General features: G+C 44.2%; 105 protein-coding genes, 13 tRNA genes and 1 other RNA gene (2 of these 119 only partly in view). 66 read left to right on the top strand and 53 right to left on the bottom strand.

Features of this window, described 5'->3' with window-relative positions; all coding sequences use genetic code 11:
- The 6 genes from CWI32_RS06625 to CWI32_RS06600 form a co-directional block, all read left to right on the top strand.
- Positions 1 to 593, top strand: partial view of a LysE family translocator gene (locus tag CWI32_RS06625; protein ID WP_100329137.1) — the 3' portion only. The gene continues 1 nt to the left of window position 1, outside the view; 593 of the gene's 594 nt are visible here — the last part of the coding sequence; only part of the start codon is in view: it crosses the left edge, with 2 bases visible at positions 1 to 2; the stop codon is at positions 591 to 593.
- Positions 594 to 716: 123 nt separating this feature from the next.
- Positions 717 to 1,286 (top strand): dCTP deaminase, encoded by a 570-nt coding sequence (gene dcd / locus CWI32_RS06620; RefSeq protein WP_004280726.1) that lies wholly within the window; start codon positions 717 to 719, stop codon positions 1,284 to 1,286.
- Between the two features lie 234 nt (positions 1,287 to 1,520).
- A complete protein-coding gene (locus CWI32_RS06615; protein WP_100534909.1) occupies positions 1,521 to 3,536 on the top strand; it encodes a hypothetical protein in 2,016 nt (671 codons plus the stop codon).
- Between the two features lie 12 nt (positions 3,537 to 3,548).
- Positions 3,549 to 4,271, top strand: a complete 723-nt coding sequence (locus CWI32_RS06610) for a hypothetical protein (RefSeq protein ID WP_100534908.1) — start codon at positions 3,549 to 3,551, stop codon at positions 4,269 to 4,271.
- Between the two features lie 33 nt (positions 4,272 to 4,304).
- Positions 4,305 to 6,590 carry a hypothetical protein gene (locus CWI32_RS06605; protein ID WP_100534907.1) on the top strand — a complete coding sequence of 762 codons (2,286 nt, stop codon included), beginning with the start codon at positions 4,305 to 4,307 and terminating at the stop codon, positions 6,588 to 6,590.
- 17 nt (positions 6,591 to 6,607) lie between these two features.
- Entirely contained in the window at positions 6,608 to 7,891 is a 1,284-nt protein-coding gene (locus CWI32_RS06600) for a hypothetical protein (protein WP_071850783.1), read from the top strand.
- Between the two features lie 53 nt (positions 7,892 to 7,944).
- Here the strand turns inward: CWI32_RS06600 and CWI32_RS06595 are convergent, their stop codons facing one another.
- From CWI32_RS06595 to CWI32_RS06580, 4 genes are all read right to left on the bottom strand, one after another.
- Positions 7,945 to 9,660 (bottom strand): proline--tRNA ligase, encoded by a 1,716-nt coding sequence (locus CWI32_RS06595; RefSeq protein WP_100534906.1) that lies wholly within the window; start codon positions 9,658 to 9,660, stop codon positions 7,945 to 7,947.
- Between the two features lie 96 nt (positions 9,661 to 9,756).
- On the bottom strand, positions 9,757 to 12,864 hold the full coding sequence (locus tag CWI32_RS06590) for an efflux RND transporter permease subunit (protein WP_100534905.1): 3,108 nt from the start codon (positions 12,862 to 12,864) through the stop codon (positions 9,757 to 9,759).
- Between the two features lie 24 nt (positions 12,865 to 12,888).
- Complete coding sequence (locus CWI32_RS06585; protein WP_100534904.1) at positions 12,889 to 14,016, bottom strand: efflux RND transporter periplasmic adaptor subunit; 1,128 nt, start codon at positions 14,014 to 14,016, stop codon at positions 12,889 to 12,891.
- Between the two features lie 51 nt (positions 14,017 to 14,067).
- Entirely contained in the window at positions 14,068 to 14,715 is a 648-nt protein-coding gene (locus CWI32_RS06580; RefSeq protein ID WP_100534903.1) for a hypothetical protein, read from the bottom strand.
- 286 nt (positions 14,716 to 15,001) lie between these two features.
- On the opposite strand from CWI32_RS06580, the gene pilG reads away from it, so the two are divergent.
- The 6 genes from pilG to CWI32_RS06550 all read left to right on the top strand — a co-directional run bounded on the left by pilG (position 15,002) and on the right by CWI32_RS06550 (position 23,516).
- Entirely contained in the window at positions 15,002 to 15,385 is a 384-nt protein-coding gene (gene pilG, locus CWI32_RS06575) for a twitching motility response regulator PilG (protein WP_005097851.1), read from the top strand.
- Between the two features lie 25 nt (positions 15,386 to 15,410).
- Positions 15,411 to 15,779, top strand: a complete 369-nt coding sequence (locus tag CWI32_RS06570; protein ID WP_005097847.1) for a response regulator — start codon at positions 15,411 to 15,413, stop codon at positions 15,777 to 15,779.
- Positions 15,780 to 15,784: 5 nt separating this feature from the next.
- Complete coding sequence (locus CWI32_RS06565) at positions 15,785 to 16,321, top strand: chemotaxis protein CheW (protein WP_100534902.1); 537 nt, start codon at positions 15,785 to 15,787, stop codon at positions 16,319 to 16,321.
- 46 nt (positions 16,322 to 16,367) lie between these two features.
- A complete protein-coding gene (locus CWI32_RS06560; protein ID WP_100534901.1) occupies positions 16,368 to 18,440 on the top strand; it encodes a methyl-accepting chemotaxis protein in 2,073 nt (690 codons plus the stop codon).
- A 168-nt stretch (positions 18,441 to 18,608) separates the two neighbouring features.
- A complete protein-coding gene (locus CWI32_RS06555) occupies positions 18,609 to 23,054 on the top strand; it encodes a hybrid sensor histidine kinase/response regulator (protein WP_100534900.1) in 4,446 nt (1,481 codons plus the stop codon).
- Positions 23,055 to 23,057: 3 nt separating this feature from the next.
- The gene (locus CWI32_RS06550; RefSeq protein ID WP_005097843.1) at positions 23,058 to 23,516 is read left to right on the top strand and encodes a hypothetical protein; all 459 of its coding nucleotides are present in this window, start codon (positions 23,058 to 23,060) and stop codon (positions 23,514 to 23,516) included.
- Between the two features lie 65 nt (positions 23,517 to 23,581).
- Here the strand turns inward: CWI32_RS06550 and dapE are convergent, their stop codons facing one another.
- The 3 genes from dapE to CWI32_RS06535 form a co-directional block, all read right to left on the bottom strand.
- Positions 23,582 to 24,718: a succinyl-diaminopimelate desuccinylase gene (gene dapE, locus CWI32_RS06545; RefSeq protein ID WP_100534899.1), complete on the bottom strand. Its 1,137-nt coding sequence runs from the start codon at positions 24,716 to 24,718 to the stop codon at positions 23,582 to 23,584.
- A 121-nt stretch (positions 24,719 to 24,839) separates the two neighbouring features.
- Positions 24,840 to 24,992 (bottom strand): entericidin A/B family lipoprotein, encoded by a 153-nt coding sequence (locus CWI32_RS06540; RefSeq protein ID WP_004280704.1) that lies wholly within the window; start codon positions 24,990 to 24,992, stop codon positions 24,840 to 24,842.
- Between the two features lie 112 nt (positions 24,993 to 25,104).
- Positions 25,105 to 25,980: a DUF1853 family protein gene (locus CWI32_RS06535; RefSeq protein ID WP_100534898.1), complete on the bottom strand. Its 876-nt coding sequence runs from the start codon at positions 25,978 to 25,980 to the stop codon at positions 25,105 to 25,107.
- A gap of 87 nt (positions 25,981 to 26,067) precedes the next feature.
- Between CWI32_RS06535 and CWI32_RS06530 the strand changes: the two genes are divergently transcribed.
- The 11 genes from CWI32_RS06530 (at position 26,068) to CWI32_RS06480 (ending at position 28,985) form a co-directional block, all read left to right on the top strand.
- A complete protein-coding gene (locus CWI32_RS06530; RefSeq protein WP_100534897.1) occupies positions 26,068 to 26,526 on the top strand; it encodes a YbaN family protein in 459 nt (152 codons plus the stop codon).
- The gene (gene elsL, locus CWI32_RS06525; RefSeq protein ID WP_005097834.1) at positions 26,523 to 27,056 is read left to right on the top strand and encodes a cell wall-recycling L,D-carboxypeptidase ElsL; all 534 of its coding nucleotides are present in this window, start codon (positions 26,523 to 26,525) and stop codon (positions 27,054 to 27,056) included. The genes CWI32_RS06530 and elsL overlap by 4 nt, the downstream gene beginning before the upstream one ends.
- 496 nt (positions 27,057 to 27,552) lie before the next feature.
- Positions 27,553 to 27,628 (top strand) — tRNA-Val (locus CWI32_RS06520).
- A 28-nt stretch (positions 27,629 to 27,656) separates the two neighbouring features.
- A tRNA-Asp gene (locus CWI32_RS06515) sits at positions 27,657 to 27,733 on the top strand.
- 48 nt (positions 27,734 to 27,781) lie between these two features.
- Positions 27,782 to 27,858: transfer RNA gene (locus tag CWI32_RS06510), tRNA-Asp, on the top strand.
- 21 nt (positions 27,859 to 27,879) lie between these two features.
- Positions 27,880 to 27,955, top strand: a tRNA-Val gene (locus CWI32_RS06505).
- 14 nt (positions 27,956 to 27,969) lie between these two features.
- Positions 27,970 to 28,046: transfer RNA gene (locus tag CWI32_RS06500), tRNA-Asp, on the top strand.
- Between the two features lie 70 nt (positions 28,047 to 28,116).
- A tRNA-Val gene (locus tag CWI32_RS06495) sits at positions 28,117 to 28,192 on the top strand.
- Positions 28,193 to 28,203: 11 nt separating this feature from the next.
- A tRNA-Asp gene (locus CWI32_RS06490) sits at positions 28,204 to 28,280 on the top strand.
- Positions 28,281 to 28,379: 99 nt separating this feature from the next.
- A tRNA-Val gene (locus tag CWI32_RS06485) sits at positions 28,380 to 28,455 on the top strand.
- A 71-nt stretch (positions 28,456 to 28,526) separates the two neighbouring features.
- A complete protein-coding gene (locus CWI32_RS06480; protein ID WP_005097833.1) occupies positions 28,527 to 28,985 on the top strand; it encodes a DUF2750 domain-containing protein in 459 nt (152 codons plus the stop codon).
- Between the two features lie 24 nt (positions 28,986 to 29,009).
- On the opposite strand, the gene CWI32_RS06475 is transcribed toward CWI32_RS06480, so the two are convergent.
- From CWI32_RS06475 to yccS, 4 genes are all read right to left on the bottom strand, one after another.
- On the bottom strand, positions 29,010 to 29,804 hold the full coding sequence (locus tag CWI32_RS06475; protein WP_100534896.1) for a YdcF family protein: 795 nt from the start codon (positions 29,802 to 29,804) through the stop codon (positions 29,010 to 29,012).
- A 95-nt stretch (positions 29,805 to 29,899) separates the two neighbouring features.
- Positions 29,900 to 32,479: a PepSY domain-containing protein gene (locus CWI32_RS06470; protein ID WP_167381267.1), complete on the bottom strand. Its 2,580-nt coding sequence runs from the start codon at positions 32,477 to 32,479 to the stop codon at positions 29,900 to 29,902.
- A gap of 170 nt (positions 32,480 to 32,649) precedes the next feature.
- On the bottom strand, positions 32,650 to 33,210 hold the full coding sequence (locus CWI32_RS06465) for a YcxB family protein (protein WP_005169724.1): 561 nt from the start codon (positions 33,208 to 33,210) through the stop codon (positions 32,650 to 32,652).
- An 85-nt stretch (positions 33,211 to 33,295) separates the two neighbouring features.
- Entirely contained in the window at positions 33,296 to 35,470 is a 2,175-nt protein-coding gene (gene yccS, locus CWI32_RS06460; RefSeq protein ID WP_074383432.1) for a YccS family putative transporter, read from the bottom strand.
- A 139-nt stretch (positions 35,471 to 35,609) separates the two neighbouring features.
- Between yccS and CWI32_RS06455 the strand changes: the two genes are divergently transcribed.
- Positions 35,610 to 36,827 (top strand): multidrug effflux MFS transporter, encoded by a 1,218-nt coding sequence (locus CWI32_RS06455; RefSeq protein WP_100534894.1) that lies wholly within the window; start codon positions 35,610 to 35,612, stop codon positions 36,825 to 36,827.
- 79 nt (positions 36,828 to 36,906) lie between these two features.
- Here CWI32_RS06455 and CWI32_RS06450 read toward each other — a convergent pair whose 3' ends face one another.
- A complete protein-coding gene (locus tag CWI32_RS06450) occupies positions 36,907 to 37,614 on the bottom strand; it encodes a nitroreductase (protein WP_100534893.1) in 708 nt (235 codons plus the stop codon).
- A gap of 903 nt (positions 37,615 to 38,517) precedes the next feature.
- Here CWI32_RS06450 and gltS point away from each other — a divergent pair.
- Positions 38,518 to 39,756: a sodium/glutamate symporter gene (gene gltS / locus CWI32_RS06445; protein ID WP_100534892.1), complete on the top strand. Its 1,239-nt coding sequence runs from the start codon at positions 38,518 to 38,520 to the stop codon at positions 39,754 to 39,756.
- Positions 39,757 to 39,799: 43 nt separating this feature from the next.
- Positions 39,800 to 41,275 (top strand): alanine/glycine:cation symporter family protein, encoded by a 1,476-nt coding sequence (locus CWI32_RS06440; protein WP_071850767.1) that lies wholly within the window; start codon positions 39,800 to 39,802, stop codon positions 41,273 to 41,275.
- A gap of 54 nt (positions 41,276 to 41,329) precedes the next feature.
- On the opposite strand, the gene chrA is transcribed toward CWI32_RS06440, so the two are convergent.
- A complete protein-coding gene (chrA, locus tag CWI32_RS06435; RefSeq protein ID WP_100534891.1) occupies positions 41,330 to 42,535 on the bottom strand; it encodes a chromate efflux transporter in 1,206 nt (401 codons plus the stop codon).
- Between the two features lie 123 nt (positions 42,536 to 42,658).
- On the opposite strand from chrA, the gene CWI32_RS06430 reads away from it, so the two are divergent.
- From CWI32_RS06430 to CWI32_RS06405, 7 genes are all read left to right on the top strand, one after another.
- The gene (locus CWI32_RS06430; RefSeq protein WP_005097819.1) at positions 42,659 to 43,663 is read left to right on the top strand and encodes a patatin-like phospholipase family protein; all 1,005 of its coding nucleotides are present in this window, start codon (positions 42,659 to 42,661) and stop codon (positions 43,661 to 43,663) included.
- 346 nt (positions 43,664 to 44,009) lie between these two features.
- Entirely contained in the window at positions 44,010 to 44,186 is a 177-nt protein-coding gene (locus CWI32_RS15165) for a hypothetical protein (protein WP_167381266.1), read from the top strand.
- A gap of 289 nt (positions 44,187 to 44,475) precedes the next feature.
- Positions 44,476 to 44,997: an acyl-CoA thioesterase gene (locus CWI32_RS06425; protein WP_004280680.1), complete on the top strand. Its 522-nt coding sequence runs from the start codon at positions 44,476 to 44,478 to the stop codon at positions 44,995 to 44,997.
- A 496-nt stretch (positions 44,998 to 45,493) separates the two neighbouring features.
- A complete protein-coding gene (locus CWI32_RS06420; RefSeq protein ID WP_100534890.1) occupies positions 45,494 to 46,057 on the top strand; it encodes a TetR/AcrR family transcriptional regulator in 564 nt (187 codons plus the stop codon).
- A gap of 40 nt (positions 46,058 to 46,097) precedes the next feature.
- Positions 46,098 to 47,273, top strand: coding sequence for an MFS transporter (locus CWI32_RS06415; RefSeq protein ID WP_100534889.1), 1,176 nt, complete (start codon positions 46,098 to 46,100; stop codon positions 47,271 to 47,273).
- Between the two features lie 26 nt (positions 47,274 to 47,299).
- Complete coding sequence (locus CWI32_RS06410) at positions 47,300 to 48,193, top strand: LysR substrate-binding domain-containing protein (protein ID WP_100534888.1); 894 nt, start codon at positions 47,300 to 47,302, stop codon at positions 48,191 to 48,193.
- A 133-nt stretch (positions 48,194 to 48,326) separates the two neighbouring features.
- A complete protein-coding gene (locus tag CWI32_RS06405; RefSeq protein WP_167381271.1) occupies positions 48,327 to 48,941 on the top strand; it encodes a glutathione S-transferase family protein in 615 nt (204 codons plus the stop codon).
- An 80-nt stretch (positions 48,942 to 49,021) separates the two neighbouring features.
- Here the strand turns inward: CWI32_RS06405 and CWI32_RS06400 are convergent, their stop codons facing one another.
- Both CWI32_RS06400 and CWI32_RS06395 read right to left on the bottom strand, forming a co-directional pair.
- On the bottom strand, positions 49,022 to 50,626 hold the full coding sequence (locus CWI32_RS06400) for a bifunctional 3-(3-hydroxy-phenyl)propionate/3-hydroxycinnamic acid hydroxylase (RefSeq protein ID WP_100534886.1): 1,605 nt from the start codon (positions 50,624 to 50,626) through the stop codon (positions 49,022 to 49,024).
- Between the two features lie 348 nt (positions 50,627 to 50,974).
- Entirely contained in the window at positions 50,975 to 51,205 is a 231-nt protein-coding gene (locus CWI32_RS06395; RefSeq protein WP_005097806.1) for a hypothetical protein, read from the bottom strand.
- Positions 51,206 to 51,595: 390 nt separating this feature from the next.
- On the opposite strand from CWI32_RS06395, the gene CWI32_RS06390 reads away from it, so the two are divergent.
- The 5 genes from CWI32_RS06390 (at position 51,596) to CWI32_RS06370 (ending at position 56,399) form a co-directional block, all read left to right on the top strand.
- A complete protein-coding gene (locus CWI32_RS06390) occupies positions 51,596 to 52,603 on the top strand; it encodes a CobW family GTP-binding protein (protein ID WP_100534885.1) in 1,008 nt (335 codons plus the stop codon).
- Positions 52,604 to 52,704: 101 nt separating this feature from the next.
- The gene (locus CWI32_RS06385) at positions 52,705 to 53,235 is read left to right on the top strand and encodes a YaeQ family protein (protein WP_005097801.1); all 531 of its coding nucleotides are present in this window, start codon (positions 52,705 to 52,707) and stop codon (positions 53,233 to 53,235) included.
- A gap of 85 nt (positions 53,236 to 53,320) precedes the next feature.
- Positions 53,321 to 53,944: an MgtC/SapB family protein gene (locus CWI32_RS06380; protein WP_005097799.1), complete on the top strand. Its 624-nt coding sequence runs from the start codon at positions 53,321 to 53,323 to the stop codon at positions 53,942 to 53,944.
- A gap of 84 nt (positions 53,945 to 54,028) precedes the next feature.
- On the top strand, positions 54,029 to 54,367 hold the full coding sequence (locus CWI32_RS06375) for an FKBP-type peptidyl-prolyl cis-trans isomerase (RefSeq protein ID WP_005097798.1): 339 nt from the start codon (positions 54,029 to 54,031) through the stop codon (positions 54,365 to 54,367).
- Positions 54,368 to 54,596: 229 nt separating this feature from the next.
- Entirely contained in the window at positions 54,597 to 56,399 is a 1,803-nt protein-coding gene (locus tag CWI32_RS06370; RefSeq protein WP_100534935.1) for a sensor domain-containing diguanylate cyclase, read from the top strand.
- Here CWI32_RS06370 and CWI32_RS06365 read toward each other — a convergent pair.
- On the bottom strand, positions 56,396 to 56,863 hold the full coding sequence (locus CWI32_RS06365; protein ID WP_100534884.1) for a GNAT family N-acetyltransferase: 468 nt from the start codon (positions 56,861 to 56,863) through the stop codon (positions 56,396 to 56,398). The two genes, CWI32_RS06370 and CWI32_RS06365, sit on opposite strands and share 4 nt — an antisense overlap.
- A gap of 371 nt (positions 56,864 to 57,234) precedes the next feature.
- Between CWI32_RS06365 and CWI32_RS06360 the strand changes: the two genes are divergently transcribed.
- Positions 57,235 to 57,720, top strand: coding sequence for a hypothetical protein (locus CWI32_RS06360; RefSeq protein ID WP_100534883.1), 486 nt, complete (start codon positions 57,235 to 57,237; stop codon positions 57,718 to 57,720).
- Positions 57,721 to 57,773: 53 nt separating this feature from the next.
- Here the strand turns inward: CWI32_RS06360 and CWI32_RS06355 are convergent, their stop codons facing one another.
- On the bottom strand, positions 57,774 to 58,658 hold the full coding sequence (locus CWI32_RS06355) for an alpha/beta hydrolase family protein (RefSeq protein WP_100534882.1): 885 nt from the start codon (positions 58,656 to 58,658) through the stop codon (positions 57,774 to 57,776).
- A gap of 170 nt (positions 58,659 to 58,828) precedes the next feature.
- Between CWI32_RS06355 and CWI32_RS06350 the strand changes: the two genes are divergently transcribed.
- Both CWI32_RS06350 and CWI32_RS06345 read left to right on the top strand, forming a co-directional pair.
- Positions 58,829 to 59,104 (top strand): hypothetical protein, encoded by a 276-nt coding sequence (locus CWI32_RS06350; protein ID WP_005097790.1) that lies wholly within the window; start codon positions 58,829 to 58,831, stop codon positions 59,102 to 59,104.
- Positions 59,105 to 59,251: 147 nt separating this feature from the next.
- Complete coding sequence (locus CWI32_RS06345; protein ID WP_005097789.1) at positions 59,252 to 59,749, top strand: DUF2505 family protein; 498 nt, start codon at positions 59,252 to 59,254, stop codon at positions 59,747 to 59,749.
- A gap of 350 nt (positions 59,750 to 60,099) precedes the next feature.
- Here CWI32_RS06345 and CWI32_RS06340 read toward each other — a convergent pair whose 3' ends face one another.
- The 8 genes from CWI32_RS06340 to sdsA all read right to left on the bottom strand — a co-directional run bounded on the left by CWI32_RS06340 (position 60,100) and on the right by sdsA (position 70,776).
- Positions 60,100 to 60,549 carry a YbjQ family protein gene (locus tag CWI32_RS06340; RefSeq protein WP_100534881.1) on the bottom strand — a complete coding sequence of 150 codons (450 nt, stop codon included), beginning with the start codon at positions 60,547 to 60,549 and terminating at the stop codon, positions 60,100 to 60,102.
- Positions 60,550 to 60,552: 3 nt separating this feature from the next.
- Positions 60,553 to 60,909: a YbjQ family protein gene (locus CWI32_RS06335; RefSeq protein ID WP_005097785.1), complete on the bottom strand. Its 357-nt coding sequence runs from the start codon at positions 60,907 to 60,909 to the stop codon at positions 60,553 to 60,555.
- 106 nt (positions 60,910 to 61,015) lie between these two features.
- Complete coding sequence (gene adeK / locus CWI32_RS06330) at positions 61,016 to 62,488, bottom strand: multidrug efflux RND transporter AdeIJK outer membrane channel subunit AdeK (protein ID WP_100534880.1); 1,473 nt, start codon at positions 62,486 to 62,488, stop codon at positions 61,016 to 61,018.
- Positions 62,488 to 65,664: an efflux RND transporter permease subunit gene (locus tag CWI32_RS06325; RefSeq protein ID WP_100534879.1), complete on the bottom strand. Its 3,177-nt coding sequence runs from the start codon at positions 65,662 to 65,664 to the stop codon at positions 62,488 to 62,490. Before CWI32_RS06325 ends, adeK begins: the two co-directional genes overlap by 1 nt.
- A 13-nt stretch (positions 65,665 to 65,677) precedes the next feature.
- Complete coding sequence (locus tag CWI32_RS06320; protein ID WP_100534878.1) at positions 65,678 to 66,943, bottom strand: efflux RND transporter periplasmic adaptor subunit; 1,266 nt, start codon at positions 66,941 to 66,943, stop codon at positions 65,678 to 65,680.
- A 35-nt stretch (positions 66,944 to 66,978) separates the two neighbouring features.
- On the bottom strand, positions 66,979 to 67,581 hold the full coding sequence (locus CWI32_RS06315; protein WP_074383416.1) for a phosphatase PAP2 family protein: 603 nt from the start codon (positions 67,579 to 67,581) through the stop codon (positions 66,979 to 66,981).
- A gap of 159 nt (positions 67,582 to 67,740) precedes the next feature.
- The gene (locus CWI32_RS06310) at positions 67,741 to 69,783 is read right to left on the bottom strand and encodes a site-specific recombinase (protein ID WP_034608441.1); all 2,043 of its coding nucleotides are present in this window, start codon (positions 69,781 to 69,783) and stop codon (positions 67,741 to 67,743) included.
- A gap of 15 nt (positions 69,784 to 69,798) precedes the next feature.
- On the bottom strand, positions 69,799 to 70,776 hold the full coding sequence (gene sdsA / locus CWI32_RS06305; protein WP_100329110.1) for an All-trans-nonaprenyl-diphosphate synthase: 978 nt from the start codon (positions 70,774 to 70,776) through the stop codon (positions 69,799 to 69,801).
- Positions 70,777 to 71,221: 445 nt separating this feature from the next.
- On the opposite strand from sdsA, the gene rplU reads away from it, so the two are divergent.
- The 8 genes from rplU (at position 71,222) to CWI32_RS06265 (ending at position 77,992) form a co-directional block, all read left to right on the top strand.
- Entirely contained in the window at positions 71,222 to 71,533 is a 312-nt protein-coding gene (rplU, locus tag CWI32_RS06300) for a 50S ribosomal protein L21 (protein ID WP_005097776.1), read from the top strand.
- Positions 71,534 to 71,552: 19 nt separating this feature from the next.
- Entirely contained in the window at positions 71,553 to 71,807 is a 255-nt protein-coding gene (gene rpmA, locus CWI32_RS06295; protein WP_005097774.1) for a 50S ribosomal protein L27, read from the top strand.
- Positions 71,808 to 72,054: 247 nt separating this feature from the next.
- Positions 72,055 to 72,750: an outer membrane lipoprotein periplasmic chaperone LolA gene (gene lolA, locus CWI32_RS06290; protein ID WP_100534877.1), complete on the top strand. Its 696-nt coding sequence runs from the start codon at positions 72,055 to 72,057 to the stop codon at positions 72,748 to 72,750.
- Positions 72,751 to 72,919: 169 nt separating this feature from the next.
- Positions 72,920 to 73,675, top strand: coding sequence for an RsiV family protein (locus CWI32_RS06285; RefSeq protein ID WP_100534876.1), 756 nt, complete (start codon positions 72,920 to 72,922; stop codon positions 73,673 to 73,675).
- A gap of 100 nt (positions 73,676 to 73,775) precedes the next feature.
- Positions 73,776 to 75,047, top strand: coding sequence for a serine--tRNA ligase (serS, locus tag CWI32_RS06280; protein ID WP_005097768.1), 1,272 nt, complete (start codon positions 73,776 to 73,778; stop codon positions 75,045 to 75,047).
- A 73-nt stretch (positions 75,048 to 75,120) separates the two neighbouring features.
- Entirely contained in the window at positions 75,121 to 76,503 is a 1,383-nt protein-coding gene (gene cysG / locus CWI32_RS06275) for a siroheme synthase CysG (protein WP_100534875.1), read from the top strand.
- Between the two features lie 477 nt (positions 76,504 to 76,980).
- A complete protein-coding gene (locus CWI32_RS06270) occupies positions 76,981 to 77,457 on the top strand; it encodes a tRNA (cytidine(34)-2'-O)-methyltransferase (RefSeq protein ID WP_005097765.1) in 477 nt (158 codons plus the stop codon).
- 139 nt (positions 77,458 to 77,596) lie between these two features.
- Complete coding sequence (locus CWI32_RS06265; RefSeq protein WP_244881221.1) at positions 77,597 to 77,992, top strand: hypothetical protein; 396 nt, start codon at positions 77,597 to 77,599, stop codon at positions 77,990 to 77,992.
- Between the two features lie 61 nt (positions 77,993 to 78,053).
- On the opposite strand, the gene CWI32_RS06260 is transcribed toward CWI32_RS06265, so the two are convergent.
- The 6 genes from CWI32_RS06260 to rpoD all read right to left on the bottom strand — a co-directional run bounded on the left by CWI32_RS06260 (position 78,054) and on the right by rpoD (position 84,652).
- Positions 78,054 to 79,448 carry an APC family permease gene (locus CWI32_RS06260; protein ID WP_005097762.1) on the bottom strand — a complete coding sequence of 465 codons (1,395 nt, stop codon included), beginning with the start codon at positions 79,446 to 79,448 and terminating at the stop codon, positions 78,054 to 78,056.
- Between the two features lie 264 nt (positions 79,449 to 79,712).
- Positions 79,713 to 80,897 carry an iron-containing alcohol dehydrogenase gene (locus CWI32_RS06255; protein ID WP_100534874.1) on the bottom strand — a complete coding sequence of 395 codons (1,185 nt, stop codon included), beginning with the start codon at positions 80,895 to 80,897 and terminating at the stop codon, positions 79,713 to 79,715.
- Position 80,898: 1 nt separating this feature from the next.
- Positions 80,899 to 81,432 carry a hypothetical protein gene (locus tag CWI32_RS06250; RefSeq protein ID WP_005097759.1) on the bottom strand — a complete coding sequence of 178 codons (534 nt, stop codon included), beginning with the start codon at positions 81,430 to 81,432 and terminating at the stop codon, positions 80,899 to 80,901.
- Positions 81,433 to 81,506: 74 nt separating this feature from the next.
- Positions 81,507 to 82,166, bottom strand: a complete 660-nt coding sequence (gene lipB / locus CWI32_RS06245) for a lipoyl(octanoyl) transferase LipB (protein ID WP_100355550.1) — start codon at positions 82,164 to 82,166, stop codon at positions 81,507 to 81,509.
- 150 nt (positions 82,167 to 82,316) lie between these two features.
- Positions 82,317 to 82,604 carry a YbeD family protein gene (locus CWI32_RS06240; protein WP_005169807.1) on the bottom strand — a complete coding sequence of 96 codons (288 nt, stop codon included), beginning with the start codon at positions 82,602 to 82,604 and terminating at the stop codon, positions 82,317 to 82,319.
- Positions 82,605 to 82,717: 113 nt separating this feature from the next.
- The gene (gene rpoD / locus CWI32_RS06235) at positions 82,718 to 84,652 is read right to left on the bottom strand and encodes an RNA polymerase sigma factor RpoD (RefSeq protein WP_225554192.1); all 1,935 of its coding nucleotides are present in this window, start codon (positions 84,650 to 84,652) and stop codon (positions 82,718 to 82,720) included.
- 346 nt (positions 84,653 to 84,998) lie between these two features.
- Here rpoD and CWI32_RS06230 point away from each other — a divergent pair, with 346 nt between their 5' ends.
- Entirely contained in the window at positions 84,999 to 85,205 is a 207-nt protein-coding gene (locus tag CWI32_RS06230) for a PA3496 family putative envelope integrity protein (RefSeq protein ID WP_005169810.1), read from the top strand.
- Between the two features lie 71 nt (positions 85,206 to 85,276).
- Positions 85,277 to 85,801 (top strand): YecA/YgfB family protein, encoded by a 525-nt coding sequence (locus CWI32_RS06225; protein ID WP_005169813.1) that lies wholly within the window; start codon positions 85,277 to 85,279, stop codon positions 85,799 to 85,801.
- 67 nt (positions 85,802 to 85,868) lie between these two features.
- On the opposite strand, the gene CWI32_RS06220 is transcribed toward CWI32_RS06225, so the two are convergent.
- The 4 genes from CWI32_RS06220 to trhO form a co-directional block, all read right to left on the bottom strand.
- The gene (locus CWI32_RS06220; protein WP_074383409.1) at positions 85,869 to 86,294 is read right to left on the bottom strand and encodes an ABZJ_00895 family protein; all 426 of its coding nucleotides are present in this window, start codon (positions 86,292 to 86,294) and stop codon (positions 85,869 to 85,871) included.
- A 30-nt stretch (positions 86,295 to 86,324) separates the two neighbouring features.
- On the bottom strand, positions 86,325 to 86,942 hold the full coding sequence (locus tag CWI32_RS06215; RefSeq protein WP_074383408.1) for a DedA family protein: 618 nt from the start codon (positions 86,940 to 86,942) through the stop codon (positions 86,325 to 86,327).
- Positions 86,943 to 87,029: 87 nt separating this feature from the next.
- Positions 87,030 to 87,308, bottom strand: a complete 279-nt coding sequence (locus CWI32_RS06210) for a hypothetical protein (RefSeq protein WP_005097750.1) — start codon at positions 87,306 to 87,308, stop codon at positions 87,030 to 87,032.
- A gap of 206 nt (positions 87,309 to 87,514) precedes the next feature.
- Entirely contained in the window at positions 87,515 to 88,447 is a 933-nt protein-coding gene (trhO, locus tag CWI32_RS06205; protein WP_005097749.1) for an oxygen-dependent tRNA uridine(34) hydroxylase TrhO, read from the bottom strand.
- Between the two features lie 198 nt (positions 88,448 to 88,645).
- Between trhO and CWI32_RS06200 the strand changes: the two genes are divergently transcribed.
- From CWI32_RS06200 to CWI32_RS06185, 4 genes are all read left to right on the top strand, one after another.
- Positions 88,646 to 89,131, top strand: a complete 486-nt coding sequence (locus tag CWI32_RS06200; protein ID WP_100534934.1) for a DUF1289 domain-containing protein — start codon at positions 88,646 to 88,648, stop codon at positions 89,129 to 89,131.
- A 45-nt stretch (positions 89,132 to 89,176) separates the two neighbouring features.
- Positions 89,177 to 89,788, top strand: a complete 612-nt coding sequence (locus CWI32_RS06195) for a LysE family translocator (RefSeq protein WP_100534873.1) — start codon at positions 89,177 to 89,179, stop codon at positions 89,786 to 89,788.
- A gap of 90 nt (positions 89,789 to 89,878) precedes the next feature.
- Positions 89,879 to 91,684 (top strand): DUF2157 domain-containing protein, encoded by a 1,806-nt coding sequence (locus CWI32_RS06190; RefSeq protein ID WP_100534872.1) that lies wholly within the window; start codon positions 89,879 to 89,881, stop codon positions 91,682 to 91,684.
- Entirely contained in the window at positions 91,681 to 92,253 is a 573-nt protein-coding gene (locus tag CWI32_RS06185; RefSeq protein WP_005097744.1) for a GDYXXLXY domain-containing protein, read from the top strand. The genes CWI32_RS06190 and CWI32_RS06185 overlap by 4 nt, the downstream gene beginning before the upstream one ends.
- Positions 92,254 to 92,322: 69 nt before the next feature.
- On the opposite strand, the gene panD is transcribed toward CWI32_RS06185, so the two are convergent.
- The 11 genes from panD to CWI32_RS06130 all read right to left on the bottom strand — a co-directional run bounded on the left by panD (position 92,323) and on the right by CWI32_RS06130 (position 98,421).
- Positions 92,323 to 92,703, bottom strand: a complete 381-nt coding sequence (gene panD, locus CWI32_RS06180; protein WP_005097743.1) for an aspartate 1-decarboxylase — start codon at positions 92,701 to 92,703, stop codon at positions 92,323 to 92,325.
- 146 nt (positions 92,704 to 92,849) lie between these two features.
- Entirely contained in the window at positions 92,850 to 93,431 is a 582-nt protein-coding gene (gene pth, locus CWI32_RS06175) for an aminoacyl-tRNA hydrolase (protein WP_074383404.1), read from the bottom strand.
- An 18-nt stretch (positions 93,432 to 93,449) separates the two neighbouring features.
- Entirely contained in the window at positions 93,450 to 93,746 is a 297-nt protein-coding gene (gene rplY, locus CWI32_RS06170) for a 50S ribosomal protein L25 (protein WP_005097741.1), read from the bottom strand.
- 98 nt (positions 93,747 to 93,844) lie between these two features.
- Entirely contained in the window at positions 93,845 to 94,798 is a 954-nt protein-coding gene (locus tag CWI32_RS06165; protein WP_005097740.1) for a ribose-phosphate pyrophosphokinase, read from the bottom strand.
- A gap of 36 nt (positions 94,799 to 94,834) precedes the next feature.
- Positions 94,835 to 94,909 (bottom strand) — tRNA-Gln (locus CWI32_RS06160).
- Positions 94,910 to 95,001: 92 nt separating this feature from the next.
- Positions 95,002 to 95,076 (bottom strand) — tRNA-Gln (locus tag CWI32_RS06155).
- A 20-nt stretch (positions 95,077 to 95,096) separates the two neighbouring features.
- Positions 95,097 to 95,171: transfer RNA gene (locus tag CWI32_RS06150), tRNA-Gln, on the bottom strand.
- A gap of 25 nt (positions 95,172 to 95,196) precedes the next feature.
- A tRNA-Gln gene (locus tag CWI32_RS06145) sits at positions 95,197 to 95,271 on the bottom strand.
- Positions 95,272 to 95,273: 2 nt separating this feature from the next.
- Positions 95,274 to 96,101: a 4-(cytidine 5'-diphospho)-2-C-methyl-D-erythritol kinase gene (gene ispE, locus CWI32_RS06140; protein ID WP_100534871.1), complete on the bottom strand. Its 828-nt coding sequence runs from the start codon at positions 96,099 to 96,101 to the stop codon at positions 95,274 to 95,276.
- 21 nt (positions 96,102 to 96,122) lie between these two features.
- Positions 96,123 to 96,701 (bottom strand): lipoprotein insertase outer membrane protein LolB, encoded by a 579-nt coding sequence (gene lolB, locus CWI32_RS06135; protein ID WP_005097737.1) that lies wholly within the window; start codon positions 96,699 to 96,701, stop codon positions 96,123 to 96,125.
- 7 nt (positions 96,702 to 96,708) lie between these two features.
- Complete coding sequence (locus CWI32_RS06130) at positions 96,709 to 98,421, bottom strand: tetratricopeptide repeat protein (protein ID WP_034608942.1); 1,713 nt, start codon at positions 98,419 to 98,421, stop codon at positions 96,709 to 96,711.
- A gap of 78 nt (positions 98,422 to 98,499) precedes the next feature.
- Here CWI32_RS06130 and hemA point away from each other — a divergent pair, with 78 nt between their 5' ends.
- Positions 98,500 to 99,783: a glutamyl-tRNA reductase gene (hemA, locus tag CWI32_RS06125; RefSeq protein ID WP_005169843.1), complete on the top strand. Its 1,284-nt coding sequence runs from the start codon at positions 98,500 to 98,502 to the stop codon at positions 99,781 to 99,783.
- Positions 99,784 to 99,864: 81 nt separating this feature from the next.
- On the opposite strand, the gene CWI32_RS06120 is transcribed toward hemA, so the two are convergent.
- Positions 99,865 to 101,778, bottom strand: coding sequence for a DNA primase (locus CWI32_RS06120; protein WP_100534870.1), 1,914 nt, complete (start codon positions 101,776 to 101,778; stop codon positions 99,865 to 99,867).
- A 193-nt stretch (positions 101,779 to 101,971) separates the two neighbouring features.
- Positions 101,972 to 102,964, bottom strand: coding sequence for an outer membrane protein assembly factor BamD (locus tag CWI32_RS06115; protein WP_005097733.1), 993 nt, complete (start codon positions 102,962 to 102,964; stop codon positions 101,972 to 101,974).
- A gap of 71 nt (positions 102,965 to 103,035) precedes the next feature.
- Between CWI32_RS06115 and rluD the strand changes: the two genes are divergently transcribed.
- Genes rluD through CWI32_RS06100 form a run of 3 tightly spaced genes read left to right on the top strand, consistent with a single transcriptional unit; the run spans position 103,036 to position 105,467 of the window.
- Complete coding sequence (gene rluD, locus CWI32_RS06110) at positions 103,036 to 104,088, top strand: 23S rRNA pseudouridine(1911/1915/1917) synthase RluD (protein WP_100534869.1); 1,053 nt, start codon at positions 103,036 to 103,038, stop codon at positions 104,086 to 104,088.
- A gap of 37 nt (positions 104,089 to 104,125) precedes the next feature.
- Positions 104,126 to 104,866, top strand: a complete 741-nt coding sequence (gene pgeF, locus CWI32_RS06105) for a peptidoglycan editing factor PgeF (protein ID WP_100534868.1) — start codon at positions 104,126 to 104,128, stop codon at positions 104,864 to 104,866.
- A 40-nt stretch (positions 104,867 to 104,906) separates the two neighbouring features.
- Complete coding sequence (locus tag CWI32_RS06100; protein ID WP_005097730.1) at positions 104,907 to 105,467, top strand: flavodoxin family protein; 561 nt, start codon at positions 104,907 to 104,909, stop codon at positions 105,465 to 105,467.
- 56 nt (positions 105,468 to 105,523) lie between these two features.
- Here CWI32_RS06100 and smpB read toward each other — a convergent pair whose 3' ends face one another.
- The gene (gene smpB, locus CWI32_RS06095; RefSeq protein ID WP_004280586.1) at positions 105,524 to 106,003 is read right to left on the bottom strand and encodes an SsrA-binding protein SmpB; all 480 of its coding nucleotides are present in this window, start codon (positions 106,001 to 106,003) and stop codon (positions 105,524 to 105,526) included.
- 139 nt (positions 106,004 to 106,142) lie between these two features.
- On the opposite strand from smpB, the gene coaD reads away from it, so the two are divergent.
- The 5 genes from coaD to CWI32_RS06070 all read left to right on the top strand — a co-directional run bounded on the left by coaD (position 106,143) and on the right by CWI32_RS06070 (position 108,297).
- Entirely contained in the window at positions 106,143 to 106,634 is a 492-nt protein-coding gene (gene coaD, locus CWI32_RS06090) for a pantetheine-phosphate adenylyltransferase (RefSeq protein ID WP_004280585.1), read from the top strand.
- A 1-nt stretch (position 106,635) separates the two neighbouring features.
- On the top strand, positions 106,636 to 106,899 hold the full coding sequence (locus CWI32_RS06085; protein ID WP_005097729.1) for a YfhL family 4Fe-4S dicluster ferredoxin: 264 nt from the start codon (positions 106,636 to 106,638) through the stop codon (positions 106,897 to 106,899).
- A gap of 26 nt (positions 106,900 to 106,925) precedes the next feature.
- Positions 106,926 to 107,303, top strand: an RNA gene (gene rnpB / locus CWI32_RS06080) — RNase P RNA component class A.
- Positions 107,304 to 107,375: 72 nt separating this feature from the next.
- Positions 107,376 to 107,452, top strand: a tRNA-Met gene (locus CWI32_RS06075).
- 53 nt (positions 107,453 to 107,505) lie between these two features.
- Positions 107,506 to 108,297 (top strand): hypothetical protein, encoded by a 792-nt coding sequence (locus tag CWI32_RS06070; protein WP_252146097.1) that lies wholly within the window; start codon positions 107,506 to 107,508, stop codon positions 108,295 to 108,297.
- On the opposite strand, the gene CWI32_RS06065 is transcribed toward CWI32_RS06070, so the two are convergent.
- The 4 genes from CWI32_RS06065 to carA all read right to left on the bottom strand — a co-directional run bounded on the left by CWI32_RS06065 (position 108,281) and on the right by carA (position 114,435).
- On the bottom strand, positions 108,281 to 108,907 hold the full coding sequence (locus CWI32_RS06065; protein ID WP_005097726.1) for a CatB-related O-acetyltransferase: 627 nt from the start codon (positions 108,905 to 108,907) through the stop codon (positions 108,281 to 108,283). The two genes, CWI32_RS06070 and CWI32_RS06065, sit on opposite strands and share 17 nt — an antisense overlap.
- A gap of 575 nt (positions 108,908 to 109,482) precedes the next feature.
- Positions 109,483 to 109,959 (bottom strand): transcription elongation factor GreA, encoded by a 477-nt coding sequence (gene greA, locus CWI32_RS06055; RefSeq protein WP_005097724.1) that lies wholly within the window; start codon positions 109,957 to 109,959, stop codon positions 109,483 to 109,485.
- A 92-nt stretch (positions 109,960 to 110,051) separates the two neighbouring features.
- Positions 110,052 to 113,282, bottom strand: a complete 3,231-nt coding sequence (gene carB, locus CWI32_RS06050) for a carbamoyl-phosphate synthase large subunit (protein ID WP_100534867.1) — start codon at positions 113,280 to 113,282, stop codon at positions 110,052 to 110,054.
- 13 nt (positions 113,283 to 113,295) lie between these two features.
- Positions 113,296 to 114,435 carry a glutamine-hydrolyzing carbamoyl-phosphate synthase small subunit gene (carA, locus tag CWI32_RS06045; RefSeq protein ID WP_005097721.1) on the bottom strand — a complete coding sequence of 380 codons (1,140 nt, stop codon included), beginning with the start codon at positions 114,433 to 114,435 and terminating at the stop codon, positions 113,296 to 113,298.
- 308 nt (positions 114,436 to 114,743) lie between these two features.
- On the opposite strand from carA, the gene CWI32_RS06040 reads away from it, so the two are divergent.
- Both CWI32_RS06040 and CWI32_RS06035 read left to right on the top strand, forming a co-directional pair.
- On the top strand, positions 114,744 to 115,232 hold the full coding sequence (locus tag CWI32_RS06040; RefSeq protein WP_005097720.1) for a hypothetical protein: 489 nt from the start codon (positions 114,744 to 114,746) through the stop codon (positions 115,230 to 115,232).
- A 101-nt stretch (positions 115,233 to 115,333) separates the two neighbouring features.
- On the top strand, positions 115,334 to 115,343 hold the start of the coding sequence (locus tag CWI32_RS06035) for a hypothetical protein (RefSeq protein ID WP_005169862.1). It continues 215 nt past the right edge of the window; only the first 10 of its 225 coding nucleotides appear in the window; it begins with the start codon at positions 115,334 to 115,336; its stop codon lies off the right edge, out of view.

Raw genomic sequence — 115,343 nt, 5'->3', positions numbered from 1 at the left:
TGATTTCATGGTTTTTTATTGGTTTAGTGGCAACCATTCTTTTAACACCAGGCCCAACCAATACCTTATTGGCATCTTCAGGCATACAGGTCGGATTTAAAAAAACATTTCGTTTAATTCCTGCTGAAGCCTTTGGCTATCTGATTGCCATTAGCTTTTGGGGCATTCTGATCGGAAAAATTTCCGTTCATCTTCCGCTTTTGCCGACCATTCTCAAGCTGTTTAGTGCCGGCTATATCCTTTTTCTGGCTGTGAAATTATGGCGCACGGCAGAACTCAGTGAAAATTTTGAAAATGTCTCGATTCGTGCACGAGAACTATTTCTGGCAACCTTGTTAAATCCTAAAGCACTTTTATTTGCTTCAGCGATCTTTCCGGTGATTGTCTGGAAAAGCAGTCAGCACTATGTGACTCATATGTTAGTATTCCTGGTTTTGCTGATTCCGATTGCATTCTTCTGGACTTTCCTCGGCTCAATACTGGCCAGAAAAAACAGTCGCTGGCTCAATCAGAAAAACCTGCAGAAAACGGCTTCGCTGGTATTAATGAGCTTTTCCATTCCTTTAAGCTATTCTGCACTTTTAAGTTTATAAGCTGATCTCGATCAGCAGTTTTTTGGTAACTTGAGCTCTAAGCCTTTCACTTATTTTCATTAGTGTCAATTTCAGTTAAAGTACGTCGCAATAACTTGTTCTTAAGATTTTTGGATTATATCAATGGCAATTAAGTCTGATCGTTGGATTCGCGAAATGAGCGAAAAACACGGCATGATTGAACCGTATGCAGAAAACCAGGTACGTTTGGATGAAAATGGTCAAAAGCTGATTTCGTATGGCGTATCCAGCTACGGTTATGACGTGCGTTGTGCACGTGAATTTAAAGTATTCACCAATGTGCATTCTGCAATTGTCGATCCGAAAAACTTTGATGAACGCAGCTTTATTGATATCGAGTCGGATGTTTGTATCATTCCGCCTAACTCGTTTGCTTTGGCGCGTACGATTGAATATTTCCGCATTCCACGTAATGTCTTGACCGTATGCTTGGGCAAGTCTACTTATGCGCGTTGTGGCATCATTGTTAACGTGACTCCGCTTGAGCCAGAGTGGGAAGGACACGTCACTTTAGAGTTTTCAAATACTACTAATCTTCCTGCGCGTATTTATGCAGGTGAAGGTGTAGCGCAAATGCTGTTTTTTGAATCTGATGAAGTCTGTGAAACCTCATATAAAGATCGTGGTGGTAAATATCAAGGCCAGACAGGCGTTACTTTGCCGAAGACCTGATTGCTTTAAGGTGTTGAATGACGGGACTTTATGTCCCGTTTATTTTTTTGAGATTTTCATTCATCGGAAACTGCTATTTTTCGCCTAATTGGCTTTGGCATCTGTATTAAAAATCAGCATAATGGATTCCGCATAACCATAAAAAAGATGCAATGCATTATAAAAAAGCAAAGATTGGCGGCTGGGAAGCTGAAGCATAAGGTGCGGAGCATCGAATAAAAAGGAAAGAGTGAGATGGCTCAGATAAAAGATATATTTAAATTTCGCAAAAGTTATTTGGCGATGACAATCGGTTTCAGCCTGTTGCCTTCTGCACATGCGATGCAGGAATTATCAGACTCTTCTCTTTCTGACACCACAGGTGAGGGTGTTGCACTGGTACTTGATGATTTTAAAATGGTGTTTCAAGGCCCTAACGATATCTCGGCTGGCTCGAGTTATGAGCGGAAGATTCCTGATCCCGGAAAAGCAGATACAGGATTTATTCGTATTATTCCGACTGGTGAAAATTACAACCAACTTGGGCAGCGTGTATACGACAAAGTTTATAAATCTACATATGATAATGCTTTTCATGTTGAAAGAACGCAGAATTATGCAACTGAGTATCAGCAAGCCTATGATACGTTAAAAACTAATTTTTATAATACGAATTATAATACGATTAAGAATACTCATGATACACAAACAAACCGGGACGCATTTAAGCAAGAATTAGTTGATTATTATTATAACACTGACTTTATGAAAGCCTATTATGACCAACGTCGTGATGATTATTATAATGGAGCCGGTAAACCCGCTTTAATTCAATATAGTCTAGTCGATGATGGCACAACAATGTTTGATCACTCACCGGGGAATCTAATTGGTTTAAATGATAAGGCAAAAACAAATACAGTGGAAATGATTGACCTTCTTTATGGTAAGGATGCGACGAAAGCAATTCCTGCAACTGAATGGAGTACGTCTGGTACTAGGGAAAATATTATTGGAGCAATTGTAGATGCAAGAATTCTTGCATTAATTAAAGCAGATTATGATAAAAAATTTGAAGCTGCTTTAGCCGGAATGATGAAAGATGCAGATAGTGCTGCTATGGCTGAAATCATTGCTAGAGCAGATCAGGCTGCTAAAACTGAAGCTGCTAAAAGTTCTGTGAGCACTTTACGAACTAAAGCTGATGTATTTATTTATGGCCTAGCATTATCGAAAAGCGATGGTTCTTTAAGCACACGATACAGTAATCAGGGTTTTAGCTGGGGATCGGCAGATAATCCTTGGTTATTTCGGGCAGGAACTGAAAACGTCAAACAGTTTAAGGACACTGCTAAAGATGTGGGCTATATTGCTTTGGAAGCCCCATTAAGTCCAATTGCAGGGGTCGAAAGTGATAATAATATCAAGCTGGGCTTCTGGAGTGATATTTTTGCACGTGAGCTTAATTCCTCGAATACTGTAGATCCTATCACAGGTGGGCCGACTTCAGGCCTTGACACAAATTATCGATTAAGAACTCAATTTATTGCTAATGGTCTGAGTTTTAATGGCTCGCAAGTTCGGTTATTCCAAACCTTAGAATCCGACAATAAGAATTACAGCCAAACATTAGGTATGGCGAGTATTGTTCGTCTGAATACCAATGATCGACCAGAAACTCTAAGCAGTAGCGATAGTAATCTTAACAGTAAAGGTATTCGTCTCAGTACCGCAGCAAAAACAGATACACTTGATGGTAATGTCCCGACCCCTGCCTTGAATGGAAGTGATGCTCCAATATTTCATGATTCTGAGGGCTTATATTTATATAGCCCAAATATTAACTTGGTGCTTGGTAATATGTACCAACCTTTCGTTGTCGGTTCAGAAAACAATAATATTATTTTAGAAGTGACACGTATTCCCAATATTCCTGCTATTTATAATCAAATTTATCAGAATTATGGAGGCGGGCTAGGAGAAGTTGAATTAAAAGGCTCTACCTGTAATGTCTATAGTTGTGGTACACCGATTAAAAATAATGCTACAGATACTGCCGCACTTTATCAAGGGCGTAATGCGACTCACAGCAGCATCTCAATAGGGACTACAGAGCGCATCTCAGGAACAAATTTGCTGCGCGCCAAGGATGGTGTCAATTCAACCGGAGTCGTATTTAAGAGTACTGATGGTATAAGTAAGAATTTTGGGTCTGCAGTCATTGATGGCGTGCTGATTCAGCATCTGAAAATTAAAACAACTGGTCTATAAGGAAGTATTAAAATGTCCAAATTAGTCACTCTCTGTGCATTATTATGCACTTCTATGACCAGTTTTGCCGGCTTGGAAACCCTTAATCAGCAAGAATTAACCGATACAGTGGGGCAGGGTGGAGCGGACCTGAACTGGACTTTATCTTTAAACCATGTTTATGCGACAGATTTAAGTAAAGATAAAATTTCTCGGCTTGATGGGAACGGTAATCCACTGGAAGTATTTTATGTTCTAGATCCGGCAACTTGTGGGGCAACAAAACAATTTTGCCGCTTAGCAATAGCACCGAATAACCATGTCGATGCCAATGGAAATAAAAAGTGGTTAGTGTTTAAAGGCATTCAAGGCACGATTCAGATTGATAAGTTTTCAATTGATGGTACAACCATTATTAATCACCGTAATGAACCACAGACGGCGATGCAAATTACCTTTTATGATAACCAGCCTTTAAAGATCCGGAATTTGGGTTTTAATACGGTTTCGATTGAAACGGGCACAGGTGCTGGAGCCTTAGAAGGTTATGCCAATACTGGTGTTTATAGTACGTATACAGGGCGTACCTATAATGCCGACGGAACTTATACAACCGCGCCCCAAGATGTTCCTTCGTTTGATCAAGGTGCTGAAAAAGGATTTATGGGGTTGAACGTTCATGGAAATCTGCATATGTCAGGCAATTTGAAAATATTTGGTTATAACTGTACAGGTGGGGCACAAAGTCGTTGTTAGTAACAACGTCAAGTACAGCATAAGGATATAAAAATGAAAAAAACAACAATAAAGTTGAAATTGCTAACGGTATGCATGTGTCTTATACAACAAGGTTATGCACTTGAAACTATTGAAGAGCAAGAATTGAGTAAAGTTACTGGACAAGATGGTATGGTGATTACTCATGAAATCTCTAAAGCCAATATTGCTCAAGCCAATTGGTATGATCCAAATCCAACTGCCAACACTAAAATGGGTTTAGGTCTACATAATGTTGAGATTATTGGCAAAGATAATAAACCAATCATTAGTCAACTTGAAATAGATGTAGGAGCGACTTCACAAGGGGCAGGACTTCGGCTTGCTGCAAGTGTTTCACCATTTCAAGCCACTGCAGATTTAAAGTTGGTAAAGATCGCCTGTACGACCAATCCATGTAGTCAATCTGCGAATAGTATTCGGACTGCGGGTACTCAATCAAATCAAAGTTTGGGGGCATTAGGGATTAGTACCTCTACACCGCTTAGTGTGCTATTACAAACTAGTGCAGGTCTATTTAATAAAGATTCAATTGCCAGTATCGATTTTCAGCTTAAAAATGCCACGATTAGTCATAAGTTAGGTGAAAATAGTTTGATTTTAAATGACTTTAACTTTAACTTCGCGGGTCAAGGATATATGTACATTGACCCGGATGAAGGCGTGGTACTGACCACACGAAATGGCAGTCAAGATCACTATGTGGATCTAAAGCGTGCTGAAGATATTACCGATATCGCAGCTGGCCGGGTTAATCCGACCAATCCAGGGGTTAATATTGATTTGCGTTATAACACGCCAAATAACGAACGCAAAAATATTATGCGTTTAGGGGCTTCGGGTGCAGTCACTAATGCAAGATTATCGATGAGTGCCGATCAAACCCAGATAGGTACTTTTGATGTTAGTAACAAGGTGAATGGTGTACTAGAACGTCAGGACAAAACTGCAACAGGTTACAGTGGCCTGGTCGGAGAAGGTGGGTTGAATCTGGGCTTGTCTGCAGATTTTACAGGTGCTAATAGTACTGGGCTTCCAGCAACTAGGGCACCTACAACACTTGAGATTGGTCATACCGGTAAGGGAAGCCATGCTGTGCAATTTTCCAAGCTCAGACCCTTGACTACACGTAATGCTGCTGGCTCCTTACACGGTAAAAATGCTTATATCGACTTTGGAAATATATATATAAATACCATTACTGCAAAAAGTCTCGATTTCATAATTAATGAAAATATGCAAAAGACTTTAGGTAGTAGTAGCACTGTGCTTAAACAGACACTCAGTACCACCACGAATGGAGAAGATTTTGCTTATATCGCCGTACGTGGAATGGATTTTCAGTCTATTGCTGCTAAGGCACGTTTCATATCAGATAACTCTTTGGCGGAAATTGGTGGAGATGGTGGTTCTTGGGGAATCGGTATTCCTATTTATAATTTAAATGCCAATGTTGCGTTGTCTGGAACGACTTATGGAACAGACAATAAGCAAGCAATTGCTTATAACATTATGGCATCTACAGAAGGCTATGGAATTGACAAGAAAACCGGTTTACCAAGCACAACCTCGATTATATTGATTGATGGTAAAAATGGCGATCATGGTGAGGCAGTTAACTATTATGCTGGTTTTAGGAATATCGATGCTTTGATCAAGTCGGAAGGTATTATTGGCTATGAAGATGAAGGGATTTATATTCGTGCCGATAAATTACTGATTGCAGCAAAAGCAGAGCTCGCAATGGGGCAATTACCAGGATCTAAATATAACTGTAGCACTGCATCAGTCAGTAAATGCGGAGGCTATGTGCCTCACGATAATTTTTCTAAACGTGATGATGTCCTGACGAATATTGCTTTTAAACTTGATGGAAACGGCGAGCTCCTCATCATTCCAGGAGTGGATCCGACCAGCGATTCACCAGATACCAACTTCCTGTCATTTGATGCAAATTTTAAGTTTAGACCCCTTACCGCAGAAGAAACTGCAAATAAAGATAATCTGGGCAGCTATTTTAGTATTGCCAATGAAGATATTGATTCAGCCGGGGTATTAAAAACTTCTTCAATTAACTTTAACCGGATGGAAGGTCATTTGGGTGTCAAAGCAAAAGTTCGTGTCAGTGCAGATACAGTGACTTTGGATAATCAGGTCAAACTCAATTATGAAAATAATATTGCAACACCATTTAAAACCAATTTTGCCATGGCGACCAATGGCAATATGCAAAACATGGCAAGTATTGCACTGACTGGTGGAACTATTCGTAGCACGATGGGAATCACACCACGCTAAAAATCAGGATGAGAAAAATGAAAAAAATAATATTAAAGAGTCTAGTGGTAGCTATGATGGGCCTAAGTGGTCAGGTATCTGCATTAACTTCATTGGAAGACCAAGAGCTCTCAGAAGTCAATGGGCAGGCTTTATTGTCAATGGAGGTTCAGTCTGGATTTAACCAGATGGATAATCTAGGAGCTACTTATGACCAGAGTAATATCTCATTTTATAAATTAGGCTTGGAAGCCGAGATGGAAATTAATGCCAATATAAAAAAGCTACAGCTCGGGTGTGGTGGTGTTAATGGTGCAACCGGCTGTGATATTGATATTGATCATATAGCCTTAAGTGGTAATCCTACAAATGGTGCGGATCGTGCCGCGACTTCAGCTCTGATTACTAATCCATTTGTACAGTTTGCCATAAAAAATCCAAATCAGGCATCTACACGTGAAGTTTTAGGTTTCCGTTTAAGTGCGGAAAAGATTTCAGGTCTATTGACAATGGGGACAGAAAATAGTGCTACACCAAATGGTATTAACAGTTTCAGTGGTTATATGAAAACAAAATCTTCATCAGGAGTTGCAACAACCGCTCCTCGTGTCATGGATTATGCTGCAACTGGAATGAATATTGAGGGCACGGTAAAAGGCACTTTGTTAGGTCAACCATTACCTCTGGATTTACATTACACATCTAGCAATTATGCTTTCCAGTTAAATTCTACAACAGCACCTTTTACTATTCCTGCTACGATAGTGTCAGGAACACGAATGAAAGAAGTTGTACTAAAAGGGACAGGGACAGTAGGTCGTATTGATTTTAAAGGACCATTAAAAGCAGAATTATTGGATGGAGCATTAAAATTAGATAAAGATATTACAGGCTACTTAACCGGGCTACAGACAGACATTACCGTTAAACAAAATCTCGGACTTATTCATGCTTTATATTTAAATAATCCAGCTTCACTCTCCTTGCAATCCCAAAGCATCTTATGGCCTGGTGCAGCAGTTGCGGCAAAACAAGGGTGGTGGATGGCAATGGAAGATGAAGTGGATTTAGGAAGTATTTCACCTTCATATAGTGTGCCAATTTCAGATGCTGTTTTAAAGCAAACCATTGCAGGAATTAACCATGATTTAACCACTAATGTGCGAGATTGTGGAAGTCTGGTTTTTGGTTGTGTGCTAGGAAGTGCGCTTGATGTAAAGGAAATTAAAAATCCTGCGCTACTTGATTTCCCTCTCACTAATTTAACTTTACAAGGCCAGAATTTTAAACCGAACTGCTTTGGTGGGCATAAATTCTGCTAAATTTAATTATAAAAAATCCCGCATTACGCGGGATTTTTTATAAGAGAGCGAAATTAATTAGCAATCTTCGCCAATAATTCTTCTTTCGAGATATTTACTGATTCAGCGTCACGGCGGCCTTTATATTCAAAAGTACCTGCATCCAAGCCTTTTTCACCAATCACAATACGGTGTGGAATACCGGTCAACTCAAGGTCAGAAAATTTAACGCCTGGACGTTCGTTACGATCATCTAGAATTACGTCATAACCCGCAGCAGTGAGTTCAGCATAAAGCGCTTCAGCTGCTTCTACTGTGCGTGGTGATTTATGTGCATTCATCGGTACAATGGCCACTTCAAACGGGGCAATGGCAGTTGGCCAAATAATGCCTTTCTCGTCAAAGTTTTGTTCAATGGCAGACGCAACCACACGTGTTACCCCAATACCATAACAACCCATGGTCACAGTGAATGGTTTGCCATCTTCACCCAAGACTTTACAGCCCAATGCTTCAGAGTATTTCTGACCCAACTGGAAGATATGACCCACTTCGATACCACGTTTGATTTGCAGTGTGCCTTTGCCATCTGGAGAAGGGTCACCTTCAACTACATTACGCAAGTCATAAACTTCAGTGAACTGTGCATCACGTTCCCAGTTTACGCCGGTTGCATGCTTGTCAGCTGTATTAGCACCTGCAACAAAGTCAGACAATACTGATGCTGCACGGTCAATAATGACGGTGACACCTTTTTCAACCAGACCTTGTGGGCCTACAAAACCAGCTGTCAAGCCAAGTGCTGCGATTTGCTCTTCGGTTGCAAAAGTGAGTGGAGCTGCAATTTGTGCATGCTTCTCGGCTTTAATTTCATTCAGTTCGTGATCGCCACGAAGGAATAAAGCAACCACAGGAACAGAACCATCCTCTTTTGCAATGCCTTGAACAAGCAATGCTTTTACTGAGTGAGCTGGATCCGTGCCCAAGAAGGCAGATACATCCGCAATGGTTTTTTGATTTGGCGTATCAACCAGTTTAAGTTCTTGAGTTGGTGCCGCACGTTCGCCGACCAGAACGGCTTCAGCCATTTCAATATTGGCGGCGTAGTCTGATTCGGTCGAAAATGCGATATCATCTTCACCGCTTGAAGCCAGTACATGGAATTCGTGTGAACCTGAACCACCAATCGAACCGGTATCTGCTTGAACCGGACGGAAATCTAAACCAAGACGAGTAAAGATTTTGCAGTAGGCTGCATACATGTCGTCGTAGGTTTGTTGCAATGATTCCTGATTGGCATGGAAAGAGTAGGCATCTTTCATGATGAATTCACGTGAACGCATTACCCCAAAACGCGGACGAATTTCGTCACGGAATTTGGTTTGCACCTGATAGAAGTTGGCAGGGAGCTGCTTATAACTTTTTAGTTCATTGCGTGCTAAATCAGTGATGACTTCTTCATGGGTTGGACCCAGTACAAACGGGTTACCGTGGCGGTCATTGAAACGTAACAGTTCAGGACCGTATTGTACATAACGACCTGATTCTTCCCATAAAGACGCAGGTTGAGTCACCGGCATATAGACCTGAAGTGAACCGACCTTGTCCATTTCTTCGCGAACGATCGCTTCAACTTTATTTAATACGCGAACGCCCATCGGCAGCCAGGTGTACAGACCTGAAGCCAACTTACGAATCATACCGGCACGAAGCATCAACTGATGAGAAATAACCTCAGCATCGTTCGGGGTTTCTCTTAACGTTGCAAATAAAAAGCGACTCGCGCGCATGGAAACTGTCCTAAAAAATTAAGCGTTAAAGCAGAGATTATACAATAAAAAATGAGATGAGCATTTGGGAATGTCACCTCATTGTGTTGCATTAAATTATGCCATGATTTTACGCATCTGACGCAGCATAAAATTCTTAAAGTCATCCAGGTAGGTAAAGATCACGGGGACAACCACCAAAGTGAGCAGGGTTGAGGTGATCACCCCGCCAATCACGGCATGGGCCATCGGCGCACTTTGTTCACCGCCTTCACCCAGCCCTAAGGATAAGGGCACCATACCCATGACCATGGCGCTGGTGGTCATTAAAATGGGACGCAGTCGGGTTTTCCCCGCGGCAATAATCGCATCATAACGCTCTTCACCGCGATCCATGGCTTTTTTAATAAAGTCGATCAGCAGAATCGCATTCTTGGTCACCAGTCCCATCAGCATGATAATCCCGATAATCGAAAACAGGTTCATGGTGGAATTAAACAGGAACAGCGCCAGGAACACACCAATCAAGGATAATGGCAAGGAGGCCATAATCGCCGCAGGATGGATAAAGCTATTAAACTGTGAACCCAGCACAATGTAGATAAACACAATCGACAGGGTGATGGCGGTCAGGGCATAGCCTGCGGATTCTGCCATATCAGCATTTGAACCTTGGGTATCAAAGCTATAACCTGGCGGCATATCAAAATTGGCTTGTAGCCGGCTGATATCCGTGCCGATATCTCCTGTAGGACGACCAGCGGTATTGGCTTCTATCAGAACTTCACGTGCCAGATCACGGCGGTTAATTTGTGAAGCACCGAGTTTTTCTTCAAACTTGGCCACACTCGAAAGTGGAATCAGAATCGGCTGATGATTGGCATCGGTTTTATTTGAAGTGATATACATGTTCTGTAAATCACGTGGCAAGCTGCGCTGGTCTTCCGTCAGGCGCAAATTCACATCATAAGTTTCGCCTTTTTCATCCTGCCAGGTGGTGACATCATCACCGGCAATCAGTGGACGAACCACATTGGCAATCTGATTCACGGATAATCCTAAATCACTGGCCAAGACACGATTGATCTGCACGCCGAGTGTCGGCTTGGGTTCTTTCAGTGAGGTTTCCAAATCGACAATACCGTCAATCTTGGCAATCTCTGTCATAAAACGATCGGAAATTTTTTGCAGTTCATCCAGGTCGGGGCCCTTGATCGAGATCATAATTGGCTTTTGACCACCCGAAACGGTTTCATCGGCAGATGCAACCGAGGTAATACTGATCCCGGCAACCGATTGCAGGCGTTGTCGAAACTCATTGTTGAGCTCGGTCAGGCTTTTTTCGCGTTCGATCCGTGGTGTCACGGTCACTCGCAGGCTGACGTGGTTTTTACCACGGTCAGTTACACCATTAATTACGCCATAAGTTGCTTTAACATCAGGGTGTTGACGGATAATCTGATCGACTTGTTGCAGTTTGGCTTGTGAGTATTCAAGCGAAGAATCTACCGGTGTTTCAAACTTAATGCGGATTTCGCCTTTGTCAGGAACCGGTACAAATTCGGTGCCAATCAGTTTCGATAATCCCAAGGCACCAAATAATGAAGCTACGGCAATCATTAAGGTAATGAATCTGAAGCGCAGCGCCAGTTTGAGCAGCTTTTCATAGACATGGCTTAAATTGTCCAGCTTGCCAGAAATCCAGCTAAAGAAACGTTTCACCCGTCCGGGTCTTTTATTTGGATCTTTTTTCTTTTCGGCCCAATGTGCAGAAAGCATCGGATCTAAAGTAAAACTAACAAACATCGAAATCAGCACAGCCACACTAACTGTAACCCCGAACTGATAAAAGAAACGACCAATAATCCCGCCCATAAAGGCCACCGGCAGAAATACGGCGACAATGGTCAGGGTAGTGGCCAGAACAGCTAAACCAATTTCTTTAGTGCCATCCAGTGCGGCAGTCACATGATCTTTACCCATGTCGGCATGCCGGACAATATTCTCACGGACCACAATCGCATCATCAATTAACAGGCCAATACTCAAGGATAGCGCCAGCAAGGTCATCATGTTGATACTGAAGCCAAAGGCCCAGATGAAGGTCAAAGTACCTAATAAGGCGATCGGCAAAGTCAAACCGGTAATCACAGTGGAGCGGAATGAACCGAGGAATAGCAGAACAATCAGTACGGCAAGTACCGCACCTTCAATAATGGTGCGGGCTACATCGCCAATGGTGCCGCGGATACTTTTGGAAGAATCCACCACAACCTGCAAGGTCGTCCCCTGAGGAAGCTGGGTCTCGATATTTTCTAAAATTTTGTAAGTTCTATCGACGACCTCAATCACGTTAGAGTCCGAGCTACGCAGGATATCAATCGCAACTGCGGTTTTGCCATTTAAAAAGGCGGCAGATTCTAGTTCTGCCTGACTGTCTTGGATCTCTGCGACTTGTCTCAGGAAAATTGGTACGCCATTTTTATTGGCGATGATGAGATCGCCGAAGGCCAGCGGATGCAGCACTTTGGAATTGATCTCAATCACCAGTTCCGAGTTGCCAGATTTGAGTGTGCCGCCTGGAACTTCAATATTTTCAGCCTTTAAGGTATTGATGACACTGTCTACACCAAGGCTAAAAGCTTGCAGTTTTTGCGGTTCTACCTGAATCCGGATCTGGCGCTGTGCATCGCCGAGTAAATTCACCGTTCCCACGCCGGCAACGGTGCGCAGTTGGGGTACAATCCGCTGATCCAGATAAGAACTGAGTGCTTTGATATCCATGTTATTGGATTCAAATACGATCGACATGACCGCATTGGCGGTTGGATCATAACGTTCGACAATCGGATCCTGAATTTCATCACGAAATTCAGCAGTTACCGAGGCAATTTTATCCCGTACATCCTGAGCGGCCGTGGTAGAAGGTACGTCCAGATTAAACTCAGTGGTGATCATCGACAGGCCTTCACTGGACTGTGAAATCACCTGTTTTAAACCAGAAATGGTATTGATCTGATCTTCGAGTTTCTTGGTTATTTCTGACTCGACCGTTTCTGGAGAAGCGCCCGGGTAGTTGGTATACACCACCACAAAGGGAAAATCGACATCGGGAAATTCTTCAACGCCCATCCGCTGCCAGGAAGCCAGTCCCAATACCATCAGACAGAACATCATCATGATGGTGAAAACTGGATACTTCACACTAATTCGGGTAAACCACATGTCAATGATCCTGTGTGAGGCGCTTTAGTTCGAGCGAAGTGTGACAGTTTTTTGTAGATCGGCTTCGCTAAATTTAATTCGGCTGACCCGATCGGTGCTTTCCAATCCTTTGACCACCGCAATATTGTCGTTATAGCGCTGTTCCAGTACCTGCACATTGACCTTGATAAGTTTATTCTGACGAATCACCCAGACATAGGGTTTGTTCTGGATATCTTGCAGCGTATCTAGGGGAATAATCTGCCCACTGATTTGGCGTGAACTCAAAATATTGCCTTCTACAAAGGAACCGATACTTAAAGAAGGAATCATTTCATTCGGTGTAGCAAAGAATTCGATCTGGCGACTGGCCTGATCGGCGATCGGGGAAATCCGGCTCATCACTGCAGTGAGCCGATTGGGATTGCCTTGAATGCTGTATTCGACTTGACTGCCTAGCCTTAAGTTTGATTGTAGGTCACTAGGCACGCGTGCCTGAATTTCCAGCTGTTTAGGATCGACAATTTCAAACAGGGTTTGTCCAATCGCCACGGTTTGGCCAGGTTCCACCTGACGCTGGGTAATCACGCCACTGATCGGACTGGTCATGGTTCCGTCACGATCTGCTTTCTCGGCAATATCGACATTGGCTTGCTGGGCACGTACATTTTCCAGCTGTGCCTGATAATCGACCTGACTCTGTTCATATTCTACTTTTGAAATAAAGCCCTGATCGAGCAGACGCTTTTTACGTTGCATCATGTTTCGAGCCTGATTGGCCTGAGCTTGGGTAGAGGCCAGATTGGCACGTGCCTGTGCCAGTCGGGCAGCATTGTCCTGATTGTTTAGCCGTACCAGCACCTGACCTTTGGAGACGGTCTGACCGACTTGGGCATTGACACTGGTGGCGGTGGCAGACACCTGTGCCTGAATACTGCTTTGATTGACAGCCCGAATCGTGCCGGTAAACGCTGTTTTTTGAACTGAGTTGCCGGACTGTACTGCAATCAGGTCTTGAGGAATGACTTCAATGGATTTGGGTGTTTCGGCTTGCTGTACGGGTTCATTTTTATCACAAGCCACTAATAACATATTTAAGCAAAGTGCACTCATGATTAGGATAGAGCGCGGAGAAGGCATATTTAAACCATGAGCATGTGGTGCAGTTTGCATAAGAGTCCTTACAGCTTATTGTGGTTTAAAACCAAAACAAGCTATCTGTATTTATTCAAGTGCTTTTAAACGGGCGATAATTTTGTCGTATTCTGCTTCCAGATTTCGATAGCGACTTTGTAAAGATTGAATATTTTCTTTTTGGGAAATGAGATTTTTATGATTATTCTCAAGTGTGGTTTTCAGGTGTGCCGGTGGAGCCTTACCTTTACGTAAATATTCACGTTCTTGGCGTACAAACATCACTCGATCTTTTTGCAATTGCTTCATTTGTTCTTGCTGAAAATCAATTTGCTTTTTTAACTGTAGCAGACTGTCATTTTTTTTCTGTAAGGCGGTCTGACTATTGTTGTACGCTCGCTTCATTCTATTGTCTTCAGCGATCCGCTTGGCCTGTTGAGCACGTTGGGGAGCCTGTCTGATATCGGCTTCGGCATTATAAGGACGAGCACGTTTAATGACCTGCATATTCTGGTCAAGCGCTTCATAACCGTAACGGATATGATTGGGCGTCACATTAGTGCTGATATTGGCCACGCCTTTACTATCATAATAGCGGTACCAAGTGGCCTTTTGCTGGATTTGGTTATTGTTGGCACAAGCTAAGGTCACCTGTAATAGTAACAGCACAGCAACAATGAATTGACCAGTCATTTTATTTTTATCAATGACAGCAAGTTTTTCTGAAAACTGACCCATCATTGGCTCCCTAAATTTAAAGTTGACTAAATTACTTATTTTAAAGTAATAATCTTGTTATATTAGACTTAAATTTACGAATTAAAAACTACCGTTAGTCAAAAAAAAAACATCGGCGTGGGTAAAATGTGAAGCTGTTGTTAAAAATAACTGATTTTGTCTACTTGTGTAGAAAATGTTCGTTGATAATACAAGTGACTTTATGTTAAAAATGTTTATCGATCGTAATAAAATAATCCTATGAGCCTTATGGCATATAGTTTCTAAAATGGGAAGGGTTAAACAAATGGACGATAAATTCCAAAATCTAAAAGTGATGGTGATTGATGACTCAAAGACCATTCGTCGTACCGCTGAAACTCTTCTTCAACGCGAAGGTTATGAAGTCATTACTGCGGTAGATGGTTTTGAAGCTTTATCAAAAATTGCTGAAGCAAATCCAGATATCGTGTTTGTAGATATCATGATGCCGCGTCTAGATGGCTACCAGACCTGTGCGTTAATTAAAAATTCTCAGAATTACCAGAATATTCCTGTGATTATGCTGTCTAGTAAAGACGGCTTGTTTGATCAGGCCAAAGGTCGTGTCGTGGGTTCAGATGAATACCTGACCAAACCTTTTAGTAAAGATGAATTGCTGAATGCAATCCGTAACCATATTAGTGCTTAACATTTGATTTTTTTGGGGAATTGGCATGGCACGTATCCTAATTGTGGATGACTCACCGACAGAAACTTTTCGCTTTAGAGAAATTCTTTCTAAACATGGCTTTGAGGTGATTGAAGCAGCCAATGGGGCAGATGGCGTCACCATGGCACAGGCTGAATTGCCGGATCTGGTCCTGATGGACGTCGTGATGCCGGGTGTGAATGGCTTTCAGGCAACCCGCCAGATTGCGCGTGGGGCAACCACCAAACACATTCCAATTGTGATTGTAAGTACCAAGGATCAGGCCACTGACCGCGTATGGGGCAAGCGTCAGGGTGCAGCAGATTATTTAACCAAGCCAGTAGATGAAAAACAATTAATAGAAGTAATTAAGCAACACCTCAATGCAGGATAAGCTCTATGGCAGCAAATGGATTTATCGAATTACTTCGCATTGCGAAACGGGGAAATAAAAACTACGTTTCGAATGACAATGAAGTGAACCGATGGTCAGGCATTGCTTTTGAGATGATGGGGCAATATTTTGTTGCCCCGCTGGGGGAAGTATCAGAAGTGATTTATCCCCCAAAATATACGCCGGTACCCAAGACACAAGCATGGGTGTTGGGTCTGGCGAATATCCGGGGAAGACTGTTATCAGTTTCTGATCTGACTCAATACGTATCAGGGCATAGCAGTCAGTTTTCACCGACTCAAAAAGTATTGTGCATCAACCATAATGACCAGTATGTCGGTTTGGTCGTAGATCAAGTTTTGGGTATACAACATTTCAATAAGAAGAGTTTCTTTTCGAAGAAATCTGAACTGGATAAAAACTTACAAGAATACTGTCAAGGATTTTTCCATCAGCACAACCAGCAGTGGCATGTGTTCTTATTCAGTCGTCTGTTGCAAAATCCAAACTTTATGAACGCATCTATAAAATTTATAAATTAAATGTCGCGCACGAAAGTGATCAAGGCGTCAACCGGGGAGAGGCTGCATGGGCTTTAAACTTAAAAAGAAAAATACAGGGGAAAGCACCAGCCGTAAAGGCGGTAATGCTTTTTTCGCCAAGATTCAATCACAAATAGATCAGTTATCACGTGTATTTGGTGATAGTGAAAAGTCAAAACCGCTGATTTATGGGGCAGCAGGCTGTCTGTTGGCCGCGCTGATCACTTTATTGTATCTTTTCTATAGTGTGCCACGTGCCAACGAACTCACTCAGAGCCTGGGTGATTTGCGTCTCCTCTCGCAAACGATTTCGCGCCAAGCAACTGAAGCAACGGCTTCGGGTACACCAGAGTCAATGAAAAACCTGACTGACTCGCAAAAATCCTTTGCCGAGAACCTGGAAACCGTTAAAAGTATCCATTCAGATAATGAGGCACTTCAGGCTGTAGATAAGCAGTGGACAGAAGTCTCTAGCGGTATTGACCTGATTGCTTCGCAACAGAAAATCATTAACCAGTTATATGACACCAACATTGCAATTGGTGAAGCCATTCCGGGGATTCAGGCAGAATATAACCTGATGGTCGACCAGATGGCGCGTCAAGATATGCCATCGAACCAGGTAGTGATTGCCAAGAACCAGGTATTTATCGCAGAACGTATTTTACGTTCCATCAGTCTGGTACTGACCGGTAGTGACGGTTCTCGTGAATCGGCAGATGACTTTAGTGCCGATACCGAAACTTTCGGTGCTTATTTAAATGCACAACTGAATGGTTCTGCTGAACTGGGTGTACAGCGTATTGCTGATCCGGCCATGCGTGAATCTCTAGAAGGCATCAAGGCTGAATATGATGATGTACTGGAATCAGCATCTGCGATTATTCTGAAAAACTCCACTGACATTGTAAAAGTTCGTCAGGCGGCTGCATCTATTTTTGCTCAATCTGATGTACTTTTAGATAACCTGAACAAATTATCAGGTAACTCGGGTCTTAAAACCATTATTCCAGCAGTATTGCTGATTGCATTATTAGTGGGTTTCCTGCTTTGTGTATTCAGACTGCTGTCGCTACGAGGCGTTTCCGATAAACAGCGTGTAGGCCGTTTACAAGAAGAATATGACCGTAACCAGAACGCGATTTTACGTTTACTTGACGAGATCGCCGATCTTGCAGATGGTGACTTGCGTTCATACGCAACCGTATCGGAAGACTTTACCGGTGCGATTGCCGACTCGATTAACTTTGCAATCGACCAGTTACGTGACCTGGTATCGCGTATTACTGAAACTTCACAAGAAGTTGCGCAATATACCGCAACCACACAGGGCATTACCAACCAGTTGGCTGAAGCTTCTGAACATCAGGCTCAGGAAATTGCCGGTGCTTCTGCGGCAATTAACGAAATGGCCATGTCGATTGATCAGGTATCTGCCAACGCCGATGAATCTGCTGTGGTAGCAGACCGTTCGGTACAAATTGCTGCAAATGGTGCGGATGTCGTACAACGCTCGATTGAGGGGATGGACACGATTCGTGAACAGATTCAGGAAACCTCAAAACGTATTAAACGTCTGGGTGAATCTTCTCAGGAAATTGGTAACATCGTTGCCTTGATTAACGATATTGCCGACCAAACCAACATTTTGGCATTGAACGCAGCCATTCAGGCGTCGATGGCGGGTGAAGCCGGTCGTGGTTTCGCAGTTGTAGCTGATGAAGTACAGCGTCTTGCAGAACGTTCTGCGTCTGCAACCAAGCAGATTGAAGGCCTGGTAAAAACCATTCAGACCGATACCAACGAAGCGGTTATTTCGATGGAGCAAACTACAGCCGAGGTTGTACGTGGTGCGAACTTGTCTAAAGATGCCGGTGTGGCACTGGATGAGATTCAAACCGTATCGAATAACCTGGCGAAACTGATTGCGAACATTTCTGATGCAGCGAAACTGCAGTCTGCATCTGCAGGTCATATTGCGACCACGATGAACGTCGTACAGGAAATTACTTCGCAAACCACCAGTGCCACCTTCGATACAGCACGTTCGGTATCTGAACTGGCAAATATGGCCGATGCATTACGTGAATCTGTAGCTGACTTTAAACTACCAGAATAAAGTTAGAGATGATGGGGAGAATGTGCCTTAATTACGATTGAGGCACATTCAAAAAATACAGATAAAGCCTCGACAAGATGTACTTAACCTCAAACGTTAGGTATTGCGTGACGGTCACAATTAAGTTTGAGCGCCCTTCTTGGCGGCATAACGTAAGAAGCATAAGCTATGAAAGAAATATTAAAAAATTTAGTTGAAACGACAACGCTTCCTGAAGATAGTTATCTTGATCAAGATGCAGAAATTCTTGAAATTTTTGTTGAGGAAATCGAAGAAATCTTCGTTGAGTTAAATGCTTTATTTCCAGAATGGCTGGTCAATCCAGATCATCAGGAAAATCTGAAGACCATTCGCCGTCATTTTCATACCCTGAAAGGTTCAGGTCGTATGGTGGGTGCAAAATCGGCAGGGGAAATGGCCTGGGCAGTTGAAGATACCCTGAACCGGGTCTTGTCCGGTTCAATTCAGCTGACAGCGATGGTGCAAAAATTTGCCCAAGCGGTACTGAATGTCTATCAATATGCTTTATATCCAAAATTCAAACATGTACAGGAATTGGATCTCGACCTGCGTCCAATGCTGCTGTTGGGACAACAATTACAACAAAACCTTTCACCTGAACCTGCGTTAGAAGAATTATTAGCATTGGCCGATCATTTGACTGCCGAAGGTCAGACCACAGGGCTGGAAATTGCAGATCATGACCTAAGTGAATCTGCTGCTATTATCGAAACAGCGCCGGTAGAAGTAGCGGTTCGCACTGATATTGAAGAAACCGTGGCCATCTTCATTGAAGAAGCCGAAGAGCATCTGGAAACGATTGCCACCTTCCTGCGTACTGAAGATGAAAAATCACAAGATTATAATGCCCTGATTCGTGCCATTCACACCTTGCGTGGCAGTTCATCGATGGCGCAGATTGAACAGATTTTTGAAGCCAGCTCTAAAGTTGAACAGTTATTTAAAACCTTGCTACAAGATGAAATAGTCTCGACCTCAAAAGAAACAGCCTTACTGATTCAATATGCCGAATTTATCAGTGACTATGTGCATTTATTAGGTCAGGGGGATACCGAAAAACTAGATGCGGTCTATGCCACTTTTGAAGCAGTCTGGAGTGATTATGGCTTTGCGGTCACTGAATCAGATGCGGTTCAAACCCAAGGTCTGGTGTCCAAACTGGTTGAGCTGGATATTGACCTGTTGCTCGATGCTGAGTTTGAATTCGATAAACGCGCACAAGTCGATTATCCGGAATATATCCAGGCACTGAGTCAACAGGCTGCAGAATTACTGGCGCATACTGATAGCCGCGCGGCCAAAGGAATTCATGAATTCACGGCAGATCTGAAATCGGCTTATGATGCCCTGCTTAAAAAGCCGGTGCTGTTAAACAGCAATTATGCTTATGAACTGTTTGCACAGGCACATCAGGAATTTATTCATTTATTTGATACCCTGGCCGCAGGACAGCGCGTCATTCTGAATGATGACATTCAAAAAACTTTAAGTGAACTGTCGGCATTTGTACAACAGGATCTTGAGATCTTTGCGGAAGATACTGAAACGTCAGGCCTTGAGCCGACCACAGATATTCTCCCAACGGCTGACACCTTAAGCACAGGCAGCGTAGATTTTGCTGCCTTGAGCCAGCGTATTGCAGCCGATCGTCAACAGCGCGAGAGTGCTGAAACCAACCGTGATTTCGATGAAGAATTATTAGGTATCTTTCTGGAAGAAGCCGATGAATTGCTGGCAGGTATTGATGAAGATCTGAATACCTGGAGCAAAAAACAGGATGATACGACTTCACTGAACAATCTGATGCGTCATTTGCATACCTTAAAAGGTGGTGCAAACATGATTGCGGCTTCGCATATCGGTTTGATTGCCCATGAACTGGAAAGTATTTATGAACGGGTGATCCGTCAGCAGATTGCCGTAACACCTGCTTTAATCCAGATTGTCCGTCTGGTACAGGATAACGTGTCCGACCGTATTCAGTCCATTCGAGATGATGGCATTGATTATCCGGCGACAGAAGCGGTGGCAATTTTACAAAATATTCAGGCACTACTTTCTGGGCAAACGTTGGCTGCTGTTGAAAGCACAACTGCTGCATTCAACGTGACCGCGTTAGAGATGCTATCGACTCCTGAAGTGCCATTCGAAGAATCAGTGGCGACAGAACAGCCTGCAACTGATCTGGCTGAAACAGAAAAATTAGTTGAAACCCCTGGATTTACTGAAAATCAAGTTGAACGCTCTGAAGAAGATGAGCTGAAATCAATCGTTGAAGAAACCTTCCTCGAAGAGTCTGAAGAAATTCTGGCCAATGCAGAGAAGCTGCTCAATCAATGGTTTGATCAGCGTAGTGACCGTAGTTTATTACTTCAGTTACAACGTGCTGCCCACAGTATTAAAGGTGGTGCACGCATGATTGAAACTGAAGAGGTGGCCAGCATTGCCTATGAACTGGAAACCACTTTCGAGCAGTTTGCAGTTTATCAATTTAACTCGAATGCCTATGATGGCTTATTGCAGAAAACACTGGCCTGGTTAAAACAGGCAATTTTCCAGCACGACTATAGCGGTTTTGAGCAGCTGCAAAGCAGTCTGAAAAAGATTGCTTATGTGGACGTCACTGCGCAATTGCCTGAGCGTCTGGCAAAAACAGAACATCTGGTGGTCAGCACCGACTTTAGTTTTGTTGAGGGTGATGGTACTGAACCGCCACAGATGATGGGTGAGTGGGCGAATACAGGCAGTAGCGATAGCAATAACGAGATGATTCGTATCTCTGCTGATCTGGTCGAGAAGATGATTGACCTGTCGGGTGAGAACTCGATTAACCGTTCGCGGATCGAGATGGATCTGGGTCAGCTCGGCAATACCCTGAACGAGATGGAACTGGCGATCAAACGACTTGCCGACCAGTTGCGTCGAATGGAAGGCGAGCTGGAATCACAGATTATTGCCAAACATGGTTCAGAAAATTCGCGCTATGCCGACTTCGATCCGCTGGAAATGGACCAGTATTCATCGTTGAACCAGTTATCCAAATCTCTGGCAGAATCAGCATCGGATCTGGTCGATTTCAAGAGCACCTTGGCCGACAAGATTCGTGAAACTGAAGGTCTATTATTACAACAATCGCGTATTCAGGCCGAGATTCAGGAAAGCCTGATGCGTACCCGTCTGGTGCCGTTTGACCGGATGTTGCCGCGTTTACAACGTATTGTGCGTCAAACCTCAACCACCTTGAACCGTCCTGCCGAACTGATTGTGCAGAATACTGAAGGTGAATTGGATCGTAATATTCTGGAACGTCTGGTTACGCCATTTGAACATATGTTGCGTAATGCGATTGACCACGGTCTGGAAGATACCGCAGATCGTCTGGCATTGAACAAGCCGGAAGTGGGTTCTATTGTATTGAACATCAGCCGCCAAGGAACCGATGTCATCGTTTCTTTCAGTGATGATGGCAAGGGGATCGATGCGGAGAAAATTCGTGAGAAAGCCCTCAGTCTGGATCTGATCAAAGCCGACCAGCCGATTGATCAGGATGAAATACTACAATATATCTTCCATCCTGGTTTCACTACCGCAAAAGCAGTCACCCAGATTTCTGGTCGTGGCGTTGGTCTGGACGTGGTACAAAGTGAAATCAAGTTGCTCGGCGGTCATGTTTCGGTCAGCTCGGAACTGGGTAAGGGCACGGTCTTTACGATTCGCGTACCGACGACAGTGGCCGTCAGTGATGCCTTGATGGTGAAAGCGGGCGATCAGCAATATGCAATTTCTCTGGCGCAGATTGACCGAATCGTGCGGATTGCGCCGACCACATTGGAAACTTACTTTAACAGTAAAGATGATTACTTCAAGATTGATGGTGAAAACTACAAGCTGCGTTATCTGTCGGAATTTGTCGGTACTCAGCCGATTCCACGTCTGAATAATGTCGGTCATTCATTGCCGGTGCTTCTGATTAAGGGCAACAGTGGCCAAACCATTGCCTTGCTGGTCGATCAACTGGTGGGTTCACGTGCACAGATTGTGGTGAAACCGATTGGACAGCAGTTTGCCAACATCGGGGTAGTGGCGGGTGCTACGATTCTGGGTGATGGTCAGGTCTGTCTGATTCTCGATGGCCAGAATATTGCGCGTCAGATTCAGGCGACACAGCGTGTGAAACAGATGCATGATCAGCGTGATGGTTCGCGTCATTCTAACGCACGCCGTCTGGTGATGATTGTCGATGACTCGGTGACAGTACGTAAGGTAACTTCGCGTCTGCTTGAACGTCAGGGCTATGACATTGTGACCGCCAAAGATGGTGTAGATGCGATCGAGCAGCTAGAAAATGTCAGACCAGATCTGATGCTGCTGGATATCGAAATGCCACGTATGGATGGTTTTGAAGTCACCAACCTGGTTCGTCACCATGATATTCACCGTGACTTGCCGATTATCATGATTACGTCGCGTACTGGTGAGAAACATCGTGAACGTGCATTCAGTCTGGGCGTGACCCACTATATGGGTAAACCGTTCCAGGAAGCTGAACTGCTGGCCAATATTCAACAATTAATTGCCGAAAAACAGGGGTAATCGATGAGTCAGAGCAATTCGACGAGCAAGATGGCTGATCAGATTAGCCAGCAGGAACTTCAGCATCTGATTACGGTATCGACCGGATTTATTGATGCCTATATTATTGACTGTCATGGCAAAGATCCGATGTTATTGCCACAAAACATTGTGCTGTCAGCGCTGGACAGCAATACCCAGGTCAAGACAGTGGAATGGCATGAAGCACAATTGCCAGTCTATGCCATCAATGAGCCTTCACGTCAACATGGCGTGGCATTGGTGATTGAAGGTGATGAGATCAATCAGCGTTTTGCCCTAATGTGCAATGAAATGCCGAAAACCATCCGGATTCGTATTTCTGAAGTGGTCGATGTCGATCAGCCGGTGAATGATCCTGCCATCTTTCAATATGTACGAATGAATGAACAGCTGTTTCATATTCCGAATATGACGAATATTCAGGCTACAATCGGGCTGTAATGCAAACTATTAAATATCAAAAAGGAACTCCATGGAGTTCCTTTTTTATTGCGTTATGAATTTACTTAATTGGCAAGTAAATTTACCAAAATCTGCTCATAAATTTCAGCCAGTGGCTCCAGATCGGCAATATCAACATGCTCATTGATCTGGTGGATGGTGGCATTTAACACCCCAAGTTCCAGTACCTGTGCGCCTGTAGGTGCAATAAAGCGGCCATCCGAGGTTCCACCAGAAGTAGAAAGCTCGGTTTCAGTGCCTGTGACATTTAGAATAGCGGTTTTAGCTGCATTGACCAGCTCGCCGACCGGGGTCAGAAATGGCAAGCCAGATAAAGTCCAGGAAATATCATAATCCACACCGTGACGATCCAGAATTTCCACAGTATGTGCTTTAAGTTCTTCGGCAGTCACTTCAGTTGAATAACGGAAGTTAAATAGCAGATTCATGCTACCCGGAACAACATTGGTTGCGCCTGTACCCGAATTGATATTGGAAATCTGGAAAGTGGTTGCCGGGAAATATTCATTGCCATGGTCCCAGACGGTGTCACACAGCTCGGCAATCGCTTTAGAGGCGCTATGAATCGGGTTCACTGCCAGATGCGGATATGCCACATGACCTTGTTTGCCTGTTACCGTGAGATTGGCATTTAAAGAACCGCGACGGCCATTCTTGACAATATCCCCCAGTTTATGGGTACTTGACGGTTCACCGACCAGACACCAGGTAATTTTTTCATTACGCGCTTCCAGGGTTTCAATGACCTTGACTGTACCATTAATTGATGGGCCTTCCTCATCTGACGTAATCAGGTAAGCAATTGAACCTTTATGATTTGGGTATTTTTCTACAAAACGTTCTGTCGCTACGATCATAGCTGCCAAAGCCGTTTTCATGTCGGCACTGCCACGACCATAAAGTTTACCTTCACGGATTTCGGGTAAAAATGGATCTGAGTTCCAGTCATCCAGGTTGCCCGTTGGCACCACATCGGTATGGCCAGCGAAACAGAAGACCGGACCTTCTGTGCCTTTGCGTGCCCAGATATTATCGACATCTTCAAAACGCATGGATTCAATATTGAAACCAATCTTTTTTAAACGTTCCGCCATAATATTCTGGCAGTCATGATCAATGGGGGTGACAGAAGGCTGACGTAATAGTTGCAGGCTTAAATCGAGAGTAGCGGAAGAGCTCATGCGGTTTTCAACAGTCGATAATTTTCTCGGCTCTATAATAGGCGAATATCGGCTTGAATGTGAACGATCGATATAAAAAAACCCTATCTGAGATAGGGTTCTATGAGCATTTAAGAAAAAACTAGTTTTGACGGATTTCGTCAGAGGTTTTTTCAGCAGTATTGGTTACCGCATCGCCCGCCTTAGACACGTCTTTGCCCATACCTTTTACGGTGTTACAGCCAGTTAATACAAAAGCCATCATTAATGAAGCAGCAAGAATTTTTTTCATCATCATCTCCGTATAATCAATAATAAAATTATTATGATGTGGAACTTAGAGTAGAAAATATACGCACTAAAAAATATGTGGTTTTCATAGTGCTTCGGTTAATAAATGTAATGCTTTATAGGGGCTTATGTGATGGATACTGGCTTAGTACCGGTTGGCGATACATATAGAAGTCATTGCGATCGATTTTTTTATAGAGACCATCCGTCCACCAGGTCGCAGTCAAACTGCTTGGCTGGGCTTGCGGATAAATCCATTCATGCCGCTGCAGGCGATAGAACGCGTCTTGTGCAGCAGGAATATGCTGTCCCCATAGACCTAGGCGACGCTTGGTATTAATCCAGGTGGGAATAGGCTGGTCAGCATGATGGGGCGGCAGATACAACTGTCCCTTCATCACACAAAAACGTTTTTGAATAGAATGTGCTAAAGCTTCATCAAATTGGAACTGTTTTTGTGTGAAATGGTTCATTTTTCTGATTAAGGTATCGGTGCGGTTCAAACCGTACCAATGCGGCAGACTAAAATCTGCTTCGGCCAGATAATATTTCAGGGCAATTTCCCAGTGTTCAACCAGTCCGGTATCGGTATTAAGGACTAGGAAATCCAGTTCACCCAAGGTTTTTGCACCCTCAATTTGCTGAATACTATGACCGAGTAGCCGATAGGGATGATAAGCATCGTCGAGTAACCAGAACCAGACCAGCATTTCAAAGCGCAGCCCCAAACGCGTGCTTTTCAGTTGCTGCACAAATTCGATTAATTCTTCTGGATGCTGATCGAGAAATTCCAAACGTGGATGATACTGGCTAAGATATTGCTGCCAAGTCTGGCTGTCATGCAGCTCAAAGCGATGTATGAGTTCAAGCTCCTCGGGAATACCGGACAGGATATTCGGACTGCCGACAGCAAATGCCAGTTGCCGTACCAGAGGATGTTGATAACGATGCCATGCTTCTACAAGATTTTGGTTTAAACTGGAAAAAGACATGGTACAACCTGTGAAAAGTGCAGAAATACAACGGACAGTATCGGAAAACGCTTTATACTACCTGAATTCTGCGGTTAGGGTTGATGTATGAAAGTGTTGTTTTGGCGGAGTCTGGTGGTGCTGTTTGTGATCCTGGGCTTTATCGGTGCAATCCTGCCGGGTATGCCAACAACGGTCTTTTTGATTCTGGCTGCTTGGGCGGCATCTAAAGGTTGGTCACAAATGGATAACTGGTTATTGAACCATCCCAAATATGGCTCGACTTTAAGAGATTGGCGGGCACATGGTACTGTACCGCGTAAGGCCAAATGGCTGGCCAGTATCATGATGCTGATCAGCGGGATTATCATGCTGTTTACTACCGCACCCTTGGCAGTAAAAGCCTTTACCAATATCACCATGCTGATTGTGGCCATCTGGTTATGGCGACGTCCTGAACCGGATCAGGTGATGCTTCATCAAGAAACGATTCATCCTGAAAAAACAGAGATAAAGTTAAAGAAAACAGAGTTAAATAAAGTAGATTCAGAGAATAACAAGTCATGAATACCTTGCATCTGGATCAAGCAGATATCCTGATTGATCTCGCCCAACAAAAGCTGTATTTGCCACGTCTAAACAAGCAATATCTGATTTCCACTGGTAAAAATGGCATTGGTGAAACTGAAAATAGTGGCAAGACCCCACGTGGCTGGCACAAGATCGCTGAAAAGTTTGGCCAGAATGCACCTTTAAACAGTGTATTTATTGCACGTCAGGCGACGGGTGAAATTTATGATGCTGAACTGGCAGCAGAGTTTCCGCAACGTGACTGGATCTTGACCCGTATTTTATGGTTGAGTGGGCTTGAAGCCGGTTTTAATCAAGGCGAGGGCTGCGATACCTATCAACGTTATATCTATATTCATGGCACGCCAGAAACAGAAATGATGGGAGAGCCACTTTCTCATGGCTGTATTCGTATGCGTAATCTGGAGGTCGCTGAACTCTTTGACCTGGTGGGTGAGAATGCCTTGGTGTATATCTCGGAACATGCATTAGATTCAAAAATGCTGAAGGGTGTGCATACTGAATAATGAATCGATCTTTAATGTCATGTGAAAATGATTTTGTTTTTACGGGCGGGATGAGATGATTTAATACAGTTTAAGACATTTATTAATCTGATCCAGATCCTATTTTTACAGCATGAAACGGGTTGAATCATCGTCTAAAGCTAAACTTTATCGCTATTTTTCACATAAAAATAAATGACAGTTGAAAGATTACATGAACACAACGCCGAGTAATTTTAAAGCTTTGTATAATTCTTGATCGGAACTAAAGCATACTGCCTGAGTGAGTCTGAAATCTCGCAAGAGAAGACAGGAAATTTTGTTGTGATTTTCATTTTGGAAATTAAAAAATTTCGGTAGAGACTTAAAAAATAAACAAAAAGTGTTGTTTTTTTTAACAAACAACCTATTTTTTAATCACTCACACCTAAAAAGTGGAAAACATTCCGAAAAGCGTTTGACAGGCTGTGCAGATTCTCTATAATGCACCCATCAAACGATGATAGACGTTTAGAAAGGGCGCTTAGCTCAGTTGGTAGAGCGTCTGCCTTACAAGCAGAATGTCGGCGGTTCGATCCCGTCAGCGCCCACCAAGCTCTTTCATGTTGAGACCTTATAGTTGCAGCGGTAGTTCAGTTGGTTAGAATACCGGCCTGTCACGCCGGGGGTCGCGGGTTCGAGCCCCGTCCGCTGCGCCACTTTAAGATCTTGATTCTCGTTTGCCACAATAGCGACATTGTGTAAATGCAGCGGTAGTTCAGTTGGTTAGAATATCGGCCTGTCACGCCGAGGGTCGCGGGTTCGAGTCCCGTCCGCTGCGCCATTTATACGATAGACCTTTTGAGGGCGCTTAGCTCAGTTGGTAGAGCGTCTGCCTTACAAGCAGAATGTCGGCGGTTCGATCCCGTCAGCGCCCACCATAATCTTTTGCGATGCAGCGGTAGTTCAGTTGGTTAGAATACCGGCCTGTCACGCCGGGGGTCGCGGGTTCGAGCCCCGTCCGCTGCGCCATTTCAAAAGAAATTAAATTTAGGTCCCTGAGCTTAAATTTGATTAAACTAAAGATTGACACTCTTTATCAGGGCGCTTAGCTCAGTTGGTAGAGCGTCTGCCTTACAAGCAGAATGTCGGCGGTTCGATCCCGTCAGCGCCCACCAATTCTTACGATGCAGCGGTAGTTCAGTTGGTTAGAATACCGGCCTGTCACGCCGGGGGTCGCGGGTTCGAGCCCCGTCCGCTGCGCCATCCTAAGATGAGAAGCTTGGATTCCTGAGATCTGAGTGTTCAATATACCAAGACATTCCTTGTCTTGCGTCATTAAAAACAACGCTGTTGTTTCTCTCAGGGCGCTTAGCTCAGTTGGTAGAGCGTCTGCCTTACAAGCAGAATGTCGGCGGTTCGATCCCGTCAGCGCCCACCATATCTTTCTTGCCTAAACACTGAACATTTCATAGAATTTGAAGTCTATAATAATTTGAAGGTTTCACGACGATGAGAAATCCATATCAGCGCAAGGCAGCGACCAAATCTCAAACTACATACGACCCCCAACACCTTTATAAACAGTATATTGAATCGATTGTCGCGAATGCCGGCATTTTTGCGCTTTATCAGGATGGCTGGGCTTTGTGTGCGACCCCTACTGGACAGCGTGCATTTGCTTGCTGGCACAGTAAAGGTCTGGCTCGTCTGCTGATTAAAGACAATTGGGTGAATTACGATATTCAGGAAATTGGTCTCAAGGATTTTGTAGAGAAAGTGATTCCGTTTTTACGTCAGGAAAGTACCATTGTGTCTCTTGATCTGACGCCAGAAGGGCAGAATATTCTGGTGGCACCGGAAAAATTATTACTGGATATCAAAAATTATCTGTATCAGATCTATGTGCAAAAGCCGGAACTTTTTAAAAATCCGGATATGCCTTTGCCAAGACACATTCGTTTAAATTAATTTTCTTGTTGTTAAATAGCTTGTTTATTGGAACAGTGAATATTCATTCAGCAGCCAGCCATTAATCAACGCAAAATATTCACGTAGCCATGAATGGTAGCGAGCATTCTGAGGAGTGCTGGCACTCAGACTGATCACTTGCTGATAGCCCTGATGTCTGGCAATGGCACGGGCACGCGGGCTATGAAAATCGTTGGTCACAATCACAATAGGCTCATTTCGATCAATATTCTGTTGTTGCAAGATCGCCTGAGAATATTGCAGGTTCTGTTGGGTGCTTCTGCTTTGATCTTCTACGCGAATCGGGTTTTTGAGCTGCGGATAGGTCATATGAATATAATGTTGCATGACTTCAGCTTCGCTTTGTCTTTCCCGGAAATTTCGTCCCCCGGTCATAATCATCAACGTATCTGGATATTGTTCTGCATATTTTGCTGCAGTATCCAGACGATTTTTTAAGATGGGTGAGGGTTGACCCTGGTTAATCCCACTACCTAATACCAGAATCGCTGTAGCCGGTTGTGCAGGAATATTTGAGTTAATCGACATCTGGATATAAGCGAAGAAAGCCGCGACACTGATGATCCAGAATAAAAATCCGCCCCAGAGACTGTTCCAGAACAATGTTCTGAGTCGAGAATTTTGTTTCCAGCGCTGAATAGATGAAAAAAGCAGGGCATACAGGATCAGTGCCACAGCAATGATGATAGACAGCATGATACCAAAATGCCTTTGATCCTGATTCAGTAACCAGACGCTATTGATACAGAGGATCAAGCCAAAGATCAGACTGAGACTTCGTTTAAGTTGATTGAACATCCAAGTTTCCTTTTTTCTTATTCATATTTTTATTATTACTTTTGTATTTTCAAAAACCGGGCTATTGCGCCCGGTTTTTAGTATATCAGTTCATCTTAATATACATCACGGCGATAACGGCCATCCAGACGTAATTGATCGAGCAGCGTTTCACCAAGTATCTCGGTCAGGGCCTGATCGACATCACTGGCCATGCCATTGATGCTACCACAGACATAAATCACTGCGCCTTGGGCAACCCAGGTTTTCAGCTCTTCAGCCTGTTCCCGTAATTTATGATGCACATAGACTTTTTCCTGCTGGTCACGAGAGAACGCAAGATCCAGCCGTTTCAGGGTTCCCATTTGCAACCAGGCCTGAATGGTTTCTGCAAAGAAAAAATCATGTTCACGCTGACGTTCACCGAAGATCAGCCAGTTTTGGGTGTATTCCTGACGGTTACGGGAGCTGAGCAGACTCATTAAACCAGCAATACCGGTACCATTCCCAATACAAATGATCGGACGGTTATCATCAATCAGGTGGAACGATTCGTTGCTGCGAATGCGTAGCGCAATCGGTGCATTGAGTGCGGCATGCTGGGTTAACCAGCCTGAACCCAGACCTAGATTTCCATTCGCATCAGCTTGCTGACGTACCACCAGACGCAGGACTTGCTGACTTGGAATGCTGGCAATCGAGTATTCACGTGATGCCAAAGCCGGTAATTGCTTGAGGAGCTGATCCATTGAATCAAAAGGTTCTGCCTGAGTCAGATCACGATCCCAAAGCGCGCGCTCAATGCTTTGCTGCATAGAAGGCACTTGTGTGCCGGCAGCAATATTGTGTTGTTGCATAAATGCCTGAATACGTTCCGGACTGTTAGCTGGCTGAATCTCGGCAATATCACCTGCTTGCCAGATTGCTTCATGCTCAGGAATCAGTTCGATATTAAAGGCAGGAGCACCCAGACTACCTGGATTGAGGATTTCACGTTGAGTCAGTGTCCACTGATCAAAGGTTTTATCGATACCCATGGCTTGCAGTTCAAGGCGAGTTACTTGTGCCAGTGCAGTATTCCATTGCTGGATGTGCTCATTATTGGCATTATCCACTTCAATGGTAGTGAATAACTGCTGGGCACCATTTTGCTGCAACCACTGGTCAATACGGTGACCAAAACTGCAATAGCTATCCGGATATTCTTGAGAACCGAGCGCCAACACCGCATAATTTAAATGCCGCAAATCAGCTTTGCCAGACAGGATTTTTTTCTCAAAAGAAGAGGCCAGATCAGGTGCTTCACCTGTGCCATAAGTACTGGCAACAAATAATACCTGCTCAGTTTGCTGTAAATCGGCAAGCGTCAGTTGTTGTACCGCTTTTACTGTTGCCGGTTGACGTGCTTCCTGCAGGGCAGTTGCTGTACGCCAAGCCAGTTGTTCTGAGACACCTGTTTGTGAGGCATACGCGATGAGCCACGGTTTGGAATTTTCATCTAGGTTTACTAAAGTCGCACCCTGACGTGCTGCCAGCGTTAAGCGCTTCTGTTTACGACGTTTCAGATACAGCATCCAGCCTGTCACAAAGAATAATGGCATTAACAAGGCTGCGACCATGGCAAAGAACTGGTAGATCGGGCCGAAGAAGCTGCCACGATGCACCGGTAACATGCTGCTCATGATCTTTTCATTGAGCTTTTTATCTTCATAGAGCTCAACTTCTGTAAATTCGGCTGTCTGGTAATTATAAGTGGCACTGTTCCGCGCACGTTCATGTTGGGCAACCGGATCGACAAAGCTGAGCTGCATGCTGCCGTCGGGTTTTTTGGGAAGATTAAAGGTTACTGTGGAATATTTATCTGAAAATTCAGTATTAAAGCCAGTCCAGCTCAAATCTAGCGCGCGGCTAATCTGTTCTGGATTCATGCCTTCTTCGCGTCCTTCACCACGTGGGCCGCGTTCGCCACCTTGACGTCCTTCACCACGATTATTGCCCGCATTGGCTTGCATGGTAGGCTGTGGACGTTCAACGCCGAGAACTTTAAACATCCCGCTACGCCACCAGTCATAGGACCAGTACAGACCAGTACAAGCCAGAATCAGGTAGAAAATCACCACCCAGGTTCCCACAACAGCATGCAGATCCCAGATAAAATTACGGCCTTTCAGCTTGGGTTTTACAAAGAACCATTGCTTGATCGAATGACGTTTTGGCCAGCGCAGGTAAAGACCGGACAAGACGAAAAAAATCAGCATTAAAGTACAAGCACCGGTAATCTGTTTGCCGACCGGGCCAACCGTTAAATTACGATGCAGTTGCTGAATAAACTGGAAAAATTCTCGACCCTTAATCTCAGGCAAAACTTCGGCAGTATAGGGATTGATCAGGATGTTATGACCACGCCGTGCTCCCTCTTTGGCAATATTTACAGTACTTGAAGCACTTGGATCTTGTGCCACGCTAATACTGTTAATCTTCATCTCAGGAGTGGTATTTTGAAAATGCTGATACAGCTGAGCAGGCGTAAGTTTGTCACCTTGCTGAACCTGAACCGTATAACTGTCGTTATTTATCCATTTTAAGATTTGTTGTTCATAGGAATAAATTGCGCCAGTGACGCCCATCAAAGAGAGGATTAAACCTGCTGTAATCCCCAGAAACCAGTGGATTTGGAAAAATGTTTTTTTAAACATGGTCGTCAGATTAAGGGTGAGCTTTATAAAAGTGGGCAAATTATAACTGAACTTTAATACTGAATTATAGGTGTTGAGGATAATATTTATTCTCATTATCATTTATTGTTTTAGGATTAAAAAAACCTCCATGCCGGGGCAGGAGGTTTTTTGTTGAAACGTGTACAAGTTTAGATTTGTTTGGCTGCGCCAACTTCTGCTTCTAGATGCTTACGAATCGTGTTAAAAGAAAAGTTTTTGCTGTCCAGACGTTTAGGCAGGATATAAGCACCTTGCTGGCCTTTTACCTTGAAATTGACCAACATGAATTCTGGTGTGTTGTACCATTCATAAATGTCTTTCCAGCTGATCGCACCCACACCTTCCTGCATGCCCATTTTCTGACGCATGATGATGCCGTGCGGTTGTACGCCCAGACGAACACCTTTGATTTCCTGTACCGGAAATTCATTCATCTTGCGTTTAACATACCATTCCAGACCAAAGGTACGGATCAGGTAATACAACACCACACAGGCAATCGCCACCCAGCAGAACACGGTTGAATAGTTCTTGAGAAGCAGAAGGCCCAGAATAGAAAGTGCAACAACAGCACCCATGATCAGCCATGCTTTCATGCCAATTTTATTGGTACTACGCCAGATCACCAGCTGAGCATGACGCTGCTCGGCTTCTGAAATTTCATAGTTCACAGGCTGTAGGGTATAAGCGTATAAATTTTTCGCGGTCATAGTGAAACTAGCAGATTTAAAACTGTAAAAAGTTTAGCATTAATTGTACCAATTCAGTGAGTATATTGTTCCAAAATCATCCAAATTATAATGAACCGAGTTCTGTTGCCTGTTCATCACGCTCATGACTCAAACTTTGTTTCAATTGGCTCAACTGGTTTAAAATACTGAACATTAAAGACAGCTGCTGCAAAATGATCAGAGATTTCTGATCTTGTTCCTGATCATGTGACAGGCGCTGACGAATATGGACGATCATATTTTGCGCCCTTAAATCGGGCGTTTCGTCTCGTAATAATGCACCGCGAATGTTCTCTAATGCATTATCCAGTAAATTCAGAATGTCCTGATCCTCAATTCTTCCCCGGTGCGCACCCAGCGCGGCGATATAACTGATAAAGGTATGGTTCAGACACAGGAACTCAAAGGCCAGCGATTTTTGTACCGGATCAATATCCGGTTCAGTGGCCAGGGTCGAAATGAGTGAAGCCACCTCTGCATCGGTATTGTGGGCAGCACGGCGCACAATCCGATATTTCAGGCCATTATTACGCCCCGATTTATATTGCTCGATCACTTCACTTAAATAGTCCGCTTCTGCCTGCAAGCTGCGTTTGATACTGCGCGGCAAACGTCTGAACTTCCAGTCCGGGAAAATAAAGCTGACCCCGAACCAGGCAATGGCACAGCCAATCAGGGTATCAATCATCCGCGGGATAGCCGCAGCAAAGCCCATACCATCCAGATTGAAGTTGATCAAGGCAAGAATCGTGATAAAGGCCGTGGCTTGGGCATACTGTTTACTACGCAATTCAAAGAACAAGATCCCGCTGAACACCAGCAGTAATAATTGTCCTTCGACAGAAGGTACAAAATATAAAATGGCATAACCGAAAATAATACCGACCAAGGTACCGACAATCCGCAGACGTAAACGCCGCTTGGTGGCGTTAAAGTTTGGCTGGCTGACAAACAGTGCAGTTAATAAAATCCAGTAACCATATTCAATATTGCTGACCTGTACAAAGATATAGCTGATCAGCAGCACAATCGACAGGCGGATGGCATGCCGGAACAGCACCGATTCTGGAGTGAGATGCTGTTTAATTCGAACCTTGATGTCGTCCCAGCCTTTCAGGTCATCATCTCTGAGCTGGTTTTCAATATGTTTAAAACGCTCGGCTTTGATACTTTGCTCGGTTTCCAGGTTACGTAACTGGGCATCAATCGATTTCAGGTTCTGAAATAGTGAAAATAAAGCATTAATCCAGACCTGATCATAATGCTGATCCTGACGTAATTTCTCCAGAGACAGCCGAAGATTGTCAAAAGCATGCTTGAAGCGTTTGTTATGTACATAAGGCTTGCGCAGCAGCAAACTTTCACTCAGGTCCTTGCAGGCTTTGCCCTGAATCGACATGATGCGCTGAAAGCGGAACAGGATGTCGCTGTGCTGGAAAATCTTGGCCAGTTTCTGATAATCAATATGGGCTGAATCGGCACGTTCATGAATATCCTGCGCCACAAAATAATATTGCAGACTGCGACGGGTATCTTTTTGCCCACGGTCGCCTTTTAGACGGGTCAAGAGCGCCGTTTTCATTTCGTTAAAAATGGCAATCAGTTTGCCATTTTCAAGAGAAAGATCAATCATGCTCTGCTGATAACTGGTCGGGGTCATGTCCACATCAAACAGATTGGACTTGGCATATAAAAAGTCACCAAGCGAAGCATAAGAGGTGGCAAGCTTGTCTTGTGCCAACCGGGCAGGGAAGACCAGGAAACTGAGTGTCGACAGAATGCCGTACCACATCGCACCGATGACCAGCAAGCCGGCCTGCTTATACCATTCATCGAACAGTTCGACACCCAGCATGGCATAGACGGAAACCACCAGACAGCCATAAGAAATTGTGGCATAGCGCCTGCCAAGGGAGCCAAGCAGAATCAGGCCAATACAAGAAACAATCAAGGCCAAGGCGAACAGCGGCGGATAAGGATAGAGCAGATAAACGCCAACCGCAGTAATAAAGAAACCCATGTAGGTATACAGCAGATTGAGAATACGCACCGAAAAGCGGTCATCAATATCGCTTAAACCGGCTGCGACCACACCTAAAGTCAGGGGAATCGTCATCAATTGTTGCCCCATAAAATAGGGAACAAAGGCGGTACCTGCAAATGCCGTCATCATACGCAGGTTATACATCAAGGTCGTATTATAGGTGGTTTGCTTGAGACGAGTGAGCCAAGATTTCAAAGGTCGTCCTTTATACTGCAGTCTTACAGGTGAATCTGAATATGCCAATGAAAAATAGTAGGTTTATAAAATTTCATTTCAAGTTAAATCATACTATGCACTGTGTTAACTTGTCTGCATATTAGCGCTTTAAATCTTCATGCTTATGCCATCGAATAAAATCGTACAACCACCTTATGCCATGTCCTGGATTGTTTTGCTAGCGGCGCTGAGTGCGCTCGGGCCTTTATCCATTGATATGTATCTTTCTGCCTTGCCGGCGATGGCAGCAGATTTTGGCGTCAGTACTCAAATGGTCTCGAATAGCTTGCCGGCTTACTTCTTCGGTCTGGCTGTGGGGCAACTGATTTATGGGCCGATCAGTGACCGGATTGGGCGTAAACCACCGCTGTATTTTGGGCTGTGTTTATACATTGTGGCAAGTCTGCTGTGTGTGTTTGCACAGGATGAATGGAGTCTGATCGCTGCACGGATTCTGCAGGCCTTGGGTGGTTGTGTCGGGGTGGTCATGGCCCGTGCGGCCATTCGTGATCGTCTGGATATGCATTCAGCAGCTCAGGCTTTTGCCAGCATGATGATTGTGACCGCGATTGCACCCATTCTCGCGCCGAGTCTGGGGGCCTGGGTGTTGATGTTTTATGAATGGAATGTGATTTTTTTGGTGCTGATGGGCTGCGGTCTGCTGAGTCTGGCCTGTGTACATTTTCTCTTTAAAGAAACTCTGGAACCAGAACGCCGTCTCAAGCTGAGCGTTCAACAGGTTCTAAGTTTGTACCGTAGCATTTTTCAGGATCAAAGCTTTCGACATCCGCTTTATGCCGGCTGTTTTTCCAGTGCGGTGATGTTCTGTTATATCAGTGCATCTTCGGCCATTTTGATGGATCGTTATCAACTGACTGAGCAGCAGTTTGCCTATGCCTTTGGTGCCAATGCCGTCGGGATCATGTTATTTTCGACCTTGAATAAACGTCTGGCCGGACGTTTCTCGATATTGCAACGCCTTAAAATCGGCATTGTTCTACAGTTAGTGGGTGTTTTCGTTTTAGTATTGCTTGGCTATCTGGATGTAGATTCTATTGCATTGGTCTTGCTAGGCATGTTTGTCGTGGTGGCGTCGATCGGTTTTACTGGCCCGAATGCTATGGCATTGGCTATGGCGAAGCAGGGTGCACGTGCAGGAACTGCTAGCGCGATTATGGGCAGTATGCAATTTGTCTGTGGCTTATTGGGCGGGCTTTTACTAAATTTTCTGGTTTGGAATGCTTTATTAAATATGGCATTGATTATGCTGGTTTTTGTTTGTATTGCCGTCTGGGCAATTTGTCAACTTGAGCTGCCAGTATTCAAACATGAATAAATGCCTGATCTGGCTCTGGCCAGATAAAATCTAAAGATCTGAAAATAAGGCCAAGTCGATAGACTCAGCCTTGATTCAATCACTCATCAATAAATACAGCGAATTCTTCTACCGGGACACGCGGCGTAATAAAGCTGTTAATGATCTGCTCTGTATCGGCATAGCCCAAGGCCATGCCACAGACCAGCTCTTCATCATCAGGTGCGCCGACCAGATCAAGCACGATCGGGTGAAAATGATTCCAGGCAGCCTGCGGGCAAGTATCCAGGCCACGGGCTTTTGCGGCCAGCATGACATTCTGGATCATCATTGAAACATCCATTTTGGAACCAATCGCCAAAGAACGATGTACGGTAAAAAACAGTCCCACCGGTGCATCAAATAATTCAAAATTACGCAGCTGCTGACGCGCCATTTTTTCCTTTTCACCTTTTTGAATATTCAGCAAACCATATAAGCCCCAACCATTTTCACGACGACGTTCAATAAACGGCGAGAGCCATTGTTCAGGATAATAGGCAAAGGTTTCTTGGTATTGTTCCGCCAGCTCGGGATTGGCATAGATTTGCATTTGGGCCTGACAGACACGTTGCACGAGTTCATCGCGCTTTTTACCTGTTACCACATACACTTTCCAAGGTTGGGTATTGGTTCCTGAGGGTGCGCGACTGGCCACCGCCAAAATCTCTTTTAAGGTATTTGTACTAACGGGGGTATTTAAAAAAGCACGCACTGAATGGCGAGTGGTGATGGTGTGATCTACAGCATGAACAAGATTTTGATCCATTATGGGGTCCAGTCGAATATCCTTATTGAGTTTGTAATGACTATAAACTAAACAAACAGAACGGGGGATAGGAAAATTTCATTCACAGCCAGCTGCAAAAAACAATTTGTCAGCAAAATGACTTGAGGAATGAAATTTAGCATTCTTTTAGCTGAGCATAAATTGCCTCAGTGATAGCAATCGATTTACCCATAATGTTGGTCTTTGATTTAAAAAATGGCTTAAAACCCAAGTGCTTGAACCATTCAACAATAACAATTTCAAACAGAGAACTGGTTTATTTTGACTGCAAATCAAGATAATTTAATTTCAAGATCCCTGTTTCATTCTGTGTCGAGTAAAAGATTAATATTTTTTTTGAATTAAAATATAGATTAATCTTCATATAAAAGTGAGAATTTATAATTATTTTTTATAGGTAAATTATCTATTGCTAATAAAAAGAAATAAAACTTGATACAAAGAAACAGCATAATGTACGACTTTTCATCTTAATTCATGCATTTTGTGATTAAGATCTGTTTTAAATAACGCGATTCCAGATGGCTTGAATGAAGTCTTTAGGTTGAAAGCACTCATCAAGCACTGAATGTTTTTTTGAGCTTAAAACACAGTTTTTTTTACCAGCATGCGCGTCTGTTAGAAAAATGTCTGCAATTTTCAAACAGACTGAGTGTCGGAATAGAAAAGGTGTTGCTTTTATAAATCTCTCATTTGTTGAATATGATCGTGATGATGATATTCATAAGTTTAAAAGAGATGATAAATCGGTTTGTTTTTCTAAAGGTGATAGATCAAATCAGGATATTTCCAGATGAACATCTAATGAGCGAGCTAGAGATCTAGTGCACTCCATCACTTTTAGAACAATAAAAAATTCAAAATCATCTTGGGCAAAAAATTATGGATTTTACTTTTAACGCATTTTATACCTTGATTGCCGCAGTCATTGTTCTGTTACTCGGCCGATTCTTGGTTAATAAAATCGATTTTTTAAGACGTTACAATATTCCTGAGCCGGTTGCGGGCGGTTTGGTTGCGGCGATCATCTCGTTGCTGGTGCATTCCCTGTGGGGCTATAGCATTACCACCAGCGTACAGTTACAAACCAGCTTTATGCTGATTTTCTTTGCCTCGATTGGTCTCAGTGCAAACTTTTCCAAGTTGCGTGAAGGCGGCATCGGTCTGGTAATCTTCCTGTTCGCTATTTCAACTTTTATTATCTTACAAAATGCAGTCGGCATGAGTCTGGCCACCTTGCTCGGTATTGACCCATTGATTGGCCTGATTGCAGGTTCAATTACCTTAACCGGTGGTCATGGTACTGCAGGTGCATGGGGTGAGATTTTTGAGGTTGAACATGGCATTCAGGGGGCGCTTGCACTGGGGATGGCCAGTGCCACTTTTGGTCTGATTATCGGTGGGATTATTGGTGGTCCTTTAGCAAAACTGCTGATTAACCGTCATAATCTCGCAATTGCACGTACGGATCAACAAATCGAAAAGCGTGACAGCACGCCAATGGATATCAACTCGACCGAATATATTCCATTTGAATATCCGCATCAGGTGCGTTTAATTACCGCTGATAATGCAATCACGACCTTGGGCCTGTTCGCAGGCTGTTTGGCTTTTGCAGAGTTTATGACGGGTTTCAGTAAAGGTACTGCATTTGAACTGCCGACATTTGTGTGGGCATTGGCAGGTGGTGTCATCCTGCGTAATGTACTGGAAGGTATTTTCAAAGTTCAGATTTTCGATCGTGCGATTGATGTGTTCGGTAATGCTTCATTGTCGCTGTACTTGGCGATGGCATTGTTGTCATTGAAATTATGGCAATTGGCTGACCTTGCAGGACCACTGATGGTAATTCTGGGTGCACAGACTATCACCATGGCTTTGTATGCCGGTTTTGTAACTTTCCGCCTGATGGGCAAGAACTATGATGCTGCGGTACTTGCAGCGGGTCACTGTGGTTTTGGTATGGGTGCAACACCGACAGCGGTTGCCAATATGCAGGCGATTACCAATATGTATGGTGCATCACATAAGGCCTTCCTGATCGTTCCATTATGTGGCGCGTTCTTTGTTGACCTAATCAATGCCACTGTTATTCAAATGATCTTGAAGTTCTTTGTATAATTTAGACCTGATACGATGAGTCATAAGCTCATAAGGATGTGACATGAATGATCAGTTAAATGAAACATTGCTTGGCTGGATTAATGCCGTGAATGGTCCTTTGTGGGACTTTCTGGTGGTGTTTCTGGTCGCAGTTGGTATTTTCTATACAATCATGACGGGTGCAGTACAAATTCGTTTGTTCTGGCACAGCATGAAAGTCATGAAAGGCAGCCGTGGCAAGGTTCAGGATGCGCACGGCATTACCCCGTTTCAGGCCTTTGTGACTGGTCTTGCAAGCCGGGTCGGGGTGGGTAATGTCGCCGGTGTGGCCATTGCCATTGCGATTGGCGGACCGGGCGCGGTGTTCTGGATGTGGGTTACTGCATTTCTGGGTATGAGCTCTGCTTTGGTGGAATCCTCATTGGCGCAATTGTTTAAGGTGCGCGATCATAAAAACCAGCAATTCCGTGGTGGCCCCGCGTATTACATTACTCAGGGTCTAAAACAGAAATGGCTCGGGATTGTCTTTGCAATTGCATTGATCACGACCTATGGTTTTGTGTTTAATGCGGTTCAGGCCAATGCCATTACCGGTGCAACATCACACGCATGGGGCTGGGATCAGGCCAATATCATTTTGCCTTTAGGCGGATTGGATTTTGAAGTTTCCTGGATTGGGCTAGTCTTAGTATTGATTACAGCTACAATCATTTTTGGCGGTATTAAACGTATCGCCAAAGTGGCAGAAAAGGTAGTGCCCTTTATGGCGCTACTGTATCTGGCGGTGGCTTTATATATTGCGGTTATCAATTACGATCTGCTCCCATCCATCTTCCAGCTTATTTTCAGTAAAGCCTTTGAATTTGAAGCCGCTGCTGGTGGTTTCTTTGGTGCCATGGTGTCTATGGCCATGATGATGGGGATCAAGCGTGGTCTGTTCTCTAACGAGGCAGGGATGGGTTCGGCACCGAATGCTGCTGCAGCCTCGGATGTCAAACATCCAGTCAACCAGGGTCTGGTACAGATGCTCGGAGTATTTGTAGATACCTTTGTGGTGTGTTCATGTACCGCGATTATTATTCTGGTTTCGGGTCTGTATGAAAATGCAGGCTTTGAAGGCGTGACCTTGACCCAGATGGCACTCGAAAGCCAGATTGGTGCCTGGGGTGATGACTTCCTGGCTTTGATTCTGTTCCTGTTTGCCTATTCTTCGATTATTGGTAACTATGCCTATGCCGAAGGAAACGTCCAGTTCATCAATAACAATAGCCGGGTTATGTTGATTTTCCGTTTATTTGTATTGGTGATGGTGTATTTCGGTTCCATCGCCAGCGTGCCATTGATCTGGAATATGGCGGATCTGTTCATGGGTGTGATGGCAAGTATCAACTTGATTGCGATCCTGTTGCTGATGCCATTCCTGCTGATGCTACTCAAAGACTATACCGGTCAGTTGAAGCGCGGTGTGAAAGAGCCTGAATTTAAACTGGATAACCATCCTAAATTTAAAGACAAGGTTAAATCAGATATCTGGTAAGACTTGAAATAAAAAGCCCCGATCATTCGGGGCTTTTTTGTGCCAATGTTTTATTTAGAAGAAATTTAAATAACTTTGATAAAGCACGAAGCCGAAAATCAGGCTGAACCAGACCGGTAATTTTGAACGTAGCAGGGCAATCATCACCGCGACAAAGACCAGGTCGGAGCCATAACTAAAATAGCGTTGTGAAAGATCCAGCAATAAATACAGTAACAGACCCACCACCGCAGCATTGATGCCCATCACCGCCTGATGAATATGGCGCTGCTGCATCAACCATGACCAGTAGGGCAAGGTGGCAAAGATCAGGAAAAATGAAGGTAAAAAGATTGCACAGGTCGCTAAAACTGCATTCAGCCAGACATAAGGCGTCCAAGGCAGCAAGGCCCCGATATAACTGGCAAAACTGAACAAAGGTCCTGGCATGAGCTGGACAAATGCATAGCCAAGATCAAAAGATTGTGCACTCACCAAACCGGTTGTGACAAAGTCCTGATGCAACAAAGGTAAAATCACATGACCGCCACCAAACACCAGCGAGCCAGTCTGATAGAAATTGGCAAAAAATTGCAGGTCTGATTCACCCCATAATTTCCCCGCTAAGGGGAGTAGAATAAACGGCAAGATAAATGCCAGTAACCAATAGGGTGCAGCGGCAGATCGAATATAAGGCGAGCTGATTGCCGTTTTGTTAATTTCTTTGGGTTTCGAATCTGATTGAGAAAAATGTCCAGCCAAGAGTCCACAGATTGCGCCCAGCATAATCACCAGAATTTGGTTAAAACTCGCTGAAACCACCATCAGTAATACTGCTGAGAGTATTAAGACCGCATATTGCCAGGCCGTTTTACAGAAGCTTCTCAGCATTTGCCAGAATGCCCAAGCGATTACAGAAAATACAATGAGCTGGATGGTATGAAAGCTGTTTGAGTTTAAAATATAAAAATAGCTTTGACCCAATAGCGCCACCAACGCCATCAGAATCATTGAGGGCAGGGTAAAACCCAGCCATGCGATCACGGCACCAGTATAGCCCCGTTGCAGATAACCGATTGACAGGCCCACCTGACTGCTGCTCGGCCCGGGTAAAAGTTGTGCCAAAGCGACCAGTTGACTGTATTGGGTGTCATTCAACCATTGCAGTTGGGTCACAAATTTTCGGTGAAAAAACACCAGATGCGCCGCTGGACCGCCAAATGAAATGCAGCCCAGTTGCAGGAAAATCAGGAAAATCCGGTACAGTGAGATTGAAGGCATACAGTTATGGGAAAAATGAAGATAAAGTAGCTGAACTGTATGACAGTTTTACGAAATTCTACAGACTATTTATGCATGTGTTTATACACTATGCTGCTTTAGATTAATGAGGACATTCTCTGCATGCAGAAATATGTGTTGAGTATGGTGATACTGGGTACATTTGGCCTAAGTGCTTGCCAAACGACCCCAATGACAGCCCAAGCGGCGACTAGTCATCTACAACCTGCTGCACAACGCGGAGAAGCTCAGGCACGTCCGAATCAAATTGATTTTCAAAAGATCAAGCAAACCCAGCAACGTCCGGTAGTTGCTTTAGTTCTGGGCAGTGGCGGTGCGCGTGGCTATGCGCATATTGGTGCGTTGGAAGTACTGGAACAGGCGGGTATTCAACCAGATTTTATTGTCGGAACCAGTGCGGGCAGTATTGTGGGATCCATTTATGCAAGTGGCAAACCGGCGATTGAACTGCGCAATATTGCTCTCAGCATGCGACCGAATGATGTCCGTGATATCAAGCTGGCCAGAAAAGGTTTTTTTGATGGCAAGAAAGTTGAGGACTATGTCAACTTGCAAGTCGATCAAACCCCGCTTGAAGCCATGAAAATCCCGATGTTTGTGGTAGCAACCGCGCTGAAAGAAGGCAAGAAAGTCGTCTTTAACCATGGCAATACCGGACAGGCGGTACGTGCTTCAGTGTCAATTCCAAGTATGTTTATTCCAACAATAATTGAAGAAAAAGAATATGTCGATGGCGGACTGGTCAGTCCGGTACCGGTGAATGTGGCACGTGAGCTGGGAGCAGATATTGTGATTGCGGTCGATATTCTGGCACAGCCTATTCATACGGAAACCAGTAATGTCTGGGGACTGTTTAACCAGAATATTAATATTATGCAGCAACATCTGGCACAAGAAGAATTAAAGCATGCCGATGTGGTGATCCAGCCCGATTTACGGGAAAAAGGACATATCTTTGATGTACGTGGCAGGGAATTAACTATGCAGGCCGGCATTGATGCTGCACAATTAAAACTGATGGATATTTCTCTCGCTTATCAAAAACATAATTATGCTCGCGGCCATCATATTCCGCTCTTTGTGGCTCAGGAACAGCAGCAGCCCTAAAGCATATTTCGGTTAAATTTTCTTGTTCATCTTTTATGAGATCGAATCAGGTAGGCAAAGCTATTGCATCCCTATGCTTTCCAGATCCTGATCTTAACACTGGCTGATCGTTATAAAAGATTAAATCATTGTTTCTGCATATGAATTGGCCAGAATTTTCAGGAGAGATAAACTTTATTTTTCCTGTAAATTATTGAATTATAATTTATATTATTTTTAGAAATGAGTGTTGCTTTTCTAAGTCACAATTTTAATATTATTATTCCTATACTTAAGTTGATCAAATATTTAAATATTGTTCATGACAGAATGTGCTTTGAAATATTACTGAATAGATGTAACTACAATGAATCAGATTAAAATTGGACATCAGGTCAAGTTGGCACAATTTGAACACTATATTTTTACAGTGACAGCTGCACATCCGGATGGTTCTTTCACGGTCACTACCACACTGGATGGTCAGCAAATTCTCAGCTATGAAAATGTCGCCCAGGAAATGTTAAGACCACTCATGCGCTAAATCAGTAATGATTTATCCAGCGTCTTGAATTATTTTTTGCAAAATGAGAGCGGCCCGAAAAAAACTTGAGCTGGGTAAGCAGATGCTTTGGATCAATAAGTGTTTATTTGTTTGGAACTTAGCTTCTTGCTGAGCCTTGAGATCTGTTAAATATATTTTTTTCTGTATGAGTGCAGTTTCTATATCAATAATTATGATGCTTCATTTGCCGAATTGAACATTTTATTCATGTTAAAAACGCTATAATAATAAGCGATAACCTTGTCATTCAAAGAGTTCAAAGAAAACGATGGCCCCTTTAGATCAAATTGCAGCAGTGTCAGATGACCAGTCAGAGTTAACGATGTCAGTTCTCATGACGCCAGATATGGCAAATTTTTCAGGAAATGTTCATGGTGGAACTATTCTGAAATTACTGGATCAGGTGGCGTATGCATGTGCGAGTCGCTATTCGGGCAGTTATGTCGTGACCTTATCGGTAGACAAGGTAAACTTTAAGGAACCAATTCATGTGGGTGAGCTGGTAACTTTCTTGGCCAGTGTCAACCATGTTGGTCGCACCTCGATGGAAATCGGGATTCGTGTAGAAGCGCAGAATATTCAAAAAAGAACGGTACGCCATACCAATAGCTGTTATTTCACTATGGTAGCCGTAGATGAAAATGGCAAACCGAAACAGATTCCGGCTTTGAACCTGGACAATGACTGGAAACGTTGCCGTTTTGAAGCAGCCGAACAGCGTAAAGTCGCGCGTTTGCAAGAGAATCATCATCCTTCATGCAGTATTTATAAAAAGACTGCACAGAGTTAAGCGGTGATTTAAAAACATCTTCATAAGACTAATGCCAGTCAGTTAACCAATTGACTGGCATTTTCTTTTTTAAATTGAGATTATATGTGATAGGTGGAAAAGTCATCCGCAACTGTTTGAGGCATGGGGTGTATTGCACCGCAAGATTTAAAAAATGATGGTCTCCATGACAAATTTACGAGTCGAGGGTGGCTGACGAGTTTTGCGGTGAGGAATATGACTGCAAGATGCCTTCCTTGCGAAGTTCCGCTGCTCATTTGAATGAAATCAAAGTAACAAATGATATTGAAAATATTTGATTTAAAACCTTAAGACTCCATCATGAATGACTAAGCAGTTAAAGCGTCTATTTTTAAATTCTTTAACTGATCAGCATGACTTTATAAGAGAGTCTTTTTTGCCTTAATTTCAGTTTATGTCTGGAGCTTTATCGTTTTTTGCTCTAATATAAAACGATACGTATCGTATCGATTGTGTTTGAAGATAAGTAGACTTTATGAATCATGACGAAAAAAGCTCACGACGACAGCAATGTATTTTGCAAGCGGTTGCCGATGCATTGGCAGAGGGAGAGTATCATCAACTGACTATTGAGGCTGTTGCAGCACGAGCTGGGGTGGGAAAATCTACGATTTATCGCTGGTGGAAGCATAAATCGGAGCTGGTGCTAGATACCTTCAAACAGCATACGGTCTCAGTCTTTGAGCCTGATCCTGCAAATGACCTGAAAAGTAATCTGATTCGACAGCTAAGCTTGTTGTCTCAGGCGCTCAACCATCCGATTGGTCGGGCTTTACTGGTGGTAATCGCCAATCATCGTGAACTGGCCGGTGAATTCTTTCAGCAATATTTATTGCCGCGTCGACAGCAGACTCATCAACTGATTCAGCAAGCGATTGAGCGTGGCGAGATTCGCGCGGATTATCCTTTTGATTTAATGCTGGACAGTTTGTACGGCCCGATCCATTACCAGATCATTTTTTTCAACCGGATTCCAGATGAACACTATATCCAGAATCTGGTCGAGTTGGCCTTGCATCCGGTCACTGTTCAAGCCTGAGTTTGTGCTATTTCCCTACAAATTTTAAGAGTTGGTGATTATGTCAGTTAGCGCTGAGCGGTTATGGAATCGCTCATTTATCTTGTGCTTATTCAATAATTTTTTCCTGTTTGTTTATTATTTTGCCTTACTGACCATCTTGCCGATTTACATCATGAAAGATCTGGGCGGTTCGGTAAAAGAAGCGGGTCTGGCGCTGACACTATTTTTGGTCTCTTCGATTGCGGTTCGGCCATTTTCCGGCATGATCATCGAAAAGCTCGGCAAGAAAATCTCGATGCGCGGCGCAGGTGTGATTTTTGCCTTATTTGCCTTTAGTTATTTGCTGGTAGATAGCATGTGGTCGCTGTTGCTGGTGCGTTTTTTACATGGCATCTGGTTCAGTATTTTGACCACGGTGGCAGTACCCGTCGCCAATGAATTTATTCCTGAACAGCGCAAAGGTGAGGGCATGGGTTATTTTGTCATGTCAACCAATCTGGGTGTGGTGTTTGGGCCCTTGCTGGCATTGACCGTGATTCAGTTCACCAGCTTCAAGGTCTTATTTGGCATTCTTGCCGTTATTATTTCTTTGGGATTAATCTTTTGCTGGATGCTCAAAATCACAGAGTTACCAAAACCTGAAGCCATAAGCAAAGAGAAAACCAGCTTGAGCTTGCAGGATATTCTGGAAGTCAAAGTTCTGGCGGTAAGTTTCGTGGCTTTATTAACCGCTTTTGCCTACTCGGGCATCATGAGCTTTATTACTGCATTTAGTGAAACCAAGCAGCTTTTAGCCTATACCAGCGTATTTTTTATTGTCTTTGCAGCGTCCATGTTGCTGGTCAGACCTTGGGTTGGAAAGATTTATGACCGTAAGGGACCCAGTGCAGTTATTTATCCTTCATTTATTTTCTTTGCCATTGGTCTGGTGATTGTCAGCCTGATTTCCAATCAATGGATATTATGGTTGTCGGCGGTGTTTATTGGGATCGGTTATGGTTCACTATTCCCATGTTTGCAGACCTTGGCCATTCAGTCGGTCGACAAACAGCGTATGGGACATGCGATTTCAACCTTCTTTACCCTGTTTGATCTGGGTTTAGCGATCGGTTCCGTAGCCATGGGAATATTGATTGCCTATTGGGGCTTTGAAACCACCTATGTTTTGAGTGCTGTACTCGTCATTGTGACGATATTGGTTTATCGTCAGTATGTTGCCAAAAAGCAAAAATAAGCGCCCGGCAAGTTTGGAGTTATAAAATGGAATTAAGACATTTACGTTATTTCGTTACAGTGGCGCAGGAACTGAACTTTACCCGTGCCGCGGAAAAATTAAATACGGTACAGCCATCACTGAGCCAGCAAATCAAGGATCTGGAGCGTGAGGTAGGCGTACAGTTACTGGAGCGAAATAACCGTAAGGTCAACCTGACCGAGGCCGGACAGGTTTTTTTAAAAGAAGCTTTGCTCAGTCTGGAACATGCAGAACGTGCGATCCACGCTGCCAGACAGATTGCCAATGCACATCAGGATCAGCTGAATATCGGATTTGTACCGGTTGCGGAAATGAAAGTCTTTCCCTATATCATGCCCAATATCCGCGCACATTTTCCTGAACTGAAAGCACTATTTCATAGTTTGACCGACGCTGAGCAGTTTAGTGCTTTAAGAAAAGGCCAGATCGATATTGCTTTTACCCGCTATCCGGGACAGTCGAGCGAGTTTGATTCGATCCGGATTTTTGATGAACCTTTAACCCTGATTGTGCCTAAAGATTCTCCGGTTGCGACCCTGCCACATGTCAGTATTAAGAGCTTTGAAAATCAGGATTTTGTCATTAGTGATGAACAGGCTTCACCACAATTGCATCGAATTATTCAAGACTTTTTTAAACAGTCCAAATTGAAGGTCAATGTGGTGCAGCATTCGACCAATATCCTGCTCAATGTCAATCTGGTCGGGATGGGCGTGGGCTGGAGTCTGGTGCCGGCCTATGTGATTCCATTACTCGGCGATAATATCGTGGTCAAAAAGACCCTTGAACCTTTGCCCATGATTGGGCTATATGCCAATTATCGTAAAGACCAAAAACATGTGGTGATTGATCTGATTTTAAAAGTCTTAAAAGAAAAGTTTTGTGTCGATCTTTTTTAAGATTTACATCTTTGGTCTGCCTATATTTTAAAAGCTGTGCGACAGAAATGATCTGTAGCACATCTGTGTAAATTGACACAGAAAACCGTTTTATACTGAAGCTCTAAAAATAAAAAATGGTTAAAGCAATATGATGAAGCTCTATAACAATCCGCAATCACGGGGCCTGACCCTGTTGCCCTTATTGAAAGAATTGCAGATTGAAGACCAGATTGAGCAGGTGGAAGTGTCCTATGAATATATGCATCAAGCTGAATATTTACAGATTAATCCGATAGGAAAAGTTCCCTGTCTGGTCGATCAGGAGATTGTCATTTCAGAAATGGCCGCCATTTTTATCTATCTGGCAGATAAGTATTCTGATAAAGGCTTGGCACCTGCTTTGGATGAACCCAAGCGTGGGGCATATTTAAAATGGATATTTTTCTGTCATGGGCCCTTCACCGAATATATCGATCTAAAAAATTTGCAGGTTTCGCCAGAAAATATTGAAAAAAACCGCAGAAGTTTAAGTTTCGGCAATGAAACAGCAGTATTTGATTTTCTGAAACAGGGCATAAGCCAGGCCAATCCCTATTTGCTGGGTGAAGAATTTTCCGCAGCAGACTTATATGTGGCCTATTGTTTGGTCTTTGCGATCTCTGCGAAAATTTTACCGCCATTTGACGAGTTCAGACCTTTTTTACAACAAATGGCACAGCACGACTCCCTAAAAGATATCCAGTGGTTTCAAGAGTACCGAGTCTAACTCCTCGGTCTATATATTGTCCGAGATATCTAAAAACAATAAAAAACCACGCCGAAGCGTGGTAAAAAATGACCTTAAAATTATTTCAGGTACAGCTTTTTAAACAGTTGCTGGCTGGTGTTTTCCAGTGATTGTGGAATGGCCAGTGCGGCCACAAAACGGTCAGGACGCAAGATCACCACTGAATCGGAAGTATTGCCAAACCAGGAGCGAATTTCTGTGCCGTTATCACCAATGGTGATGACATCTTCAAACGGTTGGCGCTGGGTATTTTGTAACTGCACTGCCGGAATCACCTGAATGAATTTTACCCCGAGGGTTTTCCACTGTTGCAGTGTCTCTGGACTCAGGCCCCATTTTGGATCGACACCCCAGGCAATAATGGCAAAATCATTGCCGATGACTTCATCCAGTAACACTGTTTCACCTGATGCAAGCTGAACTTGAGGCTGAATGAACATCTTGCCAATTGGAGAATTTTTGGCGCCGTTGCTCAAAAGCACACCATCATGATATTTCGGCATCGGTTTAAAGCGCATTTCCAGCAGGTACTGTTTGATCGGCTTGATATAGTTCAGGGCATAGGCGATACCGTCACGGACAAAACCTTGCCACTTTTTCGGTGGTGCCAATACATGACCGGCCATTACGGACAGATCAATCATGGCTTTGGCATGGTCTTTACGTTCAATCTGATACGAATCTAAAAGTTCTGGGCCGGTTTTGCCTTGAACCACCAGTGCGACTTTCCAGGCCAGGTTAAAGGCATCCCGCATCCCGCTGTTATAACCCTGACCTTGCCAGACGGGCATAATGTGCGCAGCATCACCTGCCAGTAAAATGCGGTCTACCCGGAACTTGTCCGCAATACGGGCATTATGCGTATAAACACGTTGACGGATCACTTCGATGCCATCGGTACTTGGAAGCACTTTGGCCAGTAATTTGGCAATATTTTCCGGTTTGCTGAGTTCTTCCTGAGTTTCACCCGGCATAACCATAAATTCAAAACGGCGAATTCCATGGGGCAATGCGGCGGATACATAAGGACGTACCGGATCACAACACAGGTAAATATGCGGTGTCGCAAGCGGATCATTTTCAAGATCGATTACGATCCACTGATTTGGTGCAGTTTCACCCTCAAAAGCAATGCCCAGATTACGGCGTACATAAGAGTTACCGCCATCACAGGCAATCAGGTACTGGGCACGGACTGTTTCTGTATTCCCTTGTTCGTTTTGCAGGTTAAGTGTTACACCCTCGGCATCCTGACTAAACTGGGTCAATTGACGTGAGAACAGTACCTGCGTATTTTCATATTGTTTTAAGCCCTGAAGCAGAATCTGATCGACTTGTGGCTGAATAAAGGCATTACGGCGTGAAAATCCAAATTCACGGGTTAAAGGTTGAATATCTGCAAAACAGCGACCCTTAGGTGTTAAAAAGCGCATGGCATGATTGGGCGTGGTATGGGGCAAGACTTGATCGACCAAACCTAAGGATTGAATGGTACGCAAAGATTCATCATCGATCCCAATGGCACGTGGATAATCAATCAAACTATCGAGTTGCTCGACCATCGTGACGCTCACGCCTTGCTTGCTCAGATAGTTGGCAATGGTTAAGCCTACAGGCCCAGCGCCGAGGATTGCTACATCAGTGCTGTAATTGGTATTGCTCATAGTGAATGTCCATTCAATCGACTTGCATTTCAATCTATTAAGGGACAGTTCTGAGTTGTAAACAAGTTAGGCGATAGTAGTTGAGCTATATCAATAATATTAATCTTAAGTGGCTTTTTCTTATGCAAATAACTGAATTTAAATGATAAATTTAAAATAATTCAATAGTCATTCTCAATCCTGTGATCAGTTTTAACTATGATGAGCATTTAAATCTAGTCAATAAAAATGCTGAACCCGCGCAAAGCATGATTCAGCATCGATCAATATGAGGCAGTACAGGCTAAGCCTACTGGAGAAATACTGCCCTGATATTTTCTTTGATCATTTAACCCGTCGTTAAATCACTTAACGTGCTGCAGGTTGTGCAGGTGTTGCGCTTTCTGCTGCAGCTTCAGATGCAGCTGGTTGTTCTGCATTTGCGCCAGCAACCGGAGCATTTGACTCAGGCAATTCCTGAGTACTGACAATCACTTTTTCTTCAGTGTTTGTATTTGCGTTTGTTGTTTCAGTCGCGGCAAAGCTGGTGGCTGCAGCAGCAGTAAGCGTTGTTGCAAGTAAGATTTGTGCATATTTCATTTTTGGCATCCTTTATTTATGTCATGTAATTTGCCGAGCTGACCATCACATCAATTCGACAGGAGTTCATCCTAAGCACTGAAATTTTGATGAGCAAATCAATTAACAAAAGCGACACGGAGTGAATAACTCAGCATATACACAATGCAGAAAGTTGTTTAATTACTGTTAATTATGCAGTGTTCTATTTAATGAAAATGTATATGAATGTTTCAAAAAAGCTGAATTTTAAATATGAATAAACATCAAGATTCTCTATTTGAGATAATTCTATTAACTTATAAACTGATAGTTTCAAGTCGCCATTGAGCAAGAAAATGTCTCTAAAACCATGCTGTGCCCTATAATACAGGGCATGATCTTGTCTATTTAATCTCTTGAGAACCGATTTTGAAAATTCTGTCCGCAGCACAGCCGATTCCTGTCCATATCATTTCTGGATTTTTGGGGGCGGGTAAAACCACACTGCTTAAGCATTTATTACAGCAGAAACCTGAACAGGAAATCTGGGCCGTACTGATGAATGAGTTCGGTCAGATCGGGGTCGACCAGCAGTTATTGCCACAAGATTCAGGCTATGCGGTAAAGGAATTACTGGGTGGCTGCCTATGTTGTAGTAGTCAGTTGCCGATGCAGATTGCCTTGTCACGTTTACTGTCCGAAGTGAAACCGGATCGGCTGTTTATCGAGCCGACCGGGCTGGGACATCCTGCACAATTGTTAGAACAGTTGACGGAACCGCATTGGCACAGTCATTTAAACATGCAGGCTTTGGTCACGGTGGTCGATGGTTCACGTTTGCATGATCAGGATTGGTCACAGCAAAATCTGTATGCAGATCAGCTTAAGGCCGCGCAGATTGTGGTGATTTCACATACAGATTTAATGACAGCCGAAGATCATGCTGCGCTTACGCAGCTTCAGGCGGAATATCAAGTCTATGCCCAGCAGTGGTTGTGCACAGAGCAGGGACAGCTGAGTATTGAGCAGATTAAACAGGATTATCAAGGTTCTGTACGTCAGCTCCAGCCTTTATTAAAACAGCAACAGATCAATCCTTCCCCAGAGGCACTCGTGCTGATTCAGCAGCTGCCTTATCATTATGTGGAAAGCGCGCAGGGCTATCAGGTTGCGGGCTGGAAGTTGCCAAAACGCTGGCAATTTCATTTTTATGATTTGCTCGACTTGCTGTGTGAACAAAAAGACTGGCTCAGAATCAAAGGAATTTTTAATACCGATCAGGGCTGGAAAAGCTTTAATTTTAATCCGGAACAGTTTAATTATCAGTCGGTCGAGGCAGGTATTGATAACCGGGTCGAAGTGATTTATCAACAGTCACGGGATTGGCTGGAGTTTGAAAGCACGTTGATGCAATGCCGTATTGATCCGGAAAAATAATAGTACTGTTTCCAGTGCACTGAATGAGTTATTGACCTAAATCTGTTCAGCAAAATACTGCTAAATCTTATATGCTAGGCGCCAAATTTGAGGATTGTGTTATGGCGTTAAAAGCGACGATTTATAAGGTTGATTTGAATATTGCAGATATGGATACGCACCGTTATGCAGATTATCAGTTGACGATGGCGCTGCATCCTTCAGAAACCATTGAACGCCTGATGGTGCGTATTCTGGCGTATGCGCGTTATGCCGATGAAACGCTGGAATTTACCAAGGATCTGTTTGAAACCGATGAGCCGGCCTTGTGGGAAAAAGACCTCACTGGTCAATTGGTGAAATGGATTGAAGTCGGTAGCCCGGATGAAGATAAAGTCAAAAAAGCCAGTGCGCGTTGTAAGCAAGTGGCTGTGGTGACCTATGGTTCTGCGGTAGATGAATGGTATAAGCGCAGCAGCAAATTAAAGACGTTAAAGAATGTGGAGGTGTGGAAATTATCGACTACAACCACCGATGCATTGCCACAATTATGTGCACGCACCATGCAATTACAGCTCAATGTGATGGATGGTGAATGGACTCTGATTGGCGATCAGGGGCAGGTGCTGGTCGAGTGGGAACAGTTACAATAAGGACGCATAAGGATGCACGTCTGGACTTGTATCCTGTCGCTTAAATTGCGTATACCTGAGGAATAAAAATACTCAGGGTTGTGTCATGTACCATGAACTTTATGATTTACTGCTGGCCGTCGCGATCGGGGCCATTATTGGTGCAGAACGTGAATATCACAGTAAATCTGCCGGACTGCGTACCATGATCATGGTCAGTCTCAGCTCCTGTCTGTTTACTATCATTTCCCTGAAAATAGGCGTGGAAAATCCTGACCGGCTGGCGGCCAATGTCCTGACGGGGCTAGGCTTTTTAGGGGCAGGGGTCATTCTCAAAGATGAGAACCGTATTTCAGGAATTACCACGGCCACCACCATCTGGATGACCGCAGCACTGGGCATGGCAGCCGGTGCGGGTTATGAAATCCTGAGTATCTGGGCCACTTTAATGGTCATGGTGGTACTGGTTCTACTGATGTATGTACAGCGCGGGATCGAGTCGCTGAATCAGGAACGTAATTACGAAATTGTCTGTCCTTTTGAGAAACATGAGCTCAACCATTATGAATCGCTTTTCAAACAATATAAGCTAAAAGTCATGCATTCTTCACAGCGCAAGGTTGAGCAGCAGATTAGCGGAAGATGGGTGCTGATGGGATCGGCCAAAAACCATCAAAAACTCACCCTGCATTTACTCAATGATCAGAATATTCAGGAACTCAGCTTTTAATCCATCAAGGACTAAAGCCTAAAAAAATCAATCAATCCGGTTTATACTGGTTTTTGAATTTATGCCAATCTCAGGTAAATAAGCATGATTAACGAACTTGAAATTATTGATTTAAAAGTAGGCGAAGGGAAAGAGGCGGTAAAAGGCGCGCTGATTACCACACACTATACCGGCTGGCTAGAAGATGGAACCAAGTTTGATTCATCGATTGATCGCGGTAATTATTTTGAAACCGTGATCGGAACAGGCCGTGTGATCAAAGGTTGGGATCAGGGCATTTTGGGCATGAAAGTGGGCGGTAAACGTAAACTGCTAGTGCCGGCACATTTGGCCTATGGCGAACGTAAAATGGGCAAAGTGATTCCAGCCAATTCAGACCTGATTTTTGAAATTGAACTGTTTGATGTAAAAACACGTGATTAATTCATTGAAATAAGATTCCTTCAATATCATGAGTGAATGCTGATCGGGAGAAGTCTCAGTATTGGGTGCTTCTTCCGATAAACTACAAAAAAATATTTGAACTCCCTGATATTCCAAGTAGATTATAAGAAGAATAAAGCTCTTTTTCAGGAAACTACTGTCTTTGCAAAACGTGATAAGGAATGTCTATTTTGTAATGTGGGTTTGGGCCATAAGCTGGGGCATCTTGATGAGCACTTCAGTATCTGCCCAGATCGCTGCCACATCCCCCGGGGTGCAGCAGCAGTTCCGTGATCATATCTCTGAAATTCATTTTAGCGAACACAGCAGCAGCCCTTTGCAGGGGAAATGGTTATTTTATCCGAGCCAGTTTATTGTCCAGCCAAGTTCCGTACTGTTATCAAAAACAGTGGAATTACCGGCTTCCTTTAAAATACTGACCAACTCAAATATTGGTTATGGCACATTTATTAGTCATTATAAAATTCCCCAAGAATTTATCGGACGCCGGATTGCCATTCGGATTCCTGCTCAATATGGCGCTTATCGGGTCTATGTAAATGGCGAATTTATTGTCCGGCTTGGGCAAATCAGTAAAACACCTGAACAGCAGATCACTGAAAAAGCCCCCCGGATTGGCTATTTCGTTGCAGACAGTGAATACATTACCTTAAGCATTCAGGCCTCGAATTACACTCATTTGCATGGAGGGCTGGAACGCCCAATGCAGATTGGGGTCGCAGGTACAGTCAATCGTCAATTCCAGCAGTTGATGATGAGTATTGCCATGGCCTGTGGCGCAGTACTCGGGGTGGGTGTTTTCAATATCCTGTTTTCAATATTTCGAGGATCGAAAGAGCGTAATAGCAAAAGCATTTTTGTGTTTGGCTGTTTTATTATCTTTCTGGCCCTGCATAATATGTTTTCAGCGCCCTATGCCTATTCGGTATTTACCAATATCGACTGGTTATGGGGAACACGTTTAGAGTATCTGTTTACGTTTCTGGCGGTATTATTTTTCCTCAGTTATATGCATCTGTTTAATCAGCGCTATTTAAAACCGCTGATTTATTATATTGCGATCGTCTTATTGATTTTGAATATCAGTGTGACGCTATTTTCTACCCCCGAGTTATTTGAACGTCTTGCGCTCTATAGTGCGATTTATGGTCTGGTGATTATTGGGAATTTTATGTACGGGTTTTATCAGACCCTACGTGATAAGCAACCGTATTCACGCCTGAATCTGTTTGCCATTATTTTCTTGTGTCTGACATTTTTAAATGACTATCTCTTGCTGATTAATGTCATTCAAACCACACATTTGTCTTTCATTTCCACCAGTTTATATGCCTTGTTGATTATGTTTCAGCAGTCTAGACACTATGCGCATCAAACTTATCAGACAGAACAGCTAAATTTTAACCTCATCGAGCTCAACAGTTCGCTTGATCAAAAAGTCAAAGAGCGTACCCAGCAACTGCATCAACTAAATGCCAAACTGGAACATCAGATGAAGATTGATGCGCTGACCGGTGCTTTTAACCGGCGTGCTTTAAATAGTGAAATCCAGCAGAAGTTTTTGCAAAGCCAGCAACATTCACATGCCACACTGCTTTTTGCCATGCTGGATGTTGATTATTTTAAAAATTATAATGATCATTATGGCCATTTAAAGGGTGATGAGATTCTACAAAACCTGGTTAAGGTGATTCAGGCCAGCTTGCCTCAATCGGGTTATCTGGCGCGTTATGGCGGGGAGGAATTTGCCATTCTGCTTGGTGATATACCGATTCCGGTTGCCCTGCAATATCTGGAACGTGTCATTCAGCAGGTTCGGGAACAACAATTTGAACATCTAAACCGGCCGGATGGCAAAGCCTGGATCACGGTCAGTGTGGGCGCGGCTTGGATAAGCCCACAACATCAATATGCCGATATTCATGCCTTGATGAAAGCCGCAGATGTGCAGCTGTATCTGGCCAAACACACCGGGCGTGATCAATTAAACTTTGAGCAGGGCGCGGATTAAAAAATGTATTTATACAGATATGATCCATCATCTTGTGAATGTGCAGGGCTGGAATCAAATCCACATCGCTGATAATAGCTGAGGGCTGTTTGAGTCGACTTGACTGCAATCTGATAGATTTTTTTCTCTACTAATGCTGCATGCATTTGATTAAATAATTTGGTGCCAAATCCAAGCCTCTGGCAATGTGGGGCGACATAATGCATTCGGATTTCTCCAGTATCACTGACCAATAAAAACCCGACTACTTTGTCGTGCACAAGGCAAACCCAACAATCGTTATAAAGCATATCGACAATCAGGCTGGCGTGATCAAATTTTTCCAGCCAGCTTTGGATGCGACTGTCCTCACGTTGATGATCTAAAACACAAGATTGAATACTGTCATGAATCACCTGAATAATTTGAGGTATATCCTGAATCTTCCCTTCACGAATCACCATGTTATTCATTTTCTCGAACATTTACAGGAAGGCTTCATTGGAAGAGAAATGCAGGTTGAAACAAAATAACAATCTTGTAGTTTTTTGAGAGGATTTTCTTAAAAACCAGTAGGTGAAGATAACTTATGTTGCTGATCTGTCGGTTTTGTTTATCTGATTTTCTAGAATCAACGTTTCTCAGGAGCGGGTGCTCAAATTTACAGCAAGCTTTACTAGAATCGCCGTGCTTACTTTAAATCCCCATAAAATCGAGTCAAGGATGCCATCATAGAAATAGTGCAGGAGTTTGCACTGTCTAAAAAATAGACGTATGCTAGGTGTTAGGCCATTATTCAAATGAATATGAAGTGCTCGGTAATAAAAATAAAATCAGCCACACGAGATGATCTACTATGTTTAAATTGTTGCTCTTGCTGTGTATTTTTTTGCTGTTCAATGCTGCCTGGATCGTGGGGCGGAAAATTTATAAAACTCAGTCTTATCTCTCTGCGCAGCGTGCAGAAAAACCTGAACAAATTGCTAGTATTTCAGAACATGTCATGACCACGCATGAGGAACAGGTGCATCTGGTTGATGCTTATGAACTGGAACTGTTTGATGATGTGGCTCAGCTGTTTTTTCAGCGTCATGTACCTATTCAGGACAGGGCACAGGCAGAGCAGTTACAGCAGGAAATCTTGCAAAAAATGCCCATGCAAAGCAGTACACAAATTCGTCAGATGGATTTAGGGGAGTGGTCGATTTTCTGGAATTTTTACCATCAGTCACTGGAATATTATGTCGGCCGCTATGGCGTGTTTTATACGCATGTCGACCGTTTTGGCCAAGAGCATCGTCAGGAAATTCGTACCGATCTTTTACAGTCAGATTGTGCTTGATCTCTCTGCTCAGGAAGCTTGTAAGTTTTGCAGGAGACGATAGGCGTTAAACATCAAGCTGCATATTTAAGCCGATGTAATTCGGAAAAGGTATTTAAGGCATCTTGCCAGATTTTTTCTGCCCCCTGACGGAAATAGTCCATATGACCAATGTCCTTTAAACCATAATCTTCAGCTTTAAGATCAATATAATGCACGTTTGCCTGACGGTAATATTGCATAAAAGCATGTCTGGAATTAGGCAGGGCCCAGGCATCATCGAGAGCAGCAACCGCATAAATCGGAGTACTTACCGCAGCATAACGTAGGTGTAAGTCTTTCAAATCCGGATCGGCAAAGAAATAGGTCGGATATTTGCACCACTTACGCCACTGACGATAGACATCACGTGGCAAGTCTGCACCCATGTTAAATTTGCTCCATGGCAAATAGTCGGTGATTGCTACAAGTGGAGGGAAAACAATATTCCAGATCATCTGAACCTTGATTTTTTCCTTGAGTGGCATATAACCATGCCAGCCGGCGCCTGTGCCATAACAGTACATCGCTTCGATGCGGTCATGATGTTTACACAGACCTAATGCCTGACCTCCATAGGAATGGCCAATCATATAAATATCCAGTCCTGTCCGGCCCAAATATTCAATTGCCGCACTCAGGTCATATTCTCCCCAGTCCAGATAAGACATTTTAAAGCCTTTGAGCTGTTTCGGTGCGGAAGCGGCCACCCCTCGATAATCGAAGGTCAGCACCTGAAAACCGGCATGAGTTGCATATTCTGCAAAACGGCGATAAAACGCTTGCGGTACTCCCGTCGCACAGGCAACGACAATATTGGCCTTCGCCACAGACGGTGTCCGGTAGAGTTTGCCACTTAAGCTATAACCATCTTCTGCCAGAAACTGGACACTTTCTACCTGCATTTTTCCCTGCACCATGAGTATATCCTTCGTTATATTGGATGAGATCTTGTTTTTTGTGCGCTAGCTTATGTTTAATCCAATAATGGGCCAGATGTCAAAACTCGGCAGTCGTATAGCGAGAAGAACCCTTTAAACATATATGAAGATCGCTGCGCTATCATCATGTCTAAACAGGGGGAAATAGTATGATTATTGATTTTCAGCAGGCGCAATTACAGAAGTTTATGGCTCTGGCAATGAAGATCGAAGCGCAGCCTGAACTGTATGTGCAGTTTGATTCGGTTTCAGACTTTTATAAAGCAGACTGGTTGCAGGATTTTCCAAACGGAACCACATGGTATGTGTCCGGTTTAGACGATGGCGCCGATGAATTTCATGTCGTGATTGACTATGCCACAGCGCAGCTACAGATCAGTTGTGGCCAGACACAGTTGTCTGCAAAACTATCTTGCACAGATTGACCGAATTGCCGCTATTTCCCGATAAAAGAATAATGACAGATGCTATAAAGTTGATATAAATTGCAGAATCATCTCTGTGTTTGGTTTTATTTGCGATAGTCCGGAGTGACCTAAGCGAATAATGCAATAAAAATAAGGAAAAATAGCATGGCACATCAGTTCACTGTGAAAGCAATTATCAATGGCGTGTCTATTGATGAATTTAAACGTCTGGCCAATGATATTCGTTTGCATGAGGCAGTCTGTCATCGAATTCCTGCGCAAAATTTAGAAATTCTGGTCTCGGAAAAGCAGGGGCATATGTATACCTTGAAACGTGCCTATAATCTGGATGTCAACATCCCGGATATGGCAAAAAAATTACTCAAGGATGCATTCCGTTTGCAGCGTACCGATATCAGCGATCTGAATCAAATGACATCGACGGTACAACTCGGGGCAAATTTACCGATCGAGGCGACCTGTCAGCGTGCAGTCACGGGAGATGAAGACCAGATCCAGTTTCAGCTTAACTGGACAGTAAAAGTTAAAGTACCATTGCTCGGCGGTATGCTGGAAAAGCATGCAGAAGGCGAGATTCGTAAATTTAGTGAAATTGAACTCAGTATCGTTGAAGATGAATTACGCAAGAGCCTAACAGCCTGAATTAGTGCACCCATCTCGTTAACCGATATTTAAAAAGGGCACTTTTAAGCTGGGTGGTGGCGGTCAATTCGGCAATGTATAGCCATTTAGCTTGCTGCCGTTCTCTAAGCAATGCGGCTTAAGACGTAGAAAAATAATAAGGCAATACAGATGGGATTGAGTGCCGTTTGATCGACTGAAGAAACGGCATCATATTATTTGTATTTATGCCGCTAACTTTGAGCTTAATTACTTCTTCTATGATATTGCATCCCCAGTCGATAAGCGAGTTGATCCACATTCAGCAATTATCTGCACGTACTGCGCAACATGAGATAACCATCTGCATGCTATTGTTTATATAGCTATTTTTAGATTGGTGAAGCAGATTGCTGAATTGCAGTGCCATAAGCAAAGACTTCGACCATACCGCCTTGCATGCCCAGTTCCGTAGTGCTCAGCCGAATCCCCATAATCTGGGTGGCTCCGATTCTTTCAGCTTCAAGTTTTAAACGTACAATCGCCTCACGCCGTGCCCGCTCTACCACGCTTTCATAGCTGGTCAAACGACCTCCCAACATGTTCTGCACATTGGCAATTGCGTATTTAAAATAATCATGGGAAATAACCACATTACTGCTGATCATCTGTCCGGAATGTTCAGATACGATAAAGCGGCTGTTGTTGACCTGGATATAAGCCAGTCGTTGTTCCTGTTCGTCTAGATAACGAAAATGTTTGCGTTCATTATAACGACCAAAGCCAAAACCGACGCTAAACAGAATGACAAAAATGACGATCTGAAAAATTAAACCGTCCATGAATTATTCTGCCTGTGGAAAAGGGTCGGGTAATTTTGGCATGACTGGATCAACAATGACTGCCGTTCCATAAACAAACAGTTCAGAGGCGCCTTGGGCAATATTGGAGGTCGAGAAACGAATACCGACAATCGCATTGGCACCCATGCTACGGGCTTTTTCAACCATCCGGTTCATCGCTTCCTGACGGGACTCTTCCAGCAGCTCGGTATAAGCAGTAAGCTCACCCCCGACAATATTTTTCAGGCCAGCGAGTAAATCACGCCCGACATGTTTGCTGCGTACCGTACTGCCATAAACCACATCAATTTGTTGGCGAATAGTATGTCCCGGTACAGATTCCAGATTGCTAAGTAACATGCGTATGTTTTCTAAATAAATTGCTAGTCTATGACAATAGGAAAACTGCCTTGAAAATGCAATAAAAAAGCCCACCGAAGTGAGCTTTTCTTTTTCTATTTTAAATCTATTTCGCCTGCTGTGCTGTTGCGCGGCGTTGTTCAGTCACGGACGGCTGATTCGGCAGGGTATCCGTGGTATTGACTTTTAAGCCTCCGCCGAGGGTCTTGTAGACTTCAACCTGATTGTTCAAGTTGGCCTGTTCAAGCAAAAGCAAGCCTTGTTCTGCGGCATAAGAGGCACGCTGTGCATCCAGTACTGTCAGATAGCTGTCAATCCCGGCGCGGAAACGTGCCTGCGACAGGCGATAGGTGGTATTGGTGGCTTCTACCAGACGGCGCTGTGCAGCAATTCGATCACCAATGTTTTGGCGAACTGCTAGCGCATCATTTACTTCACGAAAAGCGGCTTGAATCGACTTTTCGTAATCTGATAATGCAATTTGCTGATCCGTTTCAGAAATCTGGATATTGGCCTGACGGGTACCCCAATCGAAAATTGGAATATCCAGACTTGGGCCAAAGGACCAGCCAAAACTGCCTGATTTAAACAGATCGCCTAAATCGGTCGATGCATAACCTGCTGAACCGGTCAAACTGATGGTCGGGAACAGGCGTGCGCGTGCTGCTGCAATATTGGCACCCGCTGCAGACAGACGATACTCGGCAGCGCGTACATCTGGACGGTTAATCAGCAGATCACTTGGCAAGCCTGCACCCAGTGCCGTATTGGACGTGATGCGGGTTACGCGTTGTGCCGGCAATAAAGTCGCAGGCACTTGCTGACCGACCAGCAGGTTTAGCAGGTTTTGTGCCTGTGCCACCTGAGTGCGGTAATTCGCGACATCATTGCGTGCCGTTTCAACGGAAATCTGGGCCTGACGCACAGGAAGTTCGCTGTCGATGCCCACATCAAAACGTTTCTTGTTCAGGTTAAACGATTCAAGCTGTGCTTTTAGCGTTTGTTCAGCCAAAGCCAGATTGGCATTGGCAAATGAATAGCTGAGCCAGGCTTGAGACACCTGACCAATCAGCGCAATTTGTGTCGCATCTCGCGCACTTTGAGTCGCCAGGAAGTTATCCAGTGCATTGTCACTTAAGCTACGTACACGCCCCCAAAAGTCCAGCTCAAATGCGGTTACACCCAGACCTACATTATAGGTGGTTACAGCACCGCGGCTTTGAGGATTGCTGCTGCCCGTGTCTTGACGTAACACGCTGCCACTGGCACCAATGGTCGGTAACTGATTGTTTTCAGTAATCTGATACTGTTGCTGGGCGCGTTGAATATTCAGGGCAGCAGTGCGCAGATCACGGTTATTGTTTAATGCCAGATCGAGCACCTGTAACAGGCGCTGATCGGCAAAAAAGTTTTTATAACCTTGTTCTGCTACAGAAGTACCAGACGCATTGGTATAGCTGCTCGGGATATTTGCCTGTGCAACCGGCTCTGGACCACGCATGCTTTGACAGGCTGTCAAAGCAAGCGCAAGGGCAGATACCGCAATGCTACGACCTGTAATAGACCATACATTTTGCATTACGACTTATACTCCTGATTTTGTTGTTTTGGTTTGTATTTAAAGATACTTCGAATCCACACGTAGAATACCGGGATAAAGAAGATACCTAACAAGGTCGAGCTGATCACGCCACCAAGTACACCATAACCGACTGAGTGCTGACTACCTGCACCTGCACCTGAAGCCAGGGCAAGCGGCAATACACCAAAACCAAAGGCCAAAGTGGTCATGATAATTGGACGTAAACGCATTTTCGCCGCATGCAAGGTTGCTTCGAATAAATCTTCACCTTGCTCTTGTAGCTCTTTCGCAAATTCCACGATCAAGATCGCATTTTTCGCAGAAAGACCAATCACGGCAATGATCGCCACCTGGAAGTAAATGTTATTCGACAGGTTCGGGTTTTGCAGCAGTACCATCCCGCCATAAGTCATGAGCAATGCGCCGACGATACCCAATGGCACCACCAGCAGAACCGAGAACGGAATCGACCAGCTTTCATACAGGGCTGCCAGACACAGGAATACGATCAGGAGTGACAGGGCATACAGGAACGGGGCCTGTGCACCAGATTCACGTTCTTCTAAAGACAGACCTGTCCATTCGAAGTCAAAGCCTGTTAAGCCCATTTCTGGTAACTTGGCTGCAATTTCTTCCATGGCCACCATTGCATCACCAGAGCTGATGCCCGGAGCGGGTGTACCCTGAATGTTCATCGACGATACGCCGTTATAACGTTCCAGACGTGGTGAACCATAGGTCCATTCGCCTGTGGCAAAGGCCGAGAAAGGCACCATTTCACCGCGATTATTACGCACATACCACTGGTCCAGATCTTCCGGCATCATACGTGAGCCAGCTTCACCCTGAACATATACCTTCTTGACCCGACCGCGATCAATGAAGTCATTGATGTACGAACCGCCCCAAGCAATACCCATAGTACTGTTAATTTCGGCAACGCTGACACCCAGTGCACCTGCTTGCGCATGATCCACAATGACACGGTACTGAGGAGTATCTTCCTGACCGTTTGGACGTACACCTGCCAGACGCGAATCTTGTGCTGCCATGCCCAGGATTGCATTACGTGCTGCCAGAAGCTGGTCATGACTTTGACCACTTGCAGCCTTGAGCTGTAAGTTGAAGCCAGCCGACACACCCAGTTCAGGCATCGCAGGAAGCTGCAATGGCATGATATAAGAGGCATCTTTGACAATCATGTTCAGCGCCATACCACGTTGAATAATGGCACCGACCTGAGATTCCGGACTAGTACGTTCAGACCAGTCTTTCAGTTTAATAAAGGCCAGACCTGCGTTTTGTCCCACACCGGTAAAGGAGAAACCTGCCACACTAAACACCGACTCGACATGATCTTTCTCGTTTTCCAAGAAATAGTTGGTCATGGTGTTGACCACTTTGTCGGTACGTTCCAGGGTAGCATTTGGCGGTAGCTGAACCAGCGCCATAACCACACCCTGATCTTCATCCGGCAGGAATGAAGACGGCAGTTTCTGGAACAGCAGCACGATAACACCCAGCACTACTGCATAGACAATGCCTGAGAAAATCTTGCTGTGGGTCATGCGATTTACGCCGCCCTGATATTTCACCGCCACATTGTCAAAGCTGCGGTTAAACCAGCGGAAGAAGCGCGCAAAGATACCGTTACTTTGCGGCTTGTTCGGATCATGCTGTTTCAGCAAGGTCGCACACAGGGCAGGGGTAAAGGTTAATGCCACTATCAGCGACAAGACCATTGCTGTGACCAGCGTAATCGAGAACTGACGATAAATAACCCCGGTGGTTCCACCGAAGAATGCCATAGGAACGAATACTGCTGACAGCACCGAGGTAATACCAATCAGTGCGCCAGAAATCTGTTTCATCGACTTTTCAGTCGCAGAAACCGGATCCAGATGCTCTTCCACCATGACCCGTTCTACGTTCTCGACCACAACAATGGCATCATCGACCAGAAGACCGATCGCCAGCACCATGGCAAACATGGTCAGGGTATTAATCGAGAAGCCGAAGACGTTAATCACGGCAAAGGTACCCAAGACCACGACTGGAACGGCCATGGTTGGAATGATCGTGGCACGCCAGTTCTGCAAGAACAGGAACATGACCAGGAACACCAGGATAATCGCTTCGATCAGCGTTTTGACTACGCTCTTGATCGACAGTTCAATAAATGGTGTTGTATCAAAGGCCAGTTGATCGACCATGCCTTGCGGATAGTTCGGACGTAACTGTTCTAAGCGTTCTTCAACCGCTTTTGCTGTATCAAGCGCGTTAGCACCTGTGGCAAGTTTAATTGCCACACCACCAGCCGGTTTGCCATTAAATTTCGAATCAAACTGATAGTTATCTGCACCGAGTTCCACCCGTGCAACATCACCCAGACGAACTTGCGCGCCCGAAGTGGTATTTTTTAGGAAGATATTGCTGAACTGTTCTGGGGTTTGTAACAGGCTTTGAGCCGTTACGGTTGCATTCAGCACTTGACCTTCAACAGCAGGAGCACCACCAAGCTGACCGACCGCAACCTGTGCGTTCTGGGTGCGAATTGCAGTCGCAATATCGCTCGGTGTTACTTGCAGGCTGGCCATTTTGGCCGGATCTAGCCAGATGCGCATCGCATAAGAGCCACCAAAGACCTGAACTTCACCAACCCCGGCCACACGGCTTAAAGGTTCAGAAATATTCGAGTTGACATAGTCTTTGATGTCATCGGCGGTCAGGCTGCCATCAGGTGAATAGAAAGCCAATACCTGAAGGAAGCTGGCACCGGATTTGGTGACACGCACACCCTGACGCTGTACATCTTCGGGAAGAAGTGCAGTGGCAGACTGTAATTTGTTCTGAACCTGAACCTGTGCGATATCAGGATCAACACCCTGGTCAAAGTTCAAGGAAATAGAAGAAGAACCGTTACCCGCGCTGTTAGACGAGATATAACGTAAGCCATCCATACCGTTCATCTGCTGCTCGATGATCTGGGTGACTGTATTTTCAACAGTTTCAGCAGATGCACCTGGATAAGTCGCAGAAATGGTCACGGTTGGCGGAGCAATCGTTGGATATTGTGCAATTGGCATTTTGCTGATGGTTAAAATACCGGCCAGCATGATAACCAATGCAATCACCCATGCAAAAATCGGGCGATGAATAAAGAATTGAGCCATGAACCATTACTCCTTATGCATTTGCAGCAGGTTTTTGTTCAGGTTGTTCTTTCTTTGCATCATCTGCCTTTTTCTCGCTTGCTGCAGGCTGTTGCGGTGCAGCACCTTGTGGCGCAGCAGCTTGAGGTTGATAAGGTTTAGCTACAACTTGCTGTTCAGGTTTCACTTTTGCAATCCCGTCCACAATCACTTTATCACCTGGATTCAGACCTTCAGTCACAATCCAGTTGTTGCCTTGAGAGCCGGTGGTCGTGACTGGACGTGGTGCCACTTTACCATCAGCACCGACCAGCATCGCCATTGCCTGACCTGTTGGAGTACGGGTCAACGCCGCTTGTGGGATCAGGAAGGCATTGGGCACTTCACCCTGTACGATTTGCGCAGTCGCAAACATACCTGGCAGGAGTAAATGGTTTTTGTTCGGGAATACCGCACGTAAAGTCACCGTACCTGTTTCCGGATTTACGCTGGCATCCGAAAATGCAAGACGGCCTTCAATCGGGTAGATGCTGCCATCTTCAAGCTTTAACTTCACTTTAGTGTTGTTTGAGCTATTCAAATCGCCTTTGTTGAGCTGCTGACGTAAACGTAAAAGCTCAGCACTGGACTGGTTGATATCCACATAAATCGGATCTAAACGCTGAATGGTAACCAATGGCTCTGGTTGATTCGCCGTCACTAATGCACCCGCAGTCACAGAGGAACGGTTGGTCTGGCCCGAGATCGGTGCACGTACAGTCGAATAGCCCAAGTTAATTTCGGCATTACGCAAGGTGGCACGGTTGGCATTCAGATCGGCTTCAGCCAGTTTGACCTGTGCCACGATGTCATCATATTCTTGTTTAGAAATGGCATTGGTTCCAACCAGCTGGCGGTAACGGCCTTCCTTCACACGTAATACACCCAGATTGGCTTCAGCACGGGCAATTGCTGCACGGGCATTATCCACGGTCGCACGGTTGGTGCTTGAATCGATTTCGTACAGAGCCTGACCTTCACGCACATAACTGCCTTCAGTGAACAAGCGTTTAAGCACCACACCACTGGCTTGCGGACGTACTTCTGAAATTTCAAATGCTGTTGTACGACCCGAGAGCTCTACAGACTGCTCTACACTTTGTGGTTGTGCAACAAGAACACCGACTTCAGTCGGTGGCATCTGTTGTTGAGTACCAGCTTGCTGGCCCTCTTTTGGATCTTTGCTACAACCAACAAGTGCAAGACTTGTTGCTAATGCGCAAGCAGTCAGGGCAGGTGCCCAAAGCTTTGCAGACATCATTGTTTCACCTCTATTAGATCTTTATCTAAATTTTCTTATTTGTGCGCCGCGCAATATCTGATCCAGACCATATACCACAACGAAATCCAAATAAAACTGATACTCCAGCCGGATATGACATCTGAAGGAAAATGTACGCCTAGATAAACTCTTGAAATCCCCATCATCAGCATCCATAAGCCTGCACCGATCATGATGATGGTAAAGCGAGAATGTTGCCGATACATGTAAATTGCCAGACAAGCCAGACATGCCGCATACAGACTATGCGCACTTGGAAAGGAACTTCCAAAACTTTCAACCAGATGCAAGGACTCTGGTGGTCGGGGTCGGGCAATTGCAAACTTTAACAGCCAAGCTAGGAGTATTCCTCCGATAATTCCGATACATATAAAAATTACGCTTGTATGCTTTTTATACCACAGCAAGGCAATACACCATAGTGTGGATAAAAATAATACAAATGGCATGCCACCTATCACTGATAAGGACAGAGTAATTCGATTCCAAAACTCGGTGCGATACAGACTCATCCTTTCCACTGCGTGCAAATCAAGCTTGCTTAAAGCAGGGATATTCAGGATGAACACACTGAAAATTAAAAATAAAATACCGACAAAAAGTAACAAGTAATGCATGCCAAAAATCCTTGTCCCTTTAACCGTTCGCAGATCGGTTAATTGTCTGGAGTAGAAGTGTACTTGTCAGTACACTTTTTTTCAAGTGTGCGTATTTTATGCGAATTCCATTTTTTTAGTAAGGAATTTGTTGCTAAATATACTGTAATTGTCGCAGTTTTAAGATTTTGTCGATGTATGATTTTCGTCAATTTCAATGCTTTGCTTGGGGGGCCAGAAGAAATCACTTGGCCGGGTCAGGAAGTGAGTCATGACCAGTTTTGCCAACGGTTTCCACTGTTCAAAACGTACCCGTCGTGCACGTAAGGCCACAATAATGGTCAAACTGAAACTGACAAATAAGTTGGTCAGGCCAATCAACAACACACCGAGGAAAGACACCACAATCAAGCCAATATCCGGGCCATTAATATTGATCAGGCCCTGAATAAAGTTGGCCGAGGCAAAGGCAATATGACGGATATCGAGCGGCAACCCCAGAATAAAACCAATGGTGCCCATACTGCCGAGCATGATGCCAAACATGAAATTACCTGCCAGCGCTCCCAGATTACGTTCAATATAATCTGCAAACCGGTACAGCCGTTCCTGTCCCATCAATTGCGATAAACGTATATGGGCTTTCAGGCGGGGGCCTACCTTGCGGTAGACGGCCATGTTGTCAAAATAACCGGCCAATAACCCGGACAGGAACAGACATACCCCGGCAATTGCAGCATGCGGAATTGCCAAAGAGGTAAAGGGATTCAGGTCATGTAAGGTTTTGGTTGCCTTGGCATGATTCATTAAGGGTTCATGCAGAGCAACGTCCCACATTAAGGTAATCAATGCCGCCACCGGAATGGCAATCGAAATATTGCCCAGAATTGCCACAAACTGGGTACGGATAATATTCACAATCAGCGCAGCCAGCTCGGCAATTTGCGCCATTTTTGAGCCTTTGCGTTGCTGGACTGTGGCCGCCAGTGCAGCGGCTGTCATCGCTGGCTGTTTGGTCGCCACGGTAAAATGCAGCACATGAATCAGCATAAAACCCAGCGAATAATTCATGCTATAGCTAAAGGCCTGCATGAGAGGCGCCATGCTCAGGCGTGTCATCAGGATTTTCAGGGTGGCCATCGTCGCGATGATTGCACCTGCACCGGCGGCCGATTTGTACATGGCCAGAAAGCCTTTTTTGTCAGTACTGACATAGTGTTCGCCAGTTTTACTGGCATTCTCAGTCACCTGCAAGGCCAGGAGTTCACTGTTGGTCGCCAGCAGGGCACGTACACTGCGTTCGCTATAAATCGCTTCAGTGATATCTGCAATAAACAGGCCGATGGACTGGTAGCGTAGGTCATCCTCGTCCATGACCATGTTGAGCAGGATTTCAACCCGCTCCAGACACTGCTCCAGCAGTGCCAGCATATAGGTCAGACTCACACTGACCCCAATCCGTTTGGTAGAGCGGCGAATTTTTGCCACGACATCATGGCACTGTTCCAGCATGACCAGCGCTTGCGAAGCATCTGGCGGGGTGATCGAATCGACCAGCGTGACCGTGTTATAGCGTTTTTTGTATTCCTGAATAAATTCGTTAATCTCACGGTTCTGCACCAGAAAAGGAGATTCATATTCCATCAGTTCCGGCTGTGCATTAATAAATTCAGGATGCAGACCAATACCACTGATCCGATACGACAAAATGGTCAGTGCCTTGATCAGTTGATCTTTAATGCGGGTCTTTTCAGGCTGATTGGAGTGACCCTGATTGAGAACTGAAAATAAGCGTTGCCAGTCATCTTCATCAAAATAGTCGAGCCAGTATTTATCGGTCGGCTGATAAAAAACCTTGCGAAATAATTCTTGTAATTGCTGATGATCCGGAATAACTGGCAGGATATGCGCGCCAATACGCTGATTGAGCTGATTCCAGAAACCATCCAGAGACAAAATACCGGTATCGGAAAACAGACTGGTCTGTTTATAACGGTTAATGATCCGCAGGGTAAATGTCTGTAATGCTGAAACTGCATTCGGCGTCAATAATAAAGCTTGGATAAATGCATTGAACTTTGCTTCGATTTCTTCGGTATTTCTGCTGTCTTCCGGTCTGATTCTTTCAATCAGTTCAATGAGAAGATTTTCATCCAGCACCGCCTGAGGTTGCTCAAGCTGATGCTGCATGTTTTGGAAAAGATCAAGAAAATTAATATGCATAGGCGAGTTTAAAGATTACTGAATTCGGTGTAGGGCCAGTTTGGCCAGATTAATCAGAGCTTGACGATACTCAGAGTCAGGTAATGCCTGCAGGGCATGAATGGCGGTTTCCGTTTCTTCAGTCGCACGTTGACGGCAATAGTCCAGTGCCCCGGACGCATTGACAATTTGAATGACTTGATCGAGATGTTCTGTACCGCCAGTGGCAATACTGCGACGGATAATTTCATGCTGCTCACCGGAGGTATTTTTTAGCGCAGCAATCAATGGCAGGGTAGGTTTGCCTTCCATCAGGTCATCACCGATATTTTTGCCGAGGGTTTCTGCATCGGAGGTGTAATCTAGAATGTCATCAATAATCTGGAAGGCATTGCCGAAATGACCGGCGAAAGTTTTTAAAGGGTCACGGAATTCATCTTTCCCCGACAGAATCGCTGCGCCTTCTGTCGCCAGTTCAAACAGGCGCGACGTTTTACCATGAATAATATTTAAATAAGTCGCTTCACTGGTTTCTGGCTGGTGCTGGGATTGCAATTGCAGCACTTCACCTTCAGCAATTTCACAGGTGCCGGTCGAGAAATCTTTCAGCAAGACCATATTGTTTAAATCGACCAGCAGATCAAATGCACGTGAAATCAGGAAGTCACCGACCAGAACAGCAGTCTGGTTATTCCATGTCGCATTGGCAGTCGGACGGCCACGACGCAGGCCAGATTCATCGACCACATCATCATGCACCAGCGTCGCCGTATGCAGCATTTCAATAATCGCGGCCAGCTTGCGATGCGGTTCTAAATCTTCAGCACCACAGGCCTTGGCAGCCAGAAGACACATAATCGGGCGCATGCGTTTGCCACCCGCTTCGACCACATGTTTGCTGACGGCCATCACCAGTGCAACTTTTGAAGTAATTCCTTCATTAATGAATGTGTCCATCGCAGCAAAGTCGTTAGCAACAGGAGCGAGAATGTCTTGCTTAAAGTCGATGGTCATGTGAAAGAAAACCTCTAGTCTGGTAAATCGCAGGTCGTAGTTTAACAATTTATAACATGAGTGAAACCTAAGAAATGCATAAACTCCACTAAAAATCAGCTTTTTATAGATCTTATTCAGATTCGATCTATATTCTGCGCTACAAAAAATCAGGAAAGGTCAGCGATGTCGCCCTCTTCATCAGGCTGAGTATATTAATCAAACTGGCCGAATTTCTGCTGTATTATTTTGTTGCTGAATATATCTTGAGTGTCTGATTTGATAGAAATTATTTAAGTGTTAAATAATTAGCACATACTCGCCATTATTATTTCAGTAAAATGGCTTGTTGTTTTTTTGAATATCCCTTAAAATCCTCGCCCTTAGATATCCCCCAGTGGCGTACGTCTTAAGATCGATATCTTCCTTTATCGGCACGACGACACGGGCTTGTTTGGAGTACATTATGTACGCAGTAATCCAAAGCGGTGGTAAACAACACCGTGTAATCGAGGGTGAAACCCTTAAAGTAGAATTATTGAAAGCTGAAACTGGCTCAACTATTACGTTTGATGACGTATTGATGCTTGTAAACGGTGAAAGCATTCAAATCGGTGCTCCAGTTGTTGCTGGCGCTACTGTAACTGCTGAAGTAGTTAGCCATGGTCGTCACGACAAAATCCGCATTATCAAAATGCGTCGTCGTAAACACTACCGTAAACAACAAGGTCACCGTCAATGGTTCACTGAGTTGAAAATTACAGCTATTTCAGGCTAATTACGAGGAGTAAATAGACATGGCAACTAAAAAAGCCGGTGGTTCGACTAAAAACGGTCGTGATTCGAATCCTAAAATGTTAGGTGTTAAAATGTACGGCGGTCAATCTGTGACTGCTGGTAACATTATCGTTCGTCAACGTGGTACTGAATTCCACGCTGGTCAAAACGTAGGTATGGGTCGTGACCATACTTTGTTTGCGACTGCTGACGGCGTAATCAAATTCGAAGTGAAAGGCCAATTCGGTCGTCGCTACGTATCTGTTGAAGCGTAATTCGCTGAGATAGAAAAAAAGCCCACAGAAACTGTGGGCTTTTTTATGCCTGAAAATCGGCTGTAATGAACGCCTGATCCAGCTTATGTAAAAAAACGGCTGAAATCTTCATCATGATGAACAAAAAAATAGATTTCGAATTAATAACCATACAAAAGTTCTTATTTTCTATCATTTTAGCTTTTAATTTTCGTTTAAGATGAGACATCAAATAAATTGCGATGACACAAAATATAAAGGTGAAATTATGAATATGCTTCGTAAAACCGTCTGTGCTATGGCTCTGGGTGTAGTGACTTTAGCACCGGTGATGAGTACAACCGTGTTTGCTGCACCTGTGGCAGCGTCGGAGCAACAGGCAACTGCCAGTCTGGTGAAGCAGCTGAATTATGTGCGTAGCATGACGGCAAATTTTGAGCAAAGCACCAAGGTGACCAATCCGAGAGCAACCCAGAAAAAAGGCTTGAGCGCACAACATATGAATCAGACCTTTCAAGGGGTGATGAAAGTCGAGCGTCCGGGTAAATTCTATTGGGAAACGACCGCACCATCGAAGCAAACCATTACAACGACTGGTAAAACAGTATGGATTTATGATCCGGATTTGCAGCAAGCGGTTCGTCAAAACCTGGATGAGCAAGTTGCCAATACACCGGCTTTGCTTCTGTCAGGAAATACCAGTCAGATTATGCAGTCTTACCGGGTCACTCAGCCAAATAAGGGTAAAACCTATTACACGCTGTATCCTAAAAATACCGATGGTGTCTTTGAGAGCCTGACCATTAGCTTTGGCGCCAATAAAGCACCTAGCTTGATGATCCTGCAGGATTCACTTGGCCAAACTACAAATATTAAGTTTAGTAATGTGAAAGTGAATGGCAGTATTCCAGCTTCTACCTTTAACTTTACCCCGCCAAAAGGTACGGACATTATTGATCAATAATCAGAAGTATCAAGTAAATCAAAGAGCAACCGATTCAGGTTGCTTTTTTATTGCCGATTATCAGGATTGCTTTGAGCAGGCTACAAGGTTCAGCTATATCTAGACACAAGAGCATCTTAAAATAAATAAAAGTCGAGTCAATGAAATTGCAAAATTTTGGGAGCTCAGGATGAAGATCAATCTGTTTAAAACTGCTGAAATTTATGCTGTCTTATTAATCACTGTATATATCTTGGGTTGTCAGCCGCCATCCAATTCAGTTGTTACCCAAACAGATCCGTGGGTGCAGATTGAAGCCAAGAGTATTCCCGTCAAAGGGGTGGCCAAAGTGGTGTGTGAAATAGAAGGCTGTGTACGCTTTGAGCTTCATACGGTGGATACCAACCTCGACTGGATTGATCAATATTTTATAGCGCGTATTCGGGATACCGAGCCGGTTGCATTCACCAAAGTGACTCAGAAAAATCCTAAAAAGGCCGATGAGCCCTATTATCTGGATCAGCGTTTTATCAAGGTAGTATTTATCGCTCAGCGTGATCATCTGGCGACTTTTGCCTTAATAAGTTCCAATCTGGTGAAGAATCACACTGCATCAAGTGAACATGTGGAATATATCAATTTTGATATGAAACAGAAAAAGCGTCTGGCTTTGCATCAATTGATGTTAAAGGGCGGTGAGCAGAAACTACTCAATGTGATATATCGAACCAATACTCGATGGCTACGCACACAGGGGATACAAGCACAGCAGTTAAAACTGAGTGATAACTATTATTTTGACAGGTCGGGTCTGGTGTTGGTGTACCCGGCAGGTGAATTAACTTCTAAAGCAGCAGGAACGCCTGAATTAAAAGTGTCCTATGCAGATTTGGGTGAAGTGATTTGGCCTGAATATTTAGCCATTTTACAGCCCAAGACTTCCTAAATATTGTGCTAATAAGGCACAGCTGGGGTCGTAGTCACTGTATTTTTTGACGTTAAGAGCTTACACTATAGCCAGTTTTTTTCTTCTGCAAAGATTGATTATGATCGACCCGAAATTACTCAGAAACAATATTGAGGCTGTAAATTTGGCCTTGGCAAAACGTGGTGTTCAACTCAATGTTGAAGAGTGGGCCTCCCTAGAAGCGCGCCGTAAAGAAATTCAGTCCAAGACAGAAACACTGCAAGCTGAACGTAATGCCGGTGCAAAACAAGTCGGTCAAATTAAAAAGGCAGGCGGTGATGCTTCTGAAATCATGACACGCATGTCTGCGATTGGTGATGAAATCAAAGCGGCTGAAGCAGCATTGGCTGAACTGCAAGCGGAGCTTGAAGAAAAATTACTGTCTATTCCAAACTTGCCAGATGAAGCTGTGCCTGAAGGCAAAGACGAAAGCGATAACGTGGAAATCCTGAAATGGGGTACACCACGTGAATTCGATTTTGAGATCAAAGACCATACTGACCTCGGTGAAATGATGGGCGGTCTGGAATTTGAAACCGCAACCAAATTAACCGGTTCTCGTTTCAGTGTTTTGAAAGGCCCATTGGCGCGTTTACAACGTGCATTGACACAGTTCATGCTGAATACGCATACAGACCAGAATGGTTATACTGAAGCTTATGTACCGTATTTGGTGAATGCGGATTCATTACGTGGCACAGGTCAGTTGCCTAAATTTGAAGAAGATCTGTTTAAACTTCAAGGCGAAAAAGAATTCTATTTAATTCCAACTGCTGAAGTGCCAGTGACTAACTTCGTGCGTGATGAAATCATTGATGCAGATCGTCTGCCATTAAAATATGCAGCACATACCCCATGTTTCCGTAGTGAAGCAGGGTCTTATGGCCGTGATACCCGTGGCCTGATTCGTCAGCACCAGTTCGACAAAGTGGAAATGGTTCAGATTGTTAAACCTGAAACGTCTATGCAGGCACTGGAAGATTTAACCGGCCATGCTGAAGGTATCTTGCAAGCATTAGGTCTGCCATACCGTAAGATCATCCTTTGTGGCGGTGATATGGGCTTTGGCGCGACCAAGACTTATGATCTTGAAGTTTGGGTGCCAAGCCAGAATACTTATCGTGAAATATCTTCATGTTCAAACATGGGTGACTTCCAGGCGCGTCGTATGAAAGCGCGTTACCGTGCCGACCAGAAAAAAACTGAATTTGTACATACCTTGAATGGTTCGGGTCTGGCGGTTGGTCGTACCTTGCTTGCAGTGATGGAAAACTATCAGCGTGCAGACGGTTCGATTGAGATTCCTGAAGTATTGCGTCCATATATGGGTGGTGCGACTTATATCGACTAATGCTTGATATCAGCATCGCTAAATGTGCATGAAAATTGCATAGACAATCAGATTTAAAATTTTGAGGTAGTTCGTGGATATCTTTCCAATCTCGTTAAAGTTGCAACAGCAACCTTGTCTGATTGTCGGTGGTGGACATATTGCCTACCGTAAAGCGGTATTATTAGCAAAAGCCGGAGCAGTGATTCATGTCATTGCCCCTGAAATTGATGCCAATTTACTTGGGATTGTTCAGCAGTCTCAAGGGCAATATGATCAGGCACCATTCAGTACACAGATTCCTTTACGTCATTATCGTTTAGTGATTGCAGCAACAGATGATGCTGATGTGAATCGTCAGGTTTTCGAGCTGTGCGAAGCTGAAAATGTACTGGTCAACAGTGTTGATGATCCGCCACATTGCCGTTTTATGGTGCCTGCGATTATTGACCGCTCACCGCTGGTGATTTCGGTGGCATCGAATGGCACGTCGCCGGTGTTGTCACGCCAGATTCGGACTCAACTGGAAGCGACGATTCCACATGGCATGGGCAAGCTGGCTGAGTTTTCAGGCAAATGGCGCAGTCGCGTTAAAGCAAAAATTGTCAATCCGGATCAGCGCCGTATTTTCTGGGAAGATCTGTACGCCAGTCCGCTGAAAGAGCAGGTGTTTAATGACAATATGGCTGAAGCAGACCGTCTGATCGAGCAAGCATTACAAGAGTGGCAACAGCCGAAAGGTGAAGTCTATCTGGTGGGTGCAGGTCCAGGTGATCCAGAACTGTTGACCCTGAAAGCTTTAAGGTTGATGCAGCAAGCCGATGTGGTGATTTATGATCGCCTGGTGTCTGAACCGATTATGGATCTGTGTCGCCGTGATGCGGAAAAAATTTATGTTGGTAAAGCGCGTTCCAATCATGCAGTTCCACAAGATGGGATTAATGCTTTATTGGTCAAATATGCCAGTGAAGGCAAGCGGGTTTGTCGTCTGAAAGGCGGTGATCCTTTCATCTTTGGGCGTGGCGGCGAAGAAATTGAAGAACTATTTGCGGCAGGTATTACTTTTCAGGTGGTGCCGGGTATTACCGCAGCTTCAGGTTGTTCCGCCTATGCCGGTATTCCATTAACGCATCGGGATTATGCACAAAGTGTGCGTTTCCTGACAGGTCATTTAAAAGAAGGTTCGCCTGAATTGCCTTGGCGTGAGCTGGTCTATGAAAACCAGACCTTGGTGCTGTATATGGGACTGGTGGGACTGGAAAGAATCTGTGCGCAATTAATAGCCCATGGTCAACGCGCAGATATGCCGGTGGCACTGGTCTCTAAAGGCACGACTCCTGAGCAAAAAGTTGTGGTGGGAACCCTTGCTGACATCGCCTCTAAAGTGTCTGAGCATCAAATTCAGGCACCGACTTTAACCATTATTGGTGAAGTGGTTCGCTTGCGTGAACAACTGCAATGGCATGAGCGAGGATAAGCAAAGCACTGCTTTGCCCGAGCGCAAGACGAAGGCCATGCCTGAGTAAGAGGATAAGCAAAAGTTGTTTCTTGGTTTGACCGCAAGACGAAGGCCATGCCTGAGTAAGAGGATAAGCAAAAGTTGTTTCTTGGTTTGACCGCAAGACGAAGGCCATGCCTGAGTAAGAGGATAAGCAAAAGTTGTTTCTTGGTTTGACCGCAAGACGAAGGCCATGCCTGAGTAAGAGGATAAGCAAAAGTTGTCTCTTGGTTTGACTGCAAGACGAAGGCCATGCCTGAGTAAGAGGATAGCAATAGTTGATACTCTTTATCTGAATGCAAGACGAAAATTACACCTGAATAAAAGGATATGACGATTAATCTCATGGTCCGAATACAGGCAAAAATTTGTATCTGAAAAAGATAGCACTGATGTTGCTGTTTGATCTATAAGTTGAAAGCTATATCTGAATGAAATGTATAAAGTGAGAAATAAGTGATCCACGTTGTTTTATATGAGCCCGAAATTCCTGCAAATACAGGCAATATTATTCGTCTGTGTGCCAATACGGGAGCACAGTTGCATCTGGTCAAGCCACTGGGTTTTGAACTGGATGATAAAAAACTGAGACGTGCCGGTCTGGATTATCACGAATATGCACGTATGCAGATTTGGGACACTATCGAAGATTGTCTGGCCGATCTGGCAAGCAAAGGCATTGCTCTGGATGCGGTCTATCCACTGACCACCAAAGGGACTGAAACGCCACATACCTCGGACTTGAACCGTCCTGTGGCATTGTTGATGGGGCCGGAAACGCGTGGTCTGCCTGAACATGTTCGGATGATGTTCCCGCAGCAGCACTGGATTCGTTTACCGATGGCAGAGAACTCTCGTAGTTTAAACCTTTCGAATGCCACGGCAGTGATTGTATATGAAGCCTGGCGTCAGCAGGGTTTTAAAGCGCTCTAAGCTTAAATTTACAATAATTTGAAAAGCTGCCTTTGGGTGGCTTTTTTATTTGCTAGGATAGAGAGAGACAACTGATTGGAATAAGAAGGATATACGCGTGAAGCCGATATTAAAATTTGCCTTGGCCTGTTGTATTGGAATGACTGCTTTACACCTCGGTGCGCAAGAAGCAAGTGATGTAATGGGGGAAACGCAACAAGTTCAGCCAATTACGCAAGCGGAAATACAGCAAGGATTGGCTGACATGCAAAAACGCTTGGATGCGCGGATCGATAACTGGGGACAGAGTCTGAATTCCGATGATTTTGAATGGACTTGGCGTGGACGTAAATTGAAACAGACCAAACGTCAGGAAGTCTGTGCTATTTTTCAGGGCGTCGTAAATGAAATGTATCAGCTGGCGGTCAAGAATAAAGCCAGACTAAATCCGGAAGAGCAAAAATTATTGTCGAATAGAAGTCTGTTCATTGAAAAACTGGGCTATGAAAATAATCGGGTCAATACCCAAATGGGTTTTGATTGTCGTTTATCTTAAGTAAAATCAAAAACATAAAAAAGGCGCTTAAAGCGCCTTTTTTATTTGAACCGGAACGATATTATTTATCGTCAAATTCGTTGTGCTGAGGTGCAGGATGCTTGAAACCTTTGGTTTTATAACCCAGGTACAAGATACCGCCAAATGCCCAGATCAGACCATATTTCAATGAGGTTTGATCAACTTCGAGCCATAAGGCAAATACTGCAATGAAACCTGCAAGTGGTACCACCACAAAGTTCAGAATTTCTTTCGCAGTTTTGGTACGACCATCACGTAAAGCATAGCGTGAAATGACAGACAAGTTTACGAAACTGAACGCCGTCAATGCACCGAAACTGATCAGTGAAATCACAAAATCAAGATCCATGAAGCCAGCTGTTAAGGCTACAGCACCGACAATCATAATGTTGTATGACGGTGTGTAGTTTTTCGGACTGATATGACCAAAGATTTTCTTGTTGATCACGCCATCACGGCCCATGACGTACATTAAGCGAGATACACCTGCGTGTGCAGAAATCCCTGATGCCATGACGGTAATGATTGCAAAACCAAGTACATAAGCCTGGAACAAGGACCCACCCACCAGCATCAAAATTTCCGGCTGAGTTTCAGCAATATTCTGGAAATATGAACCTGGATTGTTCGGGAAGTAAATCTGCATGAAGTAAGTGCTGATAATGAAAATAATACCGGCAATTAAAGCGGTCAAGAAAATCGCTTTAGGCAAAGTTTTTTCAGTATCTTTGGTTTCTTCAGCCAGCGAGCTTAAAGAGTCAAAACCAGTGAAAGAGAAGCACAGTAAAGTCGCACCAGTAATCAGGGCGCCTACTGACGTTAATTCATTCCAGAACGGTTCCAGACTCCAGAGCTGATAGCGTTGCTCAGCTGTGATTGGACCATCCGCATTAAAGCCAGCCTGTAACTTGCTGTAGACCATCCAGGTAAATACGGCAATGACAATCAACTGCACGAACACGATCATACTGTTGAAGTTCGCTACAAAGCGCGCACCACGTAAATTGATGCCAGTCATGAATGCAGTCAATACCACGACCCAAACCCAATGATTGATATCAGGGAACAGGGCTTCTAAGTAAATGACGGCAAGAATGATGTTGACCATTGGCGACAATAAATAATCGAGCCAAGATGACCACCCCACCATGAAACCCACATTCGGGTGAATGGATTTTTGCGCATAGGTATAGGCCGAACCCGAAGAAGGGTAGCGACGAATCATATGACCATAGCTCAAAGAGGTTAACAAAATTGCAATCAGTGCAAAAATGTAAGAGGTGGGAACGTGGAAGTTACTTTCTTCAGATACCAGACCGAATGTATCAAACAAGGTCATGGGTTGAATATAAGCCAAACCAATAATAATGATGTGCCAGAGTCCCAGCGTTTTTTGCAGTTTAGCTGCCGATTGAGTCCCAGAGATATTAGTCAACGGCGTTATCCTCTTAATCGTTGATCAAGGATCAGTCATATTTATAAGGATCGTTTGAGACGAACGATCCCCCCTACAGTTTTCTATAAAAGCCCGCCAATCTACTTGAAAAGAAGGGCTTTTGCTAGCTATTTTTTTGACTTTTGAGGTGCATAAAGTATGCCATTCAAATTAACGCAATGATTTCTTTATGCAAGATAAAAGCCTGATGTCTAAAAAAACATCAGGCTTTAATTTTCGCTATATTGGCTTATTTTTCAGTAATTACCAAGCCTTTTTTAAGATAGATTTTAAATCTTCCAGGGTGGCTTCTTTCGGGTTATAAATGATGGAACCATCGTTCAGGGCTTTCTCTGCCACTTCATCCAGCTGCGCTTCAGAAATCTTGCCGGTTTCACGTAATGTACGTGGCAGTTTGGTCAGACTATAAATCCGATCTCGCATGGTCAGAATAGTGGCAATGGTTTTGTCTGCGCGTAAATGTGCTGGTGTTTGCGCATAAATATCGGCACCTGCCAAAGGTAGCAACAGATCAGCAATCTTGTCACCATTGACCTCTTTGTTGTATTCCAGCACATACGGCAGGAACAGGTTCATACATAAACCATGCGGCAAGTGCACCACTGCACCCAGTGAATGACCGAGTGAATGCACAATCCCGACCATCGAGTTAGAAAATGCAATACCGGCCATGGTCGATGCTTGAGCCAGTTCCAGACGGCCTTGCGTATCATTGGGATTATCCAGCACATTGAATAGATGGCTACTGATCTTCTTGACTGCTGCGGTGGCATAAGCATCTGAGATTGGATTGGCTGCCATGCAAGTATAAGCTTCGACCGCATGGGTCAGTGCATCCATTGCGGTCATGGCGGTTAAATGCGGCGGCAAAGTCTGGGTCATGCGCGGATCTAAAATCGCAGCATGCGGCATCAAATAATACGATGCGAAAGGCATTTTAACGTTCTTCTCGGTATCTGAGACGACAGCCACCATGGTGACTTCTGAACCTGTCCCTGAAGTTGTTGGAATCACAAAAAATGGTTTCAGTGGCTTAGGCAGGTTGTGGGCACCAGAATATTTAAGCAAGTCATCACCCCCTTCAGACACCAGAATATTGGTGGCCTTGGACGTATCAATGACTGAACCACCGCCTACAGCAATGATCGCATCACAGTGATTTTCACGATACAGTTTTGCCGCACTACGTACTGTACCCAAGCTAGAGTCGGGGGGGACGTCATCAAAAATGGCTACAATTGCAGCATCTGCCATTTCAAATGCCGCTTCAATCGGTGCCAGCAGATTATTGGCGCGTACACCTTTGTCGGTAATGATCAGCGGACGTTTTGCGCCTAAGGTCGCAAGTTCAAACGGAATATGTTCTAACGCGGCATGTCCGGCAATGACTTTAACCGGACAGAAAAATTCATAATAAGGTTTAGCCATGTTATACACTCCGTTTTAAATAAGATTGAGCGATTTTTAGATAAATACTGCTCGCTTCGCTTAGTTTTTCTTTGAGGCTGAGATTGCTTGGATATTCTTTGACAGCCAGTTGCGCCACCAGTTTAGGCAAAATCAGTGCTTCCATTTTATTTAGACAACGCACCAGACGAATGGCATTGGAAATATCGCCATCGGCAATCATGCGGTCATTGGCAAAGGCTTGAGAGGTGCTTTCCTGAAAAGAAAACACCAAAAAGGCATGGTGCAGATGTTTAAAGGTAATAGTCAGATCAGGTGCTTTTTCCAGATTTTTCACCAGTTCCAGTTGCTTGTCCTCAGTGACCCGCGCCACAAAGGCTGGGCCATGCGGAAAGACTTTCATGGAAAGAGTGAAATGGACTGGAAATTGGGCAACTTCCTGTTTGATTTCTTCATCCACCTGGCTTGCCATGACCAGACCGCGGCCAATCACATCCATCATGAGTTTGACATAGGCAAGCTGCAAAGCGGGTTTTACGGATTTAGTTGCAATCACGTGATGATCCCTATCTCAATATTATTGGTTTAGAGTAAATACTCTAATTTATTTGGGGGTGAAATGCAAAGGCTTTATCTTTGCTCGACAGTGACTTGATTAAAGTAACCGCTGTGGCGCAAAGTTTCAATAATTTCACGACATAACTGGTTGAATTGTGGCGGTTGTTCCAGTAGGTCGCTCATGCGAACCATTTCCAGTCCCGCATAACCACAAGGGTTGATGGTATTAAATCCGCTCAGGTCACAATCCAGATTTAGGGAAAGACCATGATAGCTACGGCCTTTACGAATTTTAAAACCCAGTGAACCAATTTTTCGTTCAGCCACATAGACCCCCGGTGCATCGGGTTTGGCATAGGCATCGATGCCGTATTTTTTCAGCAGATCGATCATCAGGTTTTCAGCATAGGACACCAGTGTACGCACATTCCAGCCCAGGCGATTCAGGTCAAACATGAAGTAAGCCACCAGCTGGCCCGGGCCGTGCCAGGTCACTTGACCACCACGATCGGTTTGAATTACCGGGATATTGCTCGGTATCAGAATATGTTCTGGCTTACCGGCCTGACCTTGAGTCAATACATCCTGATGTTGCAGAATCCACAGCTGATCCGGGCTATGTTCATCACGGTTTTCCGTAAAAGTTTTCATTTCCAGAAAACGATCTTCATAAGGTGTGAGGTCGTGATATTGACGAATGATCAGCTCGGGCTTTTGCAGCACATCAGTCACAGGAAGTGTCCTTGGTAATTATAAAAAACTGGTCATAATTATAATGATTTCGGCATGAAATAGGGGCGAGACCTACAATATTTAAGCGCTAGCTCAGTCATTGTACAGGCATAAAAAACACGCCCGAAAGCGTGTCTTTTGTATTTTTGATTACAGTGCGGTTTTAATCAGCGGACAGGCGGCCAAATCTGCATATACTGCATGCACCTGCTCCAGTTCCAAAAAGCGCAGTTGTGCGGTAATGGAATGATATTTGCCAGTACGCGACGGTGTGATGGTCATTTCACTGCCATCAAACTCAGGAAAATGTTTTACAAAGATATCATTTACGGCCTGACGCAGTTCAATGCCAGCAAGGCCAATCAGTTTAATCGGATAATCCATCGGGAACACCCAAAGATGTTCTTGAAGTTCACGAGATGGTGTACGGTCTAACATGGTAGTCCCCCTGATTTGAAACGCCTGCAATCATGCAGGCGTTTGGGTCTGTCTTGGCTACTTAAGTGGAGACTGATGATTAAATTTCAAGTCTCCAGAATAAGCATCAAATCTTAATCATTCTCGAGGAATGAACGTAAGTGTTCTGAACGTGATGGATGGCGAAGCTTGCGTAACGCTTTAGCTTCAATCTGACGAATACGTTCACGTGTCACATCAAACTGTTTGCCCACTTCTTCCAAGGTGTGGTCGGTCGGCATGTCGATACCAAAACGCATTTTCAGGACTTTGGCTTCACGTTCAGTCAGGTTTTCCAGAACTTCGCGTGTCGCTTCTTTCAGGCCTTCTGAAGTCGCAGCATCAATTGGTGACGTGATGTTGCTGTCTTCAATGAAGTCACCCAGATGCGAATCTTCATCATCACCGATCGGTGTTTCCATCGAAATCGGTTCTTTGGCGATTTTTAGCACTTTACGTACTTTGACTTCGTCCATTTCCAGACGTTCGCCCAACTCTTCAGGTGTCGGTTCACGCCCCATTTCTTGAAGAAGCTGACGCGATACACGGTTGATCTTGTTGATGGTCTCGATCATGTGCACCGGAATACGAATGGTACGTGCCTGATCGGCGATTGAACGGGTGATCGCCTGACGAATCCACCAGGTTGCATAAGTCGAGAATTTATAACCACGACGATATTCAAACTTGTCTACCGCTTTCATCAAGCCAATGTTACCTTCCTGAATCAGATCCAGGAACTGCAAGCCGCGGTTAGTGTATTTTTTCGCAATTGAAATCACCAGACGCAAGTTGGCTTCGACCATTTCTTTCTTGGCGCGACGTGCCTTGGCTTCACCAACGGCCATGCGTTTGGCAATGTCTTTAATGCCTTTAACATCAAGACCCAACTCTTTTTCAATATCGGCAATCTTTTGCTGGAAGGCCAATACATCGGGACGTACTTTTTCCAGATAGGCTTTCTGGTCTGCAGGTGTTTTCGCGATCTGTTCATCTAACCAGGCTGGATTCGATTCCTGTCCCGGGAAAGAAGTACGGAACTGGGTACGATCCATACGACCACGGCGCACGGCATAACGCATCACTTCACGTTCTGCACCACGGATCTGGTCATGCGTACCACGAATCATTTCTGAAATGATATCGAATAGACGCGGCGTGAATTTGAACATCATGAATACGGTCGCCAGTGCTTCCAGCGCAGCTTCAGATTCTTCGCTGTCACGACCATGTTTTTCGATGGCTGTTTTGGTATTCAACCATGCATTTTCAAGTTCAGTGAAGCGTGCTTTGGCAATTTCAGGATCTGGACCAGAATCAGCTTCTGAATCATCTTCAGTTTCAGCTTCTTCCTCTTCATCATCGTCCAGTTTTACATCCTTGGTCGATTTTTTCGAGTCAGTCTTGTCTTCAGCGATCTCGACTTCTTCTTCGAGTACTTCAGGAATTTCTTCGTCTGATTCAGGATCTAAATAACCCGATAACAGGTCAGCAAGACGGCGTTCGCCCGCTTCATAATCTTTATATTCTTGGAGTACAACTTCTACCGCATTGGGCCAGTAAGCAATCGAGTGCAAAACATCACGAATACCTTCTTCGATGCGCTTTGCAATGCTAATTTCGCCTTCACGGGTTAAAAGCTCAACGGTACCCATTTCACGCATATACATACGCACAGGGTCAGTTGTACGACCTGGCTCATTTTCTACAGAGGCCAGTACGGCTGCAGCTTCTTCTTCTGCAACTTCATCGGCAGCTTCTGTAGTATCTTCGAACATCGTATCATCAGATTCAGGCGCGCGATCATGTACAGGAATACCCACGTCATTCAGCATCTGAATGATATCTTCAATCTGCTCGCTTTCTGTGATGGAGTCCGGCAGATGATCGTTAACCTCAGCGAAGGTTAAGTAACCTTGTTCTTTGCCTCGGCTAATCAGAGCCGCTACTTGTGAAGTAGGGGAAGTCATATCGCTCATCTTTTGCTTACTCTTCGTTGAATCTGTGACAGGAAAAACCGTACAACTTATGCACGATTTAAGCTCATTAAATTTAGTGAATAGCCTACGTATTTCATCAGAGTATTCAGCATTCAAGCTGTCTGATAAAATATTTAAAATGAAATTCAGTAATTTAAGATGGGGATGAATTTGTTATTTTCAAGTCCAACCCCGGCATCTGTGTATTTGACCAAAAAATGTGTAGTCAAAAAACATAAGGACGCAGGGTGGATTATATCATGTCACACAATGTCCTTAAAAAAAAGCCCTATTTACAACTTTAAAATACGAAAATTTAAATAAAACTTGACTTGTGGTTTTAGGCAAGATAAATAGCGCTAAAACCATTTACATTTTTCACTATGAGGAAGTTTTAGTGTCTTCTACAGATTTTGAACTAGATGATAGCTTCGGTGAGGATGATGTTAATTTCGATGAAGCTTCCAGCAAGCTGAGCGCTAAAGAGTCGTTGGAAAAACGTCGTCTGATTGATGACTTACTTTCACAACGTCGCTTGGAACGCGAACTCAAAGATTTTGACTATGACTTCGACGATGATGACGATTTTGATGACGAAGATTAACGAATTCGGATTTAGCATGGCCTGAATAAATGCTATGCTAAACCTTTCGGTTTTCTAAGTTTGGATGTTAGATGAGTGCTTTAGATTTAGACCTGTTGAGTGAATATCTAGATGGTGACCAAAATGAACATGGTCTAGATTTCGCAGCAACCCATGGTTTCTTATGTGCTATTGCAGTAGGCCCAAAATTCGACAAATGGTTAGACGAGCTTTTTGATAGCAATCAAAAGAAAGTGCCTGCAGAAATCATCACTCAGGTACAAGCATGGTTAGAGTCTATCCGTCAAAGCTTAGCCAATGAAGAAGGGATTACATTCCCATTTGAAATTGAAGAAGCAGACACCGAATCAAGCTTGGGTGACTGGAGTGTGGGCTTTGTCGATGCCATGTTCCTGAACGAAGAAGCTTGGTTTACTGAAGAATTTGAAGAGCAACTGGTAGATTTAACTCTGCCAATCATGGTCTTCAGCGGCATTGATGATGAAGATCCGCAAATGGAAACTTTCCGTCGCAATGGCCAGTTAATGGACGAACTTGCAGAAGAAATTCCAGACAACTTAAATGAATTGTATCTGATGTATCACACTCCAGAATAATTCATAAAAAAAGCACCGCACGGTGCTTTTTTTAGCTTTGGACTTTTATCAAAGCATCGAAGGGATTTTATTTTCTTTCAATACCGACCCGTTTGCTCAGACTGTAGCGGGCATAGCCATTATAGGCAATATGAAAGATCAAACCATGTACCGCAATCACAGCGGCCATCAGAAATGAATTCGGGCCCCTTCCGGTATAAGCCATGTTGTTGAAGATGGCTTCAGTCTGTGGATGCATCCAGATCACAACAAATATAAAAATAAACCCAAATGTAATCGCAATGATGGTAGAACCCCATACCAGTTTGCTTTTCTCTTCCTTGCTGGGTAAACGTTGTTCTCTCTTCACAAAGTATCGGGCACTGAGAAAGGCCGACGCGATCAGGGCCGGGATCAGGAGAATCGCGCCCAGATTGAATACATAAATGAGTACGCCCACGAATAGAACCAAGCTAAGATAAACGGTGGCAAAATATTTAAGATAGTGCGACATCGTTTTAGCCTCCTTCATGCTGAGGTCTATTCAGGATGGACGATTTTTACGCTGCTGTCTACGGTAGATAACCCAGGCAATAATGACTATAACAATCGCAATAATCACATAACTGACTTTACTGAAAATTTGCTGCATCAACTCTTGGTTTTCACCAAAGTAAAATCCGACACAGGCCAAAAACGTGGTCCAGATGATGGTTCCGAGTGTGCTATAGAACATGAATTTCCAGAAGGGCATACGGCTCATGCCGGCAGGAATGCTGATCAGTGAGCGGACGGCAGGAACCATGCGGCCAAAAAACACAATCCGATGTCCATAATGTTCAAACCAGCTCAGTGATTTTTTCACATCATTGGATTTGATAAACAGATATTTGCCATAACGGTCGACAAACTTGAAAATGGAATCGTGATTGAATTTATAACCCACCCAGTACAGCAAGGCTGCTGCTAGTAATGAGCCAATGCAACCGGCCATGATCACCCCGACCAGTATTAACTCGCCCTGAGAGGCCGAATAGCCCGCAGAAGGCATAATGATTTCGGAAGGGATGGGTGGGAAGACATTATCCAGAAACATGAGCAGGGCAATACCCCAGTAGCCCAGTTGTTCCATGACGGAAATAATCCATTCAGTTAAATTCATAAGATGGTCAAAATAAAAAATACTGCCTGTATCCTAAGCAGTATTTTTTATGTGGTAAAGTCTTGGAATATAAATGAGCAGGCAGAATCAGCTATGTGTCAGCGTATAAATATAGACTTTGCGTAAGCCATAGGCCAAACAGACAGGTAAAACACTCAGCAGCATAAAATGAATGACACTGGTATTAAGATGATAACCAATAAACAGCGCTAAAATCGCGCCAATCACAGTTCCCAAGATGACCACAAACACATGTGACTGGCTCTCAAGCTCGTCATTAACCTGATGAAGTCGTTGTTGTTTTATATTCTCTTTGGGTTGAAACTGAACCAGATTATCTGGATCTCGAGCAAGTGAACTGGTCATGTTATATTCCTTTTCATTTTAAAATTTAAGTTAATAATGAAAGACTTGGCTTAAGATAGACTTTTCAATAGACTAGCAATCTTGCTTGGAAAAAAATAAGGTTCTTGGTAATGAATTGGTGAGAGTTTTATTACTGTTGTAATTTTTATGTAAATAAAAAACCCTCCGAAGAGGGTTTTTATATATTTTCTTACAAAGCGGCTGGCTTAGAGACGTTTACGTTTTGCTGCCAGAATTTGGGACTGACGCATACGGAAACCGTCTTTTTGTTTCTCTGTGGTCTTGTCAATGCAGTACACGCAAGAGACACCATGTTCATAACTTGGCAGCGCCACTTCTTCAGGAAGCAAAGGCCAGCCACAGGCATGGCATTTGGTGTTTTGACCTTCTTCGACACCGTGTGTTACTGCTGTACGGCCATCAAATACGAAGCATTCGCCTTCCCACATACTTTCTTCAGCCGGAGTTTCTTCCAGGTATTTTAAAATACCGCCTTTCAGGTGATACACCTCTGTAAAACCTTCTTGCAGAAGCAGAGAGGTTGATTTTTCACAGCGAATACCACCGGTACAGAACATGGCAATTTTCTTGTCTTTGTGCTGTTCCAGATTATTTTTCACATATTCAGGGAATTCACGGAAGCTTTCAGTTTTCGGGTCAATCGCGCCTTTGAACGTTCCTGCTTTGTATTCGTAATCGTTACGGGTATCAACCAGAATCACGTCATCACGCGCAATCAGTTCATTCCATTCCTGAGGATCAAGATAGTGACCGACCAGATCACGTGGTTTCACTTCTACTCCTAAAGTCACGATTTCTTTTTTTAATTTAATTTTCATTTTACGAAATGGCTTGTCAGAGCTGTCTGACTCTTTATATTCCATCTCAACAAAGCCTTCATTGAGAAGGAACTGGTGAATTTGATCAATCGATGCACGGTCACCTGCAACCGTACCGTTAATCCCTTCACCCGCTACAATGAGTGTTCCACAAAGGTTGATTGTTTTTACCAAGTCTAAAAGACGTTGTTGAAGATCGGCAGGATCTTGAACTTCTTTGAATTGATAAAGTGCGGCAACAACCCAACCTGAGGTCGCTTGCTGTTCTACAGGTGCAAGCTGTTCTACAGTAGCGTTCATGGAATACTCCAACGTAGCATGATAATTTAAAGGCGCATATTTTAGCGTGATTCGAGTGAATAAGCGAGTAAAACACTTGCCTTTTAACAGGCTTCAATTCATGGGGGAGAGCGTGTATAGTCATGCCCGACCCGGAATTTTGTAAAGTTTTATGCAGTGATGCAGGTACTGGAAGTTGCAGTATCTTTGGAGTGTGTTTTGAGTTCAGATCGTCGTATTGCGTCTTTAACCCCGTGTGCTGGGCGTTGCTCGACCGTATTTGGTGATGCGGTATGTCGTGGTTGCCGCCGTTTCAATCATGAGGTGATTCACTGGAACACTTATGGCGCTGATCAGCATCATGCCGTATGGCGGCGTCTGGATGCACAGCTGGATCAGATTTTAGTGCCGTTGTTGCCACATGCAGATATCGTCAAGGTTCAAGCCTTTGTGCTGTCAAAACGGGTACGTTTACGTGACGATGCCTCCAAAGGGCGTAAGCTGTATCATGCTTTAAAGCTCTGTGAAAAAAATCGGCATTTTACCGATGATAGTGGTTTGGGGGTTCATTATAAGCAGGTACGTCCACTCTGGGATGAATTTGAGCGCCGGATTCTGGCTTTGGCCACTGCCAGTTATGATCTGGCTTTTCTGCGGGCGGATGGCATTAGTCAGCATCTGATTCATCTGCAGGAAGAGGAATAAGTCCTCTTTTTTTATGCAAAAAATAACAACAGCTGAAGGAAGAGCATGAATATCAGTGAGTATCTCTTGTATTGTCTGGCTGTTGTGGTAATGATCGCCACGCCTGGTCTGGTGATGTTGCTGGTGGCCAGTGCCGGTCTAAAAGGCGGTTATGCTGCGGCTTTAAGAACTATTTTTGGCACCAATTTCGCTTCATTGATACTGATTGCTTTATCGATATTAAGCCTGAAAGGTTTGCTGGTCATTAATGAACAGTGGCTGGATGCTATCAAGTTGCTGGGTTGTCTGTATATTGGTTATCTGGGGCTGCAAATATTTCGGGAGGTGATTTTTCAGCAAGCAGAGTCAGCTCAAAAGAAGTTATCTCCGGTACGTGGCGGCTTTCAGCAGGGTTTTCTGGTCGGTATTTCCAATCCCAAAGATATTATTTTCTTTGCGGCTTTTTTCCCGCAGTTTATTGGTATTACATCTGATCTCGATTTGAGTCTCATAATCTTAACCCTGAGCTGGATCGTGCTGGATTTCCTGACCCTGTCAGTGGTGTATTTGGGTTTTAACCGTTTATCCCGTTCTCGGTTGTATCCGCATTTGCTGGCCTTGTGTGGTCTCATTCTGCTGATCATTGCTCTTTACGGCATTTATCAGATCCTGATTTAAAAAAGTACTGCACAGTTGTAAGATTCCTGCCTGGCATATGCGCTAAAAATCATGCTAAGGTAAAATCAAATAAAAATTGAACAGATCAGCATGTCTAAAACAGTAACCAAGCCCGATCATCCATTCTCACCGCTGTTATTTATTCAACCTGCTGTTATTCAGATTCTTCAAATCATTGGACTCGCGCTGATCGCTGTCAGTATCGTATATCTGCTGGCAGCAAACTGGTGGATGCTGCCGAAATTTGTCCAGTTGTTTATGCCGCAAGTTTTATTGCTGGGTTCGGCATTGCTGAGTGTGCATTTTGCTGCGCGAGAAAAGTTAAGACAAAGTCTGGATACTGTATCGGGTTTAATGCTGGGCTTAAGTCTGGCGGTGATTGGGCAGATCTATCAGACTGGCGCGGACAGTTATCAACTATTTTTGCTTTGGGCATTGTTACTTTTGCCTTGGCTGTATCGACCGAATATTGGTGTGTTTGCATTATTTTGCGTGGTCAGCCAGCTGGCGCTTTATTTTTATTTTAAACAAAGCTTTTGGTTGGTGCGTGCTGAAACTGCCTATCTGCTCAGTCTTAATCTGTTGACCGGACTGAGTCTGATCTATGCATTACGCTATTATCCGGTTTTACGCTATCTGTTGATTGCCGTGGTGGTACTCATTTCGGTATTCAGCATGTTTCGATTTATCGACTCGAATTCGATCTGGTATTTGGCTTCGGTACTGGTCTTAGCACTGTTATTTAGTGCTTATTTCTATACTCGGCAGCAACAGCTGGAAACCAGTTTGCTGGTTGCAGGGCTGGCACTGAGTTTTAGCATTCTGATTTTTGATCTCACAGACCAATATTTGCAAAATTCAGCTGCAGGCTTATTGGTGCTGGCTTTGCTCATCTTTGGCTGGTTTGCGGCGATTAGTGCGCTGCTGATAAAGCTGTTACCCCAGAGCCGGTTTTCGGTCATTCCACTGGCGCTGGGCGCATGGATTGCTGGTGTGATACTGGCCATGCTGTTGCTGACCTATTGGGAAAGTTTATCCATCCTGATGGGGCTAATCTTTATCGGGATTGCCTGGTGGCTGATTCATAGCAAGCCTTCAGTTTTTCTGCGGCAACTGGCTTATTGTTTGTGGGTTTGCGGTCAGGCTGCTGTCCTGATTCATACCGAATTGTTGATAGATAGTTTATTGCTGATCTGGCTGATACAAATCGGTATTACGTTGCTAAGTATCATGAATCGCATGCATTGGCTGGTGCTGCTATTACAGTTATTACTGGCTCATGCGTTGGGAATTGCAGTTTTAATCGAGCAGCACCCATTTTCTCATGACCATCGCCTGATCACATGGATCATGCTGTTGAATTACAGTGTGCTGACCGTGGCTTTACTCACTGCAAGATACTGGCTTGCTTCAGCTTATGCCAAAAGTGTGAATCTGTGGATGATCAGTATTTTGGCAGCAACGGCTATTTTTCAATGTCTGTTGCAATTTGGCGTAGCGCAGCAACTGCATCCGCGCGGTATAGATGAAGCAATTGTTTTCTATATTTTACCCGCAGTATGGCTGCTGAGTTTTATCGGAATACATCTGAAGCAATTTTCGCTGACACCACTCTGGCTGATTCCTGCCGTAGGCATTTTACTGATTGCACTGGGCTATTTTGAAATTTTCATCATTCTGGTACTTATGGCCTGGGCGATGGTCAATCAACAGCGATTGATGCAGGCCTTATTGGTTCTGTTACTGATCTTCTGGTTATGGTTGCTGTATTACAATCTGGGACTCAGCTTTTTATTTAAGAGTGTCAGTATCTTTGCTTCAGGTCTGCTGGTTTTGCTTCTGGCTTATGTGTTGAGCTCACCGAAATTTCAGTCGAAAACAGGAGTAGCCTCATGAAAAAGTTCTGGGTGCTACACCTGAGTATTTTTAGTATTGCCTTATTTGTGGGCTTAATTATCCAGCATGAATGGCATTTAAGAAATAGTCAGAGTATTTTTGTTAAGTTGGCGCCCGTCGATCCGCGTTCGATTTTGCAGGGCGATTATATGGCGCTGAACTATCAGTTGCATTTTGCTGGTCTGGATGCTGATGAAACTGCCCTGAATCAAACAGGTTCAGATATCACTATTCAGGATTTTAAAGATCGGTCTCAGATCGTGAGCTATGTACGCTTGGATGCACAACGACGAGTGATACGAAGCAGTTTTGATCCGCGTCTGTTACAAGTTCATCCGGCATCTTCCGCAAAACTGCTGTTAAAGAATCCACGCAATAGTTTTGAAGCTTTATATCCGGCGGCCAATAGTTTTTTATTCGCCGAAGGCCTAGAGCCGTGTTATCGCAATGCCAAATTTGCCGAACTTAAGCTTAAGGAAAATGGAAAGGCTTTACTGGTTAATCTTGTTGACTCCCATTTAAAGCCCCTAAATTGTGAAAGTTCTAAAAGCTGGCGGCAGGGCAGTTAATTATATTTAGTCATTCTGGCCATAAAAAAGCCCGCGAGGTGCGAGCTTTGGGAATCTGGTCGCATCGACTTAAGCGACTTGTACCGGAATACAGTTGGCAGTATGGCTGACGGTATTGTTTGGATTTGCATAGACCAAGCGTGGCTGATGTGCATTTGCTTCAGCTTCAGTGAAATCACCAAAAGTTGCAATAATGATGATATCGCCTACATCGGCTTGATGTGCAGCGCCACCATTGACTGAAATGATGCCTGAATTATCTTCGCCACGAATGGCATAAGTTGCAAAACGTTTACCATTGGTCACGTTCCACACATGAATTTCTTCGTATTCGCGAATGCCAGCTAAATCCATCAAAACGCCATCAATTGCACATGAACCTTCATAGTGTAATTCTGCATGTGTAACGTGAGCGCGGTGAATTTTGCATTTTAATAAACGAGATAGCATGGCTAGCGTCCCCTGAGTTGAACTAAGACTTTGATCATCATATGGTTAAATCAATTTCTACGACACTGGATAAGTGGGTAGGCTTGCGCATTTTGCGCTTAAATGATCTTTCTGACAAGCGGAATTGTCCAGCGATTTTTGAATGATCAGTTAGGCTTATAGGCATTAATTTGATTCATGGCTTGCTGTACTTCTGCATTCACCAGCATTTTGGTACGTGCGAGCGCATGTGAAATTGCATCATCCATTAACTTTTGTTCGCTGCTGGGCGCTTTACTGAGCACATGACCAGAAACACGGTCTTTGGCACCAGGATGGCCGATTCCAATACGCAGGCGATGGAAGTTTGAACCAATATGCGGCACGATATCGCGTAGACCATTATGACCACCGTGACCACCACCCGTTTTCAGGCGAATGACACCAGGATTCATATCCAGTTCATCATGGGCAATCAGGATCGATTCAGGTGCGATATTGTAGAATTTGGCGAAAGGAACAACACTTTTACCGGAAAGGTTCATAAAGGTTGTAGGTAGAAGAAGACGAACGTCTTGACCTTCGATATTGCCACGACCACTAAATCCATTGAATTTCGGGTCTTTCTTGAGGGTAATGCCATATTGCTCTGCAAGGCGTTCTACGAACCAGGCCCCTGCATTATGGCGGGTTTGGGCATACTCAGAACCTGGGTTGCCCAAACCAACAATCAGTGAAATATTTGACACTAATTACACCATTAACACTTATGCGCGTTTAAAGTCAGCGTGCATAGGCGTGTTTTTAGCTGGGTGACGTTGTAAGGCTTGGATTTTCACGCTTTCAACTTTACCGTCTACATCAATTTCGATAACTTCTTCAAAGAAAGAGTTGTTTTCTAAGAATTTAACAAGCTGACGAAGCTCAAGAGTAACAGCTACAGGAGCAGCTTCGCCACCGTAGATGATTGCAGGAACTTTAGCTTGAAGACGAAGGCGGCGGCTCGAACCTTTCCCTTGAACTGCTTCTTCACGTGCTGCTGCGTTTAATACGAAGTTTGCCATGATAGACATCCTATTTAAGTTAAATGAACCAGACTTGCGACCAGTCTAGTGAGTAAAAGCCCTACCAAATGGCAGGGCTTTGAAAATTCAGCGCTCTATTATAGATAAGAATCGAACATTGCGCTAATAGATTCTTCGTTGTTAATGCGACGAATCGTTTCGGCAACCATGCTGGCTACGGAAACCTGGCGAATCTTGCCCAGTGCTAAAGCTTCATCTGAAAGTGGGATGGTGTCACAAACCACCAACTCATCAATCACAGAATGTCTTAAGTTTTCTAATGCTTTACCAGAAAGTACTGGATGCGTTGCATAAGCAACAACCTTGCGAGCACCGAAAGTTTTCAATGCATCAGCTGCTTTGCATAAAGTGCCTGCAGTATCTACCATGTCATCGACGATGACACAATCACGATCTTTCACATCGCCAATCAAATGCATCACTTGTGATTCATTCGCTTTTTGACGACGCTTATCGATGATTGCAAGATCGATATCACCCATTTGTTTCGCAACAGCACGTGCACGAACCACACCACCGACGTCAGGTGAAACCACCATCAGGTTGTGATGTGACTGCTGACGTAAGTCAGCAAGTAGCGCTGGTGTACCGTAGATGTTGTCTACAGGGATATCGAAGAAACCTTGGATCTGGTCAGCATGAAGATCAATCATCACAACGCGGTCAATACCTACAGTCGTCAGCATGTCTGCAACGACTTTAGCAGTAATTGGCACACGGCTTGAACGTGGACGACGGTCTTGACGAGCATAACCAAAGTAAGGAATCACGGCAGTAATACGACCTGCACTTGCACGACGCAAAGCGTCAGCCATGACTAAGATTTCCATCAGGTTATCGTTAGTAGGAGCACAAGTAGGTTGCACGACGAATACGTCTTTACCACGAACGTTTTCAGTAATCTCGACAGCGATTTCACCATCAGAGAACTGACCTACAGAGGCAGCGCCTAGAGGAATATGTAAGTGACTTACGACTTTTTGAGCGAATTGTGGATGCGCAGATCCACTAAAAACGACAAGATTGGGCATGAAGCACCCTTGGCGGTTGGGATATATGGGAATAGATGGCAGGGGTAGCTGGATTCGAACCAACGGATGCCGAGATCAAAACCCGGTGCCTTACCACTTGGCGATACCCCTAATGCGGCAGAACTTTAATATTTTTACGGTAAAGTGTCAAGGTAAATTAACAGTCTTACAGCAAATGAGTGTTCTGTCTTTTTTCGAGAAAATGGCAGGGGTAGCTGGATTCGAACCAACGGATGCCGAGATCAAAACCCGGTGCCTTACCACTTGGCGATACCCCTAAATTTGATGAACTGTAAGATGGCAGGGGTAGCTGGATTCGAACCAACGGATGCCGAGATCAAAACCCGGTGCCTTACCACTTGGCGATACCCCTAATACAGTACATCTACAGGTGAAAATGGCAGGGGTAGCTGGATTCGAACCAACGGATGCCGAGATCAAAACCCGGTGCCTTACCACTTGGCGATACCCCTATCTACACTTTAAACTGAACTAAAGGTGATTCTTGTAAACTGTTGACCAGGTAAGCTTTACATGGTGCATTTGCAAGAATATCTTCGATATTCAGATTTTCAGTGACTTCAATAAACACACAAGCACCTGTACCTGTAAGTTTTGCAATACCGAACTGGTCGAGATATTGCATCGCTTCATCGACTTCAGGATATAAGGATCGAGCCAGTGGCTCAAAGTTATTTCCAAAATCAGATGGCGTTTGCTGATAGGCGCAAAATTTAGTGCTCTTCGTGTCTCTTGTCAATGCTTTTTGCGAAAAAAGCAGTTGAGTGCTGATAAAACAGTCAGGTTTTAACACAATGAATTGTTTTTGATCTAAGTCTATGAATGTTAAGTGTTCGCCAATGCCTTCAGCCCAAGCATTTCGACCATGTACAAATATCGGTACATCTGCACCCAGCTTGACTCCGAGATCTGCCAGTTGCTCGATATTTAAACCGCACTGCCAGAGCTGGTTCAGCACAATCAGGGTGGTGGCTGCATTAGACGAGCCGCCCCCGAGTCCAGCACCCATCGGGATATTTTTTTCCAGACGAATCTTTAGTCCGGATAGTGTTTGAGCATAGGGCTTCAACAGTTGTACCGCACGATAGATTAAATTCTGTTCTAGGTCGACGGAGGCCAGCCCTTCAATCTGGATCTGTTGATTATCTGTTTGTTCAAACTCCAGCCAGTCATACAGATCAATCAGCTGAAAAATGCTTTGCAGCTCGTGATAGCCATTTTCACGGCGACCGGTAATATGTAAAAACAAATTCAGTTTAGCAGGCGAGGGAACACGAATCATCATGGGCTAACATCAGGTCAATTAACGGTTTTCAATGATCATTGTAATACGGTTTTCCGCGCCATTTTCAAGTGACTGCTTTAAAATCAAGCGGTTTGGCATTTTGGCCTGCGCATTGTAATTGAGATCGACCGTCCAGCCCTGTTCAATAATCTGGCTAATCCGCTGTGTATCATCTTTTTGCAATTTGGCAGTCGTTGTCGCAGGGCGGGCCTGTACCCAGTCCACTAAATAGCTGATCGGTGCTTGCCAGCCTGTGGCGCGTTGCAGTAATTCTTCGGCACTTGCCGCCTGAATCACACCTGTTTTAGCACTGTTTAATGTGACTTGGCCGGGCGTGCCGGAAATCTGGGTTTTGCCCACACCTAAAATACCACTCAGCTCAATATCAAATTCTTCTTGCTGTTGTACCCAGGTAAAGAATGCACTGCCGGTCTGTTGCGGTGTGCGCACACCAATTTTACCTTGCAGCTGGAATTGATTATCTGCCTGTACAGAAGGCGTCACTGGCGTTTGCGGATTGATCATCTGCTGACAACCAGTTAAGAATAAAGCAGTTGCTGCAAAGGCACAGCAGCCCAATTGGCTTAAATTGCGCATAAAAGAATTAACTCGTTTGGTTTTGTGGTGCTAACAATAGCGAATTAAGTTGTTTTAATTCGGGGTCATTTGGATGGTTTTGTTGTAATTGTTGTAACACTTGATGGAAGTGTTGTATATCACCATTCATGTACAACGAACGCGCATAACGTACCCCAATCTTCACGCTTGGATTGAGTTGATACGCTTTGTATAACACATCTGCAGCCGTGGCAAAGTCATTCTGTAAATAACAGATATAACCATAGGTATCCAGAATGGAAGCCTGTTCCGGTGCATATTCCAGTGCCTGTTCGACATAGCGGCGCGCTTCTTCCAGACGCCGGTTCTGCATTGCCAGGGTATAGGCATAGGCATTCAGATAGGTCGGACTATTCGGTTCAATCTTGAGTAAATTTGCCAGCAATTCATCCAGCTTGTTGCGATCCTGATGTGGATCTAGCAATAGCACTTGCGCATAAACCAGTTCCGGATCATCCGGCAGGTTTTTGCTGGCTTCTTCTAGCAGGCGGATCGCGGCTTTTTTATTCTGCATACGCGTTAAAATATCTGCCTGGGCCAGATATAAAAAGCTGGCATGTTGCGGATAATTCACCCGTTCCTGAGTCAAGAAACGCAGCGCATCATGCAGCTTATCCTGCTGGGCAAAAATCGAGATCATGTTACGACGCGAGACGGTGTACAGACTGCCATCGACCAGACGATAATAGGCTTTGGCGGTTTCATAATGCTGTTTGCGTTCAGCATTCACTGCCAGATAATAATAGGCTTCATTTTGATACTGTGCAGAATAACGCAGTTCGACCAGATGTTTTTCGGCCTTCTCGTATTCTTCCAGATCAATACTGGTCAGTCCGGCAATAAACAAGGCTTCTTCAGCCGTTGGCCATTTTTTTAGAATATCCTGCAGTTTTTTTAGCGCTAAAGTCGATTCATTGAGCTTGACCAGATATTTGACTTCGGCCAGACGCACATCCAGATTGTTACGGTGTTTACGGCTGGATTTTTCATACCATTGCAGAGTTTCCTCTGGATCGCCGAGAGCATTCAGCAGATTGGCTTTCATCAGGATATAACCAGTCGCATTCGGACGTTTTTTTAGAGCACGGTTAATGGTATTTAAAGCCTGTTCCAGCTGACCATTTTGTGCTTCCAGACCGGCCACCAGCACCAGAATAGACGGATTGTCTCTGGCTTTGGTGGTGCTTAAAGCCTGAATCAGATAGCTGCGGTCTTCTGTGCCTTCAGGTGAAATCCCAGCGAGAATTTCTTCCAGATCGGCACTGTCATCAATTTGCAGGATTTTCTCTAAGGTCTCTGCCGCCAGCTCATACTCATGCGCTTTCAGGGCAATATGGGATAAATAAAATAAGGCGGGGACATCCTGCGGCTCCTGTACCACCCAGTGGGTCGAGATATCGAGGGCTGCCTGTAAATCATCATGTTCCAATGCAACATTCAGTGCACGCTGCTTGACCGTGGTGGAATTGCTCTTGATTGCCAGAACCGTATAGTTGTGCAAAGCAGTCGGAATGTCATGTGCGGCAATGGCAAACTCGGCCATCATACTTTGTTTTATGGCATCATAATTTTGATTTGCATGGTAAACTGCTTCCGCTGCATAAAGATGAGCAGTTGAAGCCATGCTACCCACCAATAGGAATGTGGTAGAATATTGCTTAATTGTAGGGCCGTTGATACGGCTGATTGTTTGACGCAATTTTTCTTGATCCAAGTAATGCTTTTTATGACACCGATATTGCACAATAGCATAAATTTATTGAAATGATGACCTGATATGTCTTTCTTTGCATTGGGTGTCAACCATCAAACTGCCTCTGTAGAACTGCGGGAACAAGTTGCGTTTAACCCTGAAAAGTTAAGTGCCATTCTTGCCGAGCAAAGCCAACACCCTGAATTAAACGACATGGTGGTGGTGTCTACATGTAACCGAACCGAAGTTTACGCGATGTCTGACAATGTCGACATGGTGCTGAACTGGCTCGCCCAAAAAAATGGGGTGGATGTCAAACAACTGCAAAATCATGTCTATCGTTATGAAAATGCCCAAGCCGTGACGCACTTGATGCGTGTCGCCAGTGGTCTGGATTCACTGATGCTGGGTGAACCGCAGATTCTGGGACAAGTCAAAAATGCACTTTCTCTTGCTAAAGACTCCCAGACGGTGTCACGCAGTTTAAACCGAATTTTTGAATATGCCTTTTATGCGGCCAAACGGGTTCGTTCCGAGACTGCTGTCGGCAGTCATGCGGTATCGATGGGCTATGCGGTCGCACAGTTGGCCCTACAGGTATTTAGTCATCCAGACAAGCTCACCATTATGGTGGTAGCAGCCGGGGAGATGAACAGTCTGGTCGCCAAGCATCTCGCAGAAATGGGTGTGGGCAAGATTATTATCTGTAACCGTACCCGCGAACGTGCCGACATTCTGGCGCAGGAAATTGCGCATCGGGTGGAAGTAGAAATTATTGACTTTGACCAGCTGGCAGACAATCTGCATCGCGCCGATGTGATTTCCAGTTGTACCGGCAGTCTGCATCAGGTGATTCATTTTGCAGATATCAAAGCGGCACTGAAAAAACGCCGTTACCAGCAAATGTTGTTAGTCGATCTGGCCGTGCCACGTGATATCGATCCTAAAGTTGAAAAACTTGATGGGGTATATCTGTATGGCGTCGATGATCTGCAAAGCGTGATTGAGGAAAATCTGGCGCATCGTCGTCAGGCTGCGGTTGAAGCCGAAGTTATGGTGAATCAGCTCGCAACAGAACTGATGACCCAGCAAAAGGTCAAGCAGGCCGGGGCCACCATTCATGCTTATCGTGACCATGGTGAAGAGTTGCGGCAGGAAGAACTGGCATTGGCGCTGCAACGTATTGCCCAGGGTGAAAAAGCAGAAATGGTTATGGCTGAGTTTTCGCACCGCCTGACACAGAAACTCTTACATCCGACTTCTATTGTGCTGCGTGAGGCGGCCAAGGCGGAAGATCCAAGCTGTTTTGAAATGATGCGCGATACCTTGCAAGAGGTAGTTGATACACGCCGCAAGACCAAACATTAGCGAGCTCTTTAACAATAGCTATTTTGAAGAAAGGCGTTTAGAGATAAACGCCTTATTTTTATTTGAAGCGATTTAAAACTGTTAATCGTCCAATAAGGTCATGGAGCGTTTTTTATCAATTTCGTAAATCTGCATTTTCAGATTCTTCATTTCTGCAATGCTGCTAAATTTTTTCGATTTTATCTTGTTTTTCAGACACTGATATTGCAGCTTGGTCGAGAAGTCTGCCGCCAGTTTGTCGGCCTGTTCAGGCGAAGAGGTATAATCACTCACATTGGCATGTTGTAGAATATGCTGTAATTCATGATGATGTACTGCACAGGCACCCAAAACATAATAGATCGACAGTTCAGGATCATCCGGCAGGTCATCAAAAATCACATTCAGAATATTCAGGATTTTAAACAGCAGCTGATCTTCCGCCACCAGCGCACGCAGTGGTTCAAAATGAATATACAAATAGGGATGATTCATCAAAATTGCAATCACATATTCTTCAGCATCAATTTTGGTGCTAAAACTTAAGGATGCATCGGTATTAACCTTGGGTTGCCATTTACGGTTAAAGCCCAGTTTTTCGCGGAAAAATTGCTGCAGCAAATAGCGGAATGAGCCATGTTTAGGCAATAATTCGGTCAGATTTTTCAGTTCACCCATGACCTGACTTTTACCTTCAGGGGTAGTGATGTCCTGATTTTGGGTCAGATGGGCAAACACGAAGTCCGACATCAGCGGCGCCTGATCCAGCAAGCGTCTAAAGTTTTCGATGCCTTCACGGCGGATCAAGGAGTCCGGGTCATGGTCAGCAGGCAAAACAAAGAATTTCAGCTCACGGCCATCACTGAGTAATGGCAGGGCAATGTCCAGCGTTCGGCGTGCGGCTTTTTGACCGGCAGCATCGCCATCAAAGGCAATGGTAATCCGGTTGTTCTGCTTAAACAGAATGTTCAGATGGTCAGTATTACTGGCAGTCCCCAGTGTCGCGACTGCGCCATGAATGCCGTATTGCTGCAATGCAATCACATCCATATAGCCTTCGACCATCAGCCATTCCTGGGCTTTCTGCTTTCTGCCTTCATACAGCCCATAAAGCAACTGGTTCTTATGGAAAACTTCAGAGTCTGGCGAGTTGATGTATTTGGGCTTGATCTCGTCATTGAGCGCACGGCCACCAAAGCCGACCACACGACCCTTGGTATCACGAATCGGGAAAATTACCCGTTCACGCAATAGATCAAAATCACGGCCACTGTCGCTGGTACGAATCAGCCCCAGTAGTTTCAGGCCTTCAATATCCTGAGGAAAGGCTTTTTCCAGATGTTGCCAGTCTTCAGGTGCATAACCTAAGCGCCAATAGGCAATGGTTTCTGCAGTCAGGCCACGTTGCTTGAAATATTGCTGTGCACTGGAACTGTTGGGTAACTGGCGTTCATAGAACTGCGCAATATTTTCCAGCAGGTCGTATAAGTTGCCGTCTTGCTGAACTTCGGCCATTGGCATGTGTTCAAAAGCAGCAAAAGGGTCGCCGTAGAAATCCTGTTCGGAGGCCTGAAACTCTGCAAATGGATCAAAAGAAGCATTCGACACAGAATATTCTTGTGCTGGGCGTTGCGGAGCTTGCGTATTCTCAACTTTGGTCGTAGCGACTATTTTCGGTTTGGCTGCTTCCCGTTTGTATTTTAATTTATTGGAATCAGTATTGTCTTTTGGCAGTTCAATGCCTGTCTGACTGGACAGGTCTTTCATCACTTCGACGAAATTACGGCTACCAATGTCCATTAAAAAACGGATGGCGTTGCCATTGGCCTGACAGCCAAAACAGTGAAAATATTGTTTGTCACGATAGACGTGAAAAGAGGGCGATTTTTCCTGATGGAAAGGACAGCAGCCCGAATAGGTACGGCCAGTTTTTTTCAGTTTCACGAATTGACCAATCACATCGACAATATCGGTGCGATCGAGAATCTGATCAATCGTATGTTGAGGAATTGCCATAATCTGCTGAGCTTCTCGTGCTGCGTATCTAAGGTTTAAGTGATTGAATCAATAGGATTCAACTGATTCAGGTCAATTCTTTTTAACTTCCTTTGTATACCTTTTGCACGATTTGTTCAAGCCTGGCCGGGACAAAGCAAAAGGGCAAGTATGATACCTTGCCCTTAAAGAAAATGCACCTGTGACAGTCGGCTTATTCGGCAGTCGGTTCAGGTTGCTCTGCTTCGGTATTTTTAGGACGATCAAGCAAACCAAAAGACACACGATTGGTCAGGCTGCGCTTTTCAGTTTCTGGCGCATCCGACTCTGCATTGTTGTCAGTCACCGTCTTGGCTTCTTTACCAAAAATACCCAGTGTGGCACGGTTAAAGAAACTGCTTTCGCTACGTGCTGCACGCAAGTTGACCGTACCATCAGATTTCACCAGATTTGGATAATTCAGCTTTAACACATCAACATATTGCTGAGAGGTTGCTTTATCACCCAGTTGATCATAGCCATAGGCAATCGTTGCCAGTGCTTCTGGAATCTGAGGGGTTTGTGGATAATGTTCCACCACCCATTGTGCACGTTCAACCGCAGCCAGATAGGCTTTACGTTTTAAATTAAAGCGTGCCGCATTCATTTCATGCTCAGCCAGTTCCTGACCGATAAATTTCATGCGCTGCGCTGCATCGACCGCATAGGTGCTAGACGGATAGCGGCGAATGAAATCGACAAAATTCTGATAAGCCACTTTCAGATAGCTGACATCACGATGCGACTGTTTCAGCGAGGTATAACGCAGCAGACCATTATAGTTCTGCTCCATATTGGATACGCCGCGTACATAGTAAGCATAGTCGACATTTGGATGTTGTGGATTCAGACGGATAAAACGCTCTGCCAGTGCCACTGCACCTTCATAATCTTTTTGCTGAAATTTTACATATAACAGTTCAAGTTGCGCTTGCGGAGCATACTGACTGGTCGGGAAATAGGTTTCCAGTGCTTCTAGCTGTTTTGCGGCATCGGTATATTGATTACGATCTAGCGCTTTCTGTGCTTTTTGAATATAAACTTGCTCGCTAGATTCAGGACCTTTATCCACGACTTCTTTTTTGGGATTACTGCTACAGCCTACCATTGCCGATGCAATGCCAATCGTGAGGGCAAGCATTGTCATTTTATAATGTGGTAGCGACATAAAAATTCCTCTGTTAATACGGGCAATGAGCTACAATTGCACTATTAAACCACTTTTGTCTGAATGAGCAAATGAGTCAAGCACAATCTTCCAATTCTAATATCCCTGATACTGATTTCAATTTACTTGAAGATTCTGAGGATGCAGATAACCATACTTCAGAAGCAACTGCAACACGTTTATCGTTGCAATTTCAACTGGATGAAACTTATATCGGGCAACGGATCGACCAGATTGCCGCGATGGTCTGGAGCGATTTTTCCCGAGAAAAATTAAAGCAATGGATCAAAGATGGCAATTTATTGGTGAATGGTCAACCGGTCAAGCCGAAATTTAAAAGTGATGGTTTTGAAATCCTGACCTTAAATGTCGAGCTTGAAGCGCAAACGCGCAGCCTGCCGGAAGATATTCCACTGGACATCATCTATGAAGATGATGACATTATCGTCATTAACAAAGCTGTCGGCATGGTTGTGCATCCGGGCGCAGGCAATACATCGGGTACTTTGGTGAATGCTTTGTTACATCATTATCCAAAATCGGCTGAACTGGCACGTGCCGGTCTGGTACACCGTATTGATAAAGACACCAGTGGTCTGTTGGTCGTCGCGAAAAATCTGGAATCACAGTTCTCTCTCAGCAAACAGCTTGAGAAAAAATCAGTGTATCGTCTGTATGATCTGGTGGTATATGGCAATATTATTGCTGGCGGTACCATTGACGAACCGATCAAACGCCATCCAGTGGATCGCGTGAAAATGACTGTGCTTCCGGGCGGTAAAGATGCCGTGACGCATTACAACGTCAAAGAGCGTTTCCAGCATTTCACCCGTGTTCAAGCCCGTCTGGAAACCGGACGTACCCACCAGATTCGTGTGCATTTTAGCTATATCGGCTTTGGCCTGATTGGTGATCAGGTGTATATGCCGCGTGTACGTATGCCGGCAGGTGCATCACAATTATTAGATGATACTTTACGTGGCTTTAAACGTCAGGCCTTGCATGCAGCAAAACTCGGTCTGACCCATCCGCGTAGCAAAGAAGAAATGACCTTTGAAGCGCCGTGGCCGGAAGATTTTGCCAATCTGATTGAAGTGCTGCGCACCGAAAACAAAGCCTATTAATTTTTTTATTTAGCTCGCGTCAAAGCAAGGAATCGAGATGCAATTTGTACCAGGACTTCCACAAGGTGTGTATGTGGGTCAGACCCGCATTCATCATGCGAAAGTACAGCCATCCACGCAGCCTGAGCTTGCAGGTTTTAATCTGGCCTTGCATGTGAAGGATGATGCGCAGCGGGTACAACAGCATCGTATGGCTTTACTGCAAGATTTCGCTGCCTTTGGCGTAGATAAAATTACCTGGATGACCCAGACGCATAGCACCATCTGTCATAGCATTAATGAACAGATACCCTTTGAGGCATTGGTCGGCGATGGTCTGGTGACACAGCGCAAAGCGCATGCTTTGATGATGATGACCGCAGACTGTTTGCCGGTGGTGTTAGGTAATGCCGATGGTACGGAAGTTGCTAATTTGCATGCCGGTTGGCGTGGTCTGGCCGGTGGTATTGTCGAAAATACCATTGCCGCCATGCAGACTCCGCCGACCTGGGCCTGGCTTGGTGCAGCCATCAGTCAGCCCTGTTTTGAAATTGGCACAGAGGTAAAAGTGGCTTTTTGCAGTAAATATCCTGAACTGGATAGTGCATTTCAGGCCGGGGAACAGCCAGATAAATATTATGCCGACCTGTATGCGATTGCGCGTTATATCTTGCAGCAACATGGGGTAAATACCGTATTGGGCGGGGATCAGTGTTCTTATCGTCAAGCAGATGAATATTTTTCTTATCGCCGTGAGCCTAAAACGGGTCGTATGGCGACATTCGTGTTTATGGCATGAAAATGTTAAACTTAACTGAATTTTTTGGCTTTTGAGCATTATGTCCCTATCTTCCAAATCTGTTGCGATTGTTTATCACAGTCCTTATGGACACACGGCTAAAGTGGCAAATTTTATTGCCGATGGTGCACGGGAAACCGGTGTTCAGGTGCATATGATGAATGTCGAACATATTGATTGGGATGTGCTAGATGCCGCAGATGCGATTGTCTTTGGCTGTCCGACCTATATGGGGAGCCTGACCTCTGCCATGAAGCTGTTTATGGAGCAGTCTTCCAAGCGCTGGCTGGCGCGTAGCTGGCAGGGCAAACTGGCAGCAGCTTTTACCAATGGTGGCGGACTTAGTGGCGACAAACTGGCAGTGTTGCAGCAAATCAACCTGTTTGCGATGCAGCATGGTATGTTGTGGAGCGGTTTGCCCTTGATGCCGACAGGTCGTGCCGTGACTGATCTGAATCGTATGTCGAGCTTTTTGGGGCTGATGACCCAGTCGGACAATGCACCGGTAGAAGTCACCCCACCTGAAGGGGATTTAAAAACCGCGCTCTGGTTTGGCGAATATATTGCTTTGACACTGGCACGCTTAAATCATCCAGCTTAGTCAGTGATAAAAAAACCTCCACATGCTGGAGGTTTTTATATTCAAGTATTGATCCATTATTTATGGAAAATTCGCGCTTTATCACGTTGCCAGTCACGGTCTTTTTCAGTGGCACGTTTGTCATGGAGCTGCTTACCTTTGACCAGTGCAATTTCCAGCTTGGCATGCGGGCCTTTCCAGTAACAGGCCAGTGGCACGCAGGAATAACCTTTCTGGTTAATCGCGCCCATCAGCTTTTCAATTTCACGGCGATTCAACAACAGTTTTCGGGTACGGGTCGCTTCAGGCACCACGTGTGTTGAAGCACTCAGCAGAGGCTGAACTTGCGCACCAAACAGGAAAGCTTCACCATTTTTAAAGGTAATATAGCTTTCTACAATGGTCATACGACCGGCACGCATTGATTTGACTTCCCAGCCCTTTAATGACAGCCCCGCTTCAAATTTCTCTTCAATAAAATAATCGTGGCGGGCACGTTTATTCAGTGCAATGGTACCGCCATTATTTTTTTTTACTACAATAGATGCTTTCGCCATAATCTGATACTTCCAAACGTGCTGCTATTGTACCGCAACTAGAAATAAGGTGAAGTTTTTTAAATTAATGAGGATTATTCACCAAAAAAACAAGTTTTTGCTAAAATAAGATTCTACATAACAAACAGAGTACAAATGGATGTCTAAAACTCGTGTGATTTATCCGGGGACTTTTGATCCAATTACCAATGGACATATTGATTTGGTAACCCGCGCAGCGCGAATGTTTGATGAGGTCGTTGTGGCGATTGCCATCGGTCATCATAAAAATCCGGTATTTAGTCTGGAAGAGCGTGTTGCATTGGCAAAAGAGTCATTGAGTCATTTGGACAATGTTGAATTTGTAGGTTTTGATGGTTTGCTGGTCAATTTCTTTCGTGAACAAAAAGCGACGGCTGTACTGCGTGGTTTGCGTGCAGTGTCCGATTTTGAGTATGAATTTCAGCTGGCCAATATGAACCGTCAGCTGGACTCCCACTTTGAAGCGGTATTTTTAACCCCTTCAGAGCAATATTCTTTTATTTCATCCACTTTGGTGCGTGAAATTGCTCGATTAAGAGGTGATGTGACCAAGTTTGTACCACCAAACGTGGTTGCTGCCTTCGAGCGTAAACTTCAACAAGGTTGGTAGCGTGTCTTTATATATCACCGATGAATGTATTAATTGTGATGTCTGTGAACCTGTATGCCCGAATGAGGCCATTTATATGGGTGAACTCATTTATGAGATTCATCCAGATTTATGTACAGAGTGCGTCGGACATCATGATCAACCGCAATGTCAGCTGTTCTGTCCGGTGGATTGTATTCCACTGGATCCGAACCATGCGGAAACGCAGGAACAGCTGCAAGCCAAGTATGAAAAACTGACTGCTCAAAAAACATCAAGCAATTAGTTGCGATATTTGGTACTATGCCGCTCGAAGTGAGCCAGACGATCGCTGCTGTGGAGATCTCCGTGATTGAAGCAGGGGAGGAAAGTCCGGGCTTCATAGGGCAAGGTGCCAGGTAACGCCTGGGCGGTGCAAACCGACGGCAAGTGCAGCAGAGAGAAGACCGCCTTCATTATGTTTTCGAGCAATCGGAATCGGAGGTAAGGGTGAAAGGGTGCGGTAAGAGCGCACCGCATGGCTGGTAACAGTTCATGGCGAGGTAAACCCCACCGGAAGCAAGACCAAATAGGAATCCATTAGGCATGGCCCATGCTGGATTCGGGTAGGTCGCTTGAGCGCATGAGTGATTGTGCGCCTAGAGGAATGATCGTTCACGACAGAACCCGGCTTATCGGCTCACTTCAACAAATTTTGATCAAACAGTGCATTATGGGGTTGACGCTCTTTAAAGAAAATCTCATAATGCGCGCACAGTTTAAGGCTATGTAGCTCAGTTGGTTAGAGCACCGCACTCATAATGCGGGGGTCACAAGTTCAAGTCTCGTCATAGCCACCATATTCTGAAAAAACCCACTCCGATTGAGTGGGGTTTTTTATGTCTGATATTTGATGATGATGTTGGTGGAAAATCTGAAAAGCACTACAATAGTTAAAATAAAACAAATAACAAGAATATGTATGATGATTAAAAATTTAATACTATCAACTCTGATTTTCTTTATTGCTTTACCTGTTTTTGCTGCAGATTCAATTAAGTCACTTCCTTTTAAAGAAAAAAATATTTCCAAAGCAGAAATAAGATCAATTTGTCAAAAAGTAAAATTTAGTTGTGATGAGAGTGATGCAAAACTTTGGGTAGTTAAAATTGCTGAAGCTGAAAAATATTATTTAATTGATGAAAATTTACAAATTATTCAGCTTTCAAAAAATCTTGGAAAATATCAAATCATTGATTATTGGGATCTAACCACGTATCAACAGGTTTATGCGCTTAAAGAGGATAAGAGTGGTATAGAATTTATATATCCTGCCTTATACCCACTCAATCGGCATAGTTATGCTATTGCCTTAATTCATGGCTGGGTTTCAAATGATGCAGGTGAACAGAATGCACAGTTTATTCAATTACTTCCAAAAGGAAAGACAAAACTGGTCTTCGAGCATTTACCTTTTTACGAATACCAGAATCGACTTTCCTGCTACAAAGATATGAAAGATAAAAAGAATAATTATTGTGATGATCAGAAGGAGACCGTACTTAAGATCAGCTATAGAGATGTAGGATTGGCTTATTATGAATGGCGTTTAAGTTATTTGAATATAAACTGGCTTAAGAATAATAAAATCGACGAATATAAACAGCGGAGTTTGGCGTTAATCCCTTTTATTCAAGCGCAGTAAAGGCATGTAGCAGTGATCTAACATCATCCGTTTGCAACTGCTCACGCATTTTTAAAAACTGCTTTTCATCTAAGTCATAGAGCTTAAGAGAAAGCAGTTTTTCTATATCTGCTTTAGGAAAACGATATTTAATAATTTTGGCAGGCACGCCACCGACCACTGCGTATGATGGAACGTCTTTGGTGACCACGGCACCTGTTGCCACCACAGCACCTTCGCCAAGCGTTACACCTTGCATAATCATGGCACGTGAGCCAATCCAGCAACCATCACCAATGAATGTATCGCCAGCAGGCACAAAACTGCGTGTATCGAAGGGAAAGGCTGAAATCCAGTCGGTACGGTGTAATTGATTACCACCCATCATAATCACGCATTCTGCGCCAAAACAGACAAAATTGCCGATATAGAGCTGATCAATGGGTTTATCTGGGGTAGAGGGCTTGTCATGTAGATAACGCACCACGCAACGCTCAAAACCCTGATCCCAATAAGCAGAATAGTAAGAATAGTTTCCCTTAATATGAATATTTGGATTCTTCACCGTTTTTGAGATGAATTCGAACTCACACCAGTGTTTGACAGGGGAATTAATTAACTTTTCAGACATGCGTATATGGCGTTTAGAAGGTGGGGGGATTATATCAAACAAAAGTCCCCCTTTGAAAAAGTGGGATTTTGGGGGGATTCTTAAATAAGGCCTCTCCTTTGTCGAGTAGTGTTCTTCCTTTCCTAAAAGGAAAGGCAATTTTATTGTGAATTTTGATTTGTAATGATGGCTTTGTGTCCCTATGGAATAACATCCTCAGAATATATGCTGAGTGTACAAGGGGGTGAAGAATATAATTTAAATTATGAAAAATTTTATCTGAACAAATTCCAAAAGATACTAAAAATACGAGCAATACAATTGGGAAAATGAAAGCCCAGAATTGCGCAGCTGAGTATCGCGGTTGAAATAATCAGGACAGAACTGGTATGCATGTCGATGAAGTATGACCAGTTGATCGCGATGGCAACACCAAGGATCAAACCGCCAAGTGCATAGTAAAAAGCGTGTATGAAGCGATCATCCATTTTTTGTTATCTATTTTATTATTTGCTCATAAATTAAAGCTAAATCAATAGTTTTGCAATAAAAAACCCCTCAATTGAGGGGCTTTAATTGTTGTAAATATCTAAAGCTTAGATATATTCAACTTTCACAATTTCGTATTCAACTTCACCATTTGGTGTCGTAATTTTCACATCATCGCCTTCGTTTTTACCCAAAAGACCACGTGCAATTGGTGAGTTCACAGAGATCTTGTTGATCTTAAAGTCTGCTTCGTCATCGCCTACAATCTTGTAAGTTTTTTGCTCTTCAGTATCCAGATTTTCAATTGTCACTGTCACACCAAAAACCACACGACCTGATTGCTCAAGTTCTTTCACATCAATGACCTGGCAAGCGCCCAGTTTCCCTTCGATGTCCTGGATACGGCCTTCACAGAAGCCTTGCTGTTCACGCGCTGCGTGATATTCTGCATTTTCTTTTAAGTCGCCGTGTTCACGTGCTTCCGCAATCGAAGCCGTGATACGAGGACGGTCAACCGTTTTCAGTTGATGTAATTCTTTCTCTAAGGCAATTTTGCCTTCAGGAGTCATAGGATAACGTTGCATGTTGTCCCTCAAAAGTCAGTTGAAAGATATAAAATCTATAAATAAAAAAAAGCCCGCCACCAAGAAGGTAGCGGGACTTCTTGGAAACTTAATTAACCTTTAGTTAGGTCTTGCAAGCGATATACATCCATTGGCAATTTGATTGCTAAAGCTTGGCATACAGCATCAGCACCGTTCAAGGTGGTCGTGTAATACACTTTACCTTGTAGCGCAGAGCGACGGATCGAGAACGAATCCTGCTGAGCCTGTTTACCTTCAGATGTATTGATAATGAGGTGAATTTCGCCATTTTTCAAGCGGTCCACGATATTAGGACGGCCTTCGGTTACTTTATTCACACGTTCACATGCAATACCCGCTTCAGTAATCACGCTGTATGTGCCACCCGTTGCAAGCAACTTGAAGCCATAGTTTACCAGTTGCTGAGCGATACGCGCGACATGCGGCTTATCTGAATCACGAACAGACAGGAACGCATGTTTTACTTCGCCTTCAGTTGGTTTACCTGGTAAGCGATCGTTCGAGCCTAATACAGCTTTATAGAACGCTTCACCAAATGATTTACCAACACCCATGACTTCGCCAGTCGATTTCATCTCAGGGCCAAGGATTGGGTCAACACCCGGGAATTTGTTGAATGGGAACACCGCTTCTTTTACAGAGAAGTGCTGAGGAATAATCTCTTTAGTGAATCCTTGAGATTCTAGAGATTGACCTGCCATACAACGTGCAGCAACTTTTGCTAAAGACTCACCGATACATTTAGAAACGAACGGTACAGTACGTGATGCACGTGGGTTCACTTCCAGAATGTAAACGTCAGTGCCTTTTACTGCAAACTGAACGTTCATCAAACCGATTACACCCAGTTCTTTTGCCATTGCAACAGTTTGACGGCGCATTTCGTCCTGTACTTCTTGAGAAAGCGAGTAAGGAGGAATCGAACATGCTGAGTCACCAGAGTGGATACCCGCTTGTTCAATGTGCTGCATGATACCGCCAATCACAACGTCTTTGCCGTCAGATACGCAGTCCACGTCAACTTCGATCGCGTCATCAAGGAAGCGGTCAAGAAGAACCGGTGCTTCGTTTGATGCTTGAACTGCATCACGTAAGTAGCGTTTCAATTCGTCATCGTTATACACGATTTCCATGGCACGACCGCCAAGAACGTATGATGGACGTACAACGAGTGGATAGCCAACTTTCGCTGCTTCAGCCATACCTTCTTCAGCAGATTTTACAATGCTGTTGTTCGGTTGACGAAGTTGCAGACGCTGAATCATTTGCTGGAAGCGTTCACGGTCTTCTGCACGGTCAATCGCGTCTGGAGATGTACCGATAATTGGCGCACCGGCTTCTTCCAAAGCACGAGCCAATTTCAAAGGTGTTTGACCACCGTACTGCACGATAATGCCTTTAGGCTTCTCGATACGTACGATTTCAAGCACATCTTCCAATGTGATTGGTTCGAAGTACAAACGGTCTGATGTGTCGTAATCTGTAGAAACCGTTTCAGGGTTACAGTTGACCATGATGGTTTCATAACCATCTTCACGCATTGCAAGCGCTGCGTGTACACAGCAGTAATCGAACTCGATGCCTTGACCAATACGGTTAGGCCCGCCACCAATCACCATGATCTTGTCACGCGTTGATGGATTTGCTTCACATTCTTCATCGTAAGTTGAGTACATGTATGCTGTATCAGATTCGAATTCTGCAGCACATGTATCGACACGTTTGTAAACAGGGGTTACGCCCAGGTTCCAACGGTGTTTACGGAATTGTTTTTGTGAAATGCCCATCAAGTCTGCAATACGAAGATCCGATAAACCTTTACGTTTGAAGCTGCGGATGTTGTCCGCGTTCAAATCACCAAAACCTAAAGATTTAATCTGTTCTTCAGTTTTAATGATGTCTTCGATTTGAATCAGGAACCAAGGGTCGATATTGGTTGCAGCAAATACTTCATCAAGTGTAAAGCCGTGACGGAATGCATCACCAATGAACCAGATGCGCTCAGGACCTGGCACTTTAAGTTCTTGAAGAATTTTATCTTTCGCACCTTCAGCACCGATTTCGATTTTTTCATCGAAGCCAGAAGCACCGACTTCAAGACCACGAAGCGCTTTTTGCATAGACTCCTGGAAGTTACGGCCAATGGCCATGACTTCACCGACAGATTTCATCTGAGTCGTCAAAGTTGCATCTGCTTGCGGGAATTTCTCGAAGTTGAAGCGAGGAATTTTCGTTACAACGTAGTCAATCGCAGGTTCGAATGAAGCCGGTGTTGTACCGCCCGTGATGTCATTTTTCAACTCATCAAGGGTATAACCTACAGCCAGTTTCGCCGCGATTTTCGCAATCGGGAAACCCGTTGCTTTAGATGCAAGGGCAGAAGAACGAGAAACACGTGGGTTCATCTCGATCACAACGATACGACCGTCTTTCGGGTTGATACCGAACTGAACGTTTGAACCGCCTGTTTCTACGCCAATTTCACGAAGTACAGCTAAAGATGCATTACGAAGTAACTGGAATTCTTTATCTGTCAGCGTTTGTGCAGGCGCAACAGTGATGGAGTCACCGGTGTGCACGCCCATTGGATCAAAGTTTTCAATGGTACAGACGATGATACAGTTGTCATTTTTGTCACGAACAACTTCCATCTCGTATTCTTTCCAGCCAATTAAAGATTCATCAATCAATAACTGTTTGGTCGGAGAAAGATCGAAACCGCGTTCACAGATTTCAATGAACTCTTCACGGTTATATGCGATACCGCCGCCTGAACCACCCATCGTGAATGATGGACGGATAATCACAGGGAAGCCGAAGCGTGCTTGAATAGTTAAAGCTTCTTCCATTGACTCGGCAATATCTGCTTTTGGACATTCAAGACCAATTTTACGCATTGCCTGGTCGAAGAGTTTGCGGTCTTCAGCTTTTTCAATCGCTTCTTTGGTCGCGCCGATCAATTCAACATTATATTTTTCTAGAATGCCGTGCTCATCAAGGGCAAGGGCACAGTTCAATGCAGTTTGACCGCCCATGGTGGGAAGAACTGCGTCTGGGCGTTCTTTCTCAATAATTTGTGCAACAGTTTGCCAGGTAATCGGTTCGATATACGTTGCGTCTGCCATTGCAGGGTCGGTCATGATGGTCGCCGGATTCGAGTTGACCAAAATAACGCGGTAGCCCTCTTCACGAAGGGCTTTACATGCTTGAGCACCTGAGTAGTCAAACTCACATGCCTGACCGATGACAATCGGACCCGCACCAATAATTAAGATGCTTTTAATGTCAGTACGTTTAGCCATGATGCTTCCTTAATTACTTCTTAGATGCTTCGATAAGTTCGATGAAATGATCGAACAATGGTGCGCAGTCATGTGGACCAGGGCTTGCTTCAGGGTGACCCTGGAAGCTGAACGCAGGCTTGTCTGTGCGATGAATACCTTGGTTAGTACCATCAAACAGTGAGCGATGCGTTACACGCAATACATCCGGCAGGTTGCTTTCATCAACTGCGAAGCCGTGGTTTTGAGAAGTAATCATCACTGTACCATTTTCAAGGTTTTGCACAGGATGGTTGGCACCGTGGTGACCGTGAGGCATTTTTAGTGTTTTGGCGCCACTTGCAAGTGCAAGGATCTGGTGACCCAGACAGATACCAAATACTGGAATTTCAGTGGTTTCTACAATTGTTTTTACAGCTTCAATTGCGTAGTCACATGCAGCTGGATCGCCAGGGCCGTTCGAGAGGAACACGCCATCTGGATTCAGAGCAAGTACGTCAGCAGCAGGAGTTTGCGCAGGCACCACAGTCAGTTTACAACCGCGGTCTGCGAGCATACGTAAGATGTTGGTTTTGACACCGTAATCGTATGCAACAACATGGAATTTAAGTTCAGGTTGAGAGAAACCTTTGCCTAATGCCCAAGAGCCTTCAGTCCACTCAAAGCCCTCAGGATCGCAACATTCTTTTGCCAGGTCTAAACCGTTTAAACCGCTAAAGGCACGTGCTTTTTCAAGCGCTTCTGCTTCAGTGATATTTTCGCCAGCAAGGATACAGCCATTTTGCGCACCTTTGTCACGTAGGATACGTGTCAATTTACGCGTGTCGATATCCGCAATTGCCACAACATTGTGTTGTACCAAATATTCAGCTAATGATTGGGTTGAACGGAAGTTACTGTGCAATAAAGGCAGGTCACGAATGATCAATCCGTTGGCCCAAACTTTATGAATACGACCTGATTCAGCGTCTTCTTCATTGCAGCCTGTGTTACCGATATGCGGGTAAGTCAGTGTCACAAGTTGCTGTGCATAACTCGGGTCAGTCAAAATTTCTTGATAGCCAGTCATGGCAGTGTTGAAAACGACTTCACCAGTCGTACTACCCGATGCGCCAATCGAAGTACCTTTAAAGATAGTTCCGTCGGCAAGGGCTAAAATTGCTGGGGTGCTCAAACCAAAGCTCCTGAAATTTAGGCTGTAAAAAAGCGAGAAGACGAAAAAAAAGGAAGGCTAATTTTTAAACCTACCCTCCTATGTCTGCTCGCTTGAACTTAACACGGCATTATACGCAGAATGATGCTTGAAGTCCAATGGCTTTGCAGCGAAAGTATAAGATAAATGCCTTGCTTTTTGAGTGGAAGTCTGTTTTGTAAACAGGATGAAAAAATGTAAGCAATTAATAATTGTCAGACAAATCAAATCTTAAATTTTATCAAGTCTACTAATATAGCTCAGTCAATATAACAATAGGAATAAGACAAATGACTACAGCATCAAAATCTACCCAATCCCAAAAAGCCAGCCCGAGCGTCGTGGCAGAAACTGCCGAGAAGCTTGAAAAAGTAGCAGTAGAGGCGAAAGATCAAGCACTTGAAAGCATCGAAGAAAGTAAAGAAAAGCTTGAAGTTGAAGCCAAGCAATTGACCGATACCGTACAGGAACAATTGCGCCAATTTAAGCAGGAGGTGTTGCAGCGAATTGACACTTTAAAGGAGCAGATCTTCGGTTCACAAAAAGAATTAACTGAATTGAAGAGTTTTATCAAAACAGAATTCAATGCAGTGATCGAAGACTTGTCCAGTCTGGGCAAGGAACTGAAAGAGGATGTCAGTCAGATTTCGACCAAACATAAAGAGCATTTGACCGATACCTTAAAACGTTCTAAAGACAGCACCATTGAAGTGCTGAAAAAAGTCAAGCCGGTAGTGAAAGCAGAAAGTTCAGACAAAAAGCCTGAGCTGAAAAGTTAAGCTGCGTTGAAAGGCTGCTCTTTAAAAGGAGAACAATCACATGTTCTCCTTTGTCTTTATGTAGCAAAACGGACTCACAATAATAATCAGAAGGGGTTACGATGCCACGGC

It is taken from the genome of Acinetobacter pseudolwoffii, assembly GCF_002803605.1.
Lineage (GTDB): Bacteria > Pseudomonadota > Gammaproteobacteria > Pseudomonadales > Moraxellaceae > Acinetobacter > Acinetobacter pseudolwoffii.
Note: the sequence above shows the minus strand (reverse complement) of the source record. Positions and strands in the feature narration are given on the sequence as shown.

Excerpts from the sequence above, each read along its gene's own strand:
- dcd (WP_004280726.1), top strand. The coding sequence starts at position 717 with ATGGCAATTAAGTCTGATCGTTGGATTCGCGAAATGAGCGAAAAACAC.
- CWI32_RS06615 (WP_100534909.1), top strand. The coding sequence starts at position 1,521 with ATGGCTCAGATAAAAGATATATTTAAATTTCGCAAAAGTTATTTGGCG.
- CWI32_RS06610 (WP_100534908.1), top strand. The coding sequence starts at position 3,549 with ATGTCCAAATTAGTCACTCTCTGTGCATTATTATGCACTTCTATGACC.
- CWI32_RS06605 (WP_100534907.1), top strand. The coding sequence starts at position 4,305 with ATGAAAAAAACAACAATAAAGTTGAAATTGCTAACGGTATGCATGTGT.
- CWI32_RS06600 (WP_071850783.1), top strand. The coding sequence starts at position 6,608 with ATGAAAAAAATAATATTAAAGAGTCTAGTGGTAGCTATGATGGGCCTA.
- CWI32_RS06595 (WP_100534906.1), bottom strand. The coding sequence starts at position 9,660 with ATGCGCGCGAGTCGCTTTTTATTTGCAACGTTAAGAGAAACCCCGAAC.
- CWI32_RS06590 (WP_100534905.1), bottom strand. The coding sequence starts at position 12,864 with ATGTGGTTTACCCGAATTAGTGTGAAGTATCCAGTTTTCACCATCATG.
- CWI32_RS06585 (WP_100534904.1), bottom strand. The coding sequence starts at position 14,016 with ATGCAAACTGCACCACATGCTCATGGTTTAAATATGCCTTCTCCGCGC.
- CWI32_RS06580 (WP_100534903.1), bottom strand. The coding sequence starts at position 14,715 with ATGGGTCAGTTTTCAGAAAAACTTGCTGTCATTGATAAAAATAAAATG.
- pilG (WP_005097851.1), top strand. The coding sequence starts at position 15,002 with ATGGACGATAAATTCCAAAATCTAAAAGTGATGGTGATTGATGACTCA.
- CWI32_RS06570 (WP_005097847.1), top strand. The coding sequence starts at position 15,411 with ATGGCACGTATCCTAATTGTGGATGACTCACCGACAGAAACTTTTCGC.
- CWI32_RS06565 (WP_100534902.1), top strand. The coding sequence starts at position 15,785 with ATGGCAGCAAATGGATTTATCGAATTACTTCGCATTGCGAAACGGGGA.
- CWI32_RS06560 (WP_100534901.1), top strand. The coding sequence starts at position 16,368 with ATGGGCTTTAAACTTAAAAAGAAAAATACAGGGGAAAGCACCAGCCGT.
- CWI32_RS06555 (WP_100534900.1), top strand. The coding sequence starts at position 18,609 with ATGAAAGAAATATTAAAAAATTTAGTTGAAACGACAACGCTTCCTGAA.
- CWI32_RS06550 (WP_005097843.1), top strand. The coding sequence starts at position 23,058 with ATGAGTCAGAGCAATTCGACGAGCAAGATGGCTGATCAGATTAGCCAG.
- dapE (WP_100534899.1), bottom strand. The coding sequence starts at position 24,718 with ATGAGCTCTTCCGCTACTCTCGATTTAAGCCTGCAACTATTACGTCAG.
- CWI32_RS06540 (WP_004280704.1), bottom strand. The coding sequence starts at position 24,992 with ATGATGAAAAAAATTCTTGCTGCTTCATTAATGATGGCTTTTGTATTA.
- CWI32_RS06535 (WP_100534898.1), bottom strand. The coding sequence starts at position 25,980 with ATGTCTTTTTCCAGTTTAAACCAAAATCTTGTAGAAGCATGGCATCGT.
- CWI32_RS06530 (WP_100534897.1), top strand. The coding sequence starts at position 26,068 with ATGAAAGTGTTGTTTTGGCGGAGTCTGGTGGTGCTGTTTGTGATCCTG.
- elsL (WP_005097834.1), top strand. The coding sequence starts at position 26,523 with ATGAATACCTTGCATCTGGATCAAGCAGATATCCTGATTGATCTCGCC.
- CWI32_RS06480 (WP_005097833.1), top strand. The coding sequence starts at position 28,527 with ATGAGAAATCCATATCAGCGCAAGGCAGCGACCAAATCTCAAACTACA.
- CWI32_RS06475 (WP_100534896.1), bottom strand. The coding sequence starts at position 29,804 with ATGTTCAATCAACTTAAACGAAGTCTCAGTCTGATCTTTGGCTTGATC.
- CWI32_RS06470 (WP_167381267.1), bottom strand. The coding sequence starts at position 32,479 with ATGTTTAAAAAAACATTTTTCCAAATCCACTGGTTTCTGGGGATTACA.
- CWI32_RS06465 (WP_005169724.1), bottom strand. The coding sequence starts at position 33,210 with ATGACCGCGAAAAATTTATACGCTTATACCCTACAGCCTGTGAACTAT.
- CWI32_RS06455 (WP_100534894.1), top strand. The coding sequence starts at position 35,610 with ATGCTTATGCCATCGAATAAAATCGTACAACCACCTTATGCCATGTCC.
- CWI32_RS06450 (WP_100534893.1), bottom strand. The coding sequence starts at position 37,614 with ATGGATCAAAATCTTGTTCATGCTGTAGATCACACCATCACCACTCGC.
- gltS (WP_100534892.1), top strand. The coding sequence starts at position 38,518 with ATGGATTTTACTTTTAACGCATTTTATACCTTGATTGCCGCAGTCATT.
- CWI32_RS06440 (WP_071850767.1), top strand. The coding sequence starts at position 39,800 with ATGAATGATCAGTTAAATGAAACATTGCTTGGCTGGATTAATGCCGTG.
- chrA (WP_100534891.1), bottom strand. The coding sequence starts at position 42,535 with ATGCCTTCAATCTCACTGTACCGGATTTTCCTGATTTTCCTGCAACTG.
- CWI32_RS06430 (WP_005097819.1), top strand. The coding sequence starts at position 42,659 with ATGCAGAAATATGTGTTGAGTATGGTGATACTGGGTACATTTGGCCTA.
- CWI32_RS15165 (WP_167381266.1), top strand. The coding sequence starts at position 44,010 with ATGAATCAGATTAAAATTGGACATCAGGTCAAGTTGGCACAATTTGAA.
- CWI32_RS06425 (WP_004280680.1), top strand. The coding sequence starts at position 44,476 with ATGGCCCCTTTAGATCAAATTGCAGCAGTGTCAGATGACCAGTCAGAG.
- CWI32_RS06420 (WP_100534890.1), top strand. The coding sequence starts at position 45,494 with ATGAATCATGACGAAAAAAGCTCACGACGACAGCAATGTATTTTGCAA.
- CWI32_RS06415 (WP_100534889.1), top strand. The coding sequence starts at position 46,098 with ATGTCAGTTAGCGCTGAGCGGTTATGGAATCGCTCATTTATCTTGTGC.
- CWI32_RS06410 (WP_100534888.1), top strand. The coding sequence starts at position 47,300 with ATGGAATTAAGACATTTACGTTATTTCGTTACAGTGGCGCAGGAACTG.
- CWI32_RS06405 (WP_167381271.1), top strand. The coding sequence starts at position 48,327 with ATGAAGCTCTATAACAATCCGCAATCACGGGGCCTGACCCTGTTGCCC.
- CWI32_RS06400 (WP_100534886.1), bottom strand. The coding sequence starts at position 50,626 with ATGAGCAATACCAATTACAGCACTGATGTAGCAATCCTCGGCGCTGGG.
- CWI32_RS06395 (WP_005097806.1), bottom strand. The coding sequence starts at position 51,205 with ATGAAATATGCACAAATCTTACTTGCAACAACGCTTACTGCTGCTGCA.
- CWI32_RS06385 (WP_005097801.1), top strand. The coding sequence starts at position 52,705 with ATGGCGTTAAAAGCGACGATTTATAAGGTTGATTTGAATATTGCAGAT.
- CWI32_RS06380 (WP_005097799.1), top strand. The coding sequence starts at position 53,321 with ATGTACCATGAACTTTATGATTTACTGCTGGCCGTCGCGATCGGGGCC.
- CWI32_RS06375 (WP_005097798.1), top strand. The coding sequence starts at position 54,029 with ATGATTAACGAACTTGAAATTATTGATTTAAAAGTAGGCGAAGGGAAA.
- CWI32_RS06370 (WP_100534935.1), top strand. The coding sequence starts at position 54,597 with ATGAGCACTTCAGTATCTGCCCAGATCGCTGCCACATCCCCCGGGGTG.
- CWI32_RS06365 (WP_100534884.1), bottom strand. The coding sequence starts at position 56,863 with ATGTTCGAGAAAATGAATAACATGGTGATTCGTGAAGGGAAGATTCAG.
- CWI32_RS06360 (WP_100534883.1), top strand. The coding sequence starts at position 57,235 with ATGTTTAAATTGTTGCTCTTGCTGTGTATTTTTTTGCTGTTCAATGCT.
- CWI32_RS06355 (WP_100534882.1), bottom strand. The coding sequence starts at position 58,658 with ATGGTGCAGGGAAAAATGCAGGTAGAAAGTGTCCAGTTTCTGGCAGAA.
- CWI32_RS06350 (WP_005097790.1), top strand. The coding sequence starts at position 58,829 with ATGATTATTGATTTTCAGCAGGCGCAATTACAGAAGTTTATGGCTCTG.
- CWI32_RS06345 (WP_005097789.1), top strand. The coding sequence starts at position 59,252 with ATGGCACATCAGTTCACTGTGAAAGCAATTATCAATGGCGTGTCTATT.
- CWI32_RS06340 (WP_100534881.1), bottom strand. The coding sequence starts at position 60,549 with ATGGACGGTTTAATTTTTCAGATCGTCATTTTTGTCATTCTGTTTAGC.
- CWI32_RS06335 (WP_005097785.1), bottom strand. The coding sequence starts at position 60,909 with ATGTTACTTAGCAATCTGGAATCTGTACCGGGACATACTATTCGCCAA.
- adeK (WP_100534880.1), bottom strand. The coding sequence starts at position 62,488 with ATGCAAAATGTATGGTCTATTACAGGTCGTAGCATTGCGGTATCTGCC.
- CWI32_RS06325 (WP_100534879.1), bottom strand. The coding sequence starts at position 65,664 with ATGGCTCAATTCTTTATTCATCGCCCGATTTTTGCATGGGTGATTGCA.
- CWI32_RS06320 (WP_100534878.1), bottom strand. The coding sequence starts at position 66,943 with ATGATGTCTGCAAAGCTTTGGGCACCTGCCCTGACTGCTTGCGCATTA.
- CWI32_RS06315 (WP_074383416.1), bottom strand. The coding sequence starts at position 67,581 with ATGCATTACTTGTTACTTTTTGTCGGTATTTTATTTTTAATTTTCAGT.
- CWI32_RS06310 (WP_034608441.1), bottom strand. The coding sequence starts at position 69,783 with ATGCATATTAATTTTCTTGATCTTTTCCAAAACATGCAGCATCAGCTT.
- sdsA (WP_100329110.1), bottom strand. The coding sequence starts at position 70,776 with ATGACCATCGACTTTAAGCAAGACATTCTCGCTCCTGTTGCTAACGAC.
- rplU (WP_005097776.1), top strand. The coding sequence starts at position 71,222 with ATGTACGCAGTAATCCAAAGCGGTGGTAAACAACACCGTGTAATCGAG.
- rpmA (WP_005097774.1), top strand. The coding sequence starts at position 71,553 with ATGGCAACTAAAAAAGCCGGTGGTTCGACTAAAAACGGTCGTGATTCG.
- lolA (WP_100534877.1), top strand. The coding sequence starts at position 72,055 with ATGAATATGCTTCGTAAAACCGTCTGTGCTATGGCTCTGGGTGTAGTG.
- CWI32_RS06285 (WP_100534876.1), top strand. The coding sequence starts at position 72,920 with ATGAAGATCAATCTGTTTAAAACTGCTGAAATTTATGCTGTCTTATTA.
- serS (WP_005097768.1), top strand. The coding sequence starts at position 73,776 with ATGATCGACCCGAAATTACTCAGAAACAATATTGAGGCTGTAAATTTG.
- CWI32_RS06265 (WP_244881221.1), top strand. The coding sequence starts at position 77,597 with ATGACTGCTTTACACCTCGGTGCGCAAGAAGCAAGTGATGTAATGGGG.
- CWI32_RS06255 (WP_100534874.1), bottom strand. The coding sequence starts at position 80,897 with ATGGCTAAACCTTATTATGAATTTTTCTGTCCGGTTAAAGTCATTGCC.
- CWI32_RS06240 (WP_005169807.1), bottom strand. The coding sequence starts at position 82,604 with ATGTTAGACCGTACACCATCTCGTGAACTTCAAGAACATCTTTGGGTG.
- CWI32_RS06225 (WP_005169813.1), top strand. The coding sequence starts at position 85,277 with ATGAGTGCTTTAGATTTAGACCTGTTGAGTGAATATCTAGATGGTGAC.
- CWI32_RS06220 (WP_074383409.1), bottom strand. The coding sequence starts at position 86,294 with ATGTCGCACTATCTTAAATATTTTGCCACCGTTTATCTTAGCTTGGTT.
- CWI32_RS06215 (WP_074383408.1), bottom strand. The coding sequence starts at position 86,942 with ATGAATTTAACTGAATGGATTATTTCCGTCATGGAACAACTGGGCTAC.
- CWI32_RS06210 (WP_005097750.1), bottom strand. The coding sequence starts at position 87,308 with ATGACCAGTTCACTTGCTCGAGATCCAGATAATCTGGTTCAGTTTCAA.
- trhO (WP_005097749.1), bottom strand. The coding sequence starts at position 88,447 with ATGAACGCTACTGTAGAACAGCTTGCACCTGTAGAACAGCAAGCGACC.
- CWI32_RS06195 (WP_100534873.1), top strand. The coding sequence starts at position 89,177 with ATGAATATCAGTGAGTATCTCTTGTATTGTCTGGCTGTTGTGGTAATG.
- CWI32_RS06190 (WP_100534872.1), top strand. The coding sequence starts at position 89,879 with ATGTCTAAAACAGTAACCAAGCCCGATCATCCATTCTCACCGCTGTTA.
- CWI32_RS06185 (WP_005097744.1), top strand. The coding sequence starts at position 91,681 with ATGAAAAAGTTCTGGGTGCTACACCTGAGTATTTTTAGTATTGCCTTA.
- panD (WP_005097743.1), bottom strand. The coding sequence starts at position 92,703 with ATGCTATCTCGTTTATTAAAATGCAAAATTCACCGCGCTCACGTTACA.
- rplY (WP_005097741.1), bottom strand. The coding sequence starts at position 93,746 with ATGGCAAACTTCGTATTAAACGCAGCAGCACGTGAAGAAGCAGTTCAA.
- CWI32_RS06165 (WP_005097740.1), bottom strand. The coding sequence starts at position 94,798 with ATGCCCAATCTTGTCGTTTTTAGTGGATCTGCGCATCCACAATTCGCT.
- ispE (WP_100534871.1), bottom strand. The coding sequence starts at position 96,101 with ATGATTCGTGTTCCCTCGCCTGCTAAACTGAATTTGTTTTTACATATT.
- lolB (WP_005097737.1), bottom strand. The coding sequence starts at position 96,701 with ATGCGCAATTTAAGCCAATTGGGCTGCTGTGCCTTTGCAGCAACTGCT.
- hemA (WP_005169843.1), top strand. The coding sequence starts at position 98,500 with ATGTCTTTCTTTGCATTGGGTGTCAACCATCAAACTGCCTCTGTAGAA.
- CWI32_RS06120 (WP_100534870.1), bottom strand. The coding sequence starts at position 101,778 with ATGGCAATTCCTCAACATACGATTGATCAGATTCTCGATCGCACCGAT.
- CWI32_RS06115 (WP_005097733.1), bottom strand. The coding sequence starts at position 102,964 with ATGTCGCTACCACATTATAAAATGACAATGCTTGCCCTCACGATTGGC.
- rluD (WP_100534869.1), top strand. The coding sequence starts at position 103,036 with ATGAGTCAAGCACAATCTTCCAATTCTAATATCCCTGATACTGATTTC.
- pgeF (WP_100534868.1), top strand. The coding sequence starts at position 104,126 with ATGCAATTTGTACCAGGACTTCCACAAGGTGTGTATGTGGGTCAGACC.
- CWI32_RS06100 (WP_005097730.1), top strand. The coding sequence starts at position 104,907 with ATGTCCCTATCTTCCAAATCTGTTGCGATTGTTTATCACAGTCCTTAT.
- smpB (WP_004280586.1), bottom strand. The coding sequence starts at position 106,003 with ATGGCGAAAGCATCTATTGTAGTAAAAAAAAATAATGGCGGTACCATT.
- coaD (WP_004280585.1), top strand. The coding sequence starts at position 106,143 with ATGTCTAAAACTCGTGTGATTTATCCGGGGACTTTTGATCCAATTACC.
- CWI32_RS06070 (WP_252146097.1), top strand. The coding sequence starts at position 107,506 with ATGATGATGTTGGTGGAAAATCTGAAAAGCACTACAATAGTTAAAATA.
- CWI32_RS06065 (WP_005097726.1), bottom strand. The coding sequence starts at position 108,907 with ATGTCTGAAAAGTTAATTAATTCCCCTGTCAAACACTGGTGTGAGTTC.
- greA (WP_005097724.1), bottom strand. The coding sequence starts at position 109,959 with ATGCAACGTTATCCTATGACTCCTGAAGGCAAAATTGCCTTAGAGAAA.
- carB (WP_100534867.1), bottom strand. The coding sequence starts at position 113,282 with ATGGCTAAACGTACTGACATTAAAAGCATCTTAATTATTGGTGCGGGT.
- CWI32_RS06040 (WP_005097720.1), top strand. The coding sequence starts at position 114,744 with ATGACTACAGCATCAAAATCTACCCAATCCCAAAAAGCCAGCCCGAGC.